A 115343-nucleotide genomic window follows, 5' to 3' on the forward strand; every position below is an offset into this window, starting at 1 on the left:
ATATCACTGGCGTGTATGTCCCCTTAGTGCTTGGTTTGACATCGGTGGTATTGAATGGCGAATCTGTCGGGCTGCAGGGTTCTAGCCAGTTTACTCCGGAGCAATTTGCAGGTGCATTAATAAAATACCAGCCCAACTCGCTGGTACTAACACCGGCGCTATTACACGCGTTGATCGCTGTGACCCGTCATCTTCCCCAACTTGCTGCATCGCTTCGGTTTGTCGCTGTCGGTGGTGCCAGAGTTACACCACAAACATTGGTTGAAGCCCATCGTTTAGGGTTGCCAGTGTATGAAGGATACGGGTTATCTGAATGTGGTTCGGTGGTTAGTCTGAATACACCTGATGCCAATAGCCCCGGCACCGCAGGAAAAATTTTGCCCCATGCTGAAGTACGGATTACAGATGATGGTGAGATTCTCGTCAGAGGTGCTGTTGCACTTGGGTATATTAATCAGCCTTTGGCTTCAGAATGGGTTGAGACCGGTGATCTGGGCCATGTTAATGAGCAGGGCTTTTTATCGGTTCAGGGGAGAAAGAAAAATCAGATTATTACTGGATTTGGCCGCAATATTTCTCCCGAATGGATTGAGTCGGAAAGTCAACAATGGGATGTCCTGCGAAGTCTAATTGTTGTCGGTGAAGCCAAGGACCGACTCATGGGAGTTGTTTTGTCTCAGGATGTGGAAAAAGTGACGGCTGCAATTGTCGCGTTGAATCGTCAGTTGCCGGATTATGCACATGTTTGTCAGGTGCTATTGGTTTTATCACCGCAAGAATACCGAGCATTACTGACGGCAAATGGACGCCCTAAACGGCATCTGGTTGAAGAACAGGTTAACTTGTGGTGCAACGATATTGCGTCTTTTGAGAACGTGATAAAGCGAATTGATCTTTAGTTTTAACATTGAATGTGGAGTAGAACCGATGAGTGATTTTTTTAATCAGCTACAACAAGCAACCCAGCCTGCCCGTGAGGCGATGTTATCTGCACCGATTATCGCTGCATGTCATCAGGGCGACATTAATTTGGCTCAGTATCAGGCATTTCTGACACAGGCATACCATCATGTGAAACATACAGTGCCATTGCTCATGGCATGTGGTGCTCGTCTCGGCGAAGAAAAAGAATGGTTGCGGACTGCGATTGCCGAATATATTGAAGAGGAAATCGGTCACCATGAGTGGATTTTAAATGATATTCGCGCTTGTGGTGGTTCTGACGATGATGTGCGTCATAATCAGAATGACGGTGCCGTTTGTTCAGCGATTGAATTGATGGTCGCTTATTTATATCACCAGATTGACCGAGGTCATCCGCTGGCTTTATTTGGTATGGTTTGGGTCTTGGAAGGGACAAGTGTTGGCATCGGTGGGCAGGTCGCTCAACAAGTTAAGCAGACCCTCAATTTACAGGACGATGCATTGACTTATCTGACTTCTCATAGTGAACTTGATCAAGAGCATATTCAGTTTTTTGCTCGCCTGATGGATCAGATCACCGATCCGGATGAGCAGCAAGTGATCATCCGTTCTGCCAATATGGTATTTCAGCTGTACGGACAAATGTTACAGACGCTAACCCAATAAAAACGGCGGCCAATTGTCGTCAAGGAGCAACAGGTTATGAGAGCGAGTATAAGAAACCGGATAATGACTGCATGCTGTCTTTTGATCGGGTCATCATCCGTATGGGCAAGTGGTGCTGACCCACTGGTCACGATTCAGAAAAAGTGGGCCGAATGTCAGTATCAATCGAAGGATGAGGATCAGCAAATTTATTGTCTGGAGAATCTGGTTAAATTGAGTGAAAGCTCGCTGCAACATGCCCCGGATCGGAATGATTTGAAAATCTGGCTGGCAATTAGTAAAAGTTCACTGGCGGGAGCAGACGGTGGACTGGGTGGGCTCTCTTTGGCAAAACAAGCCAAAGCCTTGCTGGAAGACGTGGTGAAAACAGCACCGGAGACGTTAGACGGATCAGCATATGTCACATTAGGGACACTGTACTATAAAGTACCGGGATGGCCCGTTGGGTTTGGTGATGATGATAAGGCTGAAGAGATGCTCAAAAAAGCTTTAAAATATAATCCCAATGGGATGGACCCCAATTATTTTTATGGTGATTTTCTGGCGGAAGATGGACGCAAAGCTAAAGCGATTGAATATCTGAAACGTGCGGAGGTGGCTCCGCCAAGAGCAACGAGACCGCTTGCTGATCAGGGACGAATGGCCGAAGTTCATCAACGTTTGAAAGAGTTAGGTGCTCAATGAGACTATTGCTCGTCGAAGATGATGTGTTATTGGGACAGTCGATGGTGACGGCATTGAACCGTCAGGGTTACACGGTTGACTGGCTTGAACGAGGTTCCGGTGTTGTGACTGCTCTGAAAACAGAGCAGTTTACTGCGATTATTCTTGATCTCATGCTGCCTGATATCGGTGGATTCGAGGTTCTGAAAGCGGTGCGGCGTGCGGGATATTCGCTACCAATTATGATTTTAACCGCGCGTGATGAAATTCAAGATCGCGTGAAAGGATTAGATGGCGGGGCTGATGATTATCTGGTGAAGCCATTTGCATTAGAAGAATTACTGGCCCGGTTACGCGTGATGATTCGGCGACTCTCCGGCGCAACCGATAGTCAGGTGGAAATCGGTGATTTAGTGTTGTCTCTGGACAGACAAGTTGTGCTGTACCAAGGACAGGCACTGAAGTTGACCAACAATGAATTTAAGCTGTTGGCATCGCTGATGAATCAGGCCGGACGGGTGATGAGTAAAGAGCAACTTCAGCAGTCGTTACATGGTTGGGATGAAGGCAGCAGTGATAATGCGATTGAAGTGCATATCCATAATTTGCGGAAGAAAGTCCCGGGGAATGTGATAAAAAATATTCGTGGTGTAGGATATATCATTGAAAAATAGTAAAAAAATGTATTCTATAAAAAAGCGTATTACGTTGTCGATGATTGCGCTTTCCTCGGTGTTTATTCTTATTTCCTTGTTTTTCAGCTATAGCTCATCACATCATGAAATTTTGGAAGTCTATGATGCGCGTTTGGGACAGACGGCCAAACTCTTTTTATTAAGCCTACCGGATTCCGGCACGCTACAGGTGAGTTCTGAAAATGTCAGGCAGTTAGATAGCTGGATGCAAAATATCCGAAATGCGCATAGTGAGGACGCAACCGCTTATGGGCATCCCTATGAACAGAAATTGCTGATTCAGTTGTATCGGGATGGCAAAGTCGTTTGGGGCTCGCATCTGCGCAATCATGTGATCGTGCATGATCCGACTTATTCCGGGTTTGGCTATGTTGATATAGCCGGCAAGCAATGGCGGTATTTTCAACTTCCCTTACAGCGATACAATTCTCAGCATTCTGAATATATTATTGTTGCGGAGCAGCAAGCGGTCCGTAATGAGATGATTACCGAACTGGCCTTTTCCACACTGGTGCCACAATTGGTGCTGATCCCATGCTTAGCGCTGGTATTGTACTTTTTGATTGATCGCCATTTTGCACCGATTACCGAATTGCAACAGGCCATTTCCCGGCGGAGTGTGAGTAAGCTCGACTCCGTGACTGTCGGGCTTGATACGACAGAGTTGTCATCGTTAGTGACAACCTTAAATCGATTACTCGCTGAACTGGATAGTGCGTGGAAACGAGAAAGACGTTTTACCGGTATGGCCGCTCACGAGTTAAAAACACCGTTAGCTGTATTGCGACTGAATGCTGAAAATGCCTTAAACAGTGAGCGTGAAGATGAGTTACATGCCGACTTACACAATATTTTGCGAGGCATTGAACGTTCAGATCGTCTGATTCAACAGTTACTCACTTTGGCCCGGGTTGAAAACATCCACAGTATGGAGCGGGTCGAGATCAATTTGAAACGCTTAGTTCAATATGTCATGGGAGAACTGGCACCGTTGGCGTTGCGAAATAAACAGGAGATGTCACTGAGCGGCGATGACTGTCTGATCCCCGGAGATGAATCATTACTGGGAATTCTACTGAGTAACCTCATTGATAATGCAATTCGCTATGCTGGTGAAGGGCAACAGATCATGGTGACTCTGAAAGATTTGCCGGATAGGGTGCAGGTTTATGTCGCCGATACCGGTAACGATCTTACCGCGGAAGCGCGTGAAAAATTGTTTGAAAGTTTTTATCGTTCAAATCGGGAAAGAGGTGATGGCGCAGGGTTGGGGCTTGCGATTACAAGAGATATCGTCAAGCTGCACCATGGAACCGTTGAACTGCTGCCCCGAGAGAATCAGACCAATACTTTTTTGGTGACATTCATGAAAAATCAGCATGAGCTCTAGCCTTCTTTTTGTTGCAAGTAAAAATTGTTGAAAGCAAAAAAATGAGCAAGAGACGGAATCATATAAGGAACATTGTATGGATTTGAAGCGTAAACGTGTGTTGTTGACGGGTGCTTCAGGCGGTATTGGTCAGGCGATGGCGATTGAGCTGGCATCTGCGGGTGCGCATCTGTTTTTAGTCGGACGGCACCATGAGAAGTTAGAAGCTGTCAGAGCCACTCTGCCTGAGCCGGAAAAACATGTGATTTTTCCGGCTGATCTGACCTGCGAGGCCGATCTGGAACGACTCAATCATACAGGCAATCAGCTCAATCAGTCTGGTGAGGGAATCGACATCGTAATCAATAACGCGGGTGTGAATGAATTTAACCTGCTTGCCAATCGCACCATTGCGTCCGTACAGCAGGAGCTGAATGTGAATCTGTTAGCACCGATGTTAGTGAGTAAAATGGCGCTGAATTGGTTGAATCGCCCGGGTATTATTTTGAATATCGGTTCGGCATTCGGGGGTATCGGTTATCCGGGTTATTCCGTTTACTGTAGTGCTAAAGCGGGAATGTACCGTTTTAGTGAAGCGCTGGATCGCGAATTGGATGGTTCTGGGATTCGGGTACTGTATGTCGCGCCCCGGGCAACGGATACTGATTTAAATTCATCACTGGTCAAACAGATGAATCAGGAGCTCGGGAACCGCAGTGATTCACCTCAGGCAGTCGCAAAACTGGTCATCAAGTCTTTAAAATATGAAACAGCCTCTCGTTGGATTGGTTGGCCGGAGAAGCTGTTTGTTCGAGTAAACCAGATTTTCCCTGCCGTTGTCGCTCAGTCGATCCGTCGCCAACAAGCGAGAATCCATCATTTCATTCGTCTCATTCATTCAGAAAAATAATAAATGCTTAAATGAATTGGCGTGAGTCGTACACATTGTTATAACTATTTGTTATCTGGTGGAATTTTTAACGCGATATAGCGGTCGCGTTCATTGTACTCAGTGATATTTTTTGCGAAATAATTGCTCGCCAAGAACGATAGACATTCCATTATTTACAATAACTAATTATTATTTATATCAATTTTGTGAGAGTCTCTCAGACTCTCCCTTTTTTATGGATGAACAAGTTATGGATGAACAAGGAGTCCAATGCGAATGGGCGAACTGATACTACTAGGCGTGTCTGGCTCCCTGATTGGTATAACCATTTTTTATCTGCTCAGCTCATTGCTAGTCAAGCAGTGGGTTCGTCTTGATATTTACCAGCTATTCCTATTCATGGCCGCTACTTTTCTCACTGCGATTGTTGGGGAAGTGGTTCTTGGTAAACTGTATTATCTGGTTATGGGTAAACCGCTCTGGCAATACCATGTCTGGCCCATTCACGATGGTTACACCTCAGCACTGAACTTCATTACTTGGCCGGTATATGGCTTTTACCAATACTGCTTGCACTATGTGCTGACAGCCAAAAAACGGCAATTGCGCGCTTACTGGTTGGTCGGTTTAGCGTCCGGCCTAGATGGACCGATACTGGAAATTCTCGCCAATGGCTTTTTCTTACTGTTTTATCAGACCTTCTATTTTTACTATTTACCTAATGACATGAGACACTACACTTCGATTCAAGTGGTGCCTTTATACATGATTGGGGGCATGATTCTTACGTTGATACTGAAGCAGCTACGCGAACGTCCCCCGAGTTGGCTATACCCGATTGTATTTTACGCTGCTGGTGTCGCTTTTATTGTCACTGGCTAATCAGTAAAAATTAAAAGGGGTAAAATTAAAATCACCTGGATAACTGAAAATAGCACTTTACGTGGTTTCGATATTTTGGCCGTTGGCGTCAATCATACGGAAGATGGCATTGAAACATAAATTTGCTATATATCGGTGCCGTGCTGATGCTTCGTCGCCAAGCACGCGAAAATCTATCATGTTATGCGCCTTATTTATTCATGAAAATGATGAAAAAACACAATAAATTCTTTAATGAATGAATTGGCGTGAATTGCACACAATGTCACAACTGTTTTTTGTTTGGTGGAGTTTTTTTGACGAAGTTCACATATTTTTTGTAAGAAGTCACGTTTAATGACCCAACTGCTTGATAAAGATTAAAGCTGATAACGTCAGTTGCAAGTATCAGTAATAAGCGCGGTGACTAACAACGCTGGCTGAAACGAAAAAAATATAATAAAGCATCAATAAGGGCCTGTCTCAGACAGGCCCTTATTCATTTTGTCGCAGAAGGAATAATCGTCGATTATTTGCTGTGTTCTGGTTGTGACCACATGCCTTGATTTTGATGCCAGTAGGCTCGGTAATAATCTTCGCCCGAATCATGCCAAAAACCGAGCGGTTGATTAGGAAAACTGTTCGTGCATTTTAGACTTTGTTCCTCAATCAGGACATGACATCCTAATGCGGGCGTCATGCTGTACTGCTTGTCCACATGAGCCATTGGGTGGCCGATCAAAAAAGAACCTGCAATATCTTCTTCTTGAGATGCAGGGATCACACATATATCGGTTTGAATATAGGAATAGATGTATTCGAACAGGTGCGGGTAGCGAATAGCACCGCTGACGATCAGTGTTTGTAAAGACTTCATGTCATAGAAGTGCCCTGGAGAAAATGCTTGTTCCCGTACATGATCCAGATAGGTGGAAGCAATATGGATGATGTTACTTTGTGATTCTTCTGCCAGAGACCATAGTGCATTCGTGTTGGGGAAGAAAGGAGCACCATCGTAAAATACGAGGGTTGCACCACTGGCCAGTGCTGACGTATGCCAGAGCAAAGTAGTGCTACTGCATGAGCAATGACTGAGTAGGCGAGTTCCTGGCTGAATATTACAATGGAGTTGATGCTCTTTTAAATGATTGAGAACGATCCCTCCAACACGATGGACGATTCGCTCGTTCTTGCCTGAAGGTTGCTGGTGGTGATGGATGAAGAGCGGATCATTAAAGCCGATCCGTTCATAGTTGATCCCTCTGGGCAGATAACTGGCCAGAATCGCCTGCCAGTCTGAAAATGTATCGACATAGTTGGATGAAAACTGCGGGGTTTGCAGGTATTCGATCTGACATGTATTGATCAAACTTGTCAGGTGGTTATTTAGCTTCCGATTATTCTCTTCGGTGTTGATGGTTGTTCCGGCTCGATTATACCCATTGCTACAGAATAATATTTTGGGTTGCAGCGGCTGAAAACACGCCATTGCGGTTTGAATATCAGTATCCTCAGGGGCGAGGGAAGACCAGATAGCACCCAGACTGGTGACTGCCAGCAAAGCCACAATCGTTTCAGGGATATGGGGGAGATAACCAACGACAACATCACCCCGCTCGACACCGTTTTGGGTCAGCCATTGCTGGACGAGTGAAACTTGATCACACAGTTGTTGCCAAGTCAGCGTTTTTGTCTGACCGTTTTCATTTTTAAACCAGAGTGCAATCGCATCAGGTTCCTGAAATGCATAGGAGAGTAAATTTTCAGCATAATTGAGCTGTGCCTGAGGAAACCAGATCGTGTCTCGGGCCGCGATGAATTTTTCCCATTTGGCAATTGCTTCGCCGAAGACGCAATCTCCCCGAAATCCGATGACGTCACAGTATTGCCATATTTCCAGCCAGAATTGTTTACTGTGAGTCACCGACCACTGATGCAGTTGCTCATAACCTTCAAGCGCTTCGCCTTGCATGTTGATGTGCTCAATAAATTGGTAAAGGTTTGATGAACGAATTGATTCAGGACTCGGTGTCCATAATTGAGCATCATTTGCCATAGTTATATCTCGTTGTTGGATACAGAAAAGATAAGTTAATTGGCGGTACTTACCATACTGATTGCTGGATTAACGAAATCATTCTGATGAGTACGTTCGTATCCAGAGACATCATCTGAGGATACATATCTAAAGTCTTGTAAGATTTGGTGAAAACGTCAAATAAGAAAGTGTTATCAGGGGGATGAATCACGAATAAAGTGAGGTGTCTGACAAAATTCAGATAAAAAAATAGCCAGCCACAATATTGTGTGACTGGCCGTAATTTATTGTGAACAAATATTCATTCACTAACAACGTCAGTTGGCTAGGTGACCCTCGGCTTAAGAAGGGTCACGTAGAATAAAGCATGAAGCGTGCCAATTACAAAATACCGTTATTTTGTGCGTTTTGTAGGCAAATTAAGTCATATGAGCTCTATTCTTTGCATATTGAAAATGCAAAATGCGAAATGTGAACAAAATGCTAGTGATACCATTGTCATATTAGTGTCAGAGAAACGTTATATAAATTAAAAAACATTTTGTTATACATCTAAATATTAGACATCTTAATTTATGTTATGGCTCTTGAATTTTTATTAATTAAAATCAGTATTTTATATTTTAATTGGCTCTTTTTTTCTAAATTGTTGCTTGAAATAAGCACAAATCATGTGTTAGTGTTTTGGAAAATTAATTAGAGTTCAAAATAATTAGGCATTATCATGATCACCAACATACCATGGTCAGAAATGGCTAGAGCGACACTAGAGCGAAATCATTCGCAGTGGATTTTTAGAACCCCTATTCGTTCAGATGGTCAGCGGATTCACGAATTAGTGAGTTTGTGTCCACCATTGGATGAAAACTCTGCATATTGCAATTTTTTACAGTCAATTCATTTCCAAAAAACGTGCATTCTTGCTGAACAGCAAGATGATATTTTGGGATTCGTTTCTGCTTATCGTAAACCGGACAAGCCTTCAGAGCTGTTTATTTGGCAAGTTGCCGTGCATCCGTCTGCCCGAGGGAAAGGTTTAGCATTTGATATGTTAAAGCAGTTGATTTCTCAGGATAATTTACAGGATATCGAAGCGATTGAGACCACGATTACCAGAGATAATCAGGGCTCTTGGAATTTATTCAAGAAATTCGATCGTGCTAACGGCCTGCAAGGGCAGGTTTCAACGTTTCTTGATGAGACGCGACATTTCGATGGACAACATGAGACGGAATATTTGTATCGTATTCCGCTTGAGTCAATCCCACAGACGTAGTGACGACTAAACGTAAATATTCACTGAAGTGACAAGTACACTCCAGCGATTGCTGTTGTCTGCTTGCCCTATTTACCCCAATTCATACATAGAAAATTCAAACAAAGGAAATGTATTCAATTATGAATATTTTCAACGAGAAAGAGTCAAACGTACAATCGTATGCTAATCACTTCCCTGTCGTGTTCGCGACCGCAAAGGGGAGCTGTCTGTATTCCGAACGTGGTGACCGATATCTTGATTTTTTAGCCGGTGCCGGTGCATTAAATTACGGTCATAACAATGCCATCCTGAAACAGGCATTGCTGGATTATATCGACCGAGATGGTCTCACCCATGGTCTGGATATGTATTCGCAGGCTAAGGCCGAATTTTTACAAGCATTTGAGCATCACATTCTTCGACCACGGATGTTGGATTATAAAGTTCAGTTTACCGGACCAACCGGTACCAATGCAGTTGAAGCAGCATTAAAGCTGGCCCGAAAAGTGACTGGTCGCAGCAATGTTATCGCCTTTACCAATGGTTTCCATGGTTGCTCGTATGGTGCACTTGCCGCAACCGGTAATCAGCATCACCGAGGCGCAGCAGGACTACATTTACATGGCATTCAGCGTCTGCCGTATGATGGATATGCGGGACAAGATGGCTTGAAATTGTTTGAAACTATGTTAACTGATGGTTCTTCAGGGATGGATAAACCCGCTGCCGTATTAGTCGAAACCGTACAGGGAGAAGGTGGACTCAATGTGGCTTCCGAGAGCTGGTTACAACGTTTGAATACCCTTTGTAAACGACACAAGATTTTGTTGATTGTCGATGATATTCAAGCTGGGTGTGGGCGTACAGGGACCTTCTTTAGTTTTGAACCAGCCGGCATTACACCGGATATTGTCACGCTATCGAAGTCAATCGGTGGTTATGGTCTACCGATGTCACTGGTACTGATGAGACCTGAGCTGGATGTTTGGGAATCCGGTGAGCATAACGGAACATTCCGTGGTAACAACCATGCGTTTGTGACTGCAACCAAAGCCATTGAGACCTATTGGACCAACCATGATCTTGAGCATCACATTGGCGAGTGTGCCCAATCGGTAACCCATGTTATTGAAAAAATGATCCGTCGATATCCAGAGGTACTTTCACGTCGGAAAGGACGCGGGTTGATGCAAGGTGTGGAATGTACTTCCGGTGAGGTTGCCGAAAAGATTGCCCGGGAATGTTTCAATCAGAGCATGATTATCGAAACTGCTGGACCTGACGGTGAAGTTCTGAAGTTCTTCTGTCCATTGACAATCAGCTCCGACGAGCTGCAAGAAGGACTGGAAATTTTTCAACGTGCGACAGAGACCGTGGCACCGCAATACATCAAAAAAGCATCTTAAGGGATTGTTATGATTGTTAGAACATTAAAGGAATGTATTCAGAGTGAGCGACGTGTGGTCGCGGAAAATTGGGAAAGTGTCCGTATGTTATTGAAAGATGACAATATGGGGTTCTCATTTCATATTACGACGATTTATCAGGATACCGAAACACATATTCATTATAAGAACCATCTTGAATCCGTGTACTGCATCTCCGGCAGTGGGGAAATTGAAGTTGTCGGTGGAGAGACTTTCCCGATCGAACCGGGAACGCTGTACATCTTGGATCAGCATGATGAACATTATCTACGGGCTTATCCCGGACAGAATATGGTGATGGCTTGTGTCTTCAACCCACCGTTGAATGGACAAGAAGTCCATGATGCGTCTGGTGTCTATCCGTTGAGTTAAGTTGTCGTCGAAGTTGATTGTGATGTTGGAGGAATGTATCTATCCGGACAGTCAGGAGACTGTCTGGTCATAACAAGGAGAAAACATGTCATTTACCGTAGAGAAAATCGGCGGTACATCCATGACCGCATTTGATGCAGTGATGGAAAATATCCTGCTACGGCCGGAAAACCCTTATCAACGTATTTTTGTGGTCTCTGCTTATTCAGGCATGACCGATGCGTTGTTGGAATGTAAAAAAACCGGTCAGCCCGGTATTTATCAGTTAATCGCCCAAAGAAGTGAGAAGTGGCAGGAAAAAATGGAAGAGTTAGAGCAACGGATGATGCTCATTAACCAGAATATTTTTGCTGACCCGATGTCTCGTCTCCGTGCCGATAAGTTTATCCGCTCTCGTTTGTCTGAAGCGAAGAATTGTATCCGTAATATTATGGATACTTGCCAGCATGGGCAATTTTCTCTGAATCGTTATCTGCCGCAGATTCGAGAGTTTTTGTCTTCTTTGGGAGAAGCACACAGTGCTTATAACACGGTCTTGAGACTGAAACATTCCGGTATTAACTCTCGTTTTATTGATTTATCGGGATGGAATGAAGATCATCACGGTAGTCTGGATGATGTCGTTCGTCAGGCATTTGAGAATGTTGATGTGACATGTGAACTCCCGATTGTGACTGGTTATGCGTATTGTGATGAAGGTTTGATGAAAACGTATGATCGAGGCTACAGTGAGATGACGTTCAGTCGTATTGCTGCCTTAACGGGCGCCGGGCAGGCGATCATTCATAAAGAATACCATCTCAGTACAGCGGATCCGGGGATTGTCGGTGCGGATGTTGTGCGTCCGATGGGAGAGACGAACTTTGATGTCGCCGATCAATTGGCGAACCTCGGTATGGAAGCGATTCACCCCAATGCTGCCACTGGACTACGCCAGCAGAATATTCCTTTAATCGTGAAAAACACGTTTGAGCCGGAACACAGCGGAACACGTATTTCCGGCGGACATGCTCCAGAGAATCATCGTGTGGAAATTATTGCGGGCCGCGATAAAGTGTTTGCGCTGCATTTGTTTGATCAATCGATGGTTGGATTGGTCGATACCGTCAGTTATGAGATGGCAGAGATGATCGCTGAAGCGAAAGTCGATCTGATCGGAAAAGAGATGAATGCCAACTCGATGACTTATTATTTACATGGGCAGAGTGATAGTTTGAATCGTCTGCTCGCAAGTGTAGAACAGCGTTATCCGGCGGCATCTGTTTCTGGAAAAATGGTGGCGTTGATCTCGGCGATCGGTGCTTCGATGGACACATGTGAAGTGCTGGCAAATGGTATGGTTGCATTGGGACAGGGTAATATTCAGCCGATGGCTGTGCACTCGTCACTCAGAAATGTCAATGTGCAGTTTTGTGTCGAAGATAAACATTATCATCAGGCGATTTGTTTACTTCATGAAATGTTGATTGAAGAGCGTTGTCCTAAAAGAAAACCAAGGCGCTATGCGGCCTAATTTAGGTTAAACATGTGCATCAAAATACTAAAAACGGATGACAAATTATGTCATCCGTTTTTTATAATACGTTTATTTTTATACTTTGTAGATAAACAATAAAATAAATGTGAATTAAGTATTGTCGATTATTTTATAGGATGTAAATGTAAGCGGGAAATATACATTTATTCTCATGTTTCATAAGTATGGGTCGGAAAATTCGACGTTCGATTACCTGATAATTTTTATTACAATTATTTAAATTGAGTTTATGAAATAATTATGATAGGTGAATTTTATTTCTTACATTCACAATAGTATTCATTCTATATTTCATGGTTTTCGTCAAATAACATTAATCAAACTCTCGAAACAAGAATAGAAATTTTTTAACAAAAAGTGATTTTTATAAGATAAAATTTAAAATTGATAGGTTGATTTATAAAATTAATAAAAATATTTTAATTTTGATGCTTGTCAGAGTTTTTGGGAAGAAAATGTTGCACAATTTGGGTGCAATTGGTCTTGGAACATCATGATAGAGTTCGATGTATTGATTATATCGGCTGATGCATATGTTTGGCATATATTTACGGACAATGATGAAAATAAGGACATTACCTTTATCTATATTCTACATACTTTTCGTTTAAGTACGAAACTAATTGCGATAAAGATTATAGAAATGAATTAAAAGGTAAATGAAATGAATAAAAAATATCTATCCAAAACGATAACTGCGTTGATGCTCTGTACCTCTTTTGCTTCTTTTGCAAATGCGGATAAACCTACTGTCAAAATTTACGCAACTGGAGGAACCATTGCGGGAAGTTCTGAATCCAATATGGATACAACAGATTATAAAGCCGGCAAAATCGGTGTTGATCTGTTAATTTCTGCTGTACCTGAGTTAAAAGATTTTGCCCATGTGGTTGGTGAGCAAATCGCCAATACAGACAGTAATAATATTAATCAGAATATTTTGTTAAAGCTCAGTAAAGCAATTAGTCTGCAACTGGCTGATGCCAATACCAGTGGTGTTGTGGTCACTCATGGGACTGACACGCTTGAGGAAACAGCATTTTTCCTTGATTTGACGGTAAAAAGCGACAAACCGGTAGTCATCGTTGGTGCAATGCGTCCGGCAACTGCGATTAGTGCGGATGGTGGCATGAACTTGCTGGAAGCTGTCAGACTGGCGTCAGACGATGATGCGAGAGACCGTGGCGCAATGGTTGTGCTGAATGACCGGATCGGTTCTGCATTTTATACCACCAAAACCAATTCAACGATGCTGGATACATTTAAAGCAACCGAACAGGGATATCTAGGCGCGTTCTTGAGTGGCGAACCACATTTCTATTATGAGCCGACAAAACCCGTTGATAAGCCTTATTTCGATATCAGCCATGTCAAACAATTACCAAAAGTGAAAATTCTGTATAGCTATCAAGATCAAGATCCTGCGTTGCTTCATGCAGCCATTAAAGAAGGTGCGAAAGGGATTGTCATTGCAGGTACCGGCAACGGTTCTTTATCAGATGTGATGCTTGAAGCAGTACAAGAAACAATGGATAAAGGCATTCCGGTTGTTCGTTCAACCCGTACCGGTAATGGATTCGTGACGCCAAAACAAGAAGGTATCGGTTCCGGTGTTTATAATCCTCAGAAAGCGAAAGTACTTTTGTCTCTGGCACTGGCTCACGGTGACAACCTTAAGACAATCAGAAATTATTTCGAAAATTAATCTTCACTGATACATATTTTCCAAAGGGTCTGCGGTGCAGACCCTTCTTTATTGTGGCGCGCAGTCTTAACGAGTCTTAACGGGACAGACACTTTAACCAGCCATCTCGGCTTGACAGGACAGTCATCTTAACCATTCAGTAACGGATCTCACTAATTGATTTTTTTCTGCAGGTAATTTGTCCGATTTCTTTATCATTAGCTATATTTTGCATTATCTAAGGCAATAATTGTGATAAGGACTCCGACTATGATTCGTCATCTGTCATCGATGATTTTTACCGTACTGCTATCATTTACTTCACTATTACCACTAACGTCTGTCCACGCTGAAGATGCACCCGACAGTCTGAAAGAGTTGATTCCTCAGTTGGAAAATTGGGGAAAAGATCCTGTTCTGATTGAGGCCGTGAAAGCACAAAATAAGCAGGAAGTCTCTTTAGATGAGATAAAAAAAATGGATGAGATATGGAAGAACACATCGGATGTCGATGATTTCATGTCCTCTCTGATGAGCAATAAAGCTGCGAAAAGGTTGCTGGAACTTGAAAATAGTATGCCGTTTCTGATTGAGCTTTTTCTCATGGACAATCAAGGCGCTAATGTGGCGATGACCAATAAGACTTCTGACTATTGGCAGGGAGATGAAGATAAGTTCATTCAGTCTTTCAACGGTGGTCAAGGTAAAGTCTATATTGGTGAAGTGGAATACGATGATAGTGTGCTCAGCTATCTTGTTCAGGTTTCTGTCCCAGTGATTGATTCTCAGGGGAAAACGATTGGTGCGCTTACTATCGGGATTAATCTTGATGAATATGAAGACCAGTAATGTACTGAGAGATTGCTTATCACATCATGAATTAAACCACCGATTTTAACTAAGAATTCTCATAATCATCAGATAAAAAAACAGTCAACCGCACCTCTCCTGTTCGTTATTCGTAACAGGTGAGGTGGGTTGTTTGGGAGGGGATTGATGAATTATTTTAAAAATTTGGGAATTCGCTGGAAGTTATGTATTCCATTGATTCTTGTCATGTTATTGGTACTCACATTATCGGGCAGGAGTTTGTATTCAGAAGGATTACAGGCTGAAGCGATTACCATTGTGACCCGCCAAGAAATACCAGCACTGAGTTTGGTGCAGTCAACGAATCGGGATCTATATCAGGCTTGGGTCGCGGAACGGAGTATGTTGACGTTACCCGTTAAAAGTGAGCAGTATCAACTCATGCAGAAAATGCATGATGACAGTATTAAAACCGCCAGTCAGAGTATGGAAAAACTCAAATCATTTCAGTTGAATGCAGAGATGAAACAACTGGTCGAACAATTCTGGAAGACTTATCCTGAGTGGGTGAAAATCACGGGGAGAATTGAACAAGAACGGAGTTCAAATTCCCGGGCCGGGCGCAGTACCGCGATCGGATTATCGTTTAATGAGGGGTTTGAGTTATTTCAAAAGACGCAACATCACCTTGAATTAATTACCGATATTGTGGCCTTCAACGCTGATGAACGCACGGATAAGCTAGAAGAGATGCATCAGAATTATCGTTCAGGTCAGTTGTGGTTAGTTGGTTTCTCTTTGTTGATTTGTTTGGGGATTATCTGGTTTTTCCCATTACTGATTACGGGGGATTTGAAAAACATTACACAGCAAATTCAGGCACTGGCGAAAGGAGGCGGGGATTTAACCAAACGGTTGAAATTAAATCGTCGTGATGAATTAGGAGAACTTGCCGCTTATCTGGATAAGTTTATGAGTGAACTCCATCATCTTGTGACACAGATTATCAGCAATGCACAAGAGAACAATGTCCATGTTTCCTCGTTAGGAGAGATGTCACGCAAAGCTTGCCAGACCGCTGAGAAACAGGTGATCTCCATGCGAGAGGTCTCGTCTTCTAGTCAGGAGATGAATGTTGCGATTCAGGATGTCTCTCTCAGTACATCCGAAGTGTCAGATTCTACAAAAAAAGCGGGTCAGTCTGCCAGTGAAGGGGGACAACAAGTCAGTACTACCCAGCAGAGTATTGGTTTACTGAATGAAAGTGTGGAGCAGGCCGTGGCCGCTATTTCTCGCATTGATGAATTCACCAACAAGATTAGTTCAGTCTTAACCATTATTAGTGGCATTGCCGAACAGACGAATTTGTTGGCTCTGAACGCTGCGATTGAAGCTGCAAGAGCTGGGGACTCAGGGCGTGGCTTCGCTGTGGTTGCCGATGAAGTTCGAGGATTGGCGAATAAAACTCAAAGTTGTACTGAAGATGTCAATGAAATGATTACCAATCTTGAGAAGAGTGTGCAGGATGCTGTCCAGATTATGAATCAGGCGACTGAAAGAGCATCTGTGACGAAACAAGCGAGTGAGAATACCCAGCGAGCCATTGATGACATGATGATGTCGATGGATCATGTAACAGAAAGAACAACGCAAATCGCTGCTGTGATTGTAGAGCAGAGTAAGATGGCCAAACATATTCAGGAAGAGATCCGTATAATTGAGGCTCAGTCTCAGGAAAGTGTTGAAGAGTCTTCTGAGGTTGATCAGGCCTGCCGCAAGCTGGATGAGCTCCATCGCCACTTATCTCAGGTGCTTGGAAAATTTACCGTATAACGATATTGACAGCATGGCATCGGATCAGCTTCAAATTTTTTGATGAAGAGCCTCGAATGCGCCTTCTCATCATTCACGGTTGAATTTTTTAGAATTTGCTTGTCATTTAAATCATAACCGGAGAGCACCTATGTCCAATGTACGGCAAATTCACCAAATTATCCCGGCTCAGCCGACTTCTGATGGAGATGGTGTCAAGATTCGTCGGGTCGCCGGTTTCAACCATAAACAGTTTTCACCATTTTTGATGCTCGATGAACTTAAATCTGATGAACGGGCTGATTATGTCGGTGGTTTTCCACCCCATCCGCATCGTGGTATCGAAACACTGACTTATATGATGCAAGGCCATTTTCAACATCGGGATCATATGGGGAATGTCGGAGAGCTTCGTTCTGGTGGTGCACAATGGATGGCCGCGGGTCGTGGTGTGATTCATAGTGAAATGCCAATGATGGAAGATGGTTCCCTACATGGATTCCAGATTTGGATCAACCAGCCGGCGAAAAATAAGATGCAGCCAGCGCAATACCATGATTTTCAGCCTGAAGTTATCACCGAATATACGCATGATGAGACAGGGCTGTTGAGAGTGCTTGCAGGTCAAGCTGAAATTGCAGGTCAGATGTTAAGTGGTCCTTTACTGCAAACGGGTGTCCCGTTGCTAGTTGCAGACTGGCGGGCGAACTTAGACCAGTCGCTTCATCTTAAAATACCGCAACAGCATCAGGCCATGATCTACGTTTATCGGGGTGAAGTGCAACTGGACTCTCGTGTTGTCAAAGCCGGAGAGTTTGCTTTGCTGACTCAGGGAGATAGCTTAATGGTGCAGTCCAACACGCCTGATAACGGTATGTTGATTCTTGCCGGTGAACCAATTCATGAACCTGTGGTACACTATGGTCCGTTTGTGATGAACTCGTATGCTGAAATTGAGCAAGCAATTAACGATTACAATAGTGGTCAATTTGAGACTTATTAATGTTCATAGAAGTTTAACTGCGGTCGTGTGCGGCTTGGTGTTAAATTAAGCAATGCCATCCGTGGGTATACTATTGATATGCAAACTGCGCTATTGGTTTGGTAGAAGTCTATTTTTAGAAGATATCTCACCGTTCTCGATTGTGTCCATGCTTAGAATTTGTTCCAATGGATATGACCCTGACGATGGTTATCTTTCATGACCAGTCGTCCCTGAAGTTACGAAAAGGAGCACACCATTGAAATCATTATTGGCAGTGCTGGGACTATTGCTTATCGGCTGTAGCGCAGTATTGATTTATATGAGTTATCAAGATTATACCAGCCCGAAGAAAGTTTATGGTGTTTGGTTAGAAACGCAAGTTATGCATGATCGGCGAGAAGTGATTACATTTAATAAGCGTGGGGTTTATCGAAATAGTCATCTGATTACCACGAAATTTGATTTTAATGGGAAGCAGGTTCAGTTTAAAAGTGGTGGCCAGGAACATATCTATCAGATTAGTGGTACCGCGTCTTCTCCTCAGTTAAAACGTATCGAGCCGAGTCAACCGGTTCAGGTTTTGATTAAAAAAGGTTACGAACATACACTGGCAAAGCCCGACAATGCTTGGCATCGGGTCAATAATACCAGAAGCTCTTTCGCCGAAGGGTTCACCAACGGCGATTAGTCTGTTTTTAAACGATGTGATCATGCTAGGTCAGAATCGTATCGATGACGTAGATTGAGGCTGGTGATATCCGATATTTTTTGTTAGCGTTCAACTCACTGATATTAATAATTGACCCCGACCTATGAACTCATGGATTAACGATGTTCTTTCATCTTCTATATGGCAAAGAGAAGACACGAATGTGTTTTTAATTACACTTGCCAGTTTTGTCGCCTGGATGGTATGGCGCTTTATCTGTCGTCATTTGAATCAACTCACTGAAAAAACCAAAGTTCATTGGGATGATCTTCTTCTTCACGCATTGCGCTCCCCGATCAGTGTATTGATTTGGCTTTGGCCGGCGACGATTTCCCTCGGTTTGTTACTTGAAGATATGATTACCAGCCGATTAGACTGGCTGGAAACCCTTAAATTGGTGTTATTAGTCTGTTGCTTTGTTTGGACGTTGATACGGTTGGTCAACAATATAGAAGATTACGTATTGCAGACGAAAGACAAGGATAAAACAACCGTTCAAGCTATTTCCAAGGTCGTCAAGTTATTGGTGTTCGTCGTCGGCCTGTTATCGATTATGCAAACGTTTGGTCTCAGTTTGTCCGGATTACTGACGTTTGGTGGTGTCGGTGGTTTAGTGGTCGGTTTTGCCGCAAAAGATCTGCTGTCGAATTTTTTTGGTGGCATGATGATCTACTTTGATCGCCCTTTTAAAGTCGGGGACTGGATTCGTTCACCGGATCGCGTCATTGAAGGGACCGTTGAACGGATTGGCTGGCGGATGACGGTGATTCGCACGTTTGATAAACGTCCGCTTTATGTACCGAACTCGGTATTCAGTAGCATTGTGGTTGAAAACCCGTCGCGAATGCTCAATCGACGTATCTATGAAGTCATTGGCTTACGATATGGGGATTCTAAGAAGATTGCCACGATTGTTACTGATGTGAGGCAAATGCTAGAGGAACACCCTGATATTGATGTGAACCAGACTCTGATAGTTAATTTTGATTCTTTTAGTGCATCATCATTAGACTTCTTCATCTACACCTTCACGAAAACTGTCAACTGGATACGTTACCATGATGTAAAGCAGGATGTGCTGTTAAAAGTGATGGATATTATTCATCATCATGGCGCTGATATCGCTTATCCAACCCAAACCCTCAAGTTAGAGTCTGAAAGAGTGGGCTCTGAATCATTCGAAGCACATACGAACCGAAGTTAATCTCAGATATCTCTTTTGTTGACCCACCAAATTGCCCGAGCAGATCCCCATCTGCTCGGGGTATATATTACTTTGTTTATTGATATGAAGAGGTCATTCTTGTATCGCTGTGGCAATTTCGGTCATTGACAGAGGAGATGATCTGTTTGAATTTGATGAAATGAAATTGATTACATAAAATTAAATATTGTCAGTGATGAGAGCTTCCTGACAAAGTGATGTGATTCGAACAAGATAACCCGTTCTAGTCCACATACCAGACCATGAATCAAGGAGGAAAGATGCGTGTTGATATCGTTGGTCGACTTTTGGGTGATTTTTTTCTTGAAGCAAAAGTGGCGATAGCTGATATTGGTTTGTATTACGGGCTGGATGTCAGTGATTACCCAGAGAATATGACATTAGAAATGCTGGTTTATCAGCAGATTGGAGATAAGCCTGAACAAGGTGATTCCTTTTACTGGCAGGGATTAACTTGGGTAGTTGCCCGAGTTCGGGATTGGCGGGTTCAACTCGTCGGACTCAAGTTACCGATGAATTGAATGGTGTCGGTTGATGTATCATCGACTAAACCGTTCGTGTGTTCGGTTATTGGTTGATGAAACCGAGCGACCTGAACCATAAGCTATGATTCAGGCGGCTGCAATATATTTACGTTGATTATGCTTCATGGCTTTGAGAGTGGCGATAAGCTGATCAATATCGAAATCAATATTGAATTGTTGCTTCAAATTGGCAAGAAAGACAGCATCTTCACACATCGCTTTTTCGGGTTCGTCGCTGATCTTCGCCACAGGGCGGCCATGACATTCAGCGAGTTTGATCACAATCGATAGCGGCTTATAGGTTTGACCGTATTTGTTTTTCCAACCACCCAAATCATTGGTGAGGAATGTCCCAATCCCGAAAGAAATCCGAGCGCGTCCAGCGAAATATTCACACAATTCCAGTGCCTGACTGAAGTCGAGGCTATCGGAGAAAATAAAGAGTTTCGTCCGTGGGTCGATCCCCAGTTTTTGGTAGTGTGCAATCATCTTTTCACCCCAAGTGAAGGGGCAACCGGAATCATGACGGACACCGTCGTAAGCTTTCGCCAAATGCATATTAAAATCATTGAGGAAAGCATCGATATTGAGCGTATCGGTAGGCGCGATAGACAGTTGACCATCGAACGCTGTCAACCACTGTTCCAGCGCGACGCGTTGTGAATCTCCCGGATTGACCAGTGCCTGATGACCCATAAACCATTCATGCGCGATTGTCCCAATCGGTTTGAGGTCGAATTTCCGGGCAAAATGATAGTTACTCGTACCGAGTAACAGCTCAGGGATCTCTTGCTTCAACTCGGCCATGACTTGTTCTTGTATGTGTGCTGAGAAGCGGCGGCGTGTCCCCATTTCCGTGAGTCTAAAGTTATCAATACCGCGCTCGGCCAACTCATGCTTCAGCGCGATGAGTTTATTGTGCAATACCTGACGAGGTAAGTCAGCGGGAACATCTTGCCAACCATGTCGGCTTCTGACTTCTGAGATGATCGCCATAATCATCGTTTCATACAAAATCGTGTCGCGCCATGTTCCCCGGACGCCAACTCGCAGTTGACGTTTGGAACCTTGTTGGATGATGCCGAATTCAACCTGCTGCGTCGGCTGAAACTGGAAATAGCGTAATGCATGCAGGAAAGCTGGTTTTAGATGAGATGAACTCTTTTTCAGATAGTCAATTTCTGCCTGAGAAAAGCGTAACTTCGACAGTTGCTCCACTTCACTGCGAATTTCCGGGAGCAGCCCAGTGATATCTTCTTCTGAGCGGACGGTCAGTTCGTAACGGACTTCAATGTTAGGATAAAACGTATGGATGGCCTGCATCATATTAATTTTATATGCATCCAGATCCAGCAGACTTTGGATGATATGTTTAGAAAAAAGATGATTGTTCATGGGGGCATCCTCACTTTTATGTTAGTAACATTGTGTGCCTAACCTAAGGCGGACATTAAATGAGACGCGAGCATTTGTCAATCATTAGTCTATGGTATCATGGATAGGAATATCATTATGAATGATACCTTTTGGGTATAAAACTTTATTTATTCTCAGATTATTTTGTCACTAAAATCATCGATTGAGTTCGTAACATTCTGTGATTAAATTTGACCTATGATGATGTCATTTCATAGAATGAGCGGAGAGTTGTATGGGAAAGCTGCTTTATGATTGTAACTATCGATATGATCTGCCTTCGTTTGTCTGATGACGGCATTCAAGTTTTGCTGGTGAAACGGAATAATCCGGAGCGTCCGGATTTTGGCATGTGGGCGGTTCCCGGAGGCTGGGTATACGACGAAGATTTTACCGCGCGTGGTGGTGAGCCGGCCGATGAAGATTTCGAAGCAGCACGTCGGCGAATTTGCCGGCAAAAAGTACATACGTATCCTAATTTTATCAGTGACCCTTTGGTTGACGGCAATCCGAAACGCAACCCTGATGGTTGGAGTGTCAGTATTTCCCACTATGCGTTGCTGAATCGGTCGAATATCAGGCAAATTGAAGCTGCCGGAATGGATCGTAACCGTCTCGACTGGTTTGATTTAAACCTCGTTTTGCAGGGACAGATAACGCTGGCTTTTGACCATGCGGCTCAGATTCAACATGCATGGATCAAATTACGGGCAGCCGTCGAATATACCTCAGTCGTGCTCTTTTTTCTGGAGAAAGAATTTTTGGTTGCAGAAATTATCGATGCTTATGCGAAGTTCGGGGTTGAAGTAAACCGGATGACAATTAAACGGCGGTTGATTAACTCAGAAGTGATTGTGAGTACCAATAAAATTGCTGCCCCGAATAAAGGTCGTGGACGTGGCGGGAAGCCCGCAACGGTCTATCGGCTTGCAAACAATGAAGTCAGCTACTTTCAGACTTGTTTGAGGGGGTAGCTAATTTAAGCATTAGCCTCCATCCATTTTTTGTTTTTGATCTTGCGTAGCTTGTTTTGGCTCGAGCCCGTATGGGAGATCTCTGAAGATTGCCGGATTTTGGTCATATTTCGGTGTTGCGTGGGGTTGCTGCCATCCCAATAGCATGATTGCGAGCAGATTACGATGTTCACCCTGTGCCAGATTGAAGTCATCTTTTCCCGAAGGGATCATCTGCTTTAATGGCGGGATCGCTTCCTGAATCGCCTGTCTGGTCTGCGTGACGACCGGATCCTTATCCAGCCCGGCAAGCAAAAAACTTAATCCGACTTCTGCAATCACATCCGGTTTTGTCCGTGCAATAATAGTTTCTATATTGGTACGGAAATAGTGGTAAATCCATTGATAATCTGCCGCTGAAACGGAATGCTGATAATAACCTGAAGCTGCAATGATTATGTGCGTCATACCATAAATTTTATTCTCATACTGCTGCTTAGACAGTGCTTTGTCCTGCTCATCCGGATACGTTTTCCGGAATGCTTGAATAAACGCTTGTACGACATCCTGTTCACCCAATTGCCTGAGCCAGAACACCTGGTTGGCTAATTGGGCTGCCCACGCCTTGATCATCTGCGGATCGGTCGCGTACAGACTGAAATCATATCTACGCAAAACCTGACGCAGTCGCTGGTCATGTTTGTGTTTCAGACCATATTCATCTGCCCGAGCCATCGCACCGAGTAAATCAACGCCTAAATAAATATATTCCGGATGATGTTTTGTTACCGAAAATCGTAGCCGGGACCGTTCGCCTTGACGTCCTTCATACGAGGACAGACGCTGTTGAGAGTACAGATAAACCGCTTCAGGTGTGGTGACATCGTTGGCGAAGTGGTTCAGTGTACTGGCAACTCGGGCCATATCCTGCCAAATCCCCGCAGCATACTTGTTATCTAAGGTTTGTCGATACATCCGTAGTGCGTAATGCCCTGCTTTGAAGGCCGGTAGTGTATAGAGGCGCTGTTCATAATACTCAGCGATTTGATCTGCAGAATCCTGATAACTGGGGGGAAATGTAGCCGCTTCATTTGCAGTGGGCGTTCCAATCTGCGTATTGGGTGCCGCAATACTCTGACAGATAAATATGATGAATAAAACTGAAGCTATGCCACATTTATTTAACATATGCCGACCCAGTTCACAGAGGATGATTTATAAAACATATGCATTCGTAGCAGTAGCTATGTTAGCGCAGTGCAATAAGTCTGTGAAATTATCGCCTTCACTGACGGTTGCGGTACTTCTGCACCGTGATTCTTGATAGTTTAAATGAAAAAATAAATTAGGTTTGGCCTTGTTTTATATCGTGTTTATTGACAGCTAAATCACTAGTGGGGCGTTCTTATTGGCTGAAAGTAGCTATTCTGATATGAACTGTTTGATTTTAATAAATTTTTAATGTCAGAGTGCTCTTTTTGTCTATGTGATCAGGTCAATGATCATTTCATGGCTGGAGGAATACGACATATTCACACCAGTCCCTCACGAGAGAGGAGCATTATGCGCGACATTCTGTTCAAAAAATGGACAGTGATTGGTTTCCTTGTCTTACTTGCCTGTATCTTGATGGTGTTGGTTGAGTTTATTTTCCAACGTCATCAAGAGGTGATGCGTCAAGAAATTCAAAGTAGGACAACAGAGGAACTTTCCATTATTCGATTTAAGCTGGAAGCGACGATTCTGGCCGATATTTATGTGGCGAAAAGTTTGTCAACGTTGACGACTGTGAATGCCAGTACCGTTGCAGAGAGTTGGGAAAAAGTTTCGCTGCGCATTATGGAGCAAGGGAAATACATTCGATCACTGAGTCTTGCTCCCAATGATATTATTGAGTACGTCTATCCGTTGAAAGGAAACAAAAAAGTCGTCGGGCTGGATTTTAGGACGATGCCTGAGCAGTGGAAAACGGTTAAACAAGCGCATGAACTGAAAGAGATTTTTATTGCCGGTCCGGTGGATCGGGGGAAAGACGATCAGGTCATTATTGCGCGCTGTCCGGTTTTTCTTGACCCGCCATATAATCAATTTTATTGGGGGGTGATCAGTGTCGATATTGATATCGATAGCTTGCTTCAGTCCCTTAAGGTTGCTGAGGTTCTACCCGGCTATGATATTGCAATCCGAGGAAAAGACAGTTCGGGAAAACAGGGCGCAGTGTTCTGGGGAGAACCTGATGTCTTTCAACATGCGTTTGCTCAAGAGATGATCTATTTTCCACATGGCTCCTGGAGTATTGCAATCGCAGAACAAGACAACGTCAATATTCTTGACCAAGTGCCTTGGTTTCAGACCAATATTGTGCGTGTGATTGGTTATCTGTTACTGATATTCCTTATTGCTTCTTTTCTGGTGATTTATCGTCTTTACGATAAATCGAATCGTCTTTCTCTCTATGATGAACTGACTCATCTACCGAATCGCCGTTATTTTATGAGTGAACTGAATCGATATTTCGAGCGAGAAAAACGAGCGAAGCAACCTATGGGTTTTGCCTTACTGTGTATCGATGTGAATAAATTCAAAACGATCAATGATACCTATGGGCATAATGTCGGGGATCAGGTACTGGTGGAGTGTGCCCGACGGATTGAGAATGCGATTCGGGACAACGATTGTGCTGCGCGTATTGGCGGTGACGAGTTTTTAGTCTTGTTGAAAGGTGGCGAAAAAGGGGAAGACTTACGGAAAATCATGGATCGAGTGCGTCATGCGGTTGGCGTGACCCCAGTGATTTGTGGAGAGCTTGCAATCCCGGTTGGTATTAGTGTCGGTTATACACGCTACAGTCCAGAAATGCAGAGCGTTAACGAGATGATTCATCATGCTGATAATGAAATGTATGATGAAAAATATGCGTCCTGAACCCCTGTGAGTCCCAGAATTATCGACAATTACCCGACAGTGTTATTGGTCAGTCACGATAACATTGTCGGGTGAAGTGTTGTAGCAGCTCGGCTTCCGGGGACAGACACTGCCTCTGGGGCAGATTAACCGAGCATCGTTGACGATACCGCGTTCTATCCACTTGATATTGAGTATTTTCGCCAGTGTCGTCAGTTCGTTCTGAATTGCTGACGGTATCGCTGACATCCCGCCGTTTCTGACACAGGATTCTTTCAGTTCCATCGCCATTTGCCGGGCATCACCTCCTTGAGCATTGATCGCCGGATTTAAATCAATGCCGGCACATAGAACCCGATTATTCCCCGCAGGATCGACGAGATTCAGCGATTCACAACAGTAGATCCTGGGTTCATCTCCGACATTGAGCAGTGAAATTTGAGCGGAGCTGGATGACTGTGGATGTTTCAGTTGTCGAAAGACGGCCCAGTGTTGACAGGGATCGTTGACTGTCCTCATATTGCCCCAAGGGAGTGGAATCCCGTTGCCACGGTAGACGGCTTTGAGCTTTCCTTCTCCATAGGCATCAAAGTAATGCCAGTAAGGATAAGGGGAAACCACGGTCATTCTGCGCATGGCAACGGATGGGGACACCCCGACTTTCTGATGGACGCTGATTTCATAACCATTGCGATCCAGCAATTGCCGGAATGGGACTTTCGGACAGAGCAGTGCACCGGCAAAAAAGCTGGATTCGAAATCTCGCCAAGCTTGTAAGATATCTTTTGAGTTGAGTTCATAACTGGTTTGAGGATTTGCCATATCTTCCCAGCTACTGGTATGGCCGATAGAGAGAACGGTTTTACAGCCATCCTTGCTGTGAAGAATATTGTGGCCGATGTATACCGCGAGATCATACTTGAGGCGAGTCGGATGATGCTTCATCACCTCATTGAGGTAAATCCTGTTCGGTGATTCAAAATAAGAGGTGATTAACTGTTTGGCACAGATCCCCAACTCATCTTGAATGTCTTGAGGCGCTTGTGAAAACCAGTGAATCGTGAGCCCCAAATGTCTGGCAATATCCGTCAGATCCTCAACCGTCAGATTCAGTTTTTTGAGTCCGATGTTTTCTGCTGCGCGCTCCAGATCCGGAAAATGATTTTGTAAGCTTTCTTGATGTGCCCGAATGAGTAATTGGGCGAACTGACGACCGGTGATACCTGTTTGAGATAACATCTCCGGAATCGCAATCTGGAGAATATCTTGTGAAAACAAAAAGCTGGGTTCTAGCGCCATCCCGTTGATTCCCCCCCGACTTCCTCTATCCGGGGTGATATCGATCTGTTCCGGTTGATCGTCGAGAAACCACTGTGGGCTTTTTTGAAAGACTTCAGCGATCACTGCGAGCATTTCAATGCTCGGTACCCGTTTGCCCCGTTCAATCATCGAGAGATAAGACACAGAGGGGGCATATTCAGGATTCAGGCGAATACAACGGGATGATAAATCTTCCATGGTCAGATGATTTCTTTTTCTCAAATTTCTGACTTTGGTGCCCAGAAAGTGAGATTGTCGAATTAAGCTTTTAGATGCGGTCATTTGTAAAATTCACACTGTAAAATTTTTGTTGTGAAATTGTGTATAAAAATAGATTAGTCTAAAAAGTAAGCAAAATCACGATACAGCCAAAAAAGAGTGTTGCATGGTGTGATTTTGTGAAACGGAAAGCGTGAAACGGAGAGTGTTTGCTACAAAGAGGATGTATGAATGAATATGCCAATGTTACAGAGTTCGTTAGAGACTGATCGTGCTTTAAGATCAAATGACTCATCATATGAGCAACAGTCAGGTCAGTTTATTACCGAGATGGTTATGTCCGTGGAGTCATTGGGGGCAGGACAGACACAAGAAAAACAACGACAGGCGAAGCAGTTACTTGACCAGCTTTTCCCGTTGCATGAAGGATCGCATCGTGATGTGACAGAATATGTGATCGATTACCACCATTTGATGGCTTATTTTGAAGACGGACGTCATACCGGTCTTCGTTATCCGCAACATTTCGTTGCCTACCTCGGCGAGCGCAACGGCCCGGAAGCGATTTTGTTCCGTAATGGCGATGGATGTCACGTTGAAGTGACGTTGGGGAATGGCAAAGGAACGGGAATGCCGGAACTGGTTTTGGTTGACGACATTCAATTGGAAACTTATACCCACTTGAACTCCGTCGCGTCAGAAAGTCATGCAACGTTAGGCCTTCGTCATTGGGTCAGTTTGGTGAAAGCGGATGGACAGGGGCATCCTCAGATGTGCAGCGAAAACAAAGAATATCAGTCTAAAGATGAAGCGGATTATCAGCTGGGTATCAGTTTCAATCTTGGCTCACTCAGAGCTTGATGCGATTGCGCTTTGCTCGCTCATCTTCGTTCATTCACATCACTCAGAACATATCAATAGCCGCGTATCGGTTGCCAAGCAATCTATACGCGGTTGATGTGTTGATCGAGAGTTTTTTAAATGCATGAACAGTCGTATCAACCGTTAGCTGCTAAACGCCCGCTCTTGTAATTTCGTCGCCCCATTTAACATGGCTTCGACTAACTCGGTCGCGTGAAATTTTTCCAGTGCTTGGTGGGCACCGACCTGACGGGCGCGATCAACACAGATTTCACTGGAAAGTGAGGTATGGAGGATAATGTAGGCGTGGTTCAGGGTATCATCATTCTGGATTTCGAATGCTAACTCATAGCCGTCAAGACCCGGCATTTCGATATCGCTGACCAGAATGTCGATCGGGGAGCCTTGTTCTGCTCGGTTGCGCATTAATTGCAGACCCTCTGCCCCGTTCCTGCAAATTTCATAGGGAATGTTGATACCGTCCAAAGCATCGGCTAACTGTTTTCGGGCCAGACTCGAGTCATCAACGAGTAAGATATTAAAGGACTTGAGTCTTTCTCGTTCTACATCCGTCAGAATCGGAATTTTGGTCGCTTCGTATTGTGGATATATTTTCGACAGGAGGAGTTCTACATCCAGCATTTGAACGATATTATCCTGATAACGAGTGATACCGGTAACAAAAATGTGATGTCCGGCAGTTGACGGTGCTGACTCAATCGAGCGCCAGTCACATTCAATAATTTTTTCAATCGACCGAACCATAAATGCAACGACAGTACGCAGGCAGTCGGTGACGATCAAATAACAATCTTGATAGTCCTCCGGTGGAATTGGCCGGAAACCAATAGCCGCAGCCATATCAATCACTGGAATGGTCATATTGCGAATGGTGACTGTACCAACAACATTGCGATGAGAATACGGGATTTGTGTCATTGGTTGATAGGACACAATTTCTCGAATCTTTAAGGTGCCAATAGCAAACAGCTGACGTTTCAGGTTCAGTGTAAACATCAACATCCCTTGCGATTGATTGGCTTTACTAACAGTTTTCGCCATGACGATTTACCTTAAAAAATACTTACGCCAATAATATACTTAAATTGCACTAAGATGCGAGTTTCAATCGACTGGTACGTTGAGTTGTCTCTAGATTTTCGTTTCTGGAACGAATATCACATCCCAGTATTATTGCGAAGCTCACTCGCTTACTCATAAGCATACTGCAAAACGCCAATTTATCGATTGTTCCGGCTGTTTTATGCCCGATTTCTTCGTAAGAGGAGACGATGATCAATCTATTGCAGCCCGTATTCACCTTATCTCTTGACGACTTTTGCTGCGTTAACACTCTGTAACATCTATATTACTCATGTTGATATGAAAAATGTCTACTATGATAAAAAGAGTCCTGTCTATTGGTATTAAGAAAGAGGTGTACTTCATGCTTTTTAACCGTTCCCTTGTCAAAGAAAATGAAGCTTTAAAGAAAGATCTTCATTTGATTAAACAGATGCATGACAGTCTTGACAAAGAGATGTTAACGATAAAGTTGGACTCGAGAGGTTTAGTTAGCTCGGTGAATTCTCTTTTTTGTAAAGAGATGAAATATGAGTCACAAAATGTAGAAGGATGTAAGCTCACCGACATGGTGCCACAGAAAGAGCGTTCAACTGGGCATTACCAACGATTAAATCATGCACTGAATGAAGGTAAACACTGGAATGGTGCACTGCAACTGCTGAAAGGGGACGGTGAAGAATCATGGTTACGGGCGATTTTGCAGCCGATTTACGATATTGATAAGCAATTGCAATATTTTTTACTTTATGCGTCTGAACTTACCCAAACCATCCGCGCTTCAAGAGAACATGAAGATATGATTGCAGCGTTGCTGCGTTCGACGGCTGTGATTGAGTTTGATCTCGACGGGCGTGTCCTGACAGCAAATGATAATTTTCTTCGCGCAACGAGTTATAAAAAAGAAGAAATTGTCGGTAAGCACCACCGTCTTTTTTGTGAACCGGAGATCTATAACGCTCCTGAATATGAAGAATTTTGGCGTGAGTTGAAGAGGGGTAATTTTATCTCGGATCGATTTAAGCGAGTTGATAAATATGGCAATATCGTGTGGTTGGAAGCATCTTATAATCCGATTCACAACAACCATGGCGAACTCTATAAAGTTGTTAAATTTGCTTCTGTGATCACCGAACAGATGAATCGGGAAAGGGCCATTTCTGAAGCTGCAAACATTGCCTACGAAACATCACGGTTAACCGATACTCAGGCTGCAAAAGCACAGGTTGTCATTCAGGATACGATTCAGACCATGGAAGAACTTGAACAACAGATGATTCATGCCTGTCAAGGGATTAAGGAGCTGGATGAGCTTTCTAAGAAGGTCAGTGATCTGGTTGGCAACATCAGCGGGATTGCCGATCAAACCAACTTACTTGCTTTGAATGCCGCCATTGAGGCGGCCAGAGCCGGTGATCAGGGGCGTGGTTTTGCTGTCGTCGCCGATGAAGTCAGAGAGCTTGCCTTACGCACCAGTAAAACCACTTCTGAAATCGTGGACGTGGTATCAAAGAACCAAAAATTGACAGAAAACGCGGTTGGGCTGATTGAAAATGGTCAACTGAGAGCGAAAGATGGTCTACAGCTTTCGAATGATGCCGGTATTGTGATGGCTGATATTCAGGATGGGGCGAAAAAAGTCGTGGGTGCGATCGAAGAGTTCCATCAGAAACTGTAAGGTAATAAGATTGGTGATTGGGTGTGGATCGTGACTTCATTGATGAAGTCCGCTACACTTCGCGTCCTTTGAACGAGGAGGCGATTCAATGGCAAGAACAGCAGCAGCGTTGCATATTTTGGTGAAACATCAGAACCAGGCTGAAGACATTCTACAGCAGCTTAAAAAAGGTGCTAAATTTCAAACGCTTGCTCGAAAGTACTCTTTGTGTCCTTCCGGCAAGAAAGGGGGGGATTTGGGGGAGTTTCGTCAGGGGCAAATGGTGCCCGCATTTGACAAAGCTTGTTTCCGTGGGGAAGTGCTCAAACCTCAGATTGTCAAAACCAAATTTGGCTGGCACGTGATTAAAGTGTTGTACCGGACGTGAGTGGGCGTTTTCGTTCTTCCTCTCATCAGTAGTTGACTGATGACGGGTTATTGAGTCACACCACCTGATTCGGGCGACAACACCTGTTAATTATCGGGATACGTCGCAAATACGGTGTGTATCTGTCACAAAATGGTGAATGTTATCCGTTGCCGAACGCCATACATTTTCCAACTCGTCTATTTTCTTGCTTGGCGCTCACCACGCATACACGACTCTAAACATATGGCGTTTTCACCGAATCCGTCGATAATTGGTTATTCTGACAAATCTGAGAGTGCTTTGGTCTTGCTCAGATAGTCATGTTGTAAAATATACATCCGTTTGACATCCTGATAGCGTCCATTAATAAAGAACTCTTCAATCAGATGCCCTTCTTCAATAAAACCGGCTTTACGATACAGATAAATCGCCACTTCATTGTTGATAGCAACGTGTAGGTAAATTTTGTGCAGATTGAGAATGGTAAATGAGTAATCCAATGCTTTGTTGATGAGATCTAAGGCATAACCTCTTCCCTGATATTCAGGGGTAATAATGATCTGAAACTCAGCGCTTCTGTGGATGTAGTTGATTTCAATTAACTCAACCAGACCAATCAGCTGTTTATTCTCATTTTCTACGACAAAACGTCTTTCTGCATTGTCGTGAATATGTTTGTTATACAACTCTTCAAGTTCATCAAAGGATTCATACGGTTCTTCAAACCAATATGACATGATATTTCTATTATTATTAAGATTATGAATAAAACGGAGATCCTGACGTTCCAATGCCCGCAGGTGAAGTTCACTTTTCATGGAATGATCCGAAGTTAATCTTGCGTTAAGTATTTTCATAGGGTATGTCTGCCGATATGAATCAGACACTCGTATAACATAGCACGTTGAAAGGACAGGCACCAGAAAGCTCGCAGCGTCCGGGGCGTTGAGAGGACTGACACCGAAACCCACAATGGAGTTGAGGGGACAGACACCCGAAACTGATATCTGAAACTCTCAGAAAACCGCAAGATGCAGCAGGCTGAAGGTAGATTGGTGAGTGAAATAAACATCGGAGCTACCGCGATGTTTTTGTGCCTAAAGGAAGTAAAGGAAAGAATCACAGACCAGAAGATTTTCGGCCTGTGAGGGTTGAGGATTATTTCAGATATTGAACATGGGCTTCCATTTCTTCACCGATTTCTTGACGCATATTCATTAAACGAATTGCTGATTCTCTGAGCGCAATATCTTCAGGGGTAGATGGGATCCACTCCGGTACCGCGCTTGGTTTTCCATGTTCATCGACCGCAACCATAATCACAATACAGTGTGTGGTCAGTCGATTTTCTTGCAACTTCGGGTCACTCGCCTGAACGTCGATTGCGACATGCATGGATGTTCGCCCCGTGTAGACGATTTTGGCGGTTACTTCGACGAGGTTACCGACCAAAATCGGGGCAACAAACCGGATACCGCCAGCATAAGCTGTAATGCAGTATTTCCCACTCCAAGCCGCAGAGCAGGCATAAGCGGCTAAGTCGATCCACTTCATCACTGCACCCCCGTGAACTTTACCGCCGAAATTTACATCGCTGGGCTCAGCCAGAAAACGTAGTGTGAGCTCTCTTTTATTATTTGTCATATCGACGTCCTCATCAATTGTGGAATATAACCGAACCTTGAAAGTGTTCGAAAACGCCCATGCAGCCGCACATTACTACAACAAATATTTAACATGGGCAATGTTAAAGAAACTTATTCTCAAAAATTTGAAAGTCAAGAAGATTAAGCAAACTTGAGATAAATTATGGAAACAGCGCTTGAATTCGATGTCGTGAGATGGACTGGATATGCAATGCTGATAATGGACAGGGGAGAGACAAGGTTCATGATCAAGTCAGTCGCATCATTTGTTTATTATGAGTGAAAATCTTAATTATTATCAGTGTGATAACATTCAATATATTTTTTGATCCAATTTAAAAAAGCCTGTAATTTAGGCCGTGTTTCATGGCCTTTCGGACAAATTAAATCATAACCGTACCCTGAGGGAACCCGTTCAAATAGTGAAACCAAGGCACCACTTTCAAGGTACGATTGAATGGTATGGTAGCGACCTAAGGCAATACCCATTGAATTTCGAGCGGCAACCATCGTTAGTTCTTCATGATTAAATACATACTTATGTTTTAAAATACTGGCGCTTCTGCCCGTCGCATTTAACCAATGCTGCCATTCACTTAAGGGCGATAAAAATTCTAACGACTCTGTGCAATGCAGAAACGTCGCTTCTTTCAGGCGCGCTTCACTTTCATATAAATTCAGACGTTGAGCATATTCCGGGGTACATACAGGAACCAAGTATTCATCAAATAGCCGGATGTGATAAAAATCAGGATGGGTTTCATTACCATAATAGATTGCGATATCAACCGGTTGATGATGAAAGTCCAGTTTACTTGCCTTGACCCGCATCTTTACATCCAGATAAGGATATAAACGTTGAAATTCAGCCATTTTAGGGACTAACCATAGATGAGCAAATGTCGGTGCGATCCCAATATACAATTCTCCCCTTAATTCATTGAAACGAATATCGTCAACTTCGGTGAAGATATGTGACAGGGAGGAGGTCAGGGTTCTGAGCATCCGCTGACCATCTTCAGTCAGCTCGAGTTTTCTTGTGAGACGAACAAAAAGTGTGAAACCAAGATCTGCTTCAAGCTTTTTAATTCTTTGGCTGACGGCTCCCTGAGTCAGGCACAATTCTTCAGCGGCAAGTGTGAAACTTAAAAACTTTGCCACAACGCTGAAAGTATAAAGGTTCGCTAAGATATTTTGCTTGTTTGCCATGTATATGAATTGCCCTATGCATTAGAAATATTAATTCATAAATATCGCGATTTCGTTTGTCGCTGTTGGGGTTGTCAGGTGCAATGAGCACAAGAAAGACACACGGGAGAGTATTGCAAAATGAATAACAAATTAAAAGTTGTCGTGATTGGTGGCGGTTCAAGTTATACACCAGAATTAATCGAAGGTCTGCTGCATCGTTATCATGAACTGCCAGTTGCTGAACTATGGCTGGTTGACATCGAAGACGGCAAAGAGAAAGTAAAAATTATTGCTGAATTAGCGCAACGCATGATTAAACGTAAGGGAGTCAATATCGACGTGAAAGTCACACTTGATCGTCGTCTTGCGTTGGAAAATGCAGATTTTGTCTGTTCACAATTTAGAGCAGGTTGCCTTGATGGTCGAATTCGTGATGAACGAATTTCTTTAAAGTACGGCATGATCGGGCAAGAAACCAATGGCCTCGGTGGTTTTGCGAATGCATGTCGGACAATTCCAATTACTTTAGAAATCTGTAAAGAGATGGAAGAACTTTGTCCCGATGCATGGTTACTGAATTTCACCAATCCATCAGGCATGGTCACAGAAGCTGTATTGAAATATACCAATATTAAAGCCATCGGTTTATGTAATGTCCCTGTCATTATGGAGAAAGGTATTGCACAACTAATTGGTGCCGGTGAAGGCGAGTTTATTATGCAAGTCGCTGGTCTCAACCATATGATTTGGGTGCGTAAAATATTGCATCAAGGAACGGACAAATTAAATATGGTAATGGATGAAATTTTAAACGGGAATGATCCGTTAGTTCCGTCAAATATCCCGCCATTTGATTGGCCTAAAGATCTATTGAAAGATATGGGCATGATCCCTTGTGGTTATTTGCGTTATTACTACATCAGTGACGACATCATGAAGCAAGAACAAGCAGAAGCTGATGGTGAGGGGACACGTGGTGAAGTGGTCAAAGCCATGGAAAAACGCTTGTTTGATATTTATAAGAATCCGGATTTGGCAGAGAAACCCAAAGAATTGGAACAGCGTGGCGGTCAATATTATTCAGACGCTGCATGTGAGCTGATGGCTTCCATTTACAATGACAAGCGAACAGTCATGCATGTCAATACACGCAATCATGGTGCGATTAGTGGTTTACCGGATGATTGCGCTGTAGAAGTGAGTTCTGTCATTACTAAAAGTGGCCCGCTCCCCTTGAATGTTGAACCATTTCCGGAGGATACATTACGTCTGATTCAATTGATGAAAACGTTTGAAACTCTCACGGTTGAAGCCGCAGTGGAAGGTGATTTGGTTGCTGCGAAACGAGGACTCATCCTCAATCCTATTGTGAATACCGGTACGATCTTAGATGAAGCCCTGCAAGAGACCGTTCAAGAAAACTTAGATTATATGCCTCAGTTTCGTTGGATGTTTACATCAGATTCGGTGAGCAACCACTAATATACCCAAATGACCTCAAGATGCAGTTTCAGCGAGAACCACTGAACTCAGAGACTGCGTTAGAGAGTATATATGTTGATGTGAATAATGAAGAGAAAAGGGGATGTAGAATCGATTAGAATACCCATAACTTCAACAGATAAAGACATCCGCTATGCTACAAAAAGAAAGTTTGCTGAAACTGGCAACGATGAAAATGCCGTTTGGCCGTTATGCCGGTCGCGTATTAATTGATTTACCGGAAGAGTACTTATTGTGGTTTCAAAACAAAGGCGAGTTTCCTCAGGGAGAACTTGGGGAATTGATGCAACTCTGTTTGACTTTGAAAGTTGAGGGATTGGATCGTCTTGTGAAACCATTGAAGCAGCAATCTTGAAAATTTGTTGTATAACGGCGGACAGGGATGAATATGATGGTGAAGCCATGTATTCAGCGTTTGATAATCAGCCGAAGCACCGGATCGTGGTGTTTCGGCTGGAACAAGAGACCCATTATAACTGAGGGTTATTCTCCGCAAAGTATTCATGAGAATCTGCGTTATTGACGGCCTGATTTGGTGATGATTGGGCCAGACGACGTGCATTATATTGTCCGTAAGCAATATCGTCCGTACCACCATTGACCGTGAAATGGCTCATTTCATGAATCAGAGTACCGGCTTTTGAGTCGGTGCCTGTCGTCGGAGCTGACCAAAAGGCATTGCATAAGTGGATACGGTAGGGTTGATTCGGATAAACGTAAGCATATGCATTGGAAAGACTGCCCTCACAATAACAATCAGCGGTAACCGTTTTGTTTTGCAGTGCGTCGGTGATCTTTTGGAAATGTCCTTTGACGGTATTGTAACGACCACTTGAATAAGAACCAAACCAAGTGGTATAGCGAGACGTTACTGAACCGGACTGATAGTAGTTATACGCTGAACCGGACATGCTGCGTGCTGCGCTCACGGCTGAACTGATTTGACTTTTCTGGCTATTTGAGCAATTGCCGAGATAGCTGATTCCGCCTCTCAATTCAGCGACATTGAGTTCTGACTCATTGATGGTCGCGACCTTTGGGTGAACGCCCTCAACCCAGAAACTGACATCATTTGAGCTGAGTGTCTGAACTTGATCTTCGGCTTGCAGTTTCGATTGCGTTTCAGACTTAATTAAATCCATCGCGGTGACATTAAACTGAACGCTATAGGTTCCTTCACGAGTCATGTCATAGAAAGCAGACAGATCGACCGTTTGGGTAACCGTCTGTCCGGCAGACAAGGTCATATAATCTTTAGCTGTTGGGGCGGGGCGTTTAACGATTGGGCCTGTATAGGTGACGGCTTCTCCATCGACTGTGACGGTGAAAGCATTTTTCTGAAGTTTGCTGTGATTGATGAGATACCAATCGAGTACATCGATATCATCCTGCCCATTGTTCGTAATGCTTAGTTCAACTTTAACATCACTACCTTCACCATAAGATTGATTTAAAGGGGTAACGGTGACATCCAAAGAGTGAGCATAAGCCAGAGATGACATACTTCCTACAATTGCACTCAACAATAAATTTGTTGCCTTATTCATCGGATAAACTCCATTTTATTTCATAGTTCATGAATCATCGATATTGTTACGACTCGGAGGATATCAATCATTCGTCGCAGCATGTTTAAAGCAAGTCTATTCTTACTTTAAACATTATTTGAAAATGCATTTGTTATCATTTTTTGAATTATGTTTCATTTATGTAAATGTGTAAAGTCTGAAATAAAACTAGAATGGTTAGTTTTATTATTAATGATAATTAAATAAATACATATCTATTTGGTTATTAATAATTATTGGAATGTTATTCTTGAATTTATTTTTATATATAATTGATTTTATTATTTTTTATTTCATTTTTGGATGGGATTATTGATCTGTTTAAATTATTTTTTAAATCGAATTTTACGGATGGTTAATTATAATGTTTTTTTATTTACAAATTTACTACTAGTGCATTAGTGACAGGATTAGATTAACAAAATTGTTTGTTGTGTTGGTTGTTAATATTAAATTTTTGGAAAATATAAAATTGTGATTTTAAACACAACTGCAAGTTCTATTAATAAACACTATCTTGACCATAAAAAATTTTTGACTATTGCAGGGCTATTTTTTATTGCGTCTGTCCCCACATGAACTTACTATCTGTCGGCTTCTTGATGATAGCCAATCCGAGTACATCACACCTATGTGGCAAGGCGATAGAGCAACTATCCAAGAGTGACTTTGATAGCGTATCGACGCTTTTATTGACGCTCCACTTTTCATAAAAAACAGTCCGATGAAAAGTGTTTGCCCCCGGAGGTTTGCGATGGCTCACGCCCATTCTGTATTAAATTTTCAATCTTTTGCTGCTAGAGCGCTTTCTGTTGATGACGTTCGTTTAATTGAATCGTCCGTGTCACAATTCGGTGCGCCACTACTGATGTTAGATTGCGAGACAATTCGTCAGCAATATCGCGCACTGAATCATGCTTTACCGAATGTCACACTTCATTTTGCATTGAAACCACTGCCGCATCCGGTCGTCGTCAGAACTTTGCTCGACGAAGGGGCAAGCTTTGATCTGGCTACCAGTGGTGAAGTTGAACTGGTAGCCCAAGAAGGTGTGCCTGCTGAACGCACTATCCATACTCATCCGATCAAACGTGATGCGGATATTCGTGATGCATTAGCATATGGCTGTTCTGTCTTTGTGGTAGATAACCTGAATGAGTTGGCAAAGTTCAAACCTTATAAGGATGAGGTGGAATTGCTGGTACGTTTGAGTTTTCGGAACGCAGAAGCCTTTGCGGATCTATCGAAGAAATTCGGTTGTTCTCCCGAGCAGGCTCTGACCATCATTGAAACGGCCCGGGCATGGAATATTCGGATTAAAGGTCTCTCTTTCCATGTTGGTTCTCAGACGGTTGACCCACAAAAGTATGTTGATGCGATCCGGGCGTGTAAAACCGTGATGGAAGAGGTTGTTGCGCGCGGATTACCTGCGCTGAGCACATTGGATATCGGTGGTGGTTTCCCTGTCAGTTATACAAAACAGGTGATGCTGATTGAGCAATTTTGTATGCCGATTCATGCAGCGTTGAACGAGTTACCGGAAACGATTCAGGTTCTGGCTGAGCCCGGACGTTTTATCGTGGCGCAGGCTGTCATGAGTGTTGCCTCCGTTATGGGGCAGGCAGAAAGGGAAGGTCAAATGTGGTACTACCTTGATGATGGTATCTACGGTTCTTTCAGTGGGTTGATGTTCGATGATGCACAGTATCCGTTGGTGACGTTGAAAGAAGGTGGTGATTTGTTGCCGAGTGTTTTGGCCGGGCCTACTTGTGACAGCATTGATGTCATCGCTGAAGACATTATGTTGCCTCGGCTGGAGAATGGTGACCTCATTGTCGGTTGTATGATGGGGGCTTACACCAGCGCTACTGCAACGGATTTTAATTTCTTCAAGCGCGCCCAAACTATTGTGTTGAATGAAGATGCGTTTCATGAACAAGCAGTGAATGGAGAACGTCTCATCGGCTAAGGTTGCCGTCGTCGCTTGTTTCTACAGCATCATTTCGAAAAAGCCGCAGTCTGTGTGTCTGCGGCTTACCCTCATTTATATCGCTCGCGGTACGGTTACTCAACGACAGGCATGGTTTATTTATTTGAAACACATCAAGTTTTTATGAATGTGTATTGATAATTACAAATTTATCGTAATTTAATTACTAACAATGTTGACTCGAGTCACAAAATTGATGATAATTTGCACTAAACAACGCTTGGTTGTGAAATAAAATAACGGTAGGAGCCGAGTCATGAGTTCAATGCTTTCTTCACAAATTAATATTACTGTTCCTAAAACAAAAATGAGCGAGTCAGTTGCCAATACAGCTAAAGAACTTGCAGGCATCTTCGCGATGTTTGGTGTGACAGCCGTCATTACCTTTATGCTTGCTTTAACTTGGGTTAATTGATTATTACGATAAGATCCATTCTGATTGTGACGCTTGTTGTTTTGAATTCGGTGGCTTTGTTCCGATAATGTCGGATGCGTCCACCGAATGAATGTTACCTACCATCCAATATCTTCCCTTTGTTTTCTGCCATTTCCGTGATCATCCTGTGTGGTTTACGTTGGTTATGCCATACGTCAAGATGATGTTGATTTCAGTTCAGTTAATGCGTGAATCAACTCGTGTTCATCACTCCATCGTGTCAATAACGTCATCTTCGTCACCACTCACACCTAATATATCTGTACCAAAGCTGACCGCCCTGGCGTAAAGTTCTACGCGATCACCGATCGGTGCTGTCAATTTTAGCGCAGCCGTATAACCATCGGTTGCCATGGCGCTGAGCATGTTTTCATTCCTGTTAACATCAATCGGCATACATGGGGGAATTTTCATGCATTCCGTTGGTCTTAACTATTCGTCGGTCTTAACGAACGGTTCCTCAGATGCTTCATTTGGCGCAGAGCAGGATCGATAGTTCGCATCAAGCAAAGGGGGAGTCGAAGGCTGCTTTTTGTGTGCAATGTTTACCTGAGTCTTTGGCAATAGGGAACTGTGATTGAGATAGATGATTGCATGTCACTGCGGAATCGTAACGCTGTGATTCATTGGTACCGTGACTTACGATGTTGTACATCGGCACGATAACTGTCAGTAAAATTAATAAGAGATTGATATAGTGTTTGATTCTTTCTTTCCGAGACCTAAATTATTTTTTCTCAGTTTTGTTCTTTGGGCACTGTTTTGTGTGATTTGCTGGTATGCCGGCGGACGTGAACTCGGTGCTGACCTTAGCCTCGGCTATCTGGTTGGGATGGCGTTTCCACAGCCGCTTTTGGTGGATGTCGCACCTGCGGCGCAGAGCGCTTTTCAACAAGCGCAAGAGAGAGCGACCGATGTTTGGTTATACCAGTATATGTTTGTCTGCTATGCCTTGTTTATTGGTGTTTGGTTAAAATACGGCGGACAAAAATGGGCTCGCTGGTCTGTCGCCGGTTCTGGTTTGATCGTCTTTATTACTTGGTTTCAGGTCGAAGTCAGTGTGATGCTCAATGAATGGTATGGTAATTTTTATAACCTGATTCAGAAGGCATTAACGAATCCCAATAGTATTAGCCTCGGTAAGTTTTATGGTGAACTGACAACGGTGGCTGTGATTCTGTTCATTGCCATTATGGTTGCAGTTTGTAATAACTTCTTTATCAGCCATTATGTGTTTCGGTGGCGTACCGCAATGACGGATTATTATACTGCCCGTTGGCAACAGGTTCGCCATATTGAGGGGGCATCACAGCGGATTCAGGAAGATACGATGCGTTTCGCTTCGATCATGGAAAGTTTAGGCGTCAGCTTATTAAATGCGGTGATGACCTTGATTGCTTTTCTGCCAATCTTATGGGGACTCTCCGGTTATGTGAAAACATTACCATTAATCGGCGATGTATCTCAGGGGTTGGTCTTCGTGGCCATTATCTGGTCGATTATCGGCACTGCATTACTGGCTGTTGCCGGGGTTAAATTGCCGGGATTAGAATTTAAGAATCAACGTGTTGAAGCGGCTTACAGAAAAGAATTGGTCTATGGTGAAGACCACGATCACCGTGCTGAACCGCAAACCTTAAAAGAATTATTCAGTGATGTTCGGCATAATTATTTCCGTCTTTATAAACATTATGTCTACTTTAATATTGTCCGTTACGGCTACTTACAAGTAGGCACATTTATCCCAATCATTGCGTTGGGGCCGTCGATTGTCGCAGGTGCTTTTACTCTGGGTGTCATGCAGCGAATTATCAATGCATTCGGACAGGTTGAAGGCTCTTTTCAGTATCTGGTTAACTCCTGGACGACAATTGTTGAATTATTGTCCATTTATAAGCGTCTCAAAGCATTTGAAGATGAGGCAGATGGTTTACAAAACATCCCGCTCAGCGAAAATCCAGCCGAAAATTAATATCATCAAGGGCTTCCACCGACAGGAAGCCCTCATTTTATCTGCTATTTCTTTAATTTTGCATTGTGGGTGTGAGCGCTGAAATCCGAAGATTATGTTATTGTTATACTCGATTATGAGATGTTCCTTCCGCAGTTGATGATGATTTTGACATTTGCATTACACAAACGACATTATGTTATTACATCATATTTCTTCCTGTCACAATGTGCTTGGGGGACCGACGGTTCCTTCGTTACAGACAGGGAGAGGGCAGAAGACGAGCGTGAGGTCGTGCAATGCTCGTCCAATCAATAGGAGAGTATTAATGAAATATGGACTGATTGCGATATTGGTTTTGTTTTTGAGTGCTTGTTCTTCGACTTGGAACGGTGTGAAAGAAGACTCTTCTGAAATATGGGACACAACCAAACAAAAATCGAGTGAAGTTTATCACTCAACTAAAGAAGCTATCCATGAGGCAACCGCGGAAGAGTAATTGACTCTCGCGATCACTGGATTCTGATGAACCGATACGTGCTGGACGTTTATCATCAATATCATTTTGAAAAGATTGAATATTGATGAATGACTTATCCTCAACAACGGCGTGCTTCACGATTGGTCGCCCACTGAACATATAACCTCAGTCGTTAAATCGGTAATGATGCCACCAACGTCTGATAGAAGCAGATCTGAAAAAAGAAGTAGAAAGAATGGCCGATAATAATGCTCTATTGCTAGATAACCAACTATGTTTTGCTCTTTATTCAACCTCTTTGGCGATGACGCAGATGTATAAACCGTTACTTGAGCCTTTGGGGCTTACGTATCCGCAATACCTCGTGTTATTGATTCTCTGGGAGCAAGATGGTATCGGTCTTAAAGATATTGGTGAGCGATTAGGACAGAAATCCGGTGCGCTAACACCGGTGATTAAGCGGATGGAGCAAGAGGGGTTGGTGAATCGTACGCGACAGCTACATGACGAACGTTCATTGGATGTCCGCCTGACACCGAAAGGGCAGCAGCTCAAAGAGGAAGCGGTAAAAATTAGTCAGTGCTTGCTTGAGTCCTGTGGTATACCCAGTCGAGAGTTGCTTGATATGAAAGAAAAAATCATTATGTTGAGAGATAACTTACTCAAGAATCAGCCGTCGTAAATGGATGTCAAAAAAAACATTGCGCGATAATTATTATTGCAATAATATATGTTCATCAAAGAGAAAAGCTTTGGGTTTTTTTTAAAATAAATAGTTATCGCAATAACTAATTGGAGATGGTTTATGGAACTTTTATATACAGCACAAGTAACAACCACGGGTGGACGTGATGGAAAATCCGTTTCTGATGATAATAAATTACAACTGAATTTGAGTACTCCCAAAGCATTGGGCGGTGCTGGTGGTGAAGGGACAAACCCAGAGCAGCTTTTCGCCGCGGGTTATTCAGCATGTTTTATCGGCGCGCTGAAGTTTGTTGCAATGCAGAACAAGATTAAATTATCTGAAGATCTGGATGTGACGGCAAAAGTCAGTATTGGTCAGAACGCGGCAGGTGTTGGTTTTGCACTTGATGTCGAGCTGCATGTTTCCCTGCCGGAACTTGATCGCAGTGTCGCACAGACGTTGCTGGAAAAAGCTCACCAAGTGTGCCCATACTCAAATGCCACACGCGGTAATATCAGAGTCGAATTAGTGCTGGTATAACGCTTTGAATGATATTTAACGAGGACAGGCACGCTAAGCGTGCCTGTCTTATTTTGTCCGAAGAAAACCGACCTTGCTACACACCTTTCAGCGACTCATCCAGCCATGCATTAAATTGCGAATAAGGCAGTGCACCATTAATCATATTGAGCCGTTGCCCTCGATGAAAAACCATCACTGTTGGAATACTGCGAATCTGAAATTGTGCAGCCAAGGTTTGTTGAGCTTCAGTATCGACCTTGATAAACCGAACGCTCTGTACACGCTCTTGTGCCGTTTGTTCAAACACTGGCGCAAATCCGACACACGGGTTACACCATGGTGCCCAAAAATCAACGACCACAGGGATGTCGCTGTTCAAAATAGATTGAAAATTATCGACTGTTCCTTCAACAGGTAAGCCGTCAAGGAGGAAATGTTTACACTTGCCGCATACAGAGGACTCAGAAATACGCTCGATGGGAACGCGATTCATCGCGTGGCATGATGGGCAGCGGGTTTTAATACTGGTCATAGGAACTGACTTTGTTACTCGGTGAATGGGAAACTATAAATTATCACCAAATAAAAGCAGATAACAACCATGAATCAAACACGGAAAAGCGCCCCCACTTTCTGCCGTGCTTTAACTGAATGGTTCATTTATGCTCAGTTTGTGGGATGGATCCAAGTGCCTTTTTACCGGGTGTCATATGCTTAAATGATAATATGATTGGATAGTGACTCTGTAATGATATCTCAAGATATTTGTTGGAGGTTAGGATGGCGTATAAAAAACATGGTCTCACTATTGGTCTTGAACGGGTCGATCACGAATTTTTTGTATCGATTAAAGCCGTCGGGACGTTAACTCATCACGACTACGAGATGATCACACCTCTTTTGGATGCGGCACTGGTGAAGGTTAACACACCGAAAGTCGATGTGTTTTTTGATGCCTCTGAGCTGGAAGGGTGGGATCTTCGGGCTGCATGGGATGATTTCAAACTGGGTCTGCAACATGGTGCTGACTTTAATAAAGTGGCGCTCTATGGCCATCAGGAATGGCAAGCCCTTGCTGCAAAAGTCGGGAGTTGGTTTATCTCCGGAGAGATCCGTTATTTCGATGATCATGATGAAGCGATTCGATGGTTACAGGATTAACGGAACAGGCGAACCAGAGGACTATCGTGACATGGGCTAGCGTTATGCTTTGATGTCATATTTGTGTTACATCATCTTTATTGACTCAAGTAACATATTTCTTACATTAATATCTTTTTGATTACATTATTGTATGTCGGTCTCTCTTACTGAGTATTCTATTGCTAGACTCTAGATGTATATCCACTGCAAATGAAATATTAAACGTCGTGTTGGTCATATTCATTTTATTGCGTTAGGTCTGTTTTATTATTCGAATAATAAGAAGTCTCGCAGAAGCTAATGCATATTAATTTTAGGATGCCATGATGTTTAGTAATTTTACCATCCGTATGCAGCTCGGTCTGTCTTTGGCCTTTTTAACTGCAATCATTGTTTTCTCCGGATTACAAAACCGGAATTCACTGAACCTACTAGAACGTAATATCCAACTATTTGCTGAGCCGCTGAGGAAGGCTCAACGGGATGTACTCAATGCTGATCGAGATTTGTATCAGGCACTCAAGGGGCAACAAGATGCATTGTTGACCACAGACGAGAAAACATTGAAGGGGGCGCTGGACGATTATCAGGAAAATGCCCAGCAGGCTTACGATCGCATGCAAAACTATTTGAAATATATGGCAGGTCGTCAACAAATTGTCACGCAGTTCGATAATTTTGACCGTGTTTTTCAAGATTGGAAGGAGCAGGCTGATCGGGTATTTTCGCTGATAGAACAAGGTGATAAAACGCAAGCCTACAAACAATTTATCGAGTCTGAGCAGTATTTTGGGACACTGCGTCACGAGTATGATAAAGCCGGAGAACTGGTCGATAAGCTAGGTAATGAACTCTATGGACAGTCGAATCACCTTATCGGGCAGCGAATTTTATGGAATATGATGACTTCCCTTATCTCAGTGGTGATTGGTTTGATACTGGTATTTTTTATTCCAAAAGCGATTACGTCTGCGATTTATTCCGTGAAAGATAAGATCGATGATTTGACCCAAGGGGATGGCGATCTGGTGAGCCGTTTGGCGGTGAAGACAAAAACTGAATTAGGTGATTTGTCAGGTAGTGTCAATAACTTGCTGGAACAGCTCCAACAACTGGTAAAAAGTGTGATTGATGGGGTTGAAAAACTAGGTGCGGATACGAGTCATCTTCAGGACGTTGCGAATAAAACAGAAGTGATTGGTCATAATCAACAACAGCGGCTGGAATTACTGTTTCAAGCATTTGAACAAATTAATATTGCAATTCAAGAAATTACAACCAATGCGCAGCATACGTCTTCTAAAAGTGATGAGGCGAGTCGTTCGGCAAGTAATGGGATGACGTTGGTTGATAAAAACGTAACATTGAACGATAAACTGTCGGTGAGTTTTCAAGAAGCCAGCCGGAAGATGTCATCACTTGCCGCAGATTCCGACAATATTACTTCAGTCCTGGATGTGATCCGTGGTATCGCTGACCAAACCAATTTACTGGCATTGAACGCTGCAATTGAAGCAGCACGAGCTGGTGAGCAAGGGCGCGGTTTTGCGGTTGTGGCCGATGAAGTGAGAACGTTGGCACAACGGACACAGTCTTCAACCGAAGATATTCAGGAGATGATTTCCGGCCTTGTTAAAGGCGTCAATGAAACCCAGACTGCGATTCAAGGTGGAGAAGAAGCTGTCGCTGAATCGGTGGGAATGGCAGACGAAATGAGACATGCATTTCAGGATATCCGTGACCTGATTTCCACGGTCCAAGATATGAACATTCAGATTGCTGCGGCGACAGAAGAGCAAAGTTCGGTGATTGTCGATGTTAATCAAGGCATCCTTGAGCTGAAAGAGCTGTCTGATAAAGCCACGAGTGTCCATCAGCGCGTGGCCGATACCGGTAATGTGGTTGCCGATATTTCGTCGCGACTCTCTGACTTGGTGAGTAAATTTAAAGTGTAGTCTTCCGCAGGAGCCATGGGTCGTAATACAGCCGATGGAATATGAGAACTTTGTTTAGGGGAGAGTCTTGGACTCTCCCCTAATTTGTTGCGACCTTATTGCATATCAATGGTTCTGTTACAACAACAGTAAGCTGAAAAGAATGAGGGGGATCCCAAATACAGGGGGTTTAAAGTGATTTATATTCACTTTTAGCTGCAAATTGCCAAGAATGTTCTCAAAATTTTTAAAATGGTGTTTTGAGCTAAAAACCTAGCAAATAACAGCCAGCGTTTTTAATGGTATGATTTGTTAGTTTTTGCGAATGGGCACAATTTAATTACAGAATATGTTCCATCTGTCGATATACGTGACATGATATCTGAAAATGTCGGATATGACATTTTTCTGATATATCTATCTGTTATGATTTAAGTGGAACGATTTTTATTTGCATACCACATTATGGAATGTAGCACTCGTCGCCGGCTACAAATTGAGAAAGGGTCATGGATATAGTATGAAAAAGGTATCATTTAAGACTAAATTGCTTGCCATCGTTGTTGCCATTATCTGTGTAACGATATTCACAGCTTATACTAGCGCTAATTTTTATATCAGTCGCTATATACATCAAAATGATAGTCAAGTCATCCGGACACAGATTGATTCGATTCGTTCTGTGGTGGAAGGGAAACTGAAAGATAATATCGTTCTGGCCCAGTCAACGAAATTCAGTTTTTACGAAGTCAAACAGGCGATAGAAAAAACCGGCTTCAAAGATGCTATTAAAGTCGCCTTTGGGATGACCATCAATCGAGATGGGGCGATTAAAGATCCGAAAGAAGCTCAGCCATATATGGATATTTTTAAACAGGCTAATGGTGAGCTGACCATCAGTGATGTCTTTATCGATGATGGAAAACCAACGATTACGATTACCGTGCCTGAGAATAAAGATTCCGGCAATATTTTCTACATCGATCTCTCTTCTGTCGGTGACCTATTGAGTTCAATGTCTGTTGATGGCAGCTATCTTGAATTGATGGATGATAAGCAAACCCTGATTTTTTCCAATGAAGTCGAGGGGCATGATCTGACGCCATTGACTGCGAAGATCAATGTTGCCGGAAAAGAGTGGACACTTACCGGATACATCGATAACGACTATATTCAGAATGATACAGATACGCTGAATGGCAGCATTACAATTGCGTTGGTGATTGCGGCCATTATCCTGATTCCGATTGCCATATTGCTGATCAACTGGGTCTTCAAACCCATTCTCTTGTTAAGAAACTTGATTGGTGATTTGGCGAATGGCAATGGTGATCTGACCCATCGTTTGAAGGTGGATTCAAAAGATGAACTGGGCATGATTGCGGATGGCATCAATCAGTTTATCGAAAATTTACAGAACATGATGCGACAAGTGAGGGAATCGACGGAAACGATTAGTCAGGAAATTGCCCAGCTTGAACAGCAAACAGATTCGAATAGTAAATTGCTTCAGTCACATAGTCAGGAAATTGAATTGACGGTAACCGCTGTGAATGAAATGAGTTCGACAGCGTCTGTCGTTGCAGAGAATGCAGCCAACACCGCAAGCCAGACCGAAGCGACGAATAGTGAAGCTGAGCATTCGAAAGAAGTGGTAGAACGGGCCGTTGCACAAGTTGGTGCATTGGCAGAAGAAGTGGAAGAGACCGCTCAATTCATTGCTGATATGAATACGCATACCGAAGAGATCGGTAAGTTACTGGGTGAAATCGGCGGTATTGCAGAACAGACCAACCTGCTGGCTTTGAATGCTGCGATTGAGGCTGCGAGAGCTGGAGATCAAGGGCGTGGTTTCGCGGTCGTTGCGGACGAAGTGCGGGCGTTGGCGTCACGAACTCACCGAAGTACCGAAGATATCGTGAAGATGTTAGAGCGCTTGAAAGCTGGCACCGCCACCGTGGTTTCTAGTATGGAGTCGACTCGTAACAGCTGTCGGACAACAGAAGAATCGACAGCCGTGGTGGTATCTTCATTAGATAGAGTGACGTCGTCAGTCAATGAAATTAACGACTTGTCGATTCAAATTGCAACGTCAGCCGAAGAACAGAGTAGTGTGACTGAAGATATTAACCGCAGTATGGTTGCCATTCGTGAAGTGATGCATACCATCAACGACAATGGTGATAATACCTCAGAGACGACTCGCCGCTTGATTACCATCAATCAGCAGTTATTAGAGATTGTCAATGAGTTTAAAATTGAATAAGTTGTTTCATTGATGCGATTCAGCCTGAGTGTTCAGCACTCAGGCTGATGATTCTCTCACCTGTATTGAATTCCCCACCTTGCGAATCCCGGAGTCCCTCAATGAAGCTATATATTGGTAATAAAAATTATTCGACTTGGTCGCTCAGACCATGGATTTTATTAGCAAAATCAAACATTTCATTCGATGAAATTCAACTGTCGCTTGATACGCCACAGTTTTACACGGCTTTGGCATCGGTGACCCCGACACAGAAAGTTCCTTGTCTGATCGATGGTGAGATCACCGTATGGGATTCGCTCGCGATCTGTGAATATATCAATGATACATACCTTTCAGGAAAAGCATGGCCAGCGGATCCGAAAGATAAAGCCAACGCGCGTTCGCTGGCGGCAGAAATGCATTCAGGTTTTCCGGCACTGCGTAGTGAAGCGCCAATGAATATCCGTGCAACGCGTTCACTGACTTTGTCTGATGCTGCGCAGCAGGATCTAAAACGGATTGAAGCCATTTTTGCGGAGCAGATGACTCGTTTTGCCGATCAGGGGGGATGGCTTTTCGGTCAGTACTCAATTGCCGACGCGATGTTTGCGCCGGTTGTGATGCGTTTAAAAACGTATCAGCTAAGTTTCGGGGATATGGCGCAGCAATATGTGAATCATGTATTGTCGTGCCCGGTATTGCAGCAGTGGATTGATGCTGCGCTTGAGGAAACTGAGATTGTTGCCGCCGATGAAGCTGGAGATCCCTGTCAATAAGTAAGTCATTGGCACGTCATGATTGAGGTCAATACAAGGCGCTCAACAGATTCAACTACCAATCGATGAAATATGCCGCATATTTGTTTGTATTCATCCTATTCTGTATGAATGAAACTGGTGCGGCATTTTTTATTTTTATGCTATTTTTGTTGTTAAATTGTGCTTTAATGGTGAATAAAGTGTTGTTTTGCATTTGTGTGGTGCGATAAATGTCTCTTGATTGTGCATATATAAAATATCGATAAAATTGAAAATATCAGAAGCACTTTATATTATTATGCAGTAGAATCCCCGTTTTGAGGCGTCTATTTAAGTATTCATGCATTTTAGGTGTTTAAATATATTCCCTTCCGTTGAGGTTGGAAGAATAGTCGGCTATGGCATGAATTGTGCTGTTTTCAATATTTATCATATATGAGATATCACTATGAAAAGAATAACGAATTTGAGTCTGCTGCTCCTGACTCTCGCTGCTCCTTTTGTTCAGGCTGCGGATCAGCCGTTGGTTCGACTGGGTGTTGAGCCCGGATACGCACCTTTTGAAATGAAAAAGCCTGACGGTACCCTGACCGGATTTGATATCGATTTAGGGAAAGAAATCTGTAAGCGAATTGATGCACACTGTGTCTGGGTTGAAAGTGATTTTGATGGCTTGATTCCTTCTCTGAAAGCGAAAAAAATTGATGCAATTCTCTCTTCTATGTCGATCACGCCACAGCGTCAGCAGGAAATTGATTTTACAGATAAGCTGTATGGTACGCCTGCTCGTTTAATTACTGCGAAAGGTGTTGTTCTGCAACCGACAGCAGCATCATTGGGCGGCAAACGTGTTGGTGTCTTTCAGGGAACTACCGCGGAAACTTATGCAAAAGAGCAATGGGCACCAAAAGGTGTGGATGTTGTGACTTATCAGAATCAGGATCTGGTTTATGCCGACTTAGTGAACGGACGTCTTGATGCTGCATTTCAGGATGCGGTTGCTGCAAGCGATGGCTTTTTGAACCGTCCGGTGGGTAAAGGATTCGCATTCAGCGGTCCGGAAGTCAATGATGAAAAATACTTTGGTGTCGGTGCTGGTATCGGGGTACGTAAAGCCGATCAGGCTCTCAAAAATCAAATCAATGCTGCTTTGCGCGACATGCATAAAGACGGCACTTATGATGCGATTGCTAAGCAATACTTTGATTTTGATATTTACGGTAAATAAGCCGTCACTCCTTGCCGCTTCTTCATTCGAGGAAGCGGTATTTATTTAGGAAGGCATTATGCTTTATGGATATGGTGGCATCATCTTTGATGGTGCAATCATGACGATTGAACTAGCAGTTCTCTCGGTAATTTTCTCAATTATTCTGGGATTGCTCGGCGCTTGTGCCAAACTGTTTGGCAGCCGTCCGGTGATCGCGCTTGCCCATGTCTATACGACATTGATTCGTGGTATTCCTGATTTGGTGCTGATGATGCTGATTTTTTACGGCTTGCAGCTAGGGCTCAATCAGTTCACCGAATCTCTGGGGTGGCAACAAATCAATATTGACCCATTCACAGCCGGTGTTTTGACAATTGGTTTCATTTACGGTGCTTACTTGACCGAAACGTTTCGCGGCGCTTTTCTGGCGGTCCCCAAAGGGCAGATTGAAGCCGGAACCTCCTATGGTTTTACACCATGGCAAGTATTTCGGGTGATTCTTTTCCCACAGATGATGCGCCATGCGTTACCGGGCCTGTCCAACAACTGGCTGGTGATCCTCAAATCTACCGCATTGGTTTCAATTATCGGCCTTGCCGATGTTGTCAAAGCAACGCAGATGGCCGGGAAGGGAACGTATCAGTTTTTCTACTTTACGATTGTTGCTGCTGCGGTTTATCTAATTTTTACCACATTATCAAATCTGGCATTTTATTGGCTGGAGCGTCGCTACGCATACAGCCATAGAGGTCGTTTGTCATGATTGAAATACTTGAACGCTACGGCAAAGCATTTTTATGGTCGGATGGTTACCACTTTACCGGTGTTGCCGTGACGCTATGGTTATTGGTCATTTCCGTGTCGCTGGGCTTCATTGTCTCTATCCCATTGTCACTGGCTCGGGTATCTAACAACCGTTGGCTGTCGTTACCCGTGTGGCTGTTTTCATATTTGTTCCGTGGTACACCGCTATATGTTCAGTTGCTGATTTTCTATACAGGGGTATACACGTTGGGATTTGTCCGTTCGACGGAGTTTCTCAACTGGTTTTTCCGGAGTGGCTATAACTGCACGATTTTTGCGCTGTTTCTCAATACCTGTGCCTATACATTAGAGATTTTTGCCGGTGCAATCCGCGAAACCAATCAGGGAGAGATTGAAGCAGCGAAAGCATACGGCTTCTCTCGCTGGAAGCTCTATCGGTGCGTTGTAATTCCTTCGGCATTGCGCCGCGCGATTCCCGCATATAGTAATGAAGTGATTATCATGCTTCATTCAACATCGTTAGCATTTACGGCAACGGTGCCTGATATTCTTAAAATCGCCCGGGATGTGAATGCAGCGACCTATAAATCATTTTATGCCTTTGGAATTGCTGCCATACTTTATTTAGTGATTTCATTTTTGTTGGTGGCGTTGTTCCGGCGTGCGGAAAAGAAATGGTTGCGTCACTTATATCCGATACCCGTCAAACATTAGAACATCGATTTTTAGGTTTCCGGTGGCAGCCCGCATTTGACGGGCTTGAAGATTCAGGCAACTGATTTTTCAGGAAACTGATTGTTAAGGAACAAGCATTATGCAAAACACAAAACTGGCCGTCAGTGATCTTCACAAAAGGTACGGTCAGCATGAGGTCATTAAAGGCGTGTCTTTACAAGCCAACGCCGGTGATGTCATCAGTATTATCGGGTCATCCGGATCAGGGAAAAGTACCCTGCTGCGCTGTTTGAACTTTCTGGAGAAACCTTCATCAGGTGCCATTTATATTAATGGTCAAGAGATTCAAATGAAGCGTGAGTCAGATGGGCAGCTCAAGGTCTGTGACCATAAGCAACTGCAGTTACTACGTACCAAGTTGACAATGGTATTCCAGCATTTTAACTTGTGGAGCCACATGACTGTGCTGGAAAATGTGATGATTGCACCGATTCAAGTGCTGGGTATTAGCAAGCAGGAAGCGCGTGAAAGAGCGATTGCTTATCTCAATAAAGTTGGCATCGATGAACGGGCGCAACAAAGCTATCCGACCCATTTATCCGGGGGACAGCAGCAGCGTGTGTCGATTGCCCGCGCTTTGGCTATGGAACCGGAAGTCTTATTGTTCGATGAGCCGACTTCTGCACTGGATCCTGAGCTGGTCGGTGAAGTGCTGAAGATCATGCAGCAACTCGCGGAAGAGGGCAAAACCATGATCGTGGTGACTCACGAAATGGGATTTGCCCGGCATGTCTCAAGCCATGTGATTTTTCTGCATCAGGGAAAAATTGAAGAAGAAGGGCATCCGGAAGTTGTTTTCGGCCAGCCGAAAAGTGAACGTTTGCAGCAATTTCTTTCCGGTGCTTTAAAATAACGCGACAATGCAGCATCATGATGCTGCATTTTCATCTCTGTATTTACATCACAAGTGCTCTGAATGATAAATACTGACTCATCGATTTACCAAGTCGCGATCTATCTGCCGGATCGTTACTCTTGGTATGCCATTGGCTCGTTAGAAGCGCCTTTTCGCGCCGCCAATGACATTCTCGGAGCAGAGAAGTTTCGATGTGTTTATATTACCCCCGCTGAAGAGCAAGCGCTTGCCAACCCCTCTCATTTACTGAATTCTATTATCTTGTCGGATACTTTTGATTGTGACTTGCTGGCCGTGGTCAGTGATTCCGTACCGGATGAGGCTGTCTCCGCGTTGGAAAAGAAAAAACTGCAACATTTCTATCAACTGGGGAAAACGATTCTCGCCAGTTATGCCGGGGTTTTCTGGCTTGCAGAGAGTGGGTTATTGCATCATCAGTCTGCCGCAGTGCATTGGTCTTTGATGGATCGTTTCAGCGAGCGTTATGATTCGATTGAGTTGTCCGATCATCTGTATGAGCGGCATGACCGCCTGATAACGACTGCGGGATGCGCAGCAACACTCGACTGTCTGGTCGATTTTCTTGAAGAAACCGAAGGCAAAGAACTGGCTTATGCAGTTTCTGATCAGCTTTGTATGGATCGCATTCGTCCGGCACAAGAACGGCAGCGATTGCCATTCAAGCAGTTTGGCGGGGATATTCAACCTCGTTTGACGATGGCGGTTGAATTGATGGAAAACAATCTGGAAGAGCCGTTGTCAACGGATGAAATTGCCGAATTAGTCCATATCTCTCGCCGTCAGCTCGAACGTCTGTTCAAGCGTTATCTCGATACCATGCCTGCTCGTTACTATCTGCAACTTCGTCTGAAACGGGCACGTCAGTTGTTGCTGACCACCCATACCTCGATTGTCCAAATCGGGCTATTGTGTGGTTTTTCCAGTGGCCCACATTTTTCCAGTGCTTATAAAGCTTATTATCACATGACACCACGCGAAGAACGATCGAAAATGTTACAGGCGAAATAACGGCCATGATGACGCCTTGCTGGTGGTCATCATGCCTGATGTTGCCTTGTTTATGTGATATCTCATCCTCACAATGTTTTGGCTATCATACTCCCCGCAGCGGCAAGCATCATGATGCCGGCGCAGCGGAAAAGCAGCCTCTGAGCATTTTGGCTGGCAAGGAATCGTCGGACTTTCAGTGCTCCCAAAATAAAGACGGAACCGACTGCGATTAATACGGCAATGGTGAGTGGCACCAGTAAGAGTCCCCATGTTTGTATTGAGACCGTATCCAAGGTAATGACCAGCGGCAAAATCGCCAGATAAAATGCGATCGTTTTGGGGTTACCTAAAGTAATGGTGAAACCGGAAAACCAAGCTGAAGTCAGCTCTCGTCTGGAGGCCTTCTGATCAATCTGGATACTGTCCGGCTTACTGGTAATGAATTGCCATGCCAGCCAAGCCAGATAGAGAGAAGACGCCCAACTGATCAATGTGAATAAGGGACTGAAGTGATGCGCGATCACCGCAAGGCCAAATACCGCAAATGAAAGGTAGACTAAGTCTCCCAGAATCAAACCGGCCAGCATCGTAAACGCAGTGATTGCGCCGCCACTCACGCTCCGCGCCACCAATGCGGTCATTCCGGGCCCCGGAATTGCAGCAGCGACGCCCAAGGCTGCAATATAGGCAAATATTTGTGTTGATTCTAGCATGGTTATTGATCCTACTTATCTTGAACTGACGGTAGCGAAGTCGTACTGAATATGCCCATGGTGCAATCGACTCCTTCAGGTTGCTGTTTATTATGTATCACAATGATAGAAATTTGTTACCTATATCACGTAAGGAAAAATGGGTGTAGGGCAAAATTACCCGATAAATGGCAAAAAAGTGAAAGGATTTGACCTTAGTGGCACTGACAAAGACAGATATTCAAATTTTGACCTTGTTACAACAAGATGCTCGGATGACCAATCAGGAACTGGCGGACAGAATCGGCATGTCATCGTCACCCTGCTGGCGCAAAGTCCGTAAGCTGGAAGAAGATCAAATCATCCAAGGATACCGCGCGGTTCTGGATCGGAAAAAAATAGGTATGGGTGTGATGGTTTTCGTGCGAGTGAGTATTGATAGCCACAGTGAAGCTGAAGCGCGCAAGTTTGAGCAAGAAGTGACAGCGCTTGAGAATGTCATTGCCTGTTACAGTATTGGTGGTGATGCTGACTTCTTGATTCAGGTTGTCTCCCATGATCTCGATTCTTATGCGGAATTTGCGATGTCAGTGATTCGGCGTTTGCCGGGCATCAAAGAGATGCAGAGCATGTTCGTTTTAAAGGAGATCAAACCCTTTGCTTCTTTGCCTGTCGACACGGCATTCGGTGCGTAGCAAATACTATCCCTGAGAATTGATGATATCGTTTACATTTAGGCGTAACTTCCATCGTTCTTCGTCAATTATTGTCTATATCGCAATTATCTGTGGGCGATAAGCCAGCCTCTGATTTTTTATCATTCTCTCCGGACTCAATCATCTGATATATATAGCTTGAGATGCATTATTCGTCCTGCCGTTGAGACTTTTTTATCCACTTTTTTTGGGTATTTCAGTGAGATAATGTGATCTCTTTCCTATTGTTTCATATCTGTGGAAACGTTCTCACCAAACAGCATGATGATCACGGTTTTTTTACAATTCGCTCAATATAGTACGCAACATGTTTAACAAAATAATGATAAAGCGTCCCTATGAATCAAAAACAGAACGAGACTCATATTGAGCTGAAAACCAAATTATCCTACGGTCTGGGGGCATTAGGTAAAGATTTTGCCTGTGCGCCTATTTATATATTTCTGATGTTCTATTTTACTGATGTTGTTGAGCTCTCTGCCGCGTATGTCGGAATGGTTTTTCTCGCTGCCCGGGTGATTGATGCGATCACCGACCCAATGATGGGGATTGTGGTAGACAACACACGCACCCGTTATGGCAAATTTCGGCCCTGGATTCTGATTGGTTCAGCGATCAATGCGTTTGTGCTGGTTGCACTGTTTTGTTCGCATATGTTTGAAGGCACCGCGGCTTATATTTATGCCGCGGTGATTTATATTTTATGGGGCTTGACCTATACCGTGATGGACATTCCGTTCTGGTCGATGATCCCAGCGATTTCCAGCTCCCGCCGGGAACGGGAAAAGTTGGTTGTCTGGCCGCGACTGTTTGCCAGTTTTGCTTGGTTCGTTATTGGTAGTTATGGGTTGTGGATCGTGGCAAAGCTCGGCGGTGACGATCAGGGGCAAGGATTCTTTGAACTCTCGATCATCATTGCTGTTTTGTTTATCGTCAGCGCGCTGATTACGTTTAAGAATGTCAAAGAAAAAGTTGTCGCTGCCGGACAGACGGTCGAGAAGTTCGGTTTTAAAGATGCGATCGGCATTATTGGTGGTAACGATCAGTTGAAAGTATTAATCGCAACCGTGTTGGCGTTTCAGATTGGCAATATGCTGGTTGGTGGTTTTGCGATTTACTACTTTACCTATGCCGTGGGCGATAAAGAACTGTTTCCGGTTTATATGATGGTTGCCGGTGCTGCTGAAGTTGCCGGGATTTTTCTCTTTCCGCGGCTGGCAGCATTATTGCCGCGCAAACATCTGTGGGTTATCGCCTGCATGTTCCCGATTTTGTCATGCCTATTGTTGGTGGTGATGGGCGTGGTTGCTCCGGGCAATGTGTATTTAATTGGCCTGTCCGGTGCGGCAATCAAATTTGGTGTCGGGATCACCAATGGTCTGCAAACCGTAATGTTGGCTGACGTGGTCGATTATGGTGAGCATATCACCGGCCGCCGCAGCGAAAGTGTGATTTTCTCTGTTCAAACCATGTTGGTTAAATTTGCCAGTGCTGCCGGCGCGTTTATTGTCGGGGTCGGGCTTTCGGCTGTCGGATATGTGCCGAATGTTCAACAATCTGAAGGGACAATTCTCGGATTACAGACATTAATGATTGGTATTCCTGTGTTACTCATGCTCGTGAGTGCGTTGGTTTATCGACGTTACTATCGACTGCATGAAGGCTTCCGGCCGGAAGATTTCGCAACCTATTCTTTAAGTATGGCCAAAGAAACAACGGCATAACCAGCGCCGCTGGATTAAAAATAATTGCATTGATAAGGAAAAAGACAGGCAGGATGGCGATTTCCATCCTGCCTTACTTATAACGAGGTGTTCATGCGAACTTTTCAAGATATTATCGCGAGTCGAGATTGGCAGAATCCGAGCGCTGTCCGGATGCATACGTTGTCAGCTCACGTCCCGCTACACAGTTATCGTCACGTTGAAGATGCCCGTCAGGGGATAACGAGTGGTCGCCGTTATCTCAATGGGCAATGGGCATTTAAACTCTATCCCACCCCCGAAATGGTTGAGGCATCGATCATTGATCCGGCAGAGGATTTATCGGCATGGAAACAGATTGCTGTTCCCGGTAACTGGCAGATGCAAGGGTTTGATCATCCGATCTACACCAATGTGAAATATCCATTTCCTGATCGGGCGCCAGAAGTTCCCGAGCAAAATCCGACGGGGTGTTATGCCTGTGATTTTTCAGTGGCACCCGTCGCCGGAGAGCAGACCCGGATTCTATTTGAAGGGGTGAACTCGGCATTTCATTTATGGTGTAACGGACGATGGATTGGTTATGCGCAAGACAGCCGTTTGCCGGCAGAATTTGATTTAACGGATGATATCCACACCGGTCACAATCGTCTGGTTGTGATGGTGATGCGCTGGTCTGACGGCTCTTATCTGGAAGATCAGGACATGTGGTGGCTGAGCGGTATTTTTCGCGATGTGTACCTGTATCACAAACCGGCAGTTGCAATAAACGATGTCTTTTTACGCCCCGAACTGGATGCCCTCTATCAGGATGGAGCGCTGCATGTAACGACGAAGCTGAGTCAGCAAACGACGGCTCACCGTGTCGAGGTACGGTTGTTTGATGTTGCAGGCCAACCTGTAGCGATGCAGGGGGAAACCTGTTGCGCGACCAATCAGTATGCTGTTGATGAGAAGGGCGGCTGGGCGGATCAGGTCAAGCATCACTTAACCATATCGCGTCCCCGTCACTGGAATGAACAAACGCCTTATTTATACCGTTGTGTGGTGGTATTACTGGATGCGCAGGCACAGGTGATCGAATGTGAAGCGTTTTCGATAGGGTTCCGCACGGTGGCCATTGAAGATGGTTTGCTCAAAGTCAACGGTAAAGCCTTGTTGATCCGAGGCGTTAATCGTCATGAACACCATCCGGAAACGGGTCACTCTGTCGATGAAGCGACGATGATCAAAGACATTTTGTTGATGAAGCAGCACAACTTTAATGCGGTGCGCACATCACACTACCCGAATCATCCGCGCTGGTATGAACTCTGTGATCAGTATGGTTTGTATGTGGTCGATGAGGCCAATATCGAGACGCATGGTCAGTTTCCGATGTGCCGTTTGTCTGAAGACCCGCAGTGGAATCATGCTTACATGCAGCGCATGATTGGCTTGGTGGAACGGGATAAAAATCATCCGTCGGTGCTCATCTGGTCGTTGGGGAATGAATCCGGTATCGGTCTGAACCATCATGCCATGTACCAGTGGACTAAACAGCGTGACCCGTCGCGTCCGATTCAGTATGAAGGGGGTGGTGCCGATACGGCTGCAACGGATATTATCTGTCCGATGTATGCCCGGGTTGACCAGCATCAGGGGGGCACGAATCCGAAATATGCGATTAAAGATTGGATCGGCCGCCCCGGAGAACAGCGACCATTAATCTTGTGTGAATATGCGCATGCGATGGGGAACAGTCTCGGGAGTTTTGCCAAATACTGGCAGGCATTTCGTCAGTATCCACGGCTACAGGGCGGGTTTATCTGGGACTGGGTTGATCAGGGACTCTCCAAGTGGGATGAGCACGGCCAGCACTACTGGGCGTATGGCGGTGATTTCGGAGATGAAATCAATGATCGTCAGTTTTGCATTAATGGTTTGATCTGGCCTGATCGCACGGTTCATCCGGCATTATTGGAAGCGAAGCGCGCGCAGCAGTTCTACGCGATTCAATTTGATGGTCAGCATCAGTTGACGTTGACCAGTGAACATTTGTTTACTGAAGAAGCACTGATTTGTTGCTGGACGGTACTTGAAGACGGCATCGCTGTTTCGACGGGAGAGCACGCTGTTGTTATGGCACCTGAATCCGAGCAGACCATTGAACTCCCATTTGATCACGGTTTGTATCAGTCAGGAAAAACGTATCATCTGAATGTTGATGTGTTGCTCGCTGAGCAGACATTCTGGGCACCGGCCCGGCATTCGGTCGCACAGTCGCAGTTTGAGCTGAAGGCCACATATCCCAAATTACACACCGAACCTACAACCCCTTTGGCAGATATTCGTGTCTCGGAATCCGATGAGCAGGTGATCGTTGCCGTTGCAGACCAACAGTGGACTTTCCATCGAGGCAGCGGTTATCTGACGCATTGGCAACAACAGGGCGAGCAGCGATTAGCCGCACCGCTGAAAGATCATTTCTATCGTGCGCCGCTCGATAATGATATCGGGACCAGTGAAGTTGACAGGCCTGACCCGAACAGTTGGATGGCGCGCTGGAAACAGGCCGGTCTTGACCGCTTGGCCGGGCGGTGCGTTGCGATGAGCGTAGAAACCGGTGAGCATGCTGTCACGATCAAAACGCAGTTTGACTATACTGCGGTAGCCGAGACTGTGATAACCAAGCAGGCAGCGACAACCGGACAGCTCTTGCGAACGCAATGGTGTTATACGGTGAATCAGCACGGAGAAATGCATATTGATGTCGATGTGTATCCATGTGCGGCGTTACCGTCGTTGCCACGAGTCGGCTTCTCTTGTGCGTTACCTTTGACTGAGCGTGTGACATGGTTTGGCCGAGGCCCGCACGAAAACTATCCTGACCGTTGTCTGTCCGCGCGGATCGGATGTTACGATGCGACGGTCAGTGAGATGCATACCCCCTATATTTTTCCGACGGATAATGGTCTGCGCTGTGACACCCGAAGACTTTCTCTGGGGGGGATTTCGGTGCAAGGTGAATTTCACTTCAGTGTGAGCCGTTACTCACAAGCGATGCTTGAAACCGCCAAGCATACGCATGAGCTGGTGGCTGATGAGGTGGTTTACCTGCATGTGGATGGCTTCCATATGGGAATCGGAGGAGATGATTCGTGGACACCGAGTGTTCATCCGGAATTCCTGTTGGATGCACCGCACTATCATTACCATGTGGTATTGACCTCTGCGCGGTCATGATTGACTCGTATATCGACTTCCTGATCGACACTAGCGTGTTCGGGAAGTCGGTGAACCATGTCGGATATTCATGCACCCTTCATACGATCAGTTTATACAATCTCAGTTTATACAACCTCAGCTTATACAACCCGTTCATACAATCCGTTTATACAAACAGAACGCAATTAACAATCACGCTGCGCATTCCCTCTCTCTATTTTACACCGCTATTACCATGCAATATGAATGGGGGTGCCAACCGGTACCAAGCTGATAAATTCATCCATCTCTTCATTGGTTAAGGCAATACAACCATTGGTCCAGTCAAAACTTTGAATAAACTCCGGATGACGTTGATAGCCATTCTTCAAACCATGAATGTGAATATCGCCACCGGGGTTCAAACCGTATTGTTTCGCATAGGCGATGTCTTTGGCAGCCGGATAGCTGATGTGAAATGCTTTATAGAAATTGGAATTGAGATTGATGGCATCAAGCACGTAGTCACCTTCCGGTGTCCGTTGATCGCCTTCCTGATGTTTCGGGCCTTGCGGAAATTTCCCGAGGGCAATGCGATACGTTCTGATCGTCTGTCCTTGCTCAAGCAGATAGATACGCCGCTTGGACTTATCGACAGTGACACGATCAACTTGTGCAGCAACGGAAAAACTCAGAGATGCGATGAACATTATCAGTACAAGGGTGGAAAATTTCGTTCGCATGGATACGCTGAGTTCCTTATTGATCGTGAGGTGGTCAGTCATTGCCTGAACCCAATGAGACAGGCAAGTGACATAGGCCAGTTATACACCGGAAAGCGATCTGGCGGAAGCCACACCATATGATTGATCGGTGTTGGTCACAGGTTGATGACGAATCGGTGTCAGGGGAGCGTTGACGAGGGCATCTCCGTGATGCCCCGTGCTATGCCGGAGCGGAGATGCCTCTGAATCATTGAACCGGTGGATTTAAAGTTCCGGTAAGGTTTTTTTCTGCTTTTTACTGGTTTTCTTGTGCTGTTTTTCTGCTTCGGCTAACAAGTGTAGCAACGGTTTGGGATCGTAGGCTTCTTGTCGAGATGAGTAGATCGAAGCCTGAAGTTGACTCACTTCATTGTCGATGGCTGCTCTCTCTGCCGCAGACAGTTCCAGCTCAGCGATTTGAACTTGTACCAGATGCTGAATTCGAATGCCATCTTGTTGCTTTAATGCCTCTTTCAGCGACAGATGCCCGGCTTCGGTTGGCAAATTCGGTGTTTCAACCGGCTTTGAGCGTTTGGTCTGCCAAATCCGATAGAGCCAACAGCCAGAGGTTACAATCCACAGGACAGCAAAAAGGGCTGTGAGATATGGCCAGATGCCGGGATCTTTGACTTTAATCTCCTGAGGCGCGACCGATGCTTTTGTTGCTGATTGTGGCAGCGAAACCACGGTATCGACTGGCGCACCTTTGGCGACATTGAGTGTCAAGCCAGTGAGTATTGCTCGCCGTTGGCGTTGTTTCTGCGTGTTCCACCAGTTAAGCGAGACTCCCGGTAACGTGATCTGGCCGGATTGATTGGGGATGAGTACCTGTTTCAGCGTCATCACCGTCTCATCGTTATCCAGTGTTTTATATTGCGGTTTTTCCTGATAGACACGTACGCTGTCCGGGTAGTTGATTTGCAGGTCGGGGATTTTATCCTGACTCACGCCTTTGATTTTCAGTTCAAGTATCCGAGTGATTGAATCACCGACTTTGAGGGCGGCACGACTATCGGTGATCGGTTTGCCTTGGCTGTCGGTCCATTGCTGCGTGAGGGATAAACTGGAGGTCGGGAGCCAGACGCCTTGATAGTTTTTCGGTTTTGCTATGACCTGAATCGGGAATTGCTTGGCGGTCGTACTGAGTGTCAGCACCTTGGTTTCGCCATTCATGCCACTATAGAGCAAGGTACTCCGAAACTGAGGTTCAGTGACGGTGAAACGGCCGGGCTTTTGGGCCGTCACTCTGAATGTCTGTTGTACCACGGTGACTGACAAACCATTCACAATCTCGCGGTGTTGCTCTGAGTCACTGGCGGCTTCTAAATTCATGCCATCTACTGACGGCGGTGTGATCTTGGTATCCTGAAGGCGACGAGGGTTAACCTTCACCATCATTTTGACGTGTAATAGCGTGCTTTCATCCGGGTAGAGTGTTTTTTTATCGAGGGTTGAATGAATTTCTATCAGATCATTATCATTCGGTAACGTCGAGTCCTGGACAACCTGAATGGCAATGGGCTGGGTCTTTTCACCATTGACTTCAAAACTGGGGATGGTTACAACCCCGGTACGCGTTGCTGCAATTGAAACATCCCACTCACTCCGAACGCTGCGCTGACCGTTGATGATATTGGTGGATGTGCCAAAACTGGGGCGATTGACGAAAAACTCGGGGGTGAGTTTTTCAAAGTTCACATCGTCACCGGAGGCTTTTTGATCGGTGATGATCTGAAGTTGAAATAATTCATTCAGGGTCACTTTATTCTTGCTGACAGTCGCATAGGTAGCCGCCTGAGTGCTCAGGCTGACCATCAGGCCGATGAACAGGATCCAGAATATACGTTGAAGCGAGTGCCGGGGTCTGTTTACCATGATTTGTGATTGTCCTCTGGTGGTTCTTTCTGTTCAGCCTGAAGCATCAGTTCTGCTCGCAGCAGACGGCTGGGATCTCTGGCATTTTCAACCTGTTCCAATTTACGGAACTCAGGATCTGAGGGGGGCTGCTGTGCTTGGGATGGTGATGCCTGATCCGGTTGATGGTTTGCTGCCTTTTGTTGCTGAAATTGTTTGGCTGTCGCATTGTTTTGCGCTTGCTCGTCTTTGGATTGTGCATCTTGGCGTTGACGCTGGGCGCGATGTTGTTCTGATGGCTTGCTTTGGCTTTGGCTTTGGCTTTGGCTTTTTTGCTGCGACTGATGATGCTGGGCCTGATCTTGTTGTGACTTGCCGGTTTGTGACTGTCCTTTTTGAGACTGTTTCTGTTGTGACTGATTCTGCTGTTGTTGTGATGAAGATTGGTTTTGCGTCGCAGTGTTGCTATTTTTTTGTTGCTGTTGCTGTTGCTGTTGCTGTTGCTGTTGCTGTTGCTGTTGCTGTTGCTGTTGCTGTTGCTGTGCTTTTTTCACAACATCAAGGTTATGACGTGCATCCTGATTGTCAGGATTTTGCGCCAGAACCTGCTGATACAGATCGATCGCCTTCTGTAAATCACCATGCTTGGCGTATGCATTGGCCAAATTATACTGCTGACGCGGTGTCGGAGACGGGATTGATGATAATGTTTCAATCGCTTGCTGATAATCTTTGGCACGATAATAGGCCGCGGCTTTCCAGTCCGGATCAGAGAACTGTTGGGCGGCGTGTTGGTAATCCTGTGCATCGAAGAGATGTTTGGCTTCCTGATTGTGATTCAGCCACGGTGATGCTTGTGCCCGGGGGACTGTTCCGGTTGAAATCACCACGGCAAGACATCCAAAAATTAATCCCTTACGGAACATCATCAGGGCCGGAATCAGCAAAAGCGGAATGAGCCAGTAGCCCTGATTAATCCGATTTGTCACTTGTTGTTTGCCAGAGGCTTGATGTTCGGCGGTATTGATTTGCGTTGCATCAACCAGTGTATCGACATCCTGATTATTAAGCTGAACCGAAATAAAAGTGCCGTGTACTGATTGTGCCAATGATTTCATCTCATTGAAGTTGGCTTTGGCAATGACGGTCTGCCCTTGTGTTGTTTTGAGCAGTGCACCATTTTCGGTTGGAATCGGTGCTCCGGAACGTGAACCCATGCCTAAAATTGCCAATTGCCAGCGAGTACCGGACAGCAGATCGGTAATCTCTTGGCGCTCATTGGCGTCTAATTCGTCGGTGATTAAAATGATTGCTCCCTGATGGAGTCCGGCATCTTTCATCATTTGAATCGCTTGTTTGACACCGCGGGCGGCATCCGCACCCTGATACGGCATGATCTCGGGAGACAGATTGGGGAGCAGATTAAGAATCGTCGCGGTATCGGTTGTCATGGGACTAATCGTGTAGGCATCTCCCGCATAGGCGACCAATCCGGTGACGCCTTCCTTCCAGCGTTTTAGCAAATCAACGGCTTTATAGCGCGCTTGTATGAGTCGGCTGGGTTGATTATCGGTGGCATACATCGAGCGGGACATATCCATCACGAGTACCCGGGCTGCGGTATTGCTGTAGGTCGGGCGGAGCTGACGTTCGAAGCTCGGGCCGGAAAGTGCCACGATCGCTATCGTCCAACACAGCGCCAGCAGAAGCAGTTTATACGTAGACGTCGCTTCATGATACAGACCGAGTGCTTGAGCAATATGCGGTGCAATCAAGGATTGCTGTTTTTTACGCAAGGTCAGCCATGTGAGCAGCAGTGCCACAGGAAGGAGTCCGATCAACCAGATCGGATTGAGAAATACAAAATCAGACATGATTTCTCCTGACGATCACCAGAATAAATGAAAGCATTAAGGCCAGCGCCAGCGGATAAATGAACCATTCGCTTTGAGGACGCCAAGTCTGACTGGCTTGTTGAACGGGCTCTAACTGATTAATGGTGTCATAGATGTTTGCCAAATCCTGACTGTTCCGGGCGCGGAAATATTTTCCACCGGTAATGTGAGCAATCTGTTTGAGGGTCTTTTCATCTAAGTCACGGGCGGTATTGACCTTACGGGTAAACACAAAATCTTTCACGACCATCTCTCCGGCACCAACCCCGACGGTATAGATGACTGTATGATACTTTTTCGCGATTTGGGCAGCTTGAATGGGATCCAGAACCCCTGCGGTATTGGTGCCGTCACTGAGCAGAATCATCACTCTTTGTGGTGCCTGTCCGTCAATGAAGGTTTTTGTCGCGAGTCCAATACCTTCTCCAATCGCCGTTTCTGTACCGATGAGTTTCAAAACCGTCTGATTTAACTGCCGGCGGACTGTTTCCCGGTCAAAAGTCAGCGGCGTTTGCAGATAGGCGTGATCGGCGAAGAGTACCAATCCCAGCCGATCACCCTGCCGCTTTTCAATAAACCGGTCGAGAACTTGTTTCACCGCGGTGAGGCGATCAATAAAGTCATCACCGTCTTTCATATCTTTCTGGCTCATCGAGTAAGATAAATCGACGACCAGCATCAGGTCGCGATGCTTCGGTTGAACGGTGATCGGGTCTCCAAACCAAGCCGGACGGGCGCAGGCAACGACCAGTGCGACCCAAATTGCACCAGCCATCAATTGGCTGAACCAATGGCTGGGTTTGGTCAGGCTACCTTCTGTCGGGAGATAAGTGAGTTGGATCGCAGCCGGTTGTCGATGCGGTGGCAGTAATTTAGTCACCAACAATGGTAGCGGTAAGAGGAATAGCATCCACCACCAAATGAATTCAATATGTGCCAAAGATTATCTCCTTCTTCTTCTCTTTGGCGGCAAGGCTTCCTGTACCCAAGTCAGGCAATCATCAATCAGATGTTGCTGGGATGGTTCAGATTTTAATTTTTGATACAGCACCTTTTGCCACTGGGATTCATTGGGAATAAACAGCGGTTTACTGATTTGTTCATCTAAAAAGGCATACCAGTCATGTCCGGTTAAATGGGCAATTTCCTGACGAGGGAAGTAACTCAGACATGCTTGTCTGACCAACTCCATTGCATCGGATGGTGTGACATAACCATGCGAGGGTTGCAGTAATCGTAACGCTACTTTTTTTGGGGCAACGCGTTTGCGTTTCCAAATAATGAGCCAAGTGATCAGTAGTACGATCACGATCACGCATCCGATGAGGCTTAGCCAACCCCAGGCCAGCGGCCACCATGAAGGGGCGTCCGGTAGGTGCAGGGGCTGAAGGTCAAGTAAATCTGAGATCGATTGTGCCATTTAATAACTTCCGGATAGTTGTTTCAGCAAAGGTGAATCACTTGAAAGTCGAGTATAGGGAATTCCTAAAGACCGACAGAGTAATTCTAGCCTATCTTTCTGAGATTCAAAGGCTTTTCTGATCCCTGCCCGAGTCTGCTTTGCTGAAAAATTAAGCCACCGGCTTTGTTGTTGGTCAGCGACGAATTCAATGCCCCGAAAATCAGTATCACCCTGCTCAAGTGGGTCATAAATATGGATCATCCGAACCTGATTGTGGCGACGGAGCTGATTAAATTGCGGTTTGAGGTCATCGTTATAACGGGTGTAGTCACTGATCATAATCACGTCACTCCCTTTGGGTGACAAGCGATTCAAGGCAGTCAGGCTCTCTGACATTGAAGATACGGCTGCTCCGGCATCGTTGATTGGCGTCTGACTGAACTGTAACTGTTCTTGGTGACTGTCAATGATTGTTTGCAGGAGTGCCAATACACCGGGTTGGTGACTTTTGGGTTTTATGTCGATCAGTCGATATCCCAAATCAATTAAGGCCCCGCAGCGATCTTTCTGGGCAAGAGACATCCATGCCAGTAACGCTGCCATATGTGCTGCTTGAACCGACTTCAGGAGTAAACGGGACCCCATATGCATGGTTGCACTTAAATCAATATAGAGAATCACCGGTTTTTCTCGCTCTTCACTGAAAAGCTTGGTGTGTGTTTTCCCGGTCCGGGCTGTTACCCGCCAGTCAATGGTACGGATATCGTCACCGGGCTGATAACGGCGCACTTCAGAAAAATCCATCCCGCGGCCCAACCGACGACTTTGATACTGTCCTGACATGGTTGACCACAAGCTTTTCGCTGGTGGCAGCCAAGCAGCGCAATGCTGTTTATACACCAGCAACTCTTCCAGGCATAAAGTGACGCCATTACTATTAGCGGGCAGTTCCATCCTCATCCCTCATCGTTTCTGCTGAATCATGATGTTTTGGTGTCATCAGGCACTGCCAACCAGAGACAGAATATGGTTGATAATCTGATTCGGATGAATGCCTTCGGCTTGCGCCTGATAGCTCAGCAGCAGACGGTGACGCAGCACAGGAAACGCCATGCTTTGAACATCTTCAGGGCTGACGAAGTCGCGTCCCGCAAGCCAGGCACTTGCCCGGGCACAGCGATCCAGAGCGATGGTTGCCCGGGGGCTGACGCCCATTTCAAGCCACTGTTTGAGTTTATCGTCATATTTTTCTGGCTGTCGTGTTGCCATCACCAGACGGACGATATATTGCTCGATGCTTTCTGCCATGTGAATGTCCAGCACGGCTTGCCGGGCACTGAAAATATCCTCCTGAGACAGCTTGTTCGGCTGTTGCGGTTTAACGCCTTGTGCCTCACCACGGTTGAGACGCAGAATCGACAGCTCACTCTCTGCATCGGGATAATCAACATGGAGGTGGAGTAAGAAACGGTCCAGTTGCGCCTCAGGCAGCGGATAAGTTCCTTCTTGTTCAATCGGGTTTTGAGTGGCCATCACCAAAAAAAGTTTGGGGAGTGCATAAGTTTTCCGGCCTGCCGTTACCTGTCGTTCAGCCATCGCCTCAAGCATGGCGGCTTGCACCTTGGCCGGTGCACGGTTAATTTCATCGGCTAACAGCAGTGAATGAAAAACAGGGCCGGGCTGGAACTGAAACTCCCCCGTTTCCGGGCGAAAGATATCTGTTCCAGTTAAATCGGCCGGTAACAGATCCGGTGTAAACTGAACCCGATGAAAAGACCCTTCGATACTGTCGGCCAGTGATTTGATTGCTCTTGTTTTCGCCAGCCCCGGCGGGCCTTCAACCAAAATATGTCCATCGGCCAGCAAAGCGACCAACACCTGTCTCACCAGTGCTTCCTGACCAATAATCTGACTGTTTAAGTAGTGTTGTAACTGTTGAAAAGCGGTTGCTGATTGCATGACCCGTATTGCTCCAATTTTTGGGATTGATAAAACATTTGTTGTGAGATGGCTCAACGACTTCTCGATTAGTTTAACAAAAGCCAGAAAAGTTCACTTTTTCCGATAGATAGCTTCAGTTGTGTGTTGAATGGCGGCTTAAAACTAATAAAAGTATTAGGTATGCCATTCACTATTACTGAGGCGATGAAGTATACTACACTGCTGATATTTGTCGGAGCGAAGCCCGCACCACAAATCTCAGCCAGAATCTATGAACTTTGAGGGCGTATTGCACCGTATGTTGCTGATAATTTCAACCTCAAAGTCTGAATGATAAATCGGCCCGCAGTCCGTTTTGCTATGTGTTCGGTAACGTGTCCGGCAATATTTTTCAATCATAGCATCACCTCGTAGCGAGTGTTTGACACACCTGCTGCGACAGCGGGCAGCCGTGAAAATAATGAAGGCCGTAGTTATGTTTTTCGATACAGTGAGTATTAAGAAAAAAGTGATATGGAGTATGGCATTTGCTGTACTCGCATCAACTGTAGTGGTGGGCGGGATGACTCAATACCAGTCCAGAGCGGTGTTGGAACATCGCCTGGTGGATATTGAAATGCCATCGTTTTTGGATGGCATTCGCCATCAAATCGACCGAGAAGTTTCGGAGCTATTGTTGGCAGCGGAGCAGCTTGCAAATAATGAGTTTGTCAAAGCAACGATTGATACAACCGATCTTGACCCAAAGTCAGAAAAAGTATTAATTCAACAATTGAATAACCTCAAACAGCAATATCATCTGAATGATGCCTCCGTTGCGAACCGCAAAACAGCCTATTACTGGAACCAAAAAGGATTTTTACGCCAGCTCAATCATCAACAGGATCAATGGTTTTATCAGTTCGTTGCGTCCGGAAAACCGACAATGGTGAGTATGTTCCAAGAAGCGAACGGTGATGTGAAGATGTTTGCCAACTATCAATCGGTTGAAAACGGGACGTTATCCGGGATGTCAAAGTCGATGGATGACATGGTACACCTGCTTAACGGATTTCGGATTGAAGACTCTGGTTTTGTGTTTCTGACTGATGCGCAAGGCAATGTGAAAATTCATCCGGACAAGGCGCAGTCGGCTCAAACATTGTCGAATCTTTATGGTGCTAAGGCTGCGGAATTACTTGGTAAGGATGGTTTTCATCTGATTGAAACGCAGTACCAAGATAAAGATGTATTTGTAGCGAGTGAATACATCCCATCGATGAACTGGTACGTCATTGCGTCTGTACCGAAGCGTGAAGTTTATGCAGAAATGAATCATGCTGCGCAAAATATGATGCTGGGCACGGTAGTGATTGCAGCGCTGTTGATTTTTATGGGTGTGTTGCTGGCAAATAGCATTACCAAACCGATTCGGCAGATTGCGGCACGTTTTGTTGCGCTCGGTAAAGGCGATGGCGATCTCTCTCAGCGCATCGAGATAGTCGGCAATGATGAAATCACTCAGCTCTCACTCGGTTTTAATGATTTTATCGAGAAAATTCATCAATCGATGCAGGAAGTGGCATCGACGAGCCGGACTTTGTCATATGAGTCTCAAGTGGTCGCGGAGAAAGCCCATCTGACACATGATAACAGTCAGAACCAGCGTGATCAGACCATCCAAGTGGTGACTGCGATGAATGAGATGGGGGCAACCATCAGTGAAATTGCATCGAATGCTGCGATAGCCGCTTCAACTGCCAATGATGCATCGGTGAGTTGTGACTCGGGTCAGGTCGTGGTGAATCAGGCTAAAGATGCGATTCACCGACTGGCTGAGGATATGCAAAATTCTGCACAAGTGGTTGAAAAACTGGCTGCAACAACGCAGGACATCGGTTCGATTCTGGCTGTGATTCATGAGATTTCTGATCAGACTAACTTATTGGCACTGAATGCTGCGATTGAAGCTGCGCGCGCAGGAGAGCAAGGCCGAGGTTTCGCGGTCGTGGCTGACGAGGTGCGTAATCTTGCTGGCCGGACAGCCGATTCAACGGAGCAGATCCAAGTGATGATGACGCAGTTGAAAAGTGATTCGGCCAATGCAGTGCAGGCCATGCATGCCGGACAAGAGAGAACGCAAGAAGGGGTGACGGCTGCTGAAAGTACCGTGGAACAATTACGCCAGATTTCAGAGCGAATCTACGAAATCACCGATAGGAATACACAGGTGGCGACAGCCACTGAAGAGCAATCGGTCGCGGTACAAAGCATCAATGAGAACATCGAAGAAATTAATGCGATTAATGAACTGACGACAACAACCTCAGAGGAACTGGCAGAAGCCAGTCGCGAGCTGAAAACCCTTTCTGAACGTTTGGATCATTTAGTCGGTGGTTTCAGGCTCTAAATGTTGAAGGATGCTTGTTTAAGGGACAGGCACCTGTTGTCGGCTGGAGCATTTATCGAGAGCCGTGTACACTCGCAAAAGTTAGCCTGTGACAGACAATAAACAGAGGTAATGTATGAACGATTTTGAACAAGAACTCGCTGCATTGGCGGAACAGGATGGTGGTCAGGAAGAAGCCAAGCTGCCTTCTTTGGATGAACAGAAAGCTATTGTAGAAAAGTTGAAAGCATTAGAAGCAAAAGGGGAACTGACGCCCGAAATATTAGAACAATATTTCGGTCAGTATGCCGCAGATGCCGGGGTTCCGATTCATTAGATGATCTGTCCCTTGATTGAACAGATTGCTCGATTTGTTCAATCATGACGTTAAAGAAAACCAACATAATTAAAAATCACTGACAGAGCCGATCATCGATCAAGTCGGACAGTCCGTTTTATTGCCAATACAGGAGAAGTGACGTGTTTCATCATATTACCCCTTATGCGGGGGATCCAATTCTGTCCCTTATGGAAGCGTTTATGGCGGATAGTCGCCCTGATAAAGTGAACTTAAGTATTGGTCTTTATTATGATGAAGCAGGTCAGATTCCGACTTTACCGAGTGTCCGTCTGGCAGAGCAAGCACGGTTCTCAGCGGATAGAGAACCTTGTATTTATTTGCCGATGGAAGGGATTGACGATTATCGGCAAGCGGTTCAAACTTTAGTCTTTGGTGCGGAACATCCGGCGGTTCATGACAAGAGAATTGCCACTATCCAGACTTTGGGTGGATCCGGTGCACTCATGATTGGCGCTGACTTCTTACATCGTTATTTTCCTGAATCAAAAGTGTGGGTGAGTCATCCGACTTGGGAAAATCATAATGCAATTTTTGAAGGGGCAGGTTTTGCCGTCGGTAGTTACCCGTATTTTCATCCTGAAACGCGGATGCTGGACTTCAGCGGTATGATTGAGGCGCTATCACAATTGCCGGCGAAGGATATTGTCTTGTTACATCCCTGTTGCCATAACCCAACCGGGGTTGATTTGACGCCGGAACAGTGGGATCAGGTGATCGATATTCTTGAATCGCGGCAGTTGATTCCATTTTTTGATATGGCTTACCAGGGATTTGGTGAAGATACAGTTCAGGATGCTTATGTCATGAGAGCCTTGGCTGAACGGACATCGGTTTCGTTTTTTGTCAGTAACTCATTTTCAAAGATCTTTTCTCTGTACGGGGAGCGGGTCGGTGGTCTGTCCGTTGTTTGTCATGACGCGCAAGAAGCGGTGAATGTGTTGGGACAATTGAAAGCCACCGTTCGACGTAATTATTCAAGCCCGGCGAAATATGGTGCGGTACTGGTGTCCCGGGTGCTCAATGACCCTGAGTTAAACGCCCGGTGGCTTGCAGAAGTGAGCACTATGCGTGAACGGATCGCAATGATGCGTCAGCAGCTACACCAGCGTTTACAGGCATTGTCTCCGGAGCAAGACTTTGATTTTCTGATTCAGCAAAAAGGGATGTTCAGTTATACCGGTTTCTCTGTCGAGAGTGTGCACTCATTACGGCAACAGCATGGTATCTACTTGATTGATAGCGGACGAATGTGTCTGGCTGGATTGAATGCGCATAATCTTGAGCTAGTCGCACAGGCATTTGCTGCTGTGGCAGAGAATCGTGGTAAGTAAGATAACTCCACTGTGAGTGCCGGTGAGCGTTACGTTTAATGGAGTGACGGGAGCGTGTCTATCAGGCCGTCGAGTGTGTCGTGGAGCTCAGTGATCGGCTGAGCGCCATTCAGCAAGATATGCTGTTCGATAATCATTGCCGGGACGGCCTGTATGCCAGCTTCTAGCCACTGTTTTTCCGTTTGCACCACCGCAGACGACCACCCCGGGTCAGTGAGTACCCGCCGACAATCTCTACGATCTAACCCCTGAGCGACGGCGATATCGAGGAGTGTGTCAGTATCATCCATGATTTGTCCTTCCTGAAAATAAGCCAGAAAAAGTGCTTTCTGAAATGGTGTCTGCTGTTGACTGCGAGCGGCCCACATCATTAACTGGTGAGCTTTGCGTGTATTATAAATGCGCATGTCCGCTGTAAACTGAAAATGAATCCCCAACTCATTGCCAAGCTTCGTTATTTTTTGCTGGCTCAGCTGTCGTTGTTGTGCAGTCATTTGATATTTTGTTTGTAGATGCTGATTGAGTATTTCACCGCCCGCAGGCAGAGTCGGGTTAAGTTCGAAAGGATGCCAGTGGATCTCAGGCTGAAGATGTTTATCTATGCGGAGTTGTGCAAGAACTTTCTCCAATCGTGTATAACCAATAAAGCACCAAGGACAGACAAGATCCGATAAAATATCGATACGCAGTTTCTTCATTGAGAGTCTCCAGAATCCTACCGATAGTTTTTAGGGGCTGTTGACCTTTCGTGATGGTTTTTGCAGCAATTTGTCGTGCATTTAGCCAAGGCAGGTCATGTGAAGTGTAGCGATCTACATGAACCATGACCTAACGCTGGATAAATGAGCGACAAATGCTGCTCAGAGGGTTCATCTGAACGTGTTTTGCTCTTTGTTACGGGTCATTTGCTTAGGATAGCTAAGCGGCATGCCCCGCGCCGCGATCAATACCCGTTCAGATTGAACAAAATTCAACCACGAAAGATCAACAGCCCCTAGTATACCGATGGTTCTGTATTCAAATCGAGTCGCCTACTTAACAAGATGATATGAAAATGATGCAAAAAAGTGATCATAATGTAATTTTTAAGTGCATCAGCGCAAGCGATGGTGTTGTGTTTTTTGAAAATGTGAACAGCAAGACTAAAGAAAAATACCTCTCGGGCGATAAGCAACGAGAGGTATAAATGGCGCGTTTATATGTGTTAAGCGAAGGGAACTTTGAGTTCCTTTAAATCTAGTTGACGATTGCTTATTCGGCAAATTTATTTGTTATGTTTTTGTGTTTTTTAATATAACCCACTGTTATTAATGAATAATTTTAGTCATGATTTGACAGGGATAATCATACCAAATTGAATCGATAGTTTGATTTAGGCTAGGTATTAACGATATTGATAAAGCTGAATGCGCAAAAACTGATTTACAACAACATCTAGCTGGACGGAGCGCCCTAGTATGAAAGGCGCCATATTTGATGGCAACACTGTGGGGTGTTCATTCTTTAACCAGTGAGAGTTATGTTATGGAAAGTCTGATAGATCGCTTTCTGCATTATGTGTCATTTGATACACAATCCAACCCATACCGGAATTGTTGTCCAAGCACGGCCGGGCAGAAAAAATTAGCACAGGCAATATATGATGAATTGCAAGCACTTGGGCTTAGTGATGTAACACTGGATGCTCATGGTTATGTCATGGCTAAACTGCCGGCAAATGTTGACGGTGAGATACCACCGATCGGATTTATTGCGCATCTGGACACGTCTCCGGATGCTTCAGGTAAAAAAGTTGTTCCTCAGATTGTTGAAAACTATCAGGGGGGAGATATTGCATTGGGGCGGGGAGATGAAGTGTTGTCTCCGATTCAATACCGAGAATTACACCAACTGCATGGGTACAATTTAATCACCACCGATGGGAATACGCTTTTGGGCGCAGATGATAAGGCGGGTGTCGCCGAGATCATCACGGCCATGAAAGTGTTGCTGGAACATCCGGATATCCCGCATGGTGAAATTTGTATTGCCTTTACGCCCGATGAAGAAATTGGCCGTGGGGCTGATCTGTTCGATGTTGAAAAATTCGGGGCTCAGTGGGCCTATACGGTTGACGGCGGACCCGTTGGTGATTTGGAGTATGAGAACTTTAATGCAGCAACGGCGCATGTTACTTGTTATGGTGTTTCGGTCCATACCGGAACTGCAAAAGGCAAGCTGGTGAATGCCATGAATATTGCGGCTCAATTCCAGATGATGATCCCCACCGATGAGACACCGGAGCATACTGAAGGGTACCAAGGTTTTTACCATCTATCCTCGGCGAATATGGGCATTGCCCGTAGTGAGTTGACCTATCTACTGCGAGACTTTGACCAGCAAGGGTTAGCGTGCAGAAAAGCACAGATGAAAGATTGGGTCGGTACTCTCAACCATCAATTACATCGCGGCCGGGTCGAACTCGAAATTACGGATAGTTATGCCAATATGAAGCAAGTGATTGCATCCAATCTACATATTATTGAAATTGCCAAAAGCGCAATGAGTGACTTGGGGATTGAACCGCAAATCAAACCAATCCGGGGCGGTACGGATGGTGCGCAGCTTTCTTTCAAAGGTTTACCGTGTCCGAACTTATTTACCGGTGGTTATAATTTTCACGGTATCCATGAATTTGTGACTATTGAAGGAATGGAACAGGCGGTGAAAGTTATTGTGAAAATAGCGGAAAAAACTGCACTGACTTACCGTGGATAAGTAGGCATCAACGCACAGTATCATGATGATTTATTGACTCTTTGGGATACTTTCGTCTTTTGAAGTGTGTCAGTTGTTTAGGGTTTATTACTCTACATTATGAAAAAACTCAGATAAACTTGCAGTCATTATATACCTGAATCATCGATAAGATTGAGCAATCTACGAAGCGGCATGGATTGACTCAAACCAAGGTCTTGTTTTTATCGATGACGGGAATACGCAGACAGAGTCTTCAAAAAATCAATTCTGTTTTTGTGATGTTTGGTTGTGAGAGAGATGCATGGACTATTTAAACAACGTGCTGGATTATCTGTTGTCCCATAAGCTACTGTTTAGCGTCATTATCATTGGTTTTATTCTAATGATTCGCCGTACTGCGCTTGCTTTGATTCGGGGTGATGGTGCATTTATTACCGAAAAACAGCGTAAGTGGATGTCTCAGACCAAGAATGGTACGTTTGCCGCGCTGTTGATTATCGGGTTTTTCTTGTGGAAAGAAGAAATCAATGAATTTGCTTTGTCAGTGACTGCCATTGCGGTTGCGATTGTTGTGGCATCAAAAGAGATCATTTTATGCTTTACCGGTTCGATTCAACGGGCAAGCTCTCGCTCTTTTCGGATTGGTGACTGGATTGAAGTCGGTTCGTTATGCGGTGAAGTGATTGAACACAATATGATGGCGACCGTTATTCAAGAGATTGATTTGAGTGGGGGGCTTTACCATTACACCGGAAAAACCGCGACACTGCCCAACAGTATGTTTTTTACCTACCCAGTGAAAAACCTGAATTTTATGAAGCGCTATGTGTTTCATAATTTTGAAATCGTGGTGCGTGATTTCGTGAACTTATATACGATGCTTCCCCAGTTCCGCAAGCAAATCGAAGTCCATTTTGAGCATTTTATTGAAGTCGCTCGTCGTTATAATCTGATGATTGAGAAACATGCCGGGGTGGATTTGCCGAGTGCGGACCCGATGATTCACATTAGCAGCACTGTAACCGGTGAGCAGAAAGTCCATGTGATGATTTTTTGCCCGACTGAGCGGGCTCACGAGCTTGAACAGTTGATTCGGGCTGATTTCATGCACATCTACGATGAACACTTCTCCAATCAAACCGAACCAACTCATTAACATGATGTATCTGATATTGCCTGATATTACATCTCCAATTTGTGCGTTTTCTTAACCTGAATCCCTAGCCGCCTTGCTAACCGAGTCAGATTAGCCCGATCAGTTTGGAGTAATCTGCCGGCTTGCGCCCAGTTATAATCTGACTGAATTAATGCTTCTTTCACCAGTTGTCGCTGAAAATCATCGGTTGCCTGCCTGAGCCCGCCACTCATAGCAATGTGTGTAGATGCTTTCACTTCAGGATTGTCCAGTATCTCCGGCGTATTGATGGGCAAGCTTTCTAAAACACCGACATCCGTTAATGTAATTGTGGTCAGTGTTTGTTGGGGCTGACTGGCTCTGGCTTTCAAAGCCGCTCGATTGATTACATGCTCCATTTCCCGGACATTCCCCGGCCAGTTATATTGGATCAGGTAATCGAGAACATCTTGTGCCAGTTTCAGATGGGTGATGCCAAGCTTTCTTCTGGCTTGTTCAAGAAAGTAACCAGCTAGCAGACTGACATCACCTCTGCGTTCTCGGAGCGGTGGAACATGAATCGGATAAACACTGAGACGGTGGTATAAATCTGCCCGGAAGCGACCGGCTTCTACTTCTTGTTTTAAATCGCGGTTTGTTGCCGCAAGCACTCGGACATCAATGTGTTGCACACGATCCTGACCGACGGGCTGAATTTCATTATTTTGTAATGCTCTAAGCAACTTGCTCTGAGCTGCAAGCGGAAGCTCGCCAATTTCATCAAGAAAAAGAGTGCCTTCGTGGGCCAGTGCAAATTTACCGAGTCGGTTTCTGTCGGCACCGGTAAATGCGCCTTTAATGTGACCGAATAACTCGCTTTCAATTAGGTTTTCCGGTATTGCAGCACAATTGACATAAACCAGCGGTTGTCGTTTTCTGGCTGACAGATGATGTATCCGTCTGGCAACCAGTTCTTTGCCGACACCGGTTTCACCGAAAATCAGGATATTAAAATCGGATGAAGCGACGATGTCTATCTCATCATGCATTGATTGCATCACACGACTGGTACCGATGATATCACTACGGTCTCTTTCCCAGCCTTCCTCATTCAGTTCTTGCAACCGCTGTTGTGTCTGACGGGCTTGTGTTTCTAACTGAGAAAAAGTCAGCGCCATTTTTAGCGTTGATGCAGCAATCGCTGAAAGCACTTCCAAATGGCGGGCCGGGATATGCGTAAACACACCGGTCTTCAAACTGTCCAAAGTCAGTACACCGAGTAACTTTTCGTCAAAAATCAGCGGTAATCCCATACAGGAATGAATCGGAACATCACCGTCGTGGTGTAGCAGCAGCCCATCGAATGGGTCGGGAAGTGAACAATTGGCATCAAACCGGACTGCCTGACGGGCTCTGCAAATTTGCTGGAAACGAGGGTGCTCTTCAATCATAAAGCGTCGTCCGAGCGTGTCTTTGGTCAAGCCTTGCATTGCCAAAGGAATCAGCGTATCACCTTGGCGGGACATCAGGGCGACACAATCACAGGGGATGACCTTGCGTATTGTCTCCAACAAACGGTTGAATCGATTTTCATCATTGAGACCACTGGCAAGATCGATGGTCATTTCGGCAAGTGTTGACAGGGTTGTAATCGGAAAATTTTGCATAAGATGAAGGCAGTTTTTTGTCCATTCTAATGGCTAAGTGAGTGGATGAGAAGAGCGAGCCCCGTGAACGATGAAAGCAGGAGTTGTGCTAAGCGAAGATATTGACTGAGGCGGAATTGTGAATGACAATCTCAGCGTGAGATGGATACTGAACGGTTCTTGAAACCAAAATGTTGAGACAAAAAATTAGCCAGCATACAACGCTGGCTATTTTTAAAAGATTCTTGCCTAAAATATTTAATTATAGGACTTTAATGTTTTCAGCTTGAGGGCCTTTTTGTCCTTGCGAGATGACAAACTCAACAGTTTGACCTTCAGCTAGGGTACGGAAACCGTCACCTTGGATAGCGCTGAAGTGAGCAAAAACATCGGGACCATTTTCTTGTTGGATGAAACCAAAACCTTTAGTTTCGTTGAACCACTTTACAGTGCCAGTCACTGTGTTAGACATAATATATTCCTGGTAAATCAAAGTAAAACTAAGCCGATACCGGCCATTCTAGCGTGGAAAAGTAGATTGCTATTGCGTACAGAACGACCGGGGAGTTACAAAAATCCAACAAGACGTTATGGTAAACAAAGAACTGCTTCCTAGCCTTATGTGAGTTTAGTGTAATCTTAGGGGTTGTCAATCAAATATTACGGTTAAACGTAAATGTCTCTGATATTTTTGATCATTTTAGATTTTACTGAGATTTTCTTTTCATTGTTACATCATTATTTTTAATGAAATCATAAAATACACTTTTTTACTTTTAACGAATTGACATGTCAATACAATGGCTCACAATACGTTGCTTTTTTATTCACCACCATAAGAGAAGTATTTCAAATGAAAAGAGAAAAGAGAAATCATACGGTTAATCAGCCTGATGATGTTGAGATTCAACGTGGCACTATCACAGATAATGCACTGAAAGCGTTGGTTACCAGTCCGGTATTTAAGATGCGAGTCGAAAAGCCGAAGAAAGGGAAGGGTAGCTTTCAGCGTAAAGCAAAACATCAGGTGCGGGAGCCCTATTCAAAAGTTGCAGTATGTTGCTTTTGAATAGGGTTTCTTCATCGCTGTTGGTTTACAGCCGCATGGTGAATTCTTTCAATAGACTATATTTCAATAGGCTATAGTTGAAAAAAGAGCAGTGTAGAGGACTCGAAACATTGCTCCTGTTTCTGTCACACTTCGTTTTCGCAAACTTTTACATCCGACAAGGGGTTCAACATGGTCGTTACACTCTTTTGGCTGGAGAAATCAATGCTGACACTGGGAATCATTCTGATTGTCATGAGTATGATTCGTTACGGTAAAAGAAGTCAGGATTGGCGAGGCATTGCTACAATGTTCTTTAAACGTATTCCAATGACGATTGAAGAGTATCGTCATTATCGTTTTGGTGTGGCGTTGGTTGTGCTAGCAGTATTACTGCGGATTGTCACTCTGACATTATGGCCGACAGTATAAGTTGTACCATCAGGTCACAAAACGCATTAAAGATTTGTCTGTTTTTGAGCGCTTTATCGCTTTGTGTCTGTAGATGTTGAATTCCCGTATACACTTTTAATGATGAAAGAAAAAGGTAAGGCCGATTATGGCGTTTTCAGTATTAATATGTGATGACTCAGCATTAGCAAGAAAGCAAATTGCGAGATCATTACCAGCCTTCCTGAATGCCGAAGTGCATTTTGCGGTTCACGGTTTAGACGCGTTGGAGCAGCTCAAACAACAGTCTTTTCAGTTGATGTTTTTAGATCTGACTATGCCGGAACTCGATGGTTTCGGCACTCTAGAAGCGATGAAGGAGACGGCTGACCAAACTCCGGTGATCGTGGTTTCCGGTGATATTCAGCCCAAAGCGCAAGAACGTGTTCTCGGCCTGGGAGCCAAAGCGTTTATCCAAAAACCGATTGCAACCGATGCGCTGAAAAAAGTGCTCAGTGAGCTGGTCGAACCGCCCACTCAACCGGCGGTCATTACTCCGGGAAAGATCGAGTATCCGATCCTGAAGCGTCGCGATATTTATATGGAAGTTGCCAATGTGTCTATCGGCCGGGCTGCGGATGCCTTAGCACGTTACTTTGATGTGTTTGTCGAATTGCCGCTGCCCAATGTCAATATCTTTGAAGTTAGTGAACTACACATGGCACTGCGGGATCTGGTCGATAATGATCAGGTCTCTGGGGTTTGTCAGGGATTCAGTGGGGAAGGCATTGCCGGTGAAGCATTGGTGCTTTTAAGTGATACCAGTGTCTCTGGACTGAAGCGATTAATGAATATTCCGGCTGAAAGTGATGATCTGAAAGAGCTTGAGCTCCTGATGGATGTGTCCAACATTTTGGTTGGCTCTTTCCTCAATGGTCTCGGTGGACAGGCAGAAATTCGTTTTTTCCAAAGCTCCCCCGTATTACTCGGGCAACATATTCCGATTGAGTCCGTGATCCGTTCGACAGCGGGGTCGTTCCATAAAACGATGACCTTTGAGGTCAGCTACAACATTGAAGGTACGGGCATTCGTTGCGATTTGCTCTTTATGTTTGTCGATGAGTCTCTACCGCTCTTGGATAACAAACTGGCCTACCTGATGGAGGATTTTTAGTCATGACTCTGCCTGCTGAATTTGAACAGTTTCACTGGATGGTGGATATGGTTCAAAACGTTGATCTCGGACTGATCGTGATTGATAAAAACTATGAAATTCAGGTCTGGAACGGTTTTATGACCCACCATAGTGGCAAACAACCCCACGAAGTGATTGGTCGTTCATTGTTTGAGGTTTTTCCTGAGATTCCACCGGATTGGTTTAAATTAAAAACGAAACCTGTTTACCATCTTGGTTGTCGTAGTTTTATTACTTGGCAACAACGGCCCTATTTATTTAAATGCCGTAATGTTCGTCCTGTGACGCAACAGTGCGATTTTATGTACCAGAATGTAACCCTTAACCCAATGAGAACACCGACTGGTGAGGTCAATTCGGTTTTTCTGTCGATTCAGGATGCAACCGCAGAGGCACTGATAGTCCAGCGATGTGAGTGTTAGATTCTCAATTCAAAAGATAAAAGAATTCTCCCATGACGATGACGAATGTTTTTTATTCGACCCAACAGGTCCGTATTGGTGAATGCAAAGCGGCGAGTGCCAAAGGACTGGAAATGTACAGTCTGATGGAACGTGCCGGACAGGCGGTTTTCGCGATAGGGATGGCACAATATCCCAGTTCTGAGCACTGGCTCATTTGTTGTGGTGGCGGTAACAATGGTGGCGATGGCTACATTGTTGCGAGCTTGGCGAAATCAATCGGATTGTATGTGACAGTCTGGCAAGTCGGTGATCCTGAGACACTGACCGGTGATGCACGGATGGCCTACGAACATTGGCAAAACCATGGGGGCAATGTCTCAGAGCCTCAAGATCGCGTCCCGGATAGTGTCGATGTGGTGATTGATGCCTTACTGGGCACCGGGCTCAGTGGTTCGGTTCGGCCGGGCGTGCTCTCATTGATTGAAACACTCAATCAAAGTATGAAGCCTGTGATTGCCGTTGATATTCCTTCCGGTTTATGCGGGGATACCGGTAGTGTGCTGGGCGGAGCGATCATTGCAGAACACACTGTCAGTTTTATTGGGTTGAAACAAGGGTTAGTGACCGGAAAATCACGGGAGTATGTCGGCGAACTGCACTTTGCCGGGTTGGGGGTTGAAGATGCCTTCGATCAACAAAATCATCCGACGGTCACGGCGATTCACACCAAAATGCCGGGTCAGATGTTACCCAAACGGCTTGCCACTTCACATAAAGGAACGCATGGCAAAGCATTGCTCATCGGTGGCAATGACGGTATGGGTGGCGCCATTATCTTGGCCGCGATGGCGGCAGCCAGATGCGGCGCGGGGATGACCGCAGTTCTATGTCATCCACATAATGTGACGCCTTTATTGGTGAGTGCTCCAGAAGTGATGAGTGCTTGTTGGGACAAACCGGAGGCGATTGAACGACGACTACAATGGTGTGATGTAATGACCGTTGGGCCGGGGCTGGGACGAGATGAGACTTCTTTTGCTATCTATCAAGCCGTCCGGAATATTGAGAAACCAAAAGTAGTTGATGCCGATGGTTTGTATTTTTTGATGCAGCAACCGAATCAAGATCCGTTGCGGGTGATCACGCCACATCCGGGCGAAGCTGCACAACTGTTGCAAGTTTCAGTTGAAGAGATTGAAGCAGATCGGTATGCCAGTGTGCAGGCACTACATCGTCAGTATGGTGGCGTTGTTGTTCTGAAAGGTGCGGGAACCTTGGTGTATGACGGCAAGCAGATTTCGGTCTGTATGGCTGGAAATCCCGGTATGGCGAGCGCGGGTATGGGCGATGTTCTGTCGGGTGTGATCACGTCACTGATCGCGCAGGGGTTACCTTTGGTCGAAGCCACTCAACTGGGGGTCCTCATTCACAGCATGGCTGCGGATCAAAACTCAGAATCGTATGGTGAGCGGGGGCTGCTTGCCAGCGATTTACTCCCTCATTTACGTCAGTTAGTGAACCACTGAATCATCGATTGATTCAACATATCAGTCTCATCAAATAAAACGATCGTTGTCAGAAGCGGTAATGGGTTCCCAGCAAGAATACTGGGCTTGTGATCGCATCTTGTTCTTGTTCCTGATAGGAAATCTCAAAATTCAGCTCTAAGCCTGATGCGATCCCGGATGGGATGGTTGCCCCGAGAGTCAAATAAGGCGAAATATTTTTTGCTTCGATGTCAGGCAGTAATGTCTTCATTGCCGGATCACTCCCTGCTCTTGTTAAACTCAGCCCGCCTTTTGCGTATATCCAAGCAACATCGAATACGGTGTGTTGAATGACTGCGCCACCAAAAATTTCCTGATAATACAAGGTTGGTTGATGAGGGAATTGTGACGACAGTGAAATCATTGGGTCCGGGTGACCTGAATTTTGGGCATAACCTAGATCAAAACCAATGGTTGATGTCAGATTATAGTTATAGCCGTATTGTGTGACCCAAGCGTCTTCTGAACCTGTGTGTTTGGATTTCGTGATGCCGGCGCTTTGATAAAAATAGTTCGCATCCGGTCCGGCAATCGCTTGAACAGGTATCGTACTAAGTAGAAGCAACACTGCTATGGTCAGAGAAATGGTCGATTCCATCCTGCACTCCATGCGATCTCTGAGGTGATTCTATTGGTATTTATTTTTGTGAGGCGGTTATGAGAAAGTCAAAGAGGGAGAAAACCTGCCAGCGTTTTCTTACTGTAGCAAATCTAGATGTCAGATGCTGTATTGATGATGAGATTTTGTAGGTTTTTTACGCAGAGTGCACAAAAGTAAATGTGAATGATGTAATGATTTGATAGCGCTAAGAACTGTCAATGAAAAATTGAGAGGAATTGCGAATAAACAGCTGATTATAGAAATAAAATAGGCATTCCGTTTACGGTTTTTCAAGTATGCAATCTCTCAGATGGTAGCATAAAAAAAAGCACAATATCAGTCTTGCAGGAAATAAAGTGATGCCTATAATGTTGAAAACCGGAGCGTCTGCCAACGCTCCGGTTTTTTTGTGTCCGATAATCAAAGAAACTGGCGTCTGCCAACGTCAGAATCATCGCACTGCGACATTGAGGCACAAGGTGAATCAATTAAGGAAAAGATAAATGCGTATCGAACAAGAATTAAAATTGGGCTTTAAGGATGTACTGTTTCGGCCGAAACGCTCTACCCTGAAAAGTCGTTCCCAAGTTAATTTAACCCGCGAGTTTACCTTCAAGCATAGTGGGCGTCAATGGTGTGGTGTGCCCGTTATTGCTGCCAATATGGACTCCGTCGGTAGTTTCGGCATGGCTCAGGCTTTGGCGAAATATGATGTAATCACCGCGATCCACAAGCACTATTCGCTACAAGAGTGGCAAGCGTTTGTGCAGACAGCCGATGCAGAGACACTCAAGTATGTCATGGTTTCCACTGGTACGTCCGATGCCGATTTTACCAAAATGCAAGCCACACTCGCTTTGAGTGAAGACTTGATGTTTGTGTGCATCGATATTGCCAATGGCTATTCGGAGCATTTGGTGGAGTTTGTGGAAAGAGTTCGCCGTGTCTTACCTGATAAGGTGATCGTCGCCGGGAATGTGGTGACCGGTGATATGACCGAAGAACTGATTCTTGCCGGTGCAGACATCGTGAAAGTTGGGATTGGCCCAGGTTCGGTCTGTACCACCCGAGTCAAAACCGGTGTCGGCTATCCGCAATTGTCGGCGATTATTGAATGTGCTGATGCTGCTCACGGCTTAGGCGGGCAAATCATCGGCGACGGTGGCTGCACCTGTCCCGGAGACGTCTCCAAAGCGTTCGGTGGCGGTGCGGATTTCGTCATGCTCGGCGGGATGTTAGCCGGACACCACGAATCCGGTGGTGATATCGTGGTGAAGGATGGTGAAAGCTATGTGAAGTTTTACGGCATGTCGTCCAAGAGCGCGATGGACAAATATGCCGGTGGCGTCGCGCAGTATCGAGCTGCTGAAGGAAAAACGGTGCTACTTCCTTACCGGGGCAGTGTCGAAGACACCATTCAGGATATTCTCGGTGGCGTCCGGTCAACCTGTACCTACGTCGGAGCCGCCAACCTGAAAGAACTCACCAAACGTACAACGTTTATTCGGGTTCAGGAACAAGAGAATAATATGTTTGGCAAGGAGTCGTGAGCGGGGAGTTGTTCATTGAGAATATCAATATAACGCTATGTTGGCAGAGCCTCAATACGCAACACACTTGACGATTTGTTATCCTGAAGGCCGATATCAGTTGATATGACTGAATCGGCCTTTTGAGTTTGATTAAGTCTTATTGATTACATAGAGAAAATAGCAATGACTAGGCTTCAGTTGGAACTTGAAGCATTTCATTGCCTTCCTGCATGGCATCTGAACTATGTGTTGCTTTGAAGTAAACAAAACCTAACGCGAATAGTACGACGAAGATAACCGCGATTAAGAAGTTATAGTAAACCATAGCAACCAAAGACAGTACGGCAAGGATAAGCGCTACTGCCGGCGCATAAGGAAATAGCGGTGCTACAAATGGACGCTCTAGATTCGGTTCAAGGCGACGTAGTTTGAATAATGCAAGCATTGAGACAATGTACATTACAATGGCACCGAATACCGCCATGGTGACGATGTTCGCCGTCAGAGGTTGTCCTGCGATAACAATAAGGTTATCCGAGAATATGGCGGCGATCCCGATGATACCGCCGGCAAGAATGGCCCAGTGAGGTGTTTGGTATTTGCTGTTTACCGCGGCTAGTGATTTAGGTAAGAAACCTGCGCGCGCTAAAGCAAAGATCTGACGAGAGTAACCCATGATGATGCCATGGAAAGAGGCTATCAAGCCGAACAAGCCTAGCCATACCAACATATGTAACCAACCGCTAGAGTTACCAACAATCATTTTCATCGCTTGTGGTAGTGGATCGTTGATGTTTGACAGTTCACGCCAGTCACCTGCGCCCCCCGCAAAGAACATGACACCAATTGCCAGAACGACTAGCGTTAATATACCTGCAATAAATGCAACGGGAATCGTACGTTTAGGGTCTTTTGCTTCTTCAGCAGCCATTGATGCGCCTTCGATGGCGAGGAAGAACCAGATTGCGAATGGAATGGCGGCAAAGATACCTGATATTGCTTCGCCAGAAAATTCATTGCTACCCGCCCAGCCGTTGGCTACGAAGTTATCAATAGAGAAACCTGGAGATACGACCCCCATGAATACCAATAGTTCGACAATGGCTAGAATGGTGACTAACAGTTCGAAGGTCGCAGCGATACTAACACCAATCAAGTTCAGCGCCATAAAGATAATATAAGCACTTACTGCAACCATTTTCGGATCCCAAGTTGGGAACTGAACATTCAAATAAGCACCAATAGCCATCGCAATCGCGGGTGGAGCAAAGACAAACTCTACCAGCGTAGCAAAGCCAGCGATGTAACCGCCAACCGGACCGAATGCACGATAGGCGTAAGCAAATGGTCCGCCAGCATGTGGGATCGACGTGGAAAGTTCGGTAAAGCTAAAAATGAACGCCGTATACATGGTTGCGATTAGAAATGTCGTAATTAAAAAGCCTAATGTGCCAGCTTGTGCCCACCCATAACTCCAGCCAAAGTATTCGCCAGATATGACGAGTCCTACCGCGATACCCCAGAGATGAAATTTCCCTAGCGTTCGTTTTAAGCCGGGTTTGCTGTCATGTTCCATATCAATTCCCTCTTTTCCCTGATAATAATTGTGACAATTTGAGTGCGACAGACCGTTGTGTCATGCCGACGTGAACTATATGTATTCACCTTTATGAATGATTCCTTGGGCTCATCATCTTGATTTGTCATTTAGGCACTTCCTTCTCATTCAGAAGTGCTGGTTAAACAAAATTGTTGCTGTGTTGTACTTTCTAGCTGAGCGTCGTCAGAGCGGTCTTTTAGTCCTACGCCAGTCAACTGGATTCGATGAGATTCACGTAATAAGTAAAAGCATTTGTGCGCAGCTGCAGGATAATTGAGTCCTTGGGGGCGCACATTGGAAATGCAGTTACGCAGAGAATCTTCAGTGCCACGTTTGGGTTGCCAAGTAAGGTAAAGCCCCATGCTGTCCGGAGAACTTAAACCGGGACGTTCGCCCACGAGTAGTAAAACTTCTTTGGCATTGAGTGCTTCACCGACATCGTCACCAATGGCGACGCGTGCTTGCTCAACGATACTGAGCGGTGCGAGATTCCAATCTTTTGTCGGATCGTTGTTCAATAGGGTGAGTAGCGACTCTATAAATGGTTTTGCGTGATGAGCAATGGCATAAGATGAAAGGCCATCCGCGATGACAATGGCCAAATCATAGGGTTCTTGTTGATCAGCTTGACTACGGAATTGCTGCAAACGATAGAGAGAACGGTCATCCAGTTGGCGACCAAAATCTGGACGTTGTAGGTATTCCATTCGGTTTGCTGCACCACTGTGTAAAACAAAAGCTGGCAAAAGTGGGGCAATATGTTCGCTCTGTTCAAGTTCTTCCATTAGCTGCGCTACATCAAGTGGAACATGAACCGCGTCCATCGCTTGGGCGTGAGAAAGCTGAAAACGCAGTAACTCTGCGGTTGGAATACTGGTTCCTACTCGGCCAAGACCAATGCGAGCATCGGTAAATTGGCGTAGCTTTTCCCATGGGTCTTCATGAACCAGTTTCTTCATTGGGAGGATATCGTTCATGACGCCTCCTGAATTAGCCGCAGGGGTTGAATGAACGATGGGGCAAGCTCATTGTTTAGCTGAACGTGATTATCTTGGGGTGAGATTTTCATCGCTTTCAGCCAAGCATCGAACTCAGGTGCCGGACGTAAACCAAGCACCTGACGAGCATAAAGCGCATCGTGGAATGATGTTGTTTGATAATTGAGCATGATGTCATCGGAACCAGGAATTCCCATGATGAACGAGCATTCGGCCACACCAAGTAGTGTTAGCAGATTGTCCATGTCATTTTGGTCCGCATAGGCGTGGTTGGTGTAACAAATATCGCAGCCCATTGGTAAGCCCAACAATTTGCCGCAGAAGTGATCTTCCAAGCCTGCACGGATGATTTGTTTTCCATCAAATAAGTATTCTGGGCCGATAAAGCCAACAACAGTATTGACTAAAAGGGGGTTGAATTTACGAGCTAAAGCATAAGCTCTTGCTTCACAGGTTTGTTGGTCAAGCCCATGGTGTCCGTTTGCAGAAAGTGAACTTCCTTGGCCCGTTTCAAAATACATCACGTTATTTCCAACGGTTCCACGATTCAGGCTTAATGCGGCGTCGTAAGCTTCCGCCAGCACATTGGCATTAATACCAAATCCTTGGTTGGTTGCTTCCGTTCCACCAATAGACTGAAAAACCAGATCAACGGGTGCGCCTTTTTCAATTGCTTCGATGGTGTTGGTTACATGAGTTAAGACACACGATTGAGTCGGAATTTCATAATGTTGAATCACGTCATCCATCAACTTCATCAATTTCATCGCCTGCGTGACACTATCGGTTGCGGGATTTATTCCGAAAACCGCATCGCCATTACCATACATGAGGCCATCGAAGATTGAGGCCGCAATACCGTTGATGTCATCGGTTGGGTGATTGGGCTGAAGACGAGTAGACAGATGTCCCGGAAGGCCAATAGTATTGCGGAACTTAGTAATCACCTGACATTTCTTTGCCACCAAAATTAAATCTTGGTTACGCATGATCTTCGATACCGCTGCTGCCATTTCAGGTGTTATTCCTGAACGGACTTTTGCTAACTCAAAATCGGTGGTAGTTTCTTGTAATAGCCAATTACGAAAATCACCAACGGTTAAATGTGAGATTGTTTTGAAGGCATCGGCGTCATGCTCATCGATAATTAAACGAGTGATTTCGTCTTTCTCATACGGAATTAAAGCTTCGTTGAGGAATACTCTTAGTGGAAGATCCGCCAAAACCATTTGTGCAACGACGCGTTCTTCGGCAGAGTGGGCGCAAACGCCCGCAAGTTGATCTCCTGAGCGTAATGGTGTTGCTTTCGCCATCACCTCGGCTAGAGATCCAAATTGATAGGTTTGAGTGCCTAGTTGGTAACGGTAACTCGCCATAAATACCTCGTTATCCATACAAGCAATGGGCCTAAACTTTGCTTGATACTTTTAACAGTAATTATGCGATTAACGTTCCTTGGAACTAACGGAATTGCGCAAAAAAATTTAAATTATTTAATTTCAATAGGTTATGATTGTAATGCATCAGAGCAGTGCACAGATAAGGAGAGGATAGCAAGATGAATTTTTCGCAAATGCATCATGAAAGAAATTCACTCGCACTAAAACGATGCAAGTCCTACTCATTTGATGTCAATCAGCAAGCCGAAAGTTTAGTGAAATGGGATCAACATTATAATCAGCATAGCCAAGGCCACTTTTCAGGTTATCTTGATGAGCTGAATTTTGGTGGTATGCACCTATTTGAGGAATATACCAACCAAACGCTGTTACAGCACTGCTGTGTCAATGAACATAATATTTGGCTTGGTTTTTCATTACAGAAACAACGCCCTAAAATTAATGGCACCCAAATTGAGGAAGGTCAATTGATGATCCGTCCATCAGGCGTCGAGTTTGAGTTGATCACCCCTAAAGAGTTTCATATCTATGGGTTGGTGCTAGATAAACGAGTGTTGCAACAAGAGTTGATTGGGCTCGATGCTGATTTATGGCTCAATGAATCAGCAAAAATTTTGGTTAGTGGGCCAAATACGAGAGTGAGTTATGAATTGGCCAAAATTATTGGTTTGATGCTGCACGATAATACGCCGTTCTCAACAGTGCTTAACCATGATAAAAGCGGCGAGCGTCTTAAACGCTTACGTCCCGTCATTAGTTCGGCTATTGCGGATTTACTGTTGCAAACCGAAACCGGGATGAAAGAAATTGAAGTTTCAGCGCCCGCAAAACGGCGTGTGTTAGAACGGATTCGAGACCATATTGAGAAAACAGGACGTTATCCTTTAACCACGACAGAGTTGTGCCAAATTGCTTACGTTAGCCGTCGAACGCTTCAATATTGTTTTGAACAAGAGTTAGGGGTATCTCCTATCCAATATTTACGTGATTGCCGTCTTAATGAAATTCGACGAATTTTACTCAATACAGAAGAAGAGGTTGTGATTTCCAACCTAGCGGTCGAATTTGGGTTCTACCATATCAGTACTTTTAACGAGCATTACAAGAAACTGTTTGGTGAAACCCCAAGTCAAACTCGACAACGTGCTCGCTTATACCATTATAAACGCTAGTTCTTTCCTTCTTTACCAACCAAGAAATATCTCAAGCAGGACACGCACCTCAAGGAGTGGATTTGTTCAGAGGTTGAAAATAAGCAGGACACGCACCTCAAGGATGGATTCGTTTAGAGGTTGAAGTTGTTCCATTTTTTCTAAGTTAGCCCTCGAATTGAATGATTGTTTGCTCGATTTTATGTTGGGGTATTGAATAATTAAGGGCAGTTTTGCGTGCCGATAGAGATGAATCACTGGTTTGAATGGATGACGTGTGTGGCAACTGAATTGATATTAAACGGTATTGTTCAGGAAATATGAATCCCGAGCATTCTCTGCTTTTTGAGCTGTTGTTTCGCGAGATTAAGCTGTTCGGTTGAACCGACCCAGAGTCTGGGTTTCTTTTCCAGCTCAGTGCAGAGTTTGAGGCATTCCTGCTGAGACAGAGATAACCGCGTGAGAATGTTGGGTAGGCGTTGGTGAATATAGCCCCGTTTATCTTTCCTGATTTGCCGCCCGACCCAATCGACCAATTCGATATAATCCATCAGTCGGAAAGGAATACCTTGGGGTTTATCCTGATGTTCATAGCCGATGAAACTCACTAAATTGTGGGCTTCGGTTTTTCCTTGCGCCAGTGAAGTCAGCCGGGCTTTAATCGAAGTGTATTCAGACTGCTCGGGTGTGTCAGCTATATTTGCTCTGACCGGATTGAGGTCAACATAGGCCATCGCTGCTAACAGGGCTTTCTCATCGAGTAAAGCCTGAGATTTAAACCGTCCTTCCCAGAATCGCCCTTTGCACTGGTCTTCTTTGTTGGCACGGACGGCAATCTCATGATTGAGCTCTTGCATAAAACAGCTGAGGGAATAGAGTCGGTGACGCCAAGTTTCAATGAGTTGGGTGCAGGCATCACGCTCAGCTTGAGAAGTCAGTTGGCCGTCGAGAAGGCGCTGAATGGGCTGGGGGAGTTGATGCTCTTGTCCCCATCGTTCAATGACCTCATGGTCAGAAAGAGAGATAGCCTTCTTTTTATCGATATAGACGACCATATGGTAATGGTTACTCATCACAGCATGAGAGCAAATCCCAATACAGTAGATAGAAGCTAATGTGAAGATACGTGATTCCACCCACTCCCGGCGATGTTCATAGGATTTACCACAATAAGGGTCATAACCACATAGAAATGAGCGACGGACACAGCGGGAGACGATGTGATAGTAGGGCGTGACCTCGGGGCAAATGAGTTGTGAGCGGGCAGTTGCCATGGATGCTCTCGGGATGATGATAGATGAGTCTTATCGTGGAGAATTGAGGCTGGATAGGGAATCGATTCAACCGCTGATTCCGAGTGAGTTCAAATTTATTGGTCATCAATGGTCAGACTGATTTCATGATGATGAGAGATTGATTAGAGCGGGTGTCCTTATTTTGTTTTTTTGATCCTTATTTTGTCATATCAAGCTAGTCGTTCAGTCTTCGTTGACTCGACCTCGTAAGGCTTTCTTTTGTCCCATCTTCTTTTTAGTATTTATGCGCTTGAGTTTTGATGACCAGGTTGGCTTGGTCGCTCGCCGACGCTTTTGTACCACCATGACGGATTGAATCAGTCCCTTAAGACGTTCTAATGCATCAAGTCGGTTTTGTTCCTGAGTTCGATAGGTTTGTGATTTGATCACGACAACGCCATCTTTGGTAATTCTAGAATCACTGAGAGCGAGTAATCTTTCTTTGTATACTGAGGGTAAACTCGAACGTTGAATATCAAAACGTAAATGAATGGCTGAGGATACCTTCTGCACATTTTGCCCACCGTTCCCCATGGCCCGGATAGCCGTCATTTCAATTTCCCATTCCGCAAGAATGACCGTATTAGAGATAGTTAACATGGTTTAGGCTTCGCTTATGACTATTTTATCGACAATGATATTTTCATTTGAAATGAAATGGTGACTTCAAATGAGCTTGTTTATACCGGTGAGAGGACAACTTATGTCCAAATACATGAACTAATGCACCAGAGACAGTTAAAATACCACCTAAATAGGTCCATGTAGACGGTATTTCATCGAATCTTGCGATACCAATCAGGGTTGAAAGAATGATTTGAATATAAGAATAAGCAGAAGCCTTGTCCGCAGTCAGAGTTTTCATCGCTTTCGTTAAGCCAAGTTGCCCTATTTGGGTAAAAACGCCAATCAATGCGATAAAGATGCTAAATAATAGTAAATCATGCTGAGCGTGTTGATCAAAGCTTGGCTGCACCATGCATATCAATCCTAACAAGCAAAGAGTTAAGCAAGGTTGTTGTTTGAACACGTTCCTTCAAAAACATCACTGCAAGTAGGGAAGTGGATACCGGTAGGTGCAGTGCAAAATGGTCGCTTCGGCCAACGGAATCGTAGAAACCGCATGATACACATATTAAGGCAAACGTACCGAGCAAGCCTCGAACAAATAGGAGTAACTAGTGTTTATCCACCCTGTTGATGAATGAACTCTCATTCTGATATATATTAAGTGTTTTATAAATGAGAGAAGTTAATTGACGTGATAGTTAACGGATTAGAAAAATGGCTCGGCGTCGGTCGTGCGGATAGTGAGTTTAGAGAAAGCTCATTCATTTTCATTTCCTTGACGGTACTAACGTCGATTCTTACCTTTTTTGTTTATTACAATGTATTCGTCATCCCGTCACTATTGCTTGCAGCAATAGAAGCAATAGGGATTCTTTTCTGCTTGTTTAGCTATTATTTCCTGTGGCAAAGTCGAGATCCTAGAGTTGCGGCAATAATTCTGGTCTCTGTGATGACTTCCATAAGCCTGTTATTTATTCTGGGCACAGGTAATGATGAATTTGCGTTGGCCTTTTGTTTCCTGACGCCAGTGATTGCTATCTTTATTCTTGGATATAAGTTAGGTTCTCTTTTTAGTCTCGCCAATTTTATCTGTGTTGCATATATTTGTATCACTGATATGGATAACTGGTCTCCAGTCTATTTTGATTCCATCAGTTTTGTTCATCTCACTACGATCTATTTCTTTTTGTTTTCGGTTTCTTACTTTTATGATGCCGGACGTCGAAGAACCATGGTTCTCTTGGAAGAATCTAATCGTCAACTGCAGGTACTTTCTAATACTGATGGGTTAACCAATATCTCTAATCGTCGATTTATGGAAAAATTGTTACTCGATGCTCAAGTTGGGCAGTGGGTTGCTATTATCGATATCGATGATTTTAAACAAGTGAATGATGAGTATGGGCATGAGGTAGGCGATAAGGTGTTGGTGAGTATTGCGAACATACTCCAAGCCAGCGTGAAGGGCATTGGCCATGTGGGACGATGGGGCGGTGAAGAGTTTTTGACCCTCTTCACCGACACAACTGAGGATGTTATCGAATCTCATATTAATCAATGGCAGAAATCCATCACAGATTATGATTTTGGCATAGGGAGAAGCGTTACCATCAGTTGTGGTATTGCGCCACATCTAGATCGTTTTAATACCTCGACATTCAGTCATGCTGATGAAGCATTATATAGAGCAAAAACTTCAGGGAAAAACTGCTTTCGATTTTCGGTTGCCCATGAGTTCACTGAAAATTCTATTTAATATCAATAAAATGGAGCATTTTTACATGGTTCCATGACTTGATTGGCTGGGCCCATATGATGTGATGCCTTGAAAGCTGAATTTATTACCAACTTTTTGCACTCTTTAGGTTCATTATCGATATCAAACCATACCGTTTGTACCATTTCATTACTCATATAATAGTAACGCCTTTGGGTTGAATCACTAATGTTACTCCATAACGTATATGAATTGACTGAATACCCCAGCTTCTTTTTCAGTTTTTCAAATAAGTTTATTGGGTACAGTTCTTCAAATGAGACAGGGACGATACATGTCGCTACCATGGCTCGAACTTGAGCGACTGGATCTACTTCTTGTGCTTGTGGGTTATACATATAGCGATAAAAACATCCTCGCTCAAAGCGCTGGACAGATGTATAACCACCGGGCACCGAGAATACCGGGTGAGGGTTGCGAATATTTTTCATGAAGTCGTCTAAGCTTTTCTCTGCTGCCTCTTCAAGCGCTTCACTCTGTTCACTGAAAATGTCTGGCTTATTCCACTGATATAACCAATAGTCCATCATTTTGAGCTGGGTTTTATAATCAGGTTGGTTCGTCATGACGGTATAATTCTCATGACAATAAATCTGTACCTCACTATTTTTGACCTCTAATATCGCTGATTTTCCTTTTCTATCGGAGATAGAAAGATGCAGAGTTGCAGGCGAATTTTCATCACCGGGTACTTTTCCACCGTAAAGATAGATTGTATTTTTTGAAAGCGATTCCACCGCTTCAGGAACGGTTGCAAAACTGTCCAGAATATACTGCCCCCAGCGTAGAACACTGAGCCCTTTCTGCTGTGGTTCTTGAGACTTGGCAAAACTACAATTGGTATCGTAAAGCGCATTAGCCACTAGCCCTTGATCATTCATGCCATCGCAAAAACCGTAACCTTCGCTGATATTCCCAATTAGTGTTGAAACTGTGGCGTAGTTTACTTCCCACTCCAATACCTCTGTCTTCTTTAATTGATGAGCGGCGTGTTGGTTAATTTGATCGAGCTCTGCCTCGCTCATTCCAATCCGTCGTCCGTGAGCTGGATTAATGATAATGGTCGGTTCTAATGAAAACTCCCAATCCATGTTTCGTCCAACTGTAATATGATCTTTATTTATATTATTGAGTATCCGTGTGCACATCGTTCATCCTTATCAAATGCATTACATCGTTATAAATATGGTTAATCATTGTGTCGTTATCATTTAACGCCATGGATTACATGTCTTTTTGAACATTTTTTATTACCTGTACAATTAGACAATACTGTATTTTCGAACCGTTTCTACTGTTTTAATACAATTAAGATGCCTGTGTGAAAAATATGAGTGTTGGAAACGGTGCTGAGTTTAGTGCATGCGGCAGGAAGTCATTTGTGTTGCTTGATTTAGAGGGAAATAGCGCGCCAATGAGGCGCGCTTGAGTGAGTGATTATTCAATTTCTTTCAGACGAGCCGTGAAGTGGCGTAGCACGGGGGGCTCGTAAGTGAAATCCAGCCCCTTCACGTTGTGGGCATTTTCTTTGACTTTCTCAAACGCTTCAATCACGAAATCCATGTGCGTTTGAGTGTAAGTCGCGCGAGGAATCGTCAGGCGTAACAACTCAGCAGGGCAAGGGTGCTGTTGACCCGTTGCCGGATCACGGCCTAATAGTAACGAACCGATTTCCACCGCGCGGATCCCCGCAACTTTGTAGAGCTCACAAGCCAAAGCATGAGCTGGGAATTGATGTGAAGGGATATGAGGTAATAGTTTACCTGCATCAACGAATGCGGCATGACCACCGGCTTGCTGACATACAACCCCAATGGCTTCTAGGCCATCAACAAGGTACTGAACCTGACTGATACGGTACTCTAGCCAGTCCTGACGCATGCCATCGTAAAGGCCGACCGCAAGTCGTTCCATGGCACCGCCTTCAAGACCACCATAGGTAGGGAAACCTTCTTGAACGACACAAAGTGTACGACATTCAGTGTAAACATCCATCATCGATTCATCTTTGAAACACAACAGTCCGCCCATTTGAACCATTGCATCTTTCTTCGCTGACATGGCTAAGCCATCTGCGTATTGATAAGTTTCACGCGTGATTTCTTCGATCGTCCAATCTTGGTAACCGGGCTCACGTTGTTGAATAAAGTAAGCATTCTCGGCAAAACGCGCTGAGTCCATGATGACAGGGATATCGTAACGTTGAGCAATCGCGTATACCGCTTTTAAGTTCGCAATAGAAACAGGCTGACCACCTGCAGAGTTACAAGTAATCGTGCTGACAATGTAAGGAACGTTCGCGGGGCCCGCTTCTTCAATCGCCATTTCAAGTTTCGCGATGTCAAAGTTACCTTTGAAATCTGCATTGACAGACGTATCGAACGCATCTTCGGTATAGACGTTTTTCGCCACACAGCAGTTAACCTGAGTATGACCTTGCGTGGTGTCGAAGAAGTAGTTAGACAGCGCCACCATTTTTGAACGGTCTAAGCCTTTTTCTTGTTCACGTTTTTTAATCAGAACAGGAATATAGATTTGTTCTGCACCACGACCTTGGTGTGTTGGAATCGTTAATTCATAACCGAAGATATCTTTTACAGCATTCGCAAGCGTGTAGTAGCTGCGGCTGCCACTGTATGCTTCGTCGCCCATCAGCATTGCGGCTTGCATTCTTTGAGTGATGGAGCCAGTGCCGCTGTCAGTGAGAAGGTCAATGAACACATCATCACTATCTAAAAGGAACGGGTTCATACCTGCTTTAAGGATGGCTTCTTCACGATGTTCACGCGTGGTACGTTTTACTGGCTCAACCACACGAATACGAAATGGTTCTGGTAAGTGTTTAAAATTTTCCATGATAATACCTTTGAATTCATTCACTCATGTTCGTCAGACGATATTATTCGGCACCCGATATCTATTTAGGGTGTAAAATGTCGCGCTAAATAATTAGCGATAAATTTAGAATTAAATAAACCGATTCGGAATAACTACACCACCACTTTAAATGAATAAAGATGAGTGCCAGTATCGAAAAACGATATAAATAGATTTAATGTTGATGCTGATTGTTTAATCGATTCGAAAGAATGCAAAAACAACCAAGACGGTTAGACGAGTGTCAAAGAAGGTAAGATTGAGATTTGATAGTCATGCGTGTACCAAGCTAAGGAGCTTGACCATAACTTATCTTGAATTTTTAGATTTTTACTCATATCTAAATCCGCTGTGAGTTATAGCTGGTTGACTGATAGATGGATTCTTAACCAAGTCTATTGGTAAGTAAATTGACTAAAATAATAATTGTGACCTAAGTCATTAAATTGAACATGGAACAAATCATAGCTCACAAGTAAACAGATCTAGGATAAATAAATTTATGATGGAAACAAATTGAAATAGAAAAATTCATTAAATATTAATAATTTTCTATAAAAACATCGATATTATTAAACGCTACTTGATGCATTTGAATGCCGCTGTTTTTTTGCATTGAGGGTGGGGGCTTCGGTGACTGAGATATCAATAAACATCGCTGTCCATCACCTCCGCTTTCAGCCGCTCACAACAAACTTTTTCCACCAACGCCTTCAATTTCACCACCTCAGAGGCCAAGTACGCAAGCTCTTCCTCGGTGATCTCATAATGCATCGAATACCGCGCGTCGATATACGCCCGTTGCAGGCGACGGAAGCTGCGGCGATGGAATTTTTCGGTCATGGGGAAAATATCGGCGAAGGCGAGATCTTGCTCGGCGCAGTATTTTTTCAGTTTTTCGATATTGTGGGTTTTGGGTAAATAGTTGGTAAACGTGAGTAATAGACACGCGAAAAAGCGTTCGGTCGTTTGATGAAGCATAAATGCCGCTTCTTTGAGATCACCATCGTTGAAAAAATTTCGATAACCTTTGAAAAAGGTAGACGCACTTTTACACCATTGATCAACATGTCCTTCAAGTTAACAAGGCGAGGAGACCTATATGAATATTACAACTGTTGGACTGGATTTGGCAAAAAATGTAAGCCATGTAGTGTGTTGTAACCAAGCAGGGAAAATAGTCAGGAAAAGAATGCTCCGCCGTTCAGAAATACTGACATTTTTCACAAAATTGCCGAAGTGTTTAGTTGGCGTAGAGTCTTGTGCAACAGCACATTATTGGGCAAGAGAAATTCAGAAGTGTGGACATAATGTTAAACAGATAGCCCCACAACATGTGAAGCCATATGTCCGTGGAAACAAGAATGATTACAATGATGCTCTGGCTATCGCTGAAGCCGTTGTGCGACCAGAAATGCGCTTTGTAAGAACTAAAAGCCAGAAGCAGTTAGATATCAAAGCACTGCATGTTCTTCGAAAAAAATGTGAGCATGACAGAACCGCCAATTGCAATGGTATTCGGGGAGTATTGGCTGAGCAAGGTATTGTCATCCCTGAGGGAATTCGTAATGTTTACAAGCGATTGCCTGAGCTGTTTGATAGTCAAATAGACAATGGTTTAAGTAAGCTGTTCAAGGAAAAATAAGCAGGACACGCACCTCAAGGAGTGGATTCGTTTAGAGGTTGAAGTCGTTCCAGATCTTCTAAACTAGTTCTCGATGTGAATTATTTTTTGCTCGATTTTATGTCGGGGTATTGAATAATTAAGAGCAGTTTTGCGTGCCGATAAAGATGAATCACCAGTTTGAATGGATGACGAATGTCAGCAACCGAATTGATATTGAACGGTATTGTTCAGGAAATATGAATCCCGAGCATTCTCTGCTTTTTGGGTTGTCATGGATGCTCTCAGGATGATGATCGATGAGTCTTATCGTGGAGGATTGGGGCTGGATAGGGAATCGATTCAACCGCTGATTCCGAGTGAGTTCAAATTTATTGGTTATCAATGGTCAGACTGATTTCATGATGATGAGAGATTGATTAGAGCGGGTGTCCTTATTTTCTTCCTTATTTTCTTTTGCTTATTTTGTTCCTTATTTTGTTTTGTTTTAGCGTGTGTCCTCGTAAGAACTTTTTTGTCTTTTATTTAACTACCTAGCACCTTGACAATTACTTATTGTCACCTACTTTTTTTATATCAATTAAAAATGATTATCGGTGTAAGTGTTTATTAAAGCATTTACACCCCGCCTGCTATATTAACAGTAAACATATTAATTAAAGGAAAGGAATAAATGGAAAACGCTACAAAGAATGTCGCTTTTGTTATATCAGGAGCTGCTGCATTCATACCACAAGAACTTGCTTGTATTCGAGCAATCATGGAAGCCGAGTATCCCGGGGCTACAGAAAAAATAACTCCAGCAATCCTTGCAGGAACCAGTTCTGGCTCAATATGTACAATTCTGGTCAATGGGGTTATTAATGGAAAAATCACCTGGGATCAGGTGGAAAATGACATTATTCCAGCGATCAAGAATAATAATATTTACAATGATGAACTATTTCAGCAAGCCCTATTGTTTAACGCGATTCAAACCATTATTGCGGGATCAAAATCAAGTAAAGACACTATTCAGTTGTATAACGATGTTGTTGATTTGTTAAAAAATTACGCATCCATGACGTGGCAGCAAGTTTTGGAGAAGTTAAGTTCTATTTTTGATGAATCGATTAAAGAATATAAAGAAATCAGAGCCTTTGCTAACGATGTTGCCACATTAATTCAAAAGGTTAAGCACTATGATTATGAAGCGGTGAAATCGGCTTACCAAGCCATTTTGGAGAATATAGGAAAGGGTTATGTCTTGGATACCGCTCCGCTGAAAGTCACCTTAGAAAAATATATCAATAACGAAATGGACTTCGACACTATCGACCAGCTTCCTTGCCGCACGCTTATATCAGCAGTTTCGGTAGATAATGGCAGGGAAAAAAGATTCGATAGCACAGAAAATGACGATAAAGGCACAAATCTGGTCGATATCATTTTAGCTTCCACGGCTATTCCTGTAGCATTCCCTGAGCGAGCAGTAAACGAACAAATGTATGTTGATGGTGGCACGGGCACTGATAATTTCCCTGTTCCGGATATTATAGGTACTGGAGAAAAGTTTGACGAGGTGTATGTCATTACCCACAAGAATGAGACACTGCTTGGCAAACCTATCGCTCACAACTACACTTGGCTGCCTATTCTGTCGAATTTATTTTTTGCCTTGGCCGTTCAGGGGGGAAACACGGTAACCTACCAGATGGCTCAATCTCTCAGTATTGTTAACGACCCTCAAAATGCTTACTTATATATGCCTGATTTCGATCAGAATTTTAGTATGCTTGATTTTGACTCCATGCCGGAGCAATTAAAAGAGTCAAAAAAATATTGTAAGAACAATTCTCCTGAAAAAGTTGTTAAAGTCTTAAAGAATATTAACTTTCCAGTCCCGATCTAATTCACACCATAAACAATAGACGAATTTGGCATTGAGTATAAAATATGGGGTGTCCTGCCTTTACTGCACACTTTCGGTATAGGCATAAGATTTGGCCCCCCTTAACTTTTCGCCAAAATATCACCGCCCAACCTTGCAAAAAAACTCTTCCACCAAAGCCTTCAATTTCATCATTTCCTCCGCTAAGTCGGTGAGCTCTTCTTCAGAAAAAAATAAGCAGGACACGCACCTCAAGGAGTGGATTCGTTCAGCGGTTGAAGTCGTTCTAGGTTTTCTAAGCTAGCGTTTTGGATTGTAGGTAATGAGATGATCTAACCGTAAATTTGGGTAAAACTCAGATGGGTTGTCATGTTGCATGATTTACGGTCATTATTGTGAATCGTATGTTTTTTATTCAATAGTTTGATCTTACTCCATATTAATCTGATTTCGTCGTTGATATAACCGGATAAAATACTCTTATTTGTCACCACTCTTCGGAAGATACTTTTTCGGAGGGCGGTAGTGTGTGGGTTAGGCTCGAGCTGTAGCAAGAATTGTAATAGAGGGCGACGAACACCCTTTGCACCTCACTTTATAGCATGAGTTTAAATGTTAAAGGATAAGTTATGAAAAATATTACAAAAGGATTATGGCTTTTTGTTTTAATCGGGTTCGTTTGGGAATCGCCGGTATATGCCGCTTCAAGTAAGCTGGACAAGGCTATTAAATCCTATGAAAAGAAAGTGGTACAGGCTGAGCAAAAAGACTGTAATACTGATCTTGGAAAGCCAATCGCAACCATCAGTAAACGTTGTGAAAAGGCCATGAAAAAATTGGACAAGATCTTCGATAAATATTCCGATGAAATTAAATCCGACGCCAAAATTGGCAGCTTACGGGAAAGACAGGAAAAATTGCGAGGATTGCTTGATGGGTTGGCGCATCAGGCCACCGTTGAGAAAGCTGCCCGAAATTATCGCCATAGAATTGAACACATGGAAAGCAAGTCTTGCCTCAAAAAGGAGAGCTATGGCTCTCGGGACGCATATGTCTGTCTGGAGGATGTGGAAAAAGCGGATAAGATCAAGGAAAGGATTCCTGCAGAGTTGTTGGATGAACCGGTCATCAAAGACCTTATTGCGCGTCATGATGCCCTGAAGAAAATGCCAGAGTATATGGATAACATCTATGCAGATAAAAATGCGAAGTTTCTGGAAAATGCTGGCCTAGTCGGTGATTTTGACAATACCGTCCACGATATCTCTTATTGGAATCAATTAGCCGTGGGAAAAGCGAACAAACCGGCTGACATCGGTTATGTCGATGGGTTGAAGAAGGATTTGCCTCGAATCAAACAATTAGCCGTGGATTGTAAAGGTAAATATGCGGAAATAGTTAAGAACAGCGCTGGCAGAGACAGACAGGCCAAATGTGAATTGGCCGAAAATGCGGATAAATATTATGCGCAATTGGCCGTCACTTCATACCAGCGTCATCTTCAACAGGAAATTAAAGACATTAACGCCGTGATAGCCCGCTTGACCGATGACGGCTATATAGAATTGAGTGACTACAAGAAACTTGTGCTGGGTAGTAAAGGCTATGTTCGCGAGTTGAAACAAAATATAGGCGAGAGCCATAAGTTAGCTGGACTTGCGGAGCCCTCCTACGCTGAACTGGATGCTGCCGTTGCCAAGATTCCAGAGGCGATCAAAGTAGCGACGTCTAAAAACGAAAACCGCTGGGCCGATGAAAAGACGGTATCCGTTTCGGATGCCATTGAGGAAAGGACAGCTCAGGTTGTGAAAAAAATGGGGTTCGAATTGGTTAAAGTCGGTCGACAAGACGAGCCTTGGACCCTCGTTAAAAACGGGTTAGGCGTTCCTCTGTATAAAGGCACAAAGGGTTGGGTCATGATGAAAGATTCAAAAGACTCATTCTGCCGTATGCAACATGCCTCGTTTACTCGGGCATATGACGGCACCGGTTATGCCGCTGCTTCAAATGTTGGCATTGTTCCGGCGATTGTCCCCGTCCCGTGTGACTAGTTACCTTCTCTCCCTTCTTTTTTAAAGTAAGGATGGGGGATTAAACAGGCCCGATACCAGATCAGGAAAGTTTGGTGTCGGGTCAGTTTCTAATCGAGGGTATCACTTCAGTGGTGTTTGAAGGGCCACAAAAAGAAGAAAAAAGATGTCTACGATTGCGGGAAAAATACAGGTCTTTTTAATATGGGTTATCATTCATGTTACTCGTTAATTGCTTTAAATTAAGAACTCTTGTGGCATTGTGCTTGAGTTTTTTTCTTTTCCATTTACCTCTTTCGGCCGCTAAAGAATTACCCCCTGAATCACAGTTAAAACATGATATTAAGTATCATCAATTCACACAGAAACAGATGCACAGAATCCGGCAATACCTTATTGCGGGGTCATATAAGAGTGTGGCGCGTAGTGTTAAGCAAGCTAAAATTTTTTATGCAAAAATTTCAGATGGGTATAAGGCATTCCCTGAAGGTCGTGATTTGAAAAATGAGTATGAAAAATTAATTCAGGAAGCTGAAAGTACGGTCGCAGGTAAACAAAGTCCATCAATAGACAGGAAAATACTTAGGCTAGAAAAGGTCAATTTCTATAACCAAATACCTCGAATTGACAAACTTATAACCTTATTGACTATCGGTAAGAAGAATACGGCAAAAGAGTCTATTCTTTCTTACAGCGAACTTGATTTTATTAAAGAGAAAATTCCTGATTTGCTCGCGTATGAGGATGAATTTCGCAAATCTTTTCCCGTTCTCATTGAAAAAGTTCCAGAGTACGGAGTTTATGGGTCATACATGACCATTACTATCAATATGGTTTTAGATTCCTTTAAAAATGCCAGAGTATACCAAGCTAGTTTGTTAGAAAGAACCTGTAATGCAGCAGCGCAAAAGCAGGTTGAAAAAATGGCTCAGGTAAAAAATCGATTTATGGAAAAGCGCATTATTGCAGAATACTGGCTTGATGTTTTCTATTCTAATAACCCTGATGCATTTATCGATGAGCTGGTCAGAAGGGATTCTTATTGTTCCGATAATGGCCGTCCATTTGATAAAGAGATAATGACTAGATTAGGCGCAATAAAATCCGAAATTATCACGCAGTTAGAGTCAAATTCACGTAAATGGAAGTTTGCTGAATATCCACAACAAACAGATAGAATAAGAAATTTAGCGGAACAATATGCCCAAAAAGTGGGGGGTAAACTCGATAAGTATGGCGCTGAAAATGATGCGACCCTGATTAAAAATTCTGGTGGCTTCCCGCTTTATAAAAGTTATTCTGGTGTAATGGTTATCCACATGAAGAATGAACCGTTCAGCCGAGGTTATTTTACGAAATTTAAAGATCCGTTTGATGGTACGGGATACTCTGGTATATCTGAGATGTTAAAAGTCAATCCATATGTCGCTGTATTTAACTTGGATTCCGCAGTTGATCATTCGTATTAGAGGGTGACTCGCTCATTGGGCATTAGGTTTATTAAATAATGCGTATCTTTCTTATATTGATAACACTAATTTCATTCGTAACTCTTGCAGAGATGTAAACGTCACCAGAAAATCTTTTTTGTTTGGCTGAGTCATGAGTTGTCCAGAGCAGCGTTTAGGTGCTGCCCGGAAGAGCCTAATCATTTTTCCTTGAATGATTTTCTTGATTCAATGGCCATTTGAATTGAGCGAAATATTTGAAAAGCTAACTTGTTCGATGGACTCAGGGAAAAATCCACGAATGGCTTTTTCAGGGTTGTACGAGCCAAAAGAAACAATCCCCTTCTCTTGATTTGAGGGAAGGAGAGAAGGGGATTGTTAAACCTGATTCGCGTTAGCGAATATCTTTGCCATTGCTGGCGATGACTTTCTTGTACCAGTAGAAGGACTTCTTCGGTGTCCGGTTTAAGGTGCCTTGCCCTAAGTTGTCACGGTCAACATAAATAAAACCATAACGCTTACTCATTTCACCGGTTGATGCGGCCACTAAGTCGATACAACCCCAAGGGGTGAATCCCATCAGCGGTACACCATCTTGCATCGCGTCATGCATGGCCTGAATGTGTTGACGCAGGTAATCGATGCGATAGTCATCGTTGATTTCACCGTTCTCATCCGGTGTATCTTTCGCGCCTAAACCGTTCTCGACCAAAAAGAGCGGTTTTTGGTAACGGTCATACAGGGTATTCATGGTAATTCTCAACCCAAGCGGATCAATCACCCATCCCCAGTCACTGGCGGGTAAATGAGGGTTGCGAATCGATTTCACCACATTTGCAGCGCTGGTGTTGCCTTCATTCATATCGGCAGATGCACAGCGCGAAGCGTAATAGCTGAAGGAAATGAAATCGACGGTATGTTTGAGAATTTCAAAGTCTTCAGCGTCGGTCTGAAGTTGTACGCCTTTTTTCTTAAAGACCGATTGGCTGTATGCCGGGTAATAGCCACGAGATTGCACATCGATGAAGAATAGGTTTTCGCGGTCTTTTTCCATCGCGGTAAACACATCTTGCGGCTTACAGGAATAAGGGTAGAAGTTCCCGCCTGCAAGCATACAACCGACTTGGTTTTGCGGGTCAATTTCATGGGCGATTTTGGTCGCCAGTGCACTGGCAACTAATTGGTGATGTGCGGCTTGATATTTCACCTGATCGTGGTTTTCACCGGCTTGAAACAGTAATCCGGCACCTGAGAATGGGCTTGCCAGCAAGATGTTGATCTCGTTGAACGTGAGCCAGTATTTGACCAGACCACGGTAGTGTTCAAAACAGGTGCGCGCATAGCGGGTAAAGAATGCAATCATCTGACGGTTGCGCCATGAGCCGTATTGATTGACCAGATTCATGGGGACATCAAAGTGGCACAAAGTGACCAGCGGTTCGATGCCATGTTTGTGGCATTCTTCAAAAACGTCTCGGTAGAAATCTAAACCCGCTTGGTTCGGTTCCGCGTCATCGCCATTGGGGTAAATACGACTCCATGCAATCGACAGGCGGAACACTTTGAAACCCATTTCCGCCAACAGGGCGATATCTTCACGATAGCGATGATAGAAATCGATGGCGCGGTGGCTGGGGTAGAATTCATCTTCACTGAGTGTGACGCCGGCGACTTGCCCTAGTTTAATCGGTAGCCGGTTCTCACCGTACGGGATCATATCAACCGTGGTCAAACCTTTGCCGTCTGCAAGGTAAGCCCCTTCTGACTGGTTGGCGGCAATGGCGCCACCCCAGAGAAAATTTTGTGGAAAATGCAGTTCAGACATGTGTTTCCTTTTTATCGATGCAAGTCATCGTAAAGATCAGATGACTTGCATCTATCAAATAGCGGTTAAGCGGTCGCTTGTGATGGCACTTTACTCTTGTCATTCTCATTGTCAGCAGAATGGTCAGCGTTGAGCGCTTGGTCATCATCGACTTGCGGATCATCTTCAAAGCCGAGTATCAGCGTCAGAACAAACGAGAGTACAATCGCGAGGGCAATCAGACCAAATACCCAGACAATACTCATCGGGTCATTGACATCAAAGAATTGCACACTGGTAAATAAGCTCGGTGACGCCATGGAGTGGCTGGCTAAACCGCCCATACCCGCCAGTGCCCCGACAATGAACCCTGTAATCATGGTCGCAATCAGCGGGCGTTTGAGGCGGACAAGAACACCATACAGAGCGGGTTCAGAGATACCGGCGAAAATCGCTGAAGCGCCTGCCGCGAGTGCAGTTTGTTTGAGCGCGATGTTTTTGGTTTTGTAAGCGACGGCTAAACATGCACCGCCCATACCTAGATTCGCGCCGATTTCAGAAGGCATCACCATGCCTTCCCGGCCGGTTTCAGCAATGGTCTGGATAATGGTTGGCGTGAAAACGCGATGCATCCCGGTGAGTACCAAGAGAGGCCAGAGTGCGCCCATGATTGCAACCGATAACCAGCCTAGTGTGCCGTGAATGGTATAAACCACCGCTGAAATTGCGGTTCCGATCCAGATACCGACGGGGCCAATCACCACAATGGCAATGGGCGCGGCAATCAACACAATAAGCATCGGTTTGAGGAAGTTTTTGGTCACGACCGGTGTAATCCGATCCACCCAGCACTCAATGTAAGACAGAACCCAAGTCATTACCAACGCCGGAATCACCGTATAAGTGTATTTCACCGCAGTAATGGAGACCCCGAACAGATCAACTTGTTGGCCTTGCGCTGCCTGAGCCATCAGGGCGATAAAGTTGGGATGAATCAGCACCCCGGCAATTGCAATCGCCAGTGACATGTTGGTTTTGAACTTGATTGATGCTGAAGCGGCCACCATCACAGGCAGGAAGAAGAAAGCACCGTCACCAATCGCTTTGAGAATGATTAACGTCGGTGCATTCGGTTCAACCCAACCGCTCATCTCTAAGACCATCGCCAGTAGCTTAACCATTGAGCCGCCGATAATCGCTGGAATGAGGGGAGACATGGTGCCGACAAGCGCATCAAGCATTTTTGCTCCGATGACTTTTGCGGTCAGTTTTTGCTTTTTCTCTGCGGAAGTCGCGGGCGGGGCGGTATCAATATCGATAAGAGACATCACTTCTTTGTAAGCAACAGCCACTTCGTTACCGATGATCACTTGTACTTTATCACCATTATCAACCACGCCCATCACGCCTTTGATCGCTTTGAGCTGAGGGATATCAACCAAGCTTGCATCGTTGAGTACAAAGCGGAGCCGTGTCATGCAGTGGGTCAGAGCGGAGACGTTATCTTTTCCTCCCACGTGTGCAACAACTGATTGCGCAATTGTCTTGTAATTGTTGGACATTTTGATCTCCTAGAAACGCTTCCCGGTGATGCTCACTTATTTTTCGAGTGGTTTTGGCGCAAAATCTTAGCCGGAAAAATGCATTTATTTTGTTATTCGATTGGTTGAGTAAGTGACTTTACAGTGCTTTAAGTTACCGGTAACATGTTACCGGTAAAGTTGGTCGGGTAAACCCCAATCTTAGCGTGAATTTCAAAAATGAGATCACGCGCAAGTTTGTGATGAGGATTGAGTATGTCAGGTAGCAGTATCGTCGTGATGGGGGTTTGCGGGTGCGGTAAAAGCACGATTGGAAAACAATTGGCGAATCGGCTCGGGCGTCAGTTTATTGATGGTGATGATCTCCATCCCAGCGCGAATATTCAGAAAATGGCTGCGGGACAGCCATTGGATGATGCAGACCGTCAACCGTGGCTGGAAAGCATCCGAGATGCAGCCCATCGTTTTGAAAGCCACAATGAACATGGTGTGTTGGTCTGTTCGGCATTAAAAAAAGACTATCGTGATCAAATCCGCAAGGGGAACAAACAGGTGACTTTCGTGTTTCTTGATGGTGACATGACGTTGATCCTTGAACGGATGCGGATGCGACAAGGTCATTTTATGAAAGAGAATATGGTGAAAAGTCAGTTTGATACGCTGGAGCGACCAGATCATGAACCACAGACGATTGTGGTGAGTATTCAAGGCAGTATTGACCAAGTGATCGAACGGATCGTGACGGCGCTGCAACAGGCGCAGTCCCTGAAATAAAAAACTCCTGAAATAAAAAGTCCCTGAAGTAAAACGTCTCTGAAGTGAAAAGCTTCTGAAGTGATGTGACTAAATACTGTCTCCTTCACGAATGATATATCCCATATCAATAACTGGATGCGTAATGGGTTCGTTCTTGAGCCTTGCAATGATTAATTCTGCGCTTTTCTGCCCAATGTCAAACCGGGGAGTATCGATACTGGTGATTTTGGGGTGAATGGTCTTACCAATATCTAAAGCGTTGTATCCCACAATAGAAAGTTGTTCAGGTACCTTGATGCCGCGCTGTTGAGCGGCGAATAGGGTACCAATGGCGATATCGTCGTTGGTACAGAAGACGCCATCTAAGTCAGGGTATTGCTGCATCGCTTTATCAAGTAAATCACCGGCTAATGAAAAACTGGAGTGCTCCTTGGTGAGAATGTGTTTTGGCGCTAATCCGGCTTCTTGCATGGCTTTGTCATAGCCAAGCATCCGGAGATGCGTACGCGTATCAAGACGGGCACCAAAGTAAGCGATGGACCGTTTACCGGCCGCAATAATCCGACGCACCACCTGATAGGAAGCATCGGTATGATCCAGCCCGACGACCATATCAATCGGAGCGGGCGGGAGCTCCATCGTTTCAACCACGGGAACACCAGCGTTTTTGATCATCTGTAATGTTCTCGGGGTGTGGTTGCTGGCGGTGAGAATCAAGCCATCGACCTGATAGGAGAGTAGGGATGCGATTTTGCGTTCTTCTTCTTGTTCATCATAACCAAAGTGAGCCAACAGTGTTTCATAGCCATTGGCTTTGGTGACGGTCTCAATGCCTTGCATGAATGCAGCGAAGATCTGATTAGAGAGTGACGGGAGTAACACACCGATCGCATTACTTGAAGCACGGGACAACATTGCCGGTGCGCGGTTTTCGATATAACCCAGTTGTTCAATCACTGTGGCGATTTTCTCTTGAGTCTTTTTTGCCACGGATTCAGGATTTCGCATATACCGGGAGACCGTCACCTTCGTCACACCGACCGCATCGGCTACGTCTTGTAAAGTGGTGCGGTTTTTTTTCGGTTTTTGGGGCGTAACGGTTGTTTTGGTCATAGCGTTTTGCTCAGCCTAACAATATGAATTGTCTGCTATATGGTTTCGAGTTAAATTCGGGGTCATCTTACCTTGCGTTTGCTTGTGATAGAAGCGTCGTCAGCTCAGAACGTCATCTTCATCGATTTTTTACGGGCAAATGGGATTTACAGCGCCTGCTCTCTAAAAATGTCATCCACCCAATTCAGAAACACATCCAACCGCCGAGACAAGCGTCGATCTCCGGAATAAATAGCGTTTAAGGGCATAGGTTCTGGCAAGGTGTCGGAGAGAATTTGCACCAATTGGCCTGAAGCAAGCAGCGGTTCGAAACGATAACGTGGCGCTTGAATCAGCCCTAGTCCGCGGACTGCAAGATCCGCAGCGGTATCGGAATTATCAGTCATGGCTCTTGCCGGGATACGACGCAATTCAGTTTTTCCATCATGCTGAAATTCCAATGGCATGATGTCGCCAGTGCGAGAGGAGACAAAACCCACCATGAAATGGCCCGCAAGATCATCAATATTGTCAGGCGTACCATATCGTTTCAGATAATCTGGACTGGCGCAGGTAATTTCGGGCAAATATCCCAGACGTCGCATTCGCAGGCTGCTGTCATCTGGTGTGCCTGCCCGCAGCACACAATCTACTCCCTCTCGCACAAGATCAATAAATCGATCACTTTGGCCAAATTGAATGGTGATATCGGGATAAGTCGCTAGAAATTCGGGCAAACGAGGCGTGATAAATGTACGAGTCAACAATCCGGATGCATCTATCCTTAAGTGTCCGTGTGGCGTTTTCGTTTTAAAGGTGCTGTAGGCATCCTCTACTTCATCCAGAATGATTCTTGCGTGGCGATAAAATTCTTCTCCTTCTGGCGTTACCGCGACATGTCGGGTCGTGCGTGTTAACAATTGTACACCAACCTGCTGTTCCAGAGTTTTCACCGCTTCTGTCGCCGTTGAACGCGCGATGTTTAACTCATTTGCCGCGCGCACAAAGCTTCCTCCTTCAGCGATCCGAGCGAAAAGTTCGATTTGATCCAGTCGATCCATACTTGTAACTCGCTTGTTCAGTTGCTATCTATTATTCGTATATACCGAATTCTTATGTCTATTTTAGCTGTATTGTTTTTGAATATCGAACCTTTATTATCTCCTGTAACAGATAGGAGATATACGATGAACAATTCACAACACCAACAAAAGCAAGTCGCAATCGTCACGGGTGCCTCGCGAGGTATCGGTGCTGAAATCGCATTAACGCTCGCCACCGATGGAATCGCGGTACTCGTTAACTACGCCAATAGCCCCGAAAAAGCCGAGTCTGTCGTAAGAGAAATAGAACATCAGGGCGGACAGGCGATTGCTGTTCAGGCCGACCTTTCCCATTCTGAAGCGGCTAGGGCTCTTTTCGATAAAGCTGAAAATACCTTGGGCAAAGTAACTATTTTGGTTAATAACGCTGGGATTATGGAGCTTTCGCCAGTTGCAGAAGTCACAGATGCTTCTTTCGAACGTCAACTGTCACTCAACCTTTTAGGGCCTTTTCGTCTGATTCGTGAAGCCTCATCGCGTCTGGCCGATAACGGAAGGATTATCAATTTTTCAAGCAGCGTGGTGGGACTTTATCAACCGACTTATGCCGCATATGCTGCCACCAAAGCAGCACTGGAAACCATGACAAAAATCGCAGCCAAGGAATTGGGAAATCGAGGTATTACTGTGAATGCCATTGCGCCAGGGCCCATTGCAACGGAGCTTTTTCTTTCAGATAAGAGTGAAGAATTAGTCGAGCACATTAAAAACATGAATCCGTTTAAACGCTTGGGCGAACCCGAAGATATTGCCCGCGTTGTTCGATTTTTTAGCAAGGCTGAATCAGCTTGGATTAACGGTCAGGTTATCCGTGCGAACGGGGGCATCATCTAATGGTTCAGATCCATGCTATTCCTTAGTGCAACACAAAAAGCAGACCCAACTCAACGTGTGACCCAAGTCACTATTCTCCTGAAAACATAGTAAAAAAATATTCATAGACTACGATAAATACGACGAATGTATCTTTTATTTTGATTGTCTTAGGGATTTATTAAAATATGACGGTCATCATTGCTATGTATCTGAAACAGGCAGATAAAGTTAGAATACTTTGTCGTCATGGAAAATGTATTACTATTAAAAATATATATTAAAAATATATTCATTAGGAAATATGTTTCATACCTCAATTAAACAAGGTGTGTCTATGTTTAAAAATCTATCACTAAAAAATAAGTTAGCAATATCTGCCAGTGTTGCCATTGTCGTTGGCTGTATATTGGTCGAAATTATTTCATTTTATGCTTCTTTGGAGCGATTATCCGTTTCTGTCGAACAGCGATTGCTGAGTACCAGTGCATCTTATAATCAATATGTGGCTGACTGGCTGAAGTCGAAAGAATTGGCTTTAACTTCTTTATCTGAAGAAGTTCAGGAAGGGTCTGTGGTCACGCATTTGAAACAGATGAAACGTGCCGCGGGGTTTGAGAATGTATTCCTTGCTTATCCTGACGGCAGTCAAAAGAATGCCAATGGGGTCGTGCTGCCACCGGGCAATAATGATCCCAGAAAGTGGGGCTGGTATATCAATGCGAAGAAAAATCCGGACAAGGTGTTTATGGATAACCCGACTGTCGCTGCGGCCACCGGAAAAAACGTGGTGTCGATGGGGAAAGTCGTCAACCTGTTCGGTTCTGAGTTGGTGCTGGGCATTGATATTGAGTTGAATGATATTATCAATAGTTTGAAACATGTCGTTTTGCCGGGCGATGGCTATATGTTTATGACCAATAAGACCGGACATGTCTTCATTCATCAGGATGTATCTTTACTGAATCAGCGTGTTGAAACGCTGGGGATCCCTTTTGCCGATATTCAGGATATTGTCCGCTCAGGCAAAGATCAAGTGCTCGAGATTCAGGGGAAAAAATATGTGGTCTATGCACGGGCAATCCAAGACAGTGATTTGATTACGGTGGCAGTGATTGATCAGCAGTCTTTGGTCCAGCCGCTTTATCATACATTGTATAGCCAACTTGCGGTGACGGGTGTGTTGGTCTTGATCGGTATCGCGTTATTCAACTGGATTTGTAGTATTTTGTTCCGTCCTTTGAAGCATGTCTCTGATGCATTGGAGCAGATTGCAAGCGGTAGTGGTGATCTGACGCAGCGGATTGAGATCCGCAGCCATGATGAGGTGGGCAAAGTAGCGCATGGATTTAATACCTTCGTGGATAGTCTGCAACAGTTAATCAGTCATATTCGTCAGCAGTCTGACGCGTTAACCCTTATGTCGCAAAAGAGTACAGAGCGGGTGAATCAGACCGTAGAAGAGCTCTCGATGCAGCAGCAGGAAATCACCATGGTTGCCACCGCTGTGACGGAGATGGCTTCAGCAACGCAGGAAATCGCCTCGCATGCCGAACAGACGGCCCATTCAGCTCAGAATTCTTCTGAAAGCACTCAGCATGGGCATCAATTGGTGATGAATACCAAACAGTCGATCAATCACCTGGCGAGTGAAGTCACTCAGGCCAGCTCGGTGATTTCAGAGCTCGATCAGCACTCTGCGGAAATCTCAGCAGTGCTGGGTACGATTCAGGGGATCGCGGAGCAGACGAACCTGTTAGCCTTGAATGCTGCCATCGAAGCGGCTCGGGCCGGAGAACAAGGGCGTGGATTTGCGGTGGTGGCTGATGAAGTGCGGGTGCTTTCTCAAAGGACACACACTTCAACTGAAGAGATCAAATCGACGATTCAAACGCTTCAGGAAATGACTCAAAGAGCCGTCGGTTTGATGGAAAATAGTGCTAAGCTGGCCGAGAGCTCGGTTCAGGATGCCGATCATGCCAGTCAGGCTTTAGAAGAGATTCTGACCTCTGTGGGGCAGATTAGTGATATGGCGACGCAAATTGCGACCGCAGCAGAAGAGCAGACCCATGTTACCGGTGAAATCACTCAGAATGTGACTGCGATTAAAGATGTCACTGAGGGGCTGGCAAGCGGTGCTGAAGCCGGATTACAGCAGACCAATGAAATGAAAGATCAGGCAATGGCTCTGAATTCGAAAGTGGCGACCTTTAAACTGGATTAATCCGTCGATTGATACATTGATGAATTGATACAACGAAAAAAACCACATGGTTATCCATGTGGTTTTTGTTGTTTCAGAGTCATCGTTTCAAAACTATCGTTTCAAAGCTATCGTTTCAAAGTCATCGGGCGTCAAACCCTCTGTCATGATAAGTCAGCCTGCAATGGTTACACCTGTTGTGTCCATTCCGCTTGTGGCATGACGGTTACGATAACAGTGCGGTAATCACACCGATGAGCGCGCCGAATACGCCCCCCCAAATCACCAGCCAGCCCAGATGTTCTTTAATCATTTTTTGTACCATTTCTTTGACCAGTTGTGGTGTTAACTCACTGAGTCGCTGATCGATGATCTGTTCGATATTCTGACGGATATCCGCTTTCATCGTCTCGGATTCTAACTGTTCTTTCAGGGCGTTTTGAACCGAGTCGCTATGACTGATTTCAACCATTGCCTGTTGCATTTTTTCGACAAAAGGTTGTTTGAGCGGTTGCAGAGCGTCAGTTCCGCCAAACATGGCCAGCATGCCCCCGAAGGATGACTGCGCAATGGTTTCAACGAGTGCATCAAACGTCGGGTTAAAATCAACTTGCGCGATGACCGGTTCTAAGCTGAATTGACTTGTTTGGTTGAGTTCTTGATCGAGAAATTTATCAATGTTGGTATCGGTAAAAAATTGTTCCATCATCAGAGATTTGATGGCAGAGCGAAATGCATCAAAGCGTTTAGGAATTACACCTGAGCCATATAATCCGGGTACTTTCTCGAAGAGCATATGAATGGCGAGCCAGTTGGTGATCGCACCGGAAAAGGCAAATAGTCCCGCAGTGAATAGAATATCCTCATTCAGCTGATAGCCTGCAAACATGCAGAGAATCGCAATCAGGTTGGTATAAAGGCTTTTGTTGGTCATATTGGTGTCTCATCTCCTGAAAATCTCGAAACAGGCGGATTTTAGAAGAAAACGGTTCGTTTTAGAAGCAAAGCCTTAATTGTGGAGCAACAAACAATCAAGGCGGATTGATGAATTGGTGCATCGGATAAGCAAGTTCAGCATACGCCAGCGCAGTGGCGTATGTGAATGATTTACTTACAACCGATAAACCCACCAGTCTGATGTTGCCAGAGGTGCGCGTAAATGCCGTGTTTGGCGAGTAGGGCTTGGTGTGTTCCTTCTTCGACGATTTTACCTTGATCGAGCACGATCAGGCGATCCATGGCAGCGATTGTTGAGAGACGGTGTGCAATTGCAATCACCGTTTTGCCTTCCATCAGCTCATAGAGGCTTTCCTGAATCGCGGCTTCCACTTCTGAGTCGAGGGCTGACGTTGCTTCATCCAAAATCAGAATCGGGGCGTTTTTCAGTAATACTCGGGTAATGGCGATGCGCTGGCGTTGTCCACCGGATAGCTTGATACCGCGTTCACCGACTTGGGCATCATACCCTCGGTTACCATGCGGGTCCGAGAGGGTTTCAATAAACTCATGGGCGTGCGCTTGTTGCGCCGCACGAATCATCTGTTCTTCTGTTGCTTGGGGATTACCGTAGAGAATGTTTTCACGGATGGAGCGATGTAGCAACGATGTATCTTGGGTAACCATCCCAATCACGCAGCGGAGTGAGTCTTGGGTCATCGCATCGATGGCCTGACCGTCAATGCGGATTTGCCCGCTTTCGACGTCGTGAAATCGTAGTAGCAGGTTGACCAGTGTTGATTTTCCAGCTCCGGAACGTCCGACAATCCCGACTTTTTCTCCGGGGCGAATATACAGGTTTAAGTCATTGATGACATTGATATCGGTGCCGTAGCAAAAATGAACGTGATCAAACTCAATGGCCCCTTGGGTGATCTGTAGTGGTTTGGCATCCGGTTTATCTTGAACTGCAATCGAGCGGGAGAGCGAATTCATTCCGTCGACAACCGTTCCCATGTTCTCAAACAGTCCGCCGATTTCCCACATGATCCATTTGGACATCCCGTTGATACGCAGTGCCAGTGAGATTGCCACGGCGATGGCACCGACGGTGATGGCCTGTTGTGACCACAGATAAATTGAAATGGCAGAGATCGAAAAGAGCAGCAGGTAATTGGCGACTTCAACCGAGAGATTAAATCCGGTCACCAGACGCATCTGACGGTACACCGTGCCGAGAAACCCTTCCATACTCTCTTGAACGTAGCTGGTTTCGCGGTGGTTGTGCGAGAACAGCTTGACCGTTTGAATGTTGGTGTAGCTGTCCACGAATCGTCCTGTCATGGTTGAACGGGCATCGGCCTGAAGTGATGAAACATGTTTGAGCTTCGGTACATAGAAAAACTGAATACCGACGTAACTGATGAGCCAGAGCAGCATGGGGAGCATCAGACGCCAGTCAGAATCGCCAAGCAAGACTAAAATCGCGGTGAGATAAACACTGACGTAAATGAAGACATCCACCATTTTCATTACGGTTTCGCGAATTGCCAACGAGGTCTGCATCACTTTGGTTGCAATGCGGCCGGCAAATTCATCCTGATAAAAAGAGAGGCTTTGTTTTAACAGATAGCGGTGTGCCAGCCAACGAATCGACATCGGATAATTCCCGAGCATCGTTTGGTGAACCAATAGTGAATGAACCGCGACAATCAGCGGCATACCGATCAGGATTAATACCGTCAGACCAATCAAAAGCGATTGATTATCGGCAAGGAATGTTTCCGGGTTGCTGACAGAAAGCCAGTCGACCAATCGACCCATAAAGCCGAACAGGGCGACTTCAACAATGGCGATTGTCATGCTCAATAGAGCGATAATGATTAATGGTTTGATAAATCCTTGCGTGTAATGACGACAAAACGCCCATAAGGTGGTTGGCGGTTGTTGTGGCTCTTCTGAGGGAAAAGCCTGCGTAAACCCCTCAAATCGCTTAAACATAAAGGTCCTTTGGTTTTGGTGATTTGGGTAAATCACGGCGGCATGGTGTTGTTCTCAGAGCATGCGGTATGCGAGAAAACAATTAGCCTCCATTATAATCATCTTTGGAGGCTTTCACAGTCTGTTACGATTGAGACTTGTTATGACAGAGTTGT

General features: G+C 44.7%; 100 protein-coding genes and 2 pseudogenes (2 of these 102 running past the window's edge). 63 read left to right on the forward strand and 39 right to left on the reverse strand.

The genetic code is table 11. The annotated features are described in order from the left end of the window. The 7 genes from MKS89_RS16140 to MKS89_RS16170 all read left to right on the forward strand — a co-directional run. On the forward strand, nucleotides 1-899 hold the 3' portion of the coding sequence (locus tag MKS89_RS16140) for an AMP-binding protein (RefSeq protein ID WP_072954314.1). It extends 613 nt beyond the left edge of the window; the window shows 899 of its 1512 coding nt (coding positions 614-1512); its start codon lies beyond the left edge, outside the window; it ends in the stop codon at nucleotides 897-899. Between the two features lie 28 nt (nucleotides 900-927). After that, nucleotides 928-1590, forward strand: a complete 663-nt coding sequence (locus MKS89_RS16145) for an iron-containing redox enzyme family protein (protein WP_072954315.1) — start codon at nucleotides 928-930, stop codon at nucleotides 1588-1590. Nucleotides 1591-1626: 36 nt separating this feature from the next. Next, the gene (locus tag MKS89_RS16150) at nucleotides 1627-2274 is read left to right on the forward strand and encodes a tetratricopeptide repeat protein (protein WP_072954316.1); all 648 of its coding nucleotides are present in this window, start codon (nucleotides 1627-1629) and stop codon (nucleotides 2272-2274) included. Beyond that, complete coding sequence (locus MKS89_RS16155; protein ID WP_072954317.1) at nucleotides 2271-2927, forward strand: response regulator; 657 nt, start codon at nucleotides 2271-2273, stop codon at nucleotides 2925-2927. The genes MKS89_RS16150 and MKS89_RS16155 overlap by 4 nt, the downstream gene beginning before the upstream one ends. Next, complete coding sequence (locus tag MKS89_RS16160; RefSeq protein ID WP_072954318.1) at nucleotides 2917-4338, forward strand: sensor histidine kinase; 1422 nt, start codon at nucleotides 2917-2919, stop codon at nucleotides 4336-4338. Before MKS89_RS16155 ends, MKS89_RS16160 begins: the two co-directional genes overlap by 11 nt. Nucleotides 4339-4414: 76 nt before the next feature. Beyond that, on the forward strand, nucleotides 4415-5227 hold the full coding sequence (locus MKS89_RS16165; RefSeq protein WP_072954319.1) for an SDR family oxidoreductase: 813 nt from the start codon (nucleotides 4415-4417) through the stop codon (nucleotides 5225-5227). 258 nt (nucleotides 5228-5485) lie between these two features. Continuing rightward, complete coding sequence (locus MKS89_RS16170) at nucleotides 5486-6091, forward strand: hypothetical protein (protein ID WP_072954321.1); 606 nt, start codon at nucleotides 5486-5488, stop codon at nucleotides 6089-6091. A 508-nt stretch (nucleotides 6092-6599) separates the two neighbouring features. Here MKS89_RS16170 and MKS89_RS16175 read toward each other — a convergent pair. After that, nucleotides 6600-8126, reverse strand: a complete 1527-nt coding sequence (locus MKS89_RS16175; RefSeq protein ID WP_072954322.1) for an AMP-binding protein — start codon at nucleotides 8124-8126, stop codon at nucleotides 6600-6602. Between the two features lie 706 nt (nucleotides 8127-8832). Between MKS89_RS16175 and ectA the strand changes: the two genes are divergently transcribed. From ectA to MKS89_RS16230, 11 genes are all read left to right on the forward strand, one after another. After that, complete coding sequence (gene ectA / locus MKS89_RS16180; protein ID WP_072954324.1) at nucleotides 8833-9384, forward strand: diaminobutyrate acetyltransferase; 552 nt, start codon at nucleotides 8833-8835, stop codon at nucleotides 9382-9384. Nucleotides 9385-9506: 122 nt separating this feature from the next. Then, nucleotides 9507-10772, forward strand: a complete 1266-nt coding sequence (gene ectB, locus MKS89_RS16185; RefSeq protein WP_072954326.1) for a diaminobutyrate--2-oxoglutarate transaminase — start codon at nucleotides 9507-9509, stop codon at nucleotides 10770-10772. A gap of 9 nt (nucleotides 10773-10781) precedes the next feature. After that, entirely contained in the window at nucleotides 10782-11165 is a 384-nt protein-coding gene (locus tag MKS89_RS16190) for an ectoine synthase (RefSeq protein WP_072954327.1), read from the forward strand. A gap of 85 nt (nucleotides 11166-11250) precedes the next feature. Next, entirely contained in the window at nucleotides 11251-12678 is a 1428-nt protein-coding gene (locus MKS89_RS16195; protein ID WP_072954330.1) for an aspartate kinase, read from the forward strand. Between the two features lie 688 nt (nucleotides 12679-13366). Further along, nucleotides 13367-14407, forward strand: a complete 1041-nt coding sequence (locus MKS89_RS16200) for a type II asparaginase (protein WP_072954332.1) — start codon at nucleotides 13367-13369, stop codon at nucleotides 14405-14407. Between the two features lie 249 nt (nucleotides 14408-14656). After that, complete coding sequence (locus MKS89_RS16205; protein WP_207521934.1) at nucleotides 14657-15235, forward strand: PDC sensor domain-containing protein; 579 nt, start codon at nucleotides 14657-14659, stop codon at nucleotides 15233-15235. Between the two features lie 147 nt (nucleotides 15236-15382). Further along, entirely contained in the window at nucleotides 15383-17029 is a 1647-nt protein-coding gene (locus tag MKS89_RS16210) for a methyl-accepting chemotaxis protein (protein ID WP_072954335.1), read from the forward strand. Nucleotides 17030-17159: 130 nt separating this feature from the next. Beyond that, on the forward strand, nucleotides 17160-18011 hold the full coding sequence (locus MKS89_RS16215) for a pirin family protein (protein ID WP_072954337.1): 852 nt from the start codon (nucleotides 17160-17162) through the stop codon (nucleotides 18009-18011). A gap of 238 nt (nucleotides 18012-18249) precedes the next feature. Then, entirely contained in the window at nucleotides 18250-18681 is a 432-nt protein-coding gene (locus MKS89_RS16220; protein ID WP_072954340.1) for a DUF2850 domain-containing protein, read from the forward strand. 124 nt (nucleotides 18682-18805) lie between these two features. Further along, a complete protein-coding gene (locus MKS89_RS16225) occupies nucleotides 18806-19906 on the forward strand; it encodes a mechanosensitive ion channel family protein (RefSeq protein ID WP_072954343.1) in 1101 nt (366 codons plus the stop codon). Nucleotides 19907-20187: 281 nt separating this feature from the next. Next, nucleotides 20188-20448: a transporter associated domain-containing protein gene (locus tag MKS89_RS16230; RefSeq protein WP_072954346.1), complete on the forward strand. Its 261-nt coding sequence runs from the start codon at nucleotides 20188-20190 to the stop codon at nucleotides 20446-20448. A 90-nt stretch (nucleotides 20449-20538) separates the two neighbouring features. Here MKS89_RS16230 and pncB read toward each other — a convergent pair whose 3' ends face one another. Beyond that, nucleotides 20539-21846, reverse strand: a complete 1308-nt coding sequence (gene pncB, locus MKS89_RS16235) for a nicotinate phosphoribosyltransferase (protein ID WP_072954349.1) — start codon at nucleotides 21844-21846, stop codon at nucleotides 20539-20541. 272 nt (nucleotides 21847-22118) lie between these two features. On the opposite strand from pncB, the gene MKS89_RS16240 reads away from it, so the two are divergent. Continuing rightward, nucleotides 22119-22841: an NUDIX hydrolase gene (locus MKS89_RS16240; RefSeq protein WP_072954351.1), complete on the forward strand. Its 723-nt coding sequence runs from the start codon at nucleotides 22119-22121 to the stop codon at nucleotides 22839-22841. Nucleotides 22842-22853: 12 nt separating this feature from the next. On the opposite strand, the gene MKS89_RS16245 is transcribed toward MKS89_RS16240, so the two are convergent. Then, nucleotides 22854-24008, reverse strand: a complete 1155-nt coding sequence (locus MKS89_RS16245; RefSeq protein ID WP_083571246.1) for a DUF3541 domain-containing protein — start codon at nucleotides 24006-24008, stop codon at nucleotides 22854-22856. A gap of 375 nt (nucleotides 24009-24383) precedes the next feature. Here MKS89_RS16245 and MKS89_RS16250 point away from each other — a divergent pair, with 375 nt between their 5' ends. After that, on the forward strand, nucleotides 24384-25745 hold the full coding sequence (locus tag MKS89_RS16250; protein ID WP_165614802.1) for a diguanylate cyclase: 1362 nt from the start codon (nucleotides 24384-24386) through the stop codon (nucleotides 25743-25745). Nucleotides 25746-25787: 42 nt separating this feature from the next. Here the strand turns inward: MKS89_RS16250 and MKS89_RS16255 are convergent, their stop codons facing one another. Beyond that, nucleotides 25788-27326 (reverse strand): DUF3612 domain-containing protein, encoded by a 1539-nt coding sequence (locus tag MKS89_RS16255; RefSeq protein WP_072954354.1) that lies wholly within the window; start codon nucleotides 27324-27326, stop codon nucleotides 25788-25790. Between the two features lie 174 nt (nucleotides 27327-27500). On the opposite strand from MKS89_RS16255, the gene MKS89_RS16260 reads away from it, so the two are divergent. Then, nucleotides 27501-28124 (forward strand): aldolase/citrate lyase/malate synthase family protein, encoded by a 624-nt coding sequence (locus MKS89_RS16260; RefSeq protein WP_072955074.1) that lies wholly within the window; start codon nucleotides 27501-27503, stop codon nucleotides 28122-28124. Nucleotides 28125-28268: 144 nt separating this feature from the next. Here the strand turns inward: MKS89_RS16260 and MKS89_RS16265 are convergent, their stop codons facing one another. Beyond that, nucleotides 28269-29186: a chemotaxis protein gene (locus MKS89_RS16265; RefSeq protein WP_072954357.1), complete on the reverse strand. Its 918-nt coding sequence runs from the start codon at nucleotides 29184-29186 to the stop codon at nucleotides 28269-28271. A gap of 385 nt (nucleotides 29187-29571) precedes the next feature. Here MKS89_RS16265 and MKS89_RS16270 point away from each other — a divergent pair, with 385 nt between their 5' ends. Both MKS89_RS16270 and ppiC read left to right on the forward strand, forming a co-directional pair. Continuing rightward, on the forward strand, nucleotides 29572-30885 hold the full coding sequence (locus MKS89_RS16270) for a methyl-accepting chemotaxis protein (RefSeq protein ID WP_072954359.1): 1314 nt from the start codon (nucleotides 29572-29574) through the stop codon (nucleotides 30883-30885). An 88-nt stretch (nucleotides 30886-30973) separates the two neighbouring features. Beyond that, nucleotides 30974-31252: a peptidylprolyl isomerase PpiC gene (ppiC, locus tag MKS89_RS16275; protein WP_038177759.1), complete on the forward strand. Its 279-nt coding sequence runs from the start codon at nucleotides 30974-30976 to the stop codon at nucleotides 31250-31252. Between the two features lie 257 nt (nucleotides 31253-31509). On the opposite strand, the gene speG is transcribed toward ppiC, so the two are convergent. The 3 genes from speG to MKS89_RS16290 form a co-directional block, all read right to left on the reverse strand. Then, nucleotides 31510-32052 carry a spermidine N1-acetyltransferase gene (speG, locus tag MKS89_RS16280; RefSeq protein WP_072954361.1) on the reverse strand — a complete coding sequence of 181 codons (543 nt, stop codon included), beginning with the start codon at nucleotides 32050-32052 and terminating at the stop codon, nucleotides 31510-31512. Between the two features lie 340 nt (nucleotides 32053-32392). Further along, on the reverse strand, nucleotides 32393-32878 hold the full coding sequence (locus MKS89_RS16285; RefSeq protein WP_072954364.1) for an acyl-CoA thioesterase: 486 nt from the start codon (nucleotides 32876-32878) through the stop codon (nucleotides 32393-32395). A gap of 290 nt (nucleotides 32879-33168) precedes the next feature. Further along, complete coding sequence (locus MKS89_RS16290) at nucleotides 33169-34089, reverse strand: LysR substrate-binding domain-containing protein (RefSeq protein ID WP_072954367.1); 921 nt, start codon at nucleotides 34087-34089, stop codon at nucleotides 33169-33171. A 120-nt stretch (nucleotides 34090-34209) separates the two neighbouring features. Between MKS89_RS16290 and MKS89_RS16295 the strand changes: the two genes are divergently transcribed. Continuing rightward, nucleotides 34210-35553 (forward strand): 6-phospho-beta-glucosidase, encoded by a 1344-nt coding sequence (locus MKS89_RS16295; RefSeq protein WP_072954370.1) that lies wholly within the window; start codon nucleotides 34210-34212, stop codon nucleotides 35551-35553. Nucleotides 35554-35707: 154 nt separating this feature from the next. After that, entirely contained in the window at nucleotides 35708-35929 is a 222-nt protein-coding gene (locus MKS89_RS16300; protein WP_072954373.1) for a DUF3820 family protein, read from the forward strand. Between the two features lie 115 nt (nucleotides 35930-36044). On the opposite strand, the gene MKS89_RS16305 is transcribed toward MKS89_RS16300, so the two are convergent. After that, nucleotides 36045-37121, reverse strand: a complete 1077-nt coding sequence (locus MKS89_RS16305) for a M35 family metalloendopeptidase (RefSeq protein ID WP_072954376.1) — start codon at nucleotides 37119-37121, stop codon at nucleotides 36045-36047. A gap of 775 nt (nucleotides 37122-37896) precedes the next feature. On the opposite strand from MKS89_RS16305, the gene MKS89_RS16310 reads away from it, so the two are divergent. Both MKS89_RS16310 and MKS89_RS16315 read left to right on the forward strand, forming a co-directional pair. Then, a complete protein-coding gene (locus MKS89_RS16310) occupies nucleotides 37897-39111 on the forward strand; it encodes a type III PLP-dependent enzyme (protein WP_072954379.1) in 1215 nt (404 codons plus the stop codon). A gap of 277 nt (nucleotides 39112-39388) precedes the next feature. Beyond that, on the forward strand, nucleotides 39389-39547 hold the full coding sequence (locus MKS89_RS16315; RefSeq protein ID WP_159439572.1) for a hypothetical protein: 159 nt from the start codon (nucleotides 39389-39391) through the stop codon (nucleotides 39545-39547). 228 nt (nucleotides 39548-39775) lie between these two features. On the opposite strand, the gene MKS89_RS16320 is transcribed toward MKS89_RS16315, so the two are convergent. Beyond that, nucleotides 39776-39934, reverse strand: coding sequence for a hypothetical protein (locus tag MKS89_RS16320; RefSeq protein WP_159439571.1), 159 nt, complete (start codon nucleotides 39932-39934; stop codon nucleotides 39776-39778). Nucleotides 39935-40265: 331 nt separating this feature from the next. Here MKS89_RS16320 and sbmA point away from each other — a divergent pair, with 331 nt between their 5' ends. The 4 genes from sbmA to MKS89_RS16340 all read left to right on the forward strand — a co-directional run bounded on the left by sbmA (nucleotide 40266) and on the right by MKS89_RS16340 (nucleotide 43228). After that, nucleotides 40266-41540 carry a peptide antibiotic transporter SbmA gene (gene sbmA / locus MKS89_RS16325; protein WP_072954382.1) on the forward strand — a complete coding sequence of 425 codons (1275 nt, stop codon included), beginning with the start codon at nucleotides 40266-40268 and terminating at the stop codon, nucleotides 41538-41540. 307 nt (nucleotides 41541-41847) lie between these two features. Continuing rightward, on the forward strand, nucleotides 41848-42018 hold the full coding sequence (locus tag MKS89_RS16330) for a hypothetical protein (RefSeq protein WP_162841351.1): 171 nt from the start codon (nucleotides 41848-41850) through the stop codon (nucleotides 42016-42018). A gap of 217 nt (nucleotides 42019-42235) precedes the next feature. After that, nucleotides 42236-42682 (forward strand): MarR family winged helix-turn-helix transcriptional regulator, encoded by a 447-nt coding sequence (locus MKS89_RS16335; RefSeq protein WP_072954384.1) that lies wholly within the window; start codon nucleotides 42236-42238, stop codon nucleotides 42680-42682. 123 nt (nucleotides 42683-42805) lie between these two features. Next, on the forward strand, nucleotides 42806-43228 hold the full coding sequence (locus MKS89_RS16340) for an organic hydroperoxide resistance protein (RefSeq protein ID WP_072954387.1): 423 nt from the start codon (nucleotides 42806-42808) through the stop codon (nucleotides 43226-43228). A 76-nt stretch (nucleotides 43229-43304) separates the two neighbouring features. On the opposite strand, the gene trxC is transcribed toward MKS89_RS16340, so the two are convergent. After that, nucleotides 43305-43742 (reverse strand): thioredoxin TrxC, encoded by a 438-nt coding sequence (trxC, locus tag MKS89_RS16345; RefSeq protein WP_072954390.1) that lies wholly within the window; start codon nucleotides 43740-43742, stop codon nucleotides 43305-43307. Between the two features lie 248 nt (nucleotides 43743-43990). Here trxC and MKS89_RS16350 point away from each other — a divergent pair, with 248 nt between their 5' ends. From MKS89_RS16350 to MKS89_RS16390, 9 genes are all read left to right on the forward strand, one after another. Continuing rightward, nucleotides 43991-44371, forward strand: a complete 381-nt coding sequence (locus tag MKS89_RS16350) for a SpoIIAA family protein (RefSeq protein WP_072954392.1) — start codon at nucleotides 43991-43993, stop codon at nucleotides 44369-44371. Nucleotides 44372-44676: 305 nt separating this feature from the next. Then, on the forward strand, nucleotides 44677-46308 hold the full coding sequence (locus MKS89_RS16355) for a methyl-accepting chemotaxis protein (RefSeq protein WP_077316250.1): 1632 nt from the start codon (nucleotides 44677-44679) through the stop codon (nucleotides 46306-46308). 499 nt (nucleotides 46309-46807) lie between these two features. Continuing rightward, nucleotides 46808-48553 carry a methyl-accepting chemotaxis protein gene (locus tag MKS89_RS16360; protein WP_072954397.1) on the forward strand — a complete coding sequence of 582 codons (1746 nt, stop codon included), beginning with the start codon at nucleotides 46808-46810 and terminating at the stop codon, nucleotides 48551-48553. A gap of 101 nt (nucleotides 48554-48654) precedes the next feature. After that, nucleotides 48655-49311, forward strand: a complete 657-nt coding sequence (locus tag MKS89_RS16365; protein WP_072954398.1) for a glutathione S-transferase family protein — start codon at nucleotides 48655-48657, stop codon at nucleotides 49309-49311. 430 nt (nucleotides 49312-49741) lie between these two features. Continuing rightward, nucleotides 49742-50521, forward strand: coding sequence for an ABC transporter substrate-binding protein (locus MKS89_RS16370; RefSeq protein WP_072954401.1), 780 nt, complete (start codon nucleotides 49742-49744; stop codon nucleotides 50519-50521). 58 nt (nucleotides 50522-50579) lie between these two features. After that, a complete protein-coding gene (locus MKS89_RS16375; protein WP_072954404.1) occupies nucleotides 50580-51266 on the forward strand; it encodes an ABC transporter permease in 687 nt (228 codons plus the stop codon). Beyond that, nucleotides 51263-51982 carry an ABC transporter permease gene (locus MKS89_RS16380; protein WP_072954406.1) on the forward strand — a complete coding sequence of 240 codons (720 nt, stop codon included), beginning with the start codon at nucleotides 51263-51265 and terminating at the stop codon, nucleotides 51980-51982. Before MKS89_RS16375 ends, MKS89_RS16380 begins: the two co-directional genes overlap by 4 nt. A gap of 100 nt (nucleotides 51983-52082) precedes the next feature. After that, nucleotides 52083-52856, forward strand: coding sequence for a histidine ABC transporter ATP-binding protein HisP (gene hisP, locus MKS89_RS16385; protein ID WP_072954409.1), 774 nt, complete (start codon nucleotides 52083-52085; stop codon nucleotides 52854-52856). Nucleotides 52857-52919: 63 nt separating this feature from the next. Then, nucleotides 52920-53888: a GlxA family transcriptional regulator gene (locus tag MKS89_RS16390; protein WP_077316249.1), complete on the forward strand. Its 969-nt coding sequence runs from the start codon at nucleotides 52920-52922 to the stop codon at nucleotides 53886-53888. Nucleotides 53889-53956: 68 nt separating this feature from the next. On the opposite strand, the gene MKS89_RS16395 is transcribed toward MKS89_RS16390, so the two are convergent. Further along, nucleotides 53957-54583 carry a LysE family translocator gene (locus MKS89_RS16395; protein WP_072954412.1) on the reverse strand — a complete coding sequence of 209 codons (627 nt, stop codon included), beginning with the start codon at nucleotides 54581-54583 and terminating at the stop codon, nucleotides 53957-53959. 197 nt (nucleotides 54584-54780) lie between these two features. Between MKS89_RS16395 and MKS89_RS16400 the strand changes: the two genes are divergently transcribed. From MKS89_RS16400 to MKS89_RS16410, 3 genes are all read left to right on the forward strand, one after another. Then, nucleotides 54781-55257 carry an Lrp/AsnC family transcriptional regulator gene (locus MKS89_RS16400; protein ID WP_072954415.1) on the forward strand — a complete coding sequence of 159 codons (477 nt, stop codon included), beginning with the start codon at nucleotides 54781-54783 and terminating at the stop codon, nucleotides 55255-55257. 359 nt (nucleotides 55258-55616) lie between these two features. Then, nucleotides 55617-57002 carry a melibiose:sodium transporter MelB gene (gene melB, locus MKS89_RS16405; RefSeq protein ID WP_072954416.1) on the forward strand — a complete coding sequence of 462 codons (1386 nt, stop codon included), beginning with the start codon at nucleotides 55617-55619 and terminating at the stop codon, nucleotides 57000-57002. Nucleotides 57003-57095: 93 nt separating this feature from the next. After that, nucleotides 57096-60206, forward strand: coding sequence for a beta-galactosidase (locus MKS89_RS16410; protein WP_072954419.1), 3111 nt, complete (start codon nucleotides 57096-57098; stop codon nucleotides 60204-60206). A gap of 212 nt (nucleotides 60207-60418) precedes the next feature. Here MKS89_RS16410 and MKS89_RS16415 read toward each other — a convergent pair whose 3' ends face one another. The 7 genes from MKS89_RS16415 to MKS89_RS16445 all read right to left on the reverse strand — a co-directional run bounded on the left by MKS89_RS16415 (nucleotide 60419) and on the right by MKS89_RS16445 (nucleotide 68041). Beyond that, nucleotides 60419-60877 carry a L,D-transpeptidase family protein gene (locus tag MKS89_RS16415; RefSeq protein WP_370737042.1) on the reverse strand — a complete coding sequence of 153 codons (459 nt, stop codon included), beginning with the start codon at nucleotides 60875-60877 and terminating at the stop codon, nucleotides 60419-60421. A 279-nt stretch (nucleotides 60878-61156) separates the two neighbouring features. Further along, entirely contained in the window at nucleotides 61157-62806 is a 1650-nt protein-coding gene (locus tag MKS89_RS16420; protein ID WP_072954424.1) for a BatD family protein, read from the reverse strand. Beyond that, the gene (locus tag MKS89_RS16425; RefSeq protein ID WP_072954427.1) at nucleotides 62800-64659 is read right to left on the reverse strand and encodes a VWA domain-containing protein; all 1860 of its coding nucleotides are present in this window, start codon (nucleotides 64657-64659) and stop codon (nucleotides 62800-62802) included. The genes MKS89_RS16420 and MKS89_RS16425 overlap by 7 nt, the downstream gene beginning before the upstream one ends. After that, nucleotides 64652-65620, reverse strand: coding sequence for a vWA domain-containing protein (locus MKS89_RS16430; protein ID WP_072954430.1), 969 nt, complete (start codon nucleotides 65618-65620; stop codon nucleotides 64652-64654). Before MKS89_RS16430 ends, MKS89_RS16425 begins: the two co-directional genes overlap by 8 nt. A 3-nt stretch (nucleotides 65621-65623) precedes the next feature. After that, the gene (locus tag MKS89_RS16435; protein WP_072954432.1) at nucleotides 65624-66100 is read right to left on the reverse strand and encodes a DUF4381 domain-containing protein; all 477 of its coding nucleotides are present in this window, start codon (nucleotides 66098-66100) and stop codon (nucleotides 65624-65626) included. Beyond that, a complete protein-coding gene (locus MKS89_RS16440) occupies nucleotides 66101-67042 on the reverse strand; it encodes a DUF58 domain-containing protein (RefSeq protein WP_072954434.1) in 942 nt (313 codons plus the stop codon). Nucleotides 67043-67081: 39 nt separating this feature from the next. Next, a complete protein-coding gene (locus MKS89_RS16445; protein WP_072954436.1) occupies nucleotides 67082-68041 on the reverse strand; it encodes an AAA family ATPase in 960 nt (319 codons plus the stop codon). 457 nt (nucleotides 68042-68498) lie between these two features. Here MKS89_RS16445 and MKS89_RS16450 point away from each other — a divergent pair, with 457 nt between their 5' ends. The 3 genes from MKS89_RS16450 (at nucleotide 68499) to MKS89_RS16460 (ending at nucleotide 72083) form a co-directional block, all read left to right on the forward strand. Next, the gene (locus MKS89_RS16450; protein ID WP_072954439.1) at nucleotides 68499-70412 is read left to right on the forward strand and encodes a methyl-accepting chemotaxis protein; all 1914 of its coding nucleotides are present in this window, start codon (nucleotides 68499-68501) and stop codon (nucleotides 70410-70412) included. A gap of 115 nt (nucleotides 70413-70527) precedes the next feature. Next, nucleotides 70528-70728, forward strand: coding sequence for a chromosome partitioning protein ParA (locus MKS89_RS16455; protein ID WP_072954441.1), 201 nt, complete (start codon nucleotides 70528-70530; stop codon nucleotides 70726-70728). Between the two features lie 143 nt (nucleotides 70729-70871). Then, entirely contained in the window at nucleotides 70872-72083 is a 1212-nt protein-coding gene (locus MKS89_RS16460; protein ID WP_072954444.1) for an amino acid aminotransferase, read from the forward strand. 35 nt (nucleotides 72084-72118) lie between these two features. Here the strand turns inward: MKS89_RS16460 and MKS89_RS16465 are convergent, their stop codons facing one another. Beyond that, on the reverse strand, nucleotides 72119-72781 hold the full coding sequence (locus tag MKS89_RS16465; protein ID WP_072954446.1) for a DsbA family oxidoreductase: 663 nt from the start codon (nucleotides 72779-72781) through the stop codon (nucleotides 72119-72121). 826 nt (nucleotides 72782-73607) lie between these two features. Here MKS89_RS16465 and pepT point away from each other — a divergent pair. Together pepT and MKS89_RS16475 are read left to right on the forward strand one after the other, a co-directional pair. Next, entirely contained in the window at nucleotides 73608-74840 is a 1233-nt protein-coding gene (gene pepT, locus MKS89_RS16470; protein WP_072955082.1) for a peptidase T, read from the forward strand. A gap of 283 nt (nucleotides 74841-75123) precedes the next feature. Continuing rightward, the gene (locus tag MKS89_RS16475; protein WP_072954448.1) at nucleotides 75124-75978 is read left to right on the forward strand and encodes a mechanosensitive ion channel family protein; all 855 of its coding nucleotides are present in this window, start codon (nucleotides 75124-75126) and stop codon (nucleotides 75976-75978) included. Nucleotides 75979-76004: 26 nt separating this feature from the next. Here the strand turns inward: MKS89_RS16475 and norR are convergent, their stop codons facing one another. Further along, on the reverse strand, nucleotides 76005-77603 hold the full coding sequence (gene norR, locus MKS89_RS16480; protein WP_072954451.1) for a nitric oxide reductase transcriptional regulator NorR: 1599 nt from the start codon (nucleotides 77601-77603) through the stop codon (nucleotides 76005-76007). Between the two features lie 241 nt (nucleotides 77604-77844). Further along, nucleotides 77845-78054, reverse strand: a complete 210-nt coding sequence (locus MKS89_RS16485) for a cold-shock protein (RefSeq protein ID WP_027694422.1) — start codon at nucleotides 78052-78054, stop codon at nucleotides 77845-77847. Between the two features lie 381 nt (nucleotides 78055-78435). On the opposite strand from MKS89_RS16485, the gene MKS89_RS16490 reads away from it, so the two are divergent. From MKS89_RS16490 to MKS89_RS16510, 5 genes are all read left to right on the forward strand, one after another. Next, nucleotides 78436-78651, forward strand: a complete 216-nt coding sequence (locus MKS89_RS16490; protein ID WP_072954454.1) for an alternative ribosome-rescue factor A — start codon at nucleotides 78436-78438, stop codon at nucleotides 78649-78651. 171 nt (nucleotides 78652-78822) lie between these two features. After that, entirely contained in the window at nucleotides 78823-79062 is a 240-nt protein-coding gene (locus tag MKS89_RS16495) for a hypothetical protein (protein ID WP_072954457.1), read from the forward strand. Between the two features lie 127 nt (nucleotides 79063-79189). Beyond that, the gene (locus MKS89_RS16500; RefSeq protein WP_072954459.1) at nucleotides 79190-80194 is read left to right on the forward strand and encodes a response regulator; all 1005 of its coding nucleotides are present in this window, start codon (nucleotides 79190-79192) and stop codon (nucleotides 80192-80194) included. 2 nt (nucleotides 80195-80196) lie between these two features. Then, nucleotides 80197-80637, forward strand: coding sequence for a PAS domain-containing protein (locus tag MKS89_RS16505; RefSeq protein ID WP_072954462.1), 441 nt, complete (start codon nucleotides 80197-80199; stop codon nucleotides 80635-80637). 32 nt (nucleotides 80638-80669) lie between these two features. Further along, the gene (locus MKS89_RS16510) at nucleotides 80670-82145 is read left to right on the forward strand and encodes a bifunctional ADP-dependent NAD(P)H-hydrate dehydratase/NAD(P)H-hydrate epimerase (protein WP_072954464.1); all 1476 of its coding nucleotides are present in this window, start codon (nucleotides 80670-80672) and stop codon (nucleotides 82143-82145) included. Nucleotides 82146-82194: 49 nt separating this feature from the next. Here the strand turns inward: MKS89_RS16510 and MKS89_RS16515 are convergent, their stop codons facing one another. After that, nucleotides 82195-82764 carry a hypothetical protein gene (locus tag MKS89_RS16515; protein WP_072954467.1) on the reverse strand — a complete coding sequence of 190 codons (570 nt, stop codon included), beginning with the start codon at nucleotides 82762-82764 and terminating at the stop codon, nucleotides 82195-82197. 506 nt (nucleotides 82765-83270) lie between these two features. Between MKS89_RS16515 and MKS89_RS16520 the strand changes: the two genes are divergently transcribed. Continuing rightward, on the forward strand, nucleotides 83271-84317 hold the full coding sequence (locus tag MKS89_RS16520) for a GMP reductase (protein ID WP_072954470.1): 1047 nt from the start codon (nucleotides 83271-83273) through the stop codon (nucleotides 84315-84317). Between the two features lie 169 nt (nucleotides 84318-84486). Here MKS89_RS16520 and eat read toward each other — a convergent pair whose 3' ends face one another. The 3 genes from eat to MKS89_RS16535 all read right to left on the reverse strand — a co-directional run bounded on the left by eat (nucleotide 84487) and on the right by MKS89_RS16535 (nucleotide 88273). Next, entirely contained in the window at nucleotides 84487-85875 is a 1389-nt protein-coding gene (gene eat, locus MKS89_RS16525; protein WP_072954473.1) for an ethanolamine permease, read from the reverse strand. A 146-nt stretch (nucleotides 85876-86021) separates the two neighbouring features. After that, entirely contained in the window at nucleotides 86022-86876 is an 855-nt protein-coding gene (gene eutC, locus MKS89_RS16530; protein ID WP_072954475.1) for an ethanolamine ammonia-lyase subunit EutC, read from the reverse strand. Then, nucleotides 86873-88273: an ethanolamine ammonia-lyase subunit EutB gene (locus MKS89_RS16535; protein WP_072954478.1), complete on the reverse strand. Its 1401-nt coding sequence runs from the start codon at nucleotides 88271-88273 to the stop codon at nucleotides 86873-86875. Before MKS89_RS16535 ends, eutC begins: the two co-directional genes overlap by 4 nt. Before the next feature lie 182 nt (nucleotides 88274-88455). Between MKS89_RS16535 and MKS89_RS16540 the strand changes: the two genes are divergently transcribed. After that, a complete protein-coding gene (locus tag MKS89_RS16540) occupies nucleotides 88456-89469 on the forward strand; it encodes a helix-turn-helix domain-containing protein (protein WP_077316248.1) in 1014 nt (337 codons plus the stop codon). A gap of 290 nt (nucleotides 89470-89759) precedes the next feature. Here the strand turns inward: MKS89_RS16540 and MKS89_RS16545 are convergent, their stop codons facing one another. The 3 genes and pseudogenes from MKS89_RS16545 to MKS89_RS21050 form a co-directional block, all read right to left on the reverse strand. Next, nucleotides 89760-90722 carry a transposase gene (locus tag MKS89_RS16545; protein WP_072954481.1) on the reverse strand — a complete coding sequence of 321 codons (963 nt, stop codon included), beginning with the start codon at nucleotides 90720-90722 and terminating at the stop codon, nucleotides 89760-89762. Nucleotides 90723-90926: 204 nt separating this feature from the next. Beyond that, on the reverse strand, nucleotides 90927-91343 hold the full coding sequence (gene arfB / locus MKS89_RS16550) for an alternative ribosome rescue aminoacyl-tRNA hydrolase ArfB (RefSeq protein WP_038180158.1): 417 nt from the start codon (nucleotides 91341-91343) through the stop codon (nucleotides 90927-90929). Nucleotides 91344-91386: 43 nt separating this feature from the next. Then, nucleotides 91387-91906 (reverse strand): annotated as a pseudogene (locus MKS89_RS21050) (EamA family transporter); the annotation flags it as partial. A 98-nt stretch (nucleotides 91907-92004) separates the two neighbouring features. Here MKS89_RS21050 and MKS89_RS16560 point away from each other — a divergent pair. Then, the gene (locus MKS89_RS16560) at nucleotides 92005-93069 is read left to right on the forward strand and encodes a GGDEF domain-containing protein (protein ID WP_072954487.1); all 1065 of its coding nucleotides are present in this window, start codon (nucleotides 92005-92007) and stop codon (nucleotides 93067-93069) included. A 2-nt stretch (nucleotides 93070-93071) separates the two neighbouring features. On the opposite strand, the gene MKS89_RS16565 is transcribed toward MKS89_RS16560, so the two are convergent. The 3 genes and pseudogenes from MKS89_RS16565 to MKS89_RS16575 all read right to left on the reverse strand — a co-directional run. After that, nucleotides 93072-94238 (reverse strand): linear amide C-N hydrolase, encoded by a 1167-nt coding sequence (locus tag MKS89_RS16565; RefSeq protein ID WP_072954490.1) that lies wholly within the window; start codon nucleotides 94236-94238, stop codon nucleotides 93072-93074. A gap of 289 nt (nucleotides 94239-94527) precedes the next feature. After that, the gene (gene tnaA, locus MKS89_RS16570) at nucleotides 94528-95946 is read right to left on the reverse strand and encodes a tryptophanase (protein ID WP_072954492.1); all 1419 of its coding nucleotides are present in this window, start codon (nucleotides 95944-95946) and stop codon (nucleotides 94528-94530) included. Nucleotides 95947-96612: 666 nt separating this feature from the next. Beyond that, nucleotides 96613-97020, reverse strand: a pseudogene (locus MKS89_RS16575) (HEPN domain-containing protein); the annotation flags it as partial. Nucleotides 97021-97069: 49 nt separating this feature from the next. On the opposite strand from MKS89_RS16575, the gene MKS89_RS16580 reads away from it, so the two are divergent. From MKS89_RS16580 to MKS89_RS16595, 4 genes are all read left to right on the forward strand, one after another. Then, on the forward strand, nucleotides 97070-97612 hold the full coding sequence (locus MKS89_RS16580) for an IS110 family RNA-guided transposase (protein ID WP_205409114.1): 543 nt from the start codon (nucleotides 97070-97072) through the stop codon (nucleotides 97610-97612). 652 nt (nucleotides 97613-98264) lie between these two features. Then, entirely contained in the window at nucleotides 98265-99482 is a 1218-nt protein-coding gene (locus MKS89_RS16585) for a patatin-like phospholipase family protein (protein ID WP_072954496.1), read from the forward strand. A 608-nt stretch (nucleotides 99483-100090) separates the two neighbouring features. Then, nucleotides 100091-101512, forward strand: a complete 1422-nt coding sequence (locus MKS89_RS16590) for a hypothetical protein (RefSeq protein ID WP_072954499.1) — start codon at nucleotides 100091-100093, stop codon at nucleotides 101510-101512. Between the two features lie 197 nt (nucleotides 101513-101709). Beyond that, nucleotides 101710-102960 (forward strand): hypothetical protein, encoded by a 1251-nt coding sequence (locus MKS89_RS16595; RefSeq protein ID WP_072954502.1) that lies wholly within the window; start codon nucleotides 101710-101712, stop codon nucleotides 102958-102960. 373 nt (nucleotides 102961-103333) lie between these two features. On the opposite strand, the gene ascB is transcribed toward MKS89_RS16595, so the two are convergent. Together ascB and ascF are read right to left on the reverse strand one after the other, a co-directional pair. Further along, a complete protein-coding gene (ascB, locus tag MKS89_RS16600) occupies nucleotides 103334-104764 on the reverse strand; it encodes a 6-phospho-beta-glucosidase (RefSeq protein ID WP_072954504.1) in 1431 nt (476 codons plus the stop codon). Nucleotides 104765-104829: 65 nt separating this feature from the next. After that, nucleotides 104830-106305, reverse strand: coding sequence for a PTS cellobiose/arbutin/salicin transporter subunit IIBC (gene ascF, locus MKS89_RS16605; protein ID WP_072954507.1), 1476 nt, complete (start codon nucleotides 106303-106305; stop codon nucleotides 104830-104832). Between the two features lie 234 nt (nucleotides 106306-106539). Between ascF and MKS89_RS16610 the strand changes: the two genes are divergently transcribed. Next, on the forward strand, nucleotides 106540-107058 hold the full coding sequence (locus tag MKS89_RS16610) for a gluconokinase (protein ID WP_072954509.1): 519 nt from the start codon (nucleotides 106540-106542) through the stop codon (nucleotides 107056-107058). A 69-nt stretch (nucleotides 107059-107127) separates the two neighbouring features. Here MKS89_RS16610 and MKS89_RS16615 read toward each other — a convergent pair whose 3' ends face one another. Both MKS89_RS16615 and MKS89_RS16620 read right to left on the reverse strand, forming a co-directional pair. After that, entirely contained in the window at nucleotides 107128-108153 is a 1026-nt protein-coding gene (locus MKS89_RS16615) for a LacI family DNA-binding transcriptional regulator (protein ID WP_252518346.1), read from the reverse strand. A gap of 146 nt (nucleotides 108154-108299) precedes the next feature. Further along, nucleotides 108300-109193 (reverse strand): LysR family transcriptional regulator, encoded by an 894-nt coding sequence (locus tag MKS89_RS16620; protein ID WP_072954514.1) that lies wholly within the window; start codon nucleotides 109191-109193, stop codon nucleotides 108300-108302. 54 nt (nucleotides 109194-109247) lie between these two features. Between MKS89_RS16620 and MKS89_RS16625 the strand changes: the two genes are divergently transcribed. Both MKS89_RS16625 and MKS89_RS16630 read left to right on the forward strand, forming a co-directional pair. Continuing rightward, the gene (locus tag MKS89_RS16625) at nucleotides 109248-110069 is read left to right on the forward strand and encodes an SDR family oxidoreductase (protein WP_242656010.1); all 822 of its coding nucleotides are present in this window, start codon (nucleotides 109248-109250) and stop codon (nucleotides 110067-110069) included. Between the two features lie 316 nt (nucleotides 110070-110385). Then, the gene (locus MKS89_RS16630; protein WP_072954518.1) at nucleotides 110386-112272 is read left to right on the forward strand and encodes a methyl-accepting chemotaxis protein; all 1887 of its coding nucleotides are present in this window, start codon (nucleotides 110386-110388) and stop codon (nucleotides 112270-112272) included. Between the two features lie 205 nt (nucleotides 112273-112477). On the opposite strand, the gene MKS89_RS16635 is transcribed toward MKS89_RS16630, so the two are convergent. The 3 genes from MKS89_RS16635 to glgX form a co-directional block, all read right to left on the reverse strand. Next, nucleotides 112478-113185 carry a DUF445 domain-containing protein gene (locus MKS89_RS16635; protein ID WP_072954520.1) on the reverse strand — a complete coding sequence of 236 codons (708 nt, stop codon included), beginning with the start codon at nucleotides 113183-113185 and terminating at the stop codon, nucleotides 112478-112480. A gap of 173 nt (nucleotides 113186-113358) precedes the next feature. Next, complete coding sequence (locus tag MKS89_RS16640) at nucleotides 113359-115188, reverse strand: ABC transporter ATP-binding protein (RefSeq protein WP_072954522.1); 1830 nt, start codon at nucleotides 115186-115188, stop codon at nucleotides 113359-113361. A 140-nt stretch (nucleotides 115189-115328) separates the two neighbouring features. After that, on the reverse strand, nucleotides 115329-115343 hold the 3' end of the coding sequence (gene glgX / locus MKS89_RS16645; RefSeq protein ID WP_083571248.1) for a glycogen debranching protein GlgX. 2019 nt of this gene lie beyond the right edge of the window; only the last 15 of its 2034 coding nucleotides appear in the window; its start codon lies off the right edge, out of view; its stop codon occupies nucleotides 115329-115331.

This window comes from Vibrio gazogenes (assembly GCF_023920225.1).
In the GTDB taxonomy this organism is placed as follows: domain Bacteria; phylum Pseudomonadota; class Gammaproteobacteria; order Enterobacterales; family Vibrionaceae; genus Vibrio; species Vibrio gazogenes.

Excerpts from the sequence above, each read along its gene's own strand:
- MKS89_RS16145 (WP_072954315.1), top strand. The coding sequence starts at position 928 with ATGAGTGATTTTTTTAATCAGCTACAACAAGCAACCCAGCCTGCCCGT.
- MKS89_RS16150 (WP_072954316.1), top strand. The coding sequence starts at position 1,627 with ATGAGAGCGAGTATAAGAAACCGGATAATGACTGCATGCTGTCTTTTG.
- MKS89_RS16155 (WP_072954317.1), top strand. The coding sequence starts at position 2,271 with ATGAGACTATTGCTCGTCGAAGATGATGTGTTATTGGGACAGTCGATG.
- MKS89_RS16165 (WP_072954319.1), top strand. The coding sequence starts at position 4,415 with ATGGATTTGAAGCGTAAACGTGTGTTGTTGACGGGTGCTTCAGGCGGT.
- MKS89_RS16170 (WP_072954321.1), top strand. The coding sequence starts at position 5,486 with ATGGGCGAACTGATACTACTAGGCGTGTCTGGCTCCCTGATTGGTATA.
- MKS89_RS16175 (WP_072954322.1), bottom strand. The coding sequence starts at position 8,126 with ATGGCAAATGATGCTCAATTATGGACACCGAGTCCTGAATCAATTCGT.
- ectA (WP_072954324.1), top strand. The coding sequence starts at position 8,833 with ATGATCACCAACATACCATGGTCAGAAATGGCTAGAGCGACACTAGAG.
- ectB (WP_072954326.1), top strand. The coding sequence starts at position 9,507 with ATGAATATTTTCAACGAGAAAGAGTCAAACGTACAATCGTATGCTAAT.
- MKS89_RS16190 (WP_072954327.1), top strand. The coding sequence starts at position 10,782 with ATGATTGTTAGAACATTAAAGGAATGTATTCAGAGTGAGCGACGTGTG.
- MKS89_RS16195 (WP_072954330.1), top strand. The coding sequence starts at position 11,251 with ATGTCATTTACCGTAGAGAAAATCGGCGGTACATCCATGACCGCATTT.
- MKS89_RS16200 (WP_072954332.1), top strand. The coding sequence starts at position 13,367 with ATGAATAAAAAATATCTATCCAAAACGATAACTGCGTTGATGCTCTGT.
- MKS89_RS16205 (WP_207521934.1), top strand. The coding sequence starts at position 14,657 with ATGATTCGTCATCTGTCATCGATGATTTTTACCGTACTGCTATCATTT.
- MKS89_RS16210 (WP_072954335.1), top strand. The coding sequence starts at position 15,383 with ATGAATTATTTTAAAAATTTGGGAATTCGCTGGAAGTTATGTATTCCA.
- MKS89_RS16215 (WP_072954337.1), top strand. The coding sequence starts at position 17,160 with ATGTCCAATGTACGGCAAATTCACCAAATTATCCCGGCTCAGCCGACT.
- MKS89_RS16225 (WP_072954343.1), top strand. The coding sequence starts at position 18,806 with ATGAACTCATGGATTAACGATGTTCTTTCATCTTCTATATGGCAAAGA.
- MKS89_RS16230 (WP_072954346.1), top strand. The coding sequence starts at position 20,188 with ATGCGTGTTGATATCGTTGGTCGACTTTTGGGTGATTTTTTTCTTGAA.
- pncB (WP_072954349.1), bottom strand. The coding sequence starts at position 21,846 with ATGAACAATCATCTTTTTTCTAAACATATCATCCAAAGTCTGCTGGAT.
- MKS89_RS16240 (WP_072954351.1), top strand. The coding sequence starts at position 22,119 with ATGATTGTAACTATCGATATGATCTGCCTTCGTTTGTCTGATGACGGC.
- MKS89_RS16245 (WP_083571246.1), bottom strand. The coding sequence starts at position 24,008 with ATGTTAAATAAATGTGGCATAGCTTCAGTTTTATTCATCATATTTATC.
- MKS89_RS16250 (WP_165614802.1), top strand. The coding sequence starts at position 24,384 with ATGCGCGACATTCTGTTCAAAAAATGGACAGTGATTGGTTTCCTTGTC.
- MKS89_RS16255 (WP_072954354.1), bottom strand. The coding sequence starts at position 27,326 with ATGACCGCATCTAAAAGCTTAATTCGACAATCTCACTTTCTGGGCACC.
- MKS89_RS16260 (WP_072955074.1), top strand. The coding sequence starts at position 27,501 with ATGCCAATGTTACAGAGTTCGTTAGAGACTGATCGTGCTTTAAGATCA.
- MKS89_RS16265 (WP_072954357.1), bottom strand. The coding sequence starts at position 29,186 with ATGGCGAAAACTGTTAGTAAAGCCAATCAATCGCAAGGGATGTTGATG.
- MKS89_RS16270 (WP_072954359.1), top strand. The coding sequence starts at position 29,572 with ATGCTTTTTAACCGTTCCCTTGTCAAAGAAAATGAAGCTTTAAAGAAA.
- ppiC (WP_038177759.1), top strand. The coding sequence starts at position 30,974 with ATGGCAAGAACAGCAGCAGCGTTGCATATTTTGGTGAAACATCAGAAC.
- speG (WP_072954361.1), bottom strand. The coding sequence starts at position 32,052 with ATGAAAAGTGAACTTCACCTGCGGGCATTGGAACGTCAGGATCTCCGT.
- MKS89_RS16285 (WP_072954364.1), bottom strand. The coding sequence starts at position 32,878 with ATGACAAATAATAAAAGAGAGCTCACACTACGTTTTCTGGCTGAGCCC.
- MKS89_RS16290 (WP_072954367.1), bottom strand. The coding sequence starts at position 34,089 with ATGGCAAACAAGCAAAATATCTTAGCGAACCTTTATACTTTCAGCGTT.
- MKS89_RS16295 (WP_072954370.1), top strand. The coding sequence starts at position 34,210 with ATGAATAACAAATTAAAAGTTGTCGTGATTGGTGGCGGTTCAAGTTAT.
- MKS89_RS16300 (WP_072954373.1), top strand. The coding sequence starts at position 35,708 with ATGCTACAAAAAGAAAGTTTGCTGAAACTGGCAACGATGAAAATGCCG.
- MKS89_RS16305 (WP_072954376.1), bottom strand. The coding sequence starts at position 37,121 with ATGAATAAGGCAACAAATTTATTGTTGAGTGCAATTGTAGGAAGTATG.
- MKS89_RS16310 (WP_072954379.1), top strand. The coding sequence starts at position 37,897 with ATGGCTCACGCCCATTCTGTATTAAATTTTCAATCTTTTGCTGCTAGA.
- MKS89_RS16315 (WP_159439572.1), top strand. The coding sequence starts at position 39,389 with ATGAGTTCAATGCTTTCTTCACAAATTAATATTACTGTTCCTAAAACA.
- MKS89_RS16320 (WP_159439571.1), bottom strand. The coding sequence starts at position 39,934 with ATGCTCAGCGCCATGGCAACCGATGGTTATACGGCTGCGCTAAAATTG.
- MKS89_RS16330 (WP_162841351.1), top strand. The coding sequence starts at position 41,848 with ATGAAATATGGACTGATTGCGATATTGGTTTTGTTTTTGAGTGCTTGT.
- MKS89_RS16335 (WP_072954384.1), top strand. The coding sequence starts at position 42,236 with ATGGCCGATAATAATGCTCTATTGCTAGATAACCAACTATGTTTTGCT.
- MKS89_RS16340 (WP_072954387.1), top strand. The coding sequence starts at position 42,806 with ATGGAACTTTTATATACAGCACAAGTAACAACCACGGGTGGACGTGAT.
- trxC (WP_072954390.1), bottom strand. The coding sequence starts at position 43,742 with ATGACCAGTATTAAAACCCGCTGCCCATCATGCCACGCGATGAATCGC.
- MKS89_RS16350 (WP_072954392.1), top strand. The coding sequence starts at position 43,991 with ATGGCGTATAAAAAACATGGTCTCACTATTGGTCTTGAACGGGTCGAT.
- MKS89_RS16355 (WP_077316250.1), top strand. The coding sequence starts at position 44,677 with ATGATGTTTAGTAATTTTACCATCCGTATGCAGCTCGGTCTGTCTTTG.
- MKS89_RS16360 (WP_072954397.1), top strand. The coding sequence starts at position 46,808 with ATGAAAAAGGTATCATTTAAGACTAAATTGCTTGCCATCGTTGTTGCC.
- MKS89_RS16365 (WP_072954398.1), top strand. The coding sequence starts at position 48,655 with ATGAAGCTATATATTGGTAATAAAAATTATTCGACTTGGTCGCTCAGA.
- MKS89_RS16370 (WP_072954401.1), top strand. The coding sequence starts at position 49,742 with ATGAAAAGAATAACGAATTTGAGTCTGCTGCTCCTGACTCTCGCTGCT.
- MKS89_RS16375 (WP_072954404.1), top strand. The coding sequence starts at position 50,580 with ATGCTTTATGGATATGGTGGCATCATCTTTGATGGTGCAATCATGACG.
- MKS89_RS16380 (WP_072954406.1), top strand. The coding sequence starts at position 51,263 with ATGATTGAAATACTTGAACGCTACGGCAAAGCATTTTTATGGTCGGAT.
- hisP (WP_072954409.1), top strand. The coding sequence starts at position 52,083 with ATGCAAAACACAAAACTGGCCGTCAGTGATCTTCACAAAAGGTACGGT.
- MKS89_RS16390 (WP_077316249.1), top strand. The coding sequence starts at position 52,920 with ATGATAAATACTGACTCATCGATTTACCAAGTCGCGATCTATCTGCCG.
- MKS89_RS16395 (WP_072954412.1), bottom strand. The coding sequence starts at position 54,583 with ATGCTAGAATCAACACAAATATTTGCCTATATTGCAGCCTTGGGCGTC.
- melB (WP_072954416.1), top strand. The coding sequence starts at position 55,617 with ATGAATCAAAAACAGAACGAGACTCATATTGAGCTGAAAACCAAATTA.
- MKS89_RS16410 (WP_072954419.1), top strand. The coding sequence starts at position 57,096 with ATGCGAACTTTTCAAGATATTATCGCGAGTCGAGATTGGCAGAATCCG.
- MKS89_RS16415 (WP_370737042.1), bottom strand. The coding sequence starts at position 60,877 with ATGTTCATCGCATCTCTGAGTTTTTCCGTTGCTGCACAAGTTGATCGT.
- MKS89_RS16420 (WP_072954424.1), bottom strand. The coding sequence starts at position 62,806 with ATGGTAAACAGACCCCGGCACTCGCTTCAACGTATATTCTGGATCCTG.
- MKS89_RS16425 (WP_072954427.1), bottom strand. The coding sequence starts at position 64,659 with ATGTCTGATTTTGTATTTCTCAATCCGATCTGGTTGATCGGACTCCTT.
- MKS89_RS16435 (WP_072954432.1), bottom strand. The coding sequence starts at position 66,100 with ATGGCACAATCGATCTCAGATTTACTTGACCTTCAGCCCCTGCACCTA.
- MKS89_RS16440 (WP_072954434.1), bottom strand. The coding sequence starts at position 67,042 with ATGAGGATGGAACTGCCCGCTAATAGTAATGGCGTCACTTTATGCCTG.
- MKS89_RS16445 (WP_072954436.1), bottom strand. The coding sequence starts at position 68,041 with ATGCAATCAGCAACCGCTTTTCAACAGTTACAACACTACTTAAACAGT.
- MKS89_RS16450 (WP_072954439.1), top strand. The coding sequence starts at position 68,499 with ATGTTTTTCGATACAGTGAGTATTAAGAAAAAAGTGATATGGAGTATG.
- MKS89_RS16455 (WP_072954441.1), top strand. The coding sequence starts at position 70,528 with ATGAACGATTTTGAACAAGAACTCGCTGCATTGGCGGAACAGGATGGT.
- MKS89_RS16465 (WP_072954446.1), bottom strand. The coding sequence starts at position 72,781 with ATGAAGAAACTGCGTATCGATATTTTATCGGATCTTGTCTGTCCTTGG.
- pepT (WP_072955082.1), top strand. The coding sequence starts at position 73,608 with ATGGAAAGTCTGATAGATCGCTTTCTGCATTATGTGTCATTTGATACA.
- MKS89_RS16475 (WP_072954448.1), top strand. The coding sequence starts at position 75,124 with ATGGACTATTTAAACAACGTGCTGGATTATCTGTTGTCCCATAAGCTA.
- norR (WP_072954451.1), bottom strand. The coding sequence starts at position 77,603 with ATGCAAAATTTTCCGATTACAACCCTGTCAACACTTGCCGAAATGACC.
- MKS89_RS16485 (WP_027694422.1), bottom strand. The coding sequence starts at position 78,054 with ATGTCTAACACAGTGACTGGCACTGTAAAGTGGTTCAACGAAACTAAA.
- MKS89_RS16490 (WP_072954454.1), top strand. The coding sequence starts at position 78,436 with ATGAAAAGAGAAAAGAGAAATCATACGGTTAATCAGCCTGATGATGTT.
- MKS89_RS16495 (WP_072954457.1), top strand. The coding sequence starts at position 78,823 with ATGGTCGTTACACTCTTTTGGCTGGAGAAATCAATGCTGACACTGGGA.
- MKS89_RS16500 (WP_072954459.1), top strand. The coding sequence starts at position 79,190 with ATGGCGTTTTCAGTATTAATATGTGATGACTCAGCATTAGCAAGAAAG.
- MKS89_RS16505 (WP_072954462.1), top strand. The coding sequence starts at position 80,197 with ATGACTCTGCCTGCTGAATTTGAACAGTTTCACTGGATGGTGGATATG.
- MKS89_RS16510 (WP_072954464.1), top strand. The coding sequence starts at position 80,670 with ATGACGATGACGAATGTTTTTTATTCGACCCAACAGGTCCGTATTGGT.
- MKS89_RS16515 (WP_072954467.1), bottom strand. The coding sequence starts at position 82,764 with ATGGAATCGACCATTTCTCTGACCATAGCAGTGTTGCTTCTACTTAGT.
- MKS89_RS16520 (WP_072954470.1), top strand. The coding sequence starts at position 83,271 with ATGCGTATCGAACAAGAATTAAAATTGGGCTTTAAGGATGTACTGTTT.
- eat (WP_072954473.1), bottom strand. The coding sequence starts at position 85,875 with ATGGAACATGACAGCAAACCCGGCTTAAAACGAACGCTAGGGAAATTT.
- eutC (WP_072954475.1), bottom strand. The coding sequence starts at position 86,876 with ATGAACGATATCCTCCCAATGAAGAAACTGGTTCATGAAGACCCATGG.
- MKS89_RS16535 (WP_072954478.1), bottom strand. The coding sequence starts at position 88,273 with ATGGCGAGTTACCGTTACCAACTAGGCACTCAAACCTATCAATTTGGA.
- MKS89_RS16540 (WP_077316248.1), top strand. The coding sequence starts at position 88,456 with ATGAATTTTTCGCAAATGCATCATGAAAGAAATTCACTCGCACTAAAA.
- MKS89_RS16545 (WP_072954481.1), bottom strand. The coding sequence starts at position 90,722 with ATGGCAACTGCCCGCTCACAACTCATTTGCCCCGAGGTCACGCCCTAC.
- arfB (WP_038180158.1), bottom strand. The coding sequence starts at position 91,343 with ATGTTAACTATCTCTAATACGGTCATTCTTGCGGAATGGGAAATTGAA.
- MKS89_RS16565 (WP_072954490.1), bottom strand. The coding sequence starts at position 94,238 with ATGTGCACACGGATACTCAATAATATAAATAAAGATCATATTACAGTT.
- tnaA (WP_072954492.1), bottom strand. The coding sequence starts at position 95,946 with ATGGAAAATTTTAAACACTTACCAGAACCATTTCGTATTCGTGTGGTT.
- MKS89_RS16580 (WP_205409114.1), top strand. The coding sequence starts at position 97,070 with ATGAATATTACAACTGTTGGACTGGATTTGGCAAAAAATGTAAGCCAT.
- MKS89_RS16585 (WP_072954496.1), top strand. The coding sequence starts at position 98,265 with ATGGAAAACGCTACAAAGAATGTCGCTTTTGTTATATCAGGAGCTGCT.
- MKS89_RS16590 (WP_072954499.1), top strand. The coding sequence starts at position 100,091 with ATGAAAAATATTACAAAAGGATTATGGCTTTTTGTTTTAATCGGGTTC.
- MKS89_RS16595 (WP_072954502.1), top strand. The coding sequence starts at position 101,710 with ATGTTACTCGTTAATTGCTTTAAATTAAGAACTCTTGTGGCATTGTGC.
- ascB (WP_072954504.1), bottom strand. The coding sequence starts at position 104,764 with ATGTCTGAACTGCATTTTCCACAAAATTTTCTCTGGGGTGGCGCCATT.
- ascF (WP_072954507.1), bottom strand. The coding sequence starts at position 106,305 with ATGTCCAACAATTACAAGACAATTGCGCAATCAGTTGTTGCACACGTG.
- MKS89_RS16610 (WP_072954509.1), top strand. The coding sequence starts at position 106,540 with ATGTCAGGTAGCAGTATCGTCGTGATGGGGGTTTGCGGGTGCGGTAAA.
- MKS89_RS16615 (WP_252518346.1), bottom strand. The coding sequence starts at position 108,153 with ATGACCAAAACAACCGTTACGCCCCAAAAACCGAAAAAAAACCGCACC.
- MKS89_RS16620 (WP_072954514.1), bottom strand. The coding sequence starts at position 109,193 with ATGGATCGACTGGATCAAATCGAACTTTTCGCTCGGATCGCTGAAGGA.
- MKS89_RS16625 (WP_242656010.1), top strand. The coding sequence starts at position 109,248 with ATGTCTATTTTAGCTGTATTGTTTTTGAATATCGAACCTTTATTATCT.
- MKS89_RS16630 (WP_072954518.1), top strand. The coding sequence starts at position 110,386 with ATGTTTAAAAATCTATCACTAAAAAATAAGTTAGCAATATCTGCCAGT.
- MKS89_RS16635 (WP_072954520.1), bottom strand. The coding sequence starts at position 113,185 with ATGACCAACAAAAGCCTTTATACCAACCTGATTGCGATTCTCTGCATG.
- MKS89_RS16640 (WP_072954522.1), bottom strand. The coding sequence starts at position 115,188 with ATGTTTAAGCGATTTGAGGGGTTTACGCAGGCTTTTCCCTCAGAAGAG.